Annotated in this window: 128 protein-coding genes, 1 tRNA gene and 9 pseudogenes (1 of these 138 cut by a window edge); 68 read left to right on the top strand and 70 right to left on the bottom strand. The window is 59.0% G+C overall.

Annotated features, from left to right (window positions below):
• Positions 1-1,439, top strand: the 3' portion of a protein-coding gene (locus RBB80_RS23835; protein ID WP_433964810.1) for an Ig-like domain repeat protein. It extends 1,021 nt beyond the left edge of the window; 1,439 of the gene's 2,460 nt are visible here — the last part of the coding sequence; the start codon falls outside the window, past its left edge; the stop codon is at positions 1,437-1,439.
• Between the two features lie 42 nt (positions 1,440-1,481).
• Here RBB80_RS23835 and RBB80_RS23830 read toward each other — a convergent pair whose 3' ends face one another.
• From RBB80_RS23830 to RBB80_RS23780, 11 genes and pseudogenes are all read right to left on the bottom strand, one after another.
• Positions 1,482-1,829, bottom strand: a complete 348-nt coding sequence (locus RBB80_RS23830; protein WP_433964809.1) for a ZIP family metal transporter — start codon at positions 1,827-1,829, stop codon at positions 1,482-1,484.
• Entirely contained in the window at positions 1,745-2,209 is a 465-nt protein-coding gene (locus tag RBB80_RS23825) for a ZIP family metal transporter (protein ID WP_433964808.1), read from the bottom strand. Before RBB80_RS23825 ends, RBB80_RS23830 begins: the two co-directional genes overlap by 85 nt.
• Before the next feature lie 102 nt (positions 2,210-2,311).
• Entirely contained in the window at positions 2,312-2,815 is a 504-nt protein-coding gene (locus RBB80_RS23820; RefSeq protein ID WP_433964807.1) for a DUF4149 domain-containing protein, read from the bottom strand.
• Between the two features lie 24 nt (positions 2,816-2,839).
• Positions 2,840-3,688 carry a zinc metalloprotease HtpX gene (locus RBB80_RS23815; protein WP_433964806.1) on the bottom strand — a complete coding sequence of 283 codons (849 nt, stop codon included), beginning with the start codon at positions 3,686-3,688 and terminating at the stop codon, positions 2,840-2,842.
• A 10-nt stretch (positions 3,689-3,698) separates the two neighbouring features.
• Positions 3,699-4,016, bottom strand: coding sequence for a hypothetical protein (locus RBB80_RS23810; protein ID WP_433964805.1), 318 nt, complete (start codon positions 4,014-4,016; stop codon positions 3,699-3,701).
• Positions 3,965-5,017 carry a carboxypeptidase regulatory-like domain-containing protein gene (locus RBB80_RS23805; protein WP_433964804.1) on the bottom strand — a complete coding sequence of 351 codons (1,053 nt, stop codon included), beginning with the start codon at positions 5,015-5,017 and terminating at the stop codon, positions 3,965-3,967. The genes RBB80_RS23810 and RBB80_RS23805 overlap by 52 nt, the downstream gene beginning before the upstream one ends.
• Before the next feature lie 382 nt (positions 5,018-5,399).
• A complete protein-coding gene (locus tag RBB80_RS23800) occupies positions 5,400-5,693 on the bottom strand; it encodes a hypothetical protein (RefSeq protein WP_179583981.1) in 294 nt (97 codons plus the stop codon).
• Position 5,694: 1 nt separating this feature from the next.
• Entirely contained in the window at positions 5,695-6,264 is a 570-nt protein-coding gene (locus RBB80_RS23795; protein ID WP_433964803.1) for a cytochrome c-type biogenesis protein CcmH, read from the bottom strand.
• Positions 6,257-8,310, bottom strand: a pseudogene (locus RBB80_RS23790) (heme lyase CcmF/NrfE family subunit). The gene RBB80_RS23795 and the pseudogene RBB80_RS23790 overlap by 8 nt, the downstream one beginning before the upstream one ends.
• 84 nt (positions 8,311-8,394) lie before the next feature.
• Positions 8,395-8,631, bottom strand: a complete 237-nt coding sequence (locus tag RBB80_RS23785) for a response regulator (RefSeq protein ID WP_433969843.1) — start codon at positions 8,629-8,631, stop codon at positions 8,395-8,397.
• A complete protein-coding gene (locus RBB80_RS23780; protein ID WP_433964802.1) occupies positions 8,628-8,822 on the bottom strand; it encodes a hypothetical protein in 195 nt (64 codons plus the stop codon). Before RBB80_RS23780 ends, RBB80_RS23785 begins: the two co-directional genes overlap by 4 nt.
• 313 nt (positions 8,823-9,135) lie before the next feature.
• On the opposite strand from RBB80_RS23780, the gene RBB80_RS23775 reads away from it, so the two are divergent.
• The 4 genes from RBB80_RS23775 to RBB80_RS23760 all read left to right on the top strand — a co-directional run bounded on the left by RBB80_RS23775 (position 9,136) and on the right by RBB80_RS23760 (position 13,368).
• A complete protein-coding gene (locus RBB80_RS23775; RefSeq protein WP_433964801.1) occupies positions 9,136-10,638 on the top strand; it encodes a sodium:solute symporter family transporter in 1,503 nt (500 codons plus the stop codon).
• Between the two features lie 2 nt (positions 10,639-10,640).
• On the top strand, positions 10,641-11,024 hold the full coding sequence (locus RBB80_RS23770) for a hypothetical protein (protein WP_433964800.1): 384 nt from the start codon (positions 10,641-10,643) through the stop codon (positions 11,022-11,024).
• Positions 11,025-11,762: 738 nt separating this feature from the next.
• Positions 11,763-12,017: a hypothetical protein gene (locus RBB80_RS23765; protein ID WP_433964799.1), complete on the top strand. Its 255-nt coding sequence runs from the start codon at positions 11,763-11,765 to the stop codon at positions 12,015-12,017.
• 127 nt (positions 12,018-12,144) lie between these two features.
• On the top strand, positions 12,145-13,368 hold the full coding sequence (locus RBB80_RS23760; RefSeq protein ID WP_433964798.1) for an MFS transporter: 1,224 nt from the start codon (positions 12,145-12,147) through the stop codon (positions 13,366-13,368).
• A 31-nt stretch (positions 13,369-13,399) separates the two neighbouring features.
• On the opposite strand, the gene RBB80_RS23755 is transcribed toward RBB80_RS23760, so the two are convergent.
• Complete coding sequence (locus tag RBB80_RS23755) at positions 13,400-13,636, bottom strand: hypothetical protein (RefSeq protein WP_433964797.1); 237 nt, start codon at positions 13,634-13,636, stop codon at positions 13,400-13,402.
• 74 nt (positions 13,637-13,710) lie between these two features.
• Here RBB80_RS23755 and RBB80_RS23750 point away from each other — a divergent pair, with 74 nt between their 5' ends.
• Both RBB80_RS23750 and RBB80_RS23745 read left to right on the top strand, forming a co-directional pair.
• Positions 13,711-15,924, top strand: a complete 2,214-nt coding sequence (locus RBB80_RS23750) for a protein kinase domain-containing protein (protein WP_433964796.1) — start codon at positions 13,711-13,713, stop codon at positions 15,922-15,924.
• A 56-nt stretch (positions 15,925-15,980) separates the two neighbouring features.
• Positions 15,981-16,409: an isoprenylcysteine carboxylmethyltransferase family protein gene (locus tag RBB80_RS23745; RefSeq protein ID WP_433964795.1), complete on the top strand. Its 429-nt coding sequence runs from the start codon at positions 15,981-15,983 to the stop codon at positions 16,407-16,409.
• A 332-nt stretch (positions 16,410-16,741) separates the two neighbouring features.
• Here the strand turns inward: RBB80_RS23745 and RBB80_RS23740 are convergent, their stop codons facing one another.
• Both RBB80_RS23740 and RBB80_RS23735 read right to left on the bottom strand, forming a co-directional pair.
• On the bottom strand, positions 16,742-17,053 hold the full coding sequence (locus tag RBB80_RS23740) for a hypothetical protein (RefSeq protein ID WP_433964794.1): 312 nt from the start codon (positions 17,051-17,053) through the stop codon (positions 16,742-16,744).
• A gap of 153 nt (positions 17,054-17,206) precedes the next feature.
• Complete coding sequence (locus tag RBB80_RS23735) at positions 17,207-18,124, bottom strand: hypothetical protein (RefSeq protein ID WP_433964793.1); 918 nt, start codon at positions 18,122-18,124, stop codon at positions 17,207-17,209.
• Positions 18,125-18,350: 226 nt separating this feature from the next.
• Here RBB80_RS23735 and RBB80_RS23730 point away from each other — a divergent pair, with 226 nt between their 5' ends.
• Both RBB80_RS23730 and eno read left to right on the top strand, forming a co-directional pair.
• A complete protein-coding gene (locus RBB80_RS23730; protein WP_433964792.1) occupies positions 18,351-18,935 on the top strand; it encodes a hypothetical protein in 585 nt (194 codons plus the stop codon).
• Positions 18,932-19,789, top strand: coding sequence for a phosphopyruvate hydratase (gene eno, locus RBB80_RS23725; RefSeq protein WP_433964791.1), 858 nt, complete (start codon positions 18,932-18,934; stop codon positions 19,787-19,789). The genes RBB80_RS23730 and eno overlap by 4 nt, the downstream gene beginning before the upstream one ends.
• Before the next feature lie 179 nt (positions 19,790-19,968).
• Here the strand turns inward: eno and RBB80_RS23720 are convergent, their stop codons facing one another.
• Positions 19,969-20,274 (bottom strand): hypothetical protein, encoded by a 306-nt coding sequence (locus RBB80_RS23720; RefSeq protein ID WP_433964790.1) that lies wholly within the window; start codon positions 20,272-20,274, stop codon positions 19,969-19,971.
• Positions 20,275-20,478: 204 nt separating this feature from the next.
• Here RBB80_RS23720 and RBB80_RS23715 point away from each other — a divergent pair, with 204 nt between their 5' ends.
• On the top strand, positions 20,479-21,174 hold the full coding sequence (locus RBB80_RS23715) for an SIR2 family NAD-dependent protein deacylase (protein WP_433964789.1): 696 nt from the start codon (positions 20,479-20,481) through the stop codon (positions 21,172-21,174).
• 13 nt (positions 21,175-21,187) lie between these two features.
• Here the strand turns inward: RBB80_RS23715 and RBB80_RS23710 are convergent, their stop codons facing one another.
• The 3 genes from RBB80_RS23710 to RBB80_RS23700 form a co-directional block, all read right to left on the bottom strand.
• Positions 21,188-21,382: a hypothetical protein gene (locus tag RBB80_RS23710; RefSeq protein ID WP_433964788.1), complete on the bottom strand. Its 195-nt coding sequence runs from the start codon at positions 21,380-21,382 to the stop codon at positions 21,188-21,190.
• A gap of 662 nt (positions 21,383-22,044) precedes the next feature.
• Positions 22,045-22,245 carry a hypothetical protein gene (locus RBB80_RS23705; RefSeq protein ID WP_433964787.1) on the bottom strand — a complete coding sequence of 67 codons (201 nt, stop codon included), beginning with the start codon at positions 22,243-22,245 and terminating at the stop codon, positions 22,045-22,047.
• 405 nt (positions 22,246-22,650) lie between these two features.
• Complete coding sequence (locus tag RBB80_RS23700; protein WP_433964786.1) at positions 22,651-23,436, bottom strand: PP2C family protein-serine/threonine phosphatase; 786 nt, start codon at positions 23,434-23,436, stop codon at positions 22,651-22,653.
• A gap of 210 nt (positions 23,437-23,646) precedes the next feature.
• On the opposite strand from RBB80_RS23700, the gene gpmI reads away from it, so the two are divergent.
• Entirely contained in the window at positions 23,647-25,272 is a 1,626-nt protein-coding gene (gene gpmI / locus RBB80_RS23695) for a 2,3-bisphosphoglycerate-independent phosphoglycerate mutase (RefSeq protein ID WP_433964785.1), read from the top strand.
• A gap of 145 nt (positions 25,273-25,417) precedes the next feature.
• Here gpmI and RBB80_RS23690 read toward each other — a convergent pair whose 3' ends face one another.
• The 7 genes from RBB80_RS23690 to RBB80_RS23660 form a co-directional block, all read right to left on the bottom strand.
• Positions 25,418-26,434, bottom strand: a complete 1,017-nt coding sequence (locus RBB80_RS23690) for a metallophosphoesterase (RefSeq protein ID WP_433964784.1) — start codon at positions 26,432-26,434, stop codon at positions 25,418-25,420.
• Between the two features lie 76 nt (positions 26,435-26,510).
• On the bottom strand, positions 26,511-27,089 hold the full coding sequence (recR, locus tag RBB80_RS23685) for a recombination mediator RecR (protein WP_433969841.1): 579 nt from the start codon (positions 27,087-27,089) through the stop codon (positions 26,511-26,513).
• Between the two features lie 45 nt (positions 27,090-27,134).
• Positions 27,135-27,467, bottom strand: coding sequence for a YbaB/EbfC family nucleoid-associated protein (locus tag RBB80_RS23680; protein ID WP_433964783.1), 333 nt, complete (start codon positions 27,465-27,467; stop codon positions 27,135-27,137).
• 28 nt (positions 27,468-27,495) lie between these two features.
• Positions 27,496-28,179: a hypothetical protein gene (locus RBB80_RS23675; RefSeq protein WP_433964782.1), complete on the bottom strand. Its 684-nt coding sequence runs from the start codon at positions 28,177-28,179 to the stop codon at positions 27,496-27,498.
• Complete coding sequence (locus RBB80_RS23670) at positions 28,179-28,685, bottom strand: hypothetical protein (RefSeq protein ID WP_433964781.1); 507 nt, start codon at positions 28,683-28,685, stop codon at positions 28,179-28,181. The genes RBB80_RS23675 and RBB80_RS23670 overlap by 1 nt, the downstream gene beginning before the upstream one ends.
• Positions 28,682-29,572: a DNA polymerase III subunit gamma/tau gene (dnaX, locus tag RBB80_RS23665; RefSeq protein ID WP_433964780.1), complete on the bottom strand. Its 891-nt coding sequence runs from the start codon at positions 29,570-29,572 to the stop codon at positions 28,682-28,684. The genes RBB80_RS23670 and dnaX overlap by 4 nt, the downstream gene beginning before the upstream one ends.
• A gap of 178 nt (positions 29,573-29,750) precedes the next feature.
• Positions 29,751-30,209: an SET domain-containing protein gene (locus tag RBB80_RS23660; protein ID WP_433969840.1), complete on the bottom strand. Its 459-nt coding sequence runs from the start codon at positions 30,207-30,209 to the stop codon at positions 29,751-29,753.
• A 112-nt stretch (positions 30,210-30,321) separates the two neighbouring features.
• On the opposite strand from RBB80_RS23660, the gene RBB80_RS23655 reads away from it, so the two are divergent.
• Positions 30,322-31,032 (top strand): hypothetical protein, encoded by a 711-nt coding sequence (locus RBB80_RS23655; protein WP_433964779.1) that lies wholly within the window; start codon positions 30,322-30,324, stop codon positions 31,030-31,032.
• An 87-nt stretch (positions 31,033-31,119) separates the two neighbouring features.
• Positions 31,120-31,674 carry a DinB family protein gene (locus tag RBB80_RS23650; RefSeq protein WP_433964778.1) on the top strand — a complete coding sequence of 185 codons (555 nt, stop codon included), beginning with the start codon at positions 31,120-31,122 and terminating at the stop codon, positions 31,672-31,674.
• A 41-nt stretch (positions 31,675-31,715) separates the two neighbouring features.
• On the opposite strand, the gene RBB80_RS23645 is transcribed toward RBB80_RS23650, so the two are convergent.
• Entirely contained in the window at positions 31,716-32,156 is a 441-nt protein-coding gene (locus tag RBB80_RS23645; protein ID WP_433964777.1) for a hypothetical protein, read from the bottom strand.
• 237 nt (positions 32,157-32,393) lie between these two features.
• Here RBB80_RS23645 and RBB80_RS23640 point away from each other — a divergent pair, with 237 nt between their 5' ends.
• The 7 genes and pseudogenes from RBB80_RS23640 to RBB80_RS23610 all read left to right on the top strand — a co-directional run.
• The gene (locus RBB80_RS23640) at positions 32,394-33,566 is read left to right on the top strand and encodes a hypothetical protein (RefSeq protein WP_433964776.1); all 1,173 of its coding nucleotides are present in this window, start codon (positions 32,394-32,396) and stop codon (positions 33,564-33,566) included.
• Between the two features lie 188 nt (positions 33,567-33,754).
• The gene (locus RBB80_RS23635) at positions 33,755-34,786 is read left to right on the top strand and encodes an alpha/beta hydrolase fold domain-containing protein (RefSeq protein ID WP_433964775.1); all 1,032 of its coding nucleotides are present in this window, start codon (positions 33,755-33,757) and stop codon (positions 34,784-34,786) included.
• 84 nt (positions 34,787-34,870) lie between these two features.
• The gene (locus RBB80_RS23630; RefSeq protein ID WP_433964774.1) at positions 34,871-35,206 is read left to right on the top strand and encodes a PspC domain-containing protein; all 336 of its coding nucleotides are present in this window, start codon (positions 34,871-34,873) and stop codon (positions 35,204-35,206) included.
• Positions 35,191-35,535, top strand: a complete 345-nt coding sequence (locus tag RBB80_RS23625) for a hypothetical protein (protein ID WP_433964773.1) — start codon at positions 35,191-35,193, stop codon at positions 35,533-35,535. The genes RBB80_RS23630 and RBB80_RS23625 overlap by 16 nt, the downstream gene beginning before the upstream one ends.
• 32 nt (positions 35,536-35,567) lie before the next feature.
• Positions 35,568-35,957: a hypothetical protein gene (locus tag RBB80_RS23620; protein ID WP_433969839.1), complete on the top strand. Its 390-nt coding sequence runs from the start codon at positions 35,568-35,570 to the stop codon at positions 35,955-35,957.
• Positions 35,846-36,166 carry a hypothetical protein gene (locus tag RBB80_RS23615; protein ID WP_433969838.1) on the top strand — a complete coding sequence of 107 codons (321 nt, stop codon included), beginning with the start codon at positions 35,846-35,848 and terminating at the stop codon, positions 36,164-36,166. The genes RBB80_RS23620 and RBB80_RS23615 overlap by 112 nt, the downstream gene beginning before the upstream one ends.
• A pseudogene (locus tag RBB80_RS23610) lies at positions 36,130-36,489 on the top strand (diaminopimelate decarboxylase); the annotation flags it as partial. The gene RBB80_RS23615 and the pseudogene RBB80_RS23610, both read left to right, overlap by 37 nt.
• Before the next feature lie 96 nt (positions 36,490-36,585).
• Here the strand turns inward: RBB80_RS23610 and RBB80_RS23605 are convergent.
• From RBB80_RS23605 to RBB80_RS23595, 3 genes are all read right to left on the bottom strand, one after another.
• Positions 36,586-36,909, bottom strand: a complete 324-nt coding sequence (locus tag RBB80_RS23605; protein WP_433964772.1) for a hypothetical protein — start codon at positions 36,907-36,909, stop codon at positions 36,586-36,588.
• A 150-nt stretch (positions 36,910-37,059) separates the two neighbouring features.
• A complete protein-coding gene (locus RBB80_RS23600; protein ID WP_433964771.1) occupies positions 37,060-37,320 on the bottom strand; it encodes a hypothetical protein in 261 nt (86 codons plus the stop codon).
• Entirely contained in the window at positions 37,280-38,026 is a 747-nt protein-coding gene (locus RBB80_RS23595; protein ID WP_433964770.1) for a hypothetical protein, read from the bottom strand. Before RBB80_RS23595 ends, RBB80_RS23600 begins: the two co-directional genes overlap by 41 nt.
• A 178-nt stretch (positions 38,027-38,204) precedes the next feature.
• Between RBB80_RS23595 and RBB80_RS23590 the strand changes: the two are divergent.
• The 5 genes and pseudogenes from RBB80_RS23590 to RBB80_RS23570 all read left to right on the top strand — a co-directional run bounded on the left by RBB80_RS23590 (position 38,205) and on the right by RBB80_RS23570 (position 41,850).
• Positions 38,205-38,953 (top strand): annotated as a pseudogene (locus RBB80_RS23590) (YebC/PmpR family DNA-binding transcriptional regulator).
• A 78-nt stretch (positions 38,954-39,031) separates the two neighbouring features.
• Positions 39,032-39,478: a hypothetical protein gene (locus tag RBB80_RS23585; RefSeq protein ID WP_433964769.1), complete on the top strand. Its 447-nt coding sequence runs from the start codon at positions 39,032-39,034 to the stop codon at positions 39,476-39,478.
• Positions 39,457-39,780, top strand: coding sequence for an acyloxyacyl hydrolase (locus RBB80_RS23580; protein WP_433969836.1), 324 nt, complete (start codon positions 39,457-39,459; stop codon positions 39,778-39,780). The genes RBB80_RS23585 and RBB80_RS23580 overlap by 22 nt, the downstream gene beginning before the upstream one ends.
• Positions 39,781-39,826: 46 nt before the next feature.
• The gene (gene ftcD / locus RBB80_RS23575; protein ID WP_433969835.1) at positions 39,827-40,780 is read left to right on the top strand and encodes a glutamate formimidoyltransferase; all 954 of its coding nucleotides are present in this window, start codon (positions 39,827-39,829) and stop codon (positions 40,778-40,780) included.
• Positions 40,781-41,043: 263 nt separating this feature from the next.
• The gene (locus tag RBB80_RS23570; RefSeq protein ID WP_433964768.1) at positions 41,044-41,850 is read left to right on the top strand and encodes a hypothetical protein; all 807 of its coding nucleotides are present in this window, start codon (positions 41,044-41,046) and stop codon (positions 41,848-41,850) included.
• 237 nt (positions 41,851-42,087) lie between these two features.
• Here RBB80_RS23570 and RBB80_RS23565 read toward each other — a convergent pair whose 3' ends face one another.
• The 6 genes from RBB80_RS23565 to RBB80_RS23540 all read right to left on the bottom strand — a co-directional run bounded on the left by RBB80_RS23565 (position 42,088) and on the right by RBB80_RS23540 (position 45,853).
• Positions 42,088-42,555, bottom strand: coding sequence for a GyrI-like domain-containing protein (locus tag RBB80_RS23565; RefSeq protein WP_433964767.1), 468 nt, complete (start codon positions 42,553-42,555; stop codon positions 42,088-42,090).
• A gap of 615 nt (positions 42,556-43,170) precedes the next feature.
• On the bottom strand, positions 43,171-43,542 hold the full coding sequence (locus tag RBB80_RS23560) for a GyrI-like domain-containing protein (RefSeq protein ID WP_433964766.1): 372 nt from the start codon (positions 43,540-43,542) through the stop codon (positions 43,171-43,173).
• A gap of 75 nt (positions 43,543-43,617) precedes the next feature.
• Entirely contained in the window at positions 43,618-44,100 is a 483-nt protein-coding gene (locus RBB80_RS23555; protein ID WP_433964765.1) for a TetR family transcriptional regulator C-terminal domain-containing protein, read from the bottom strand.
• 41 nt (positions 44,101-44,141) lie between these two features.
• Positions 44,142-44,303, bottom strand: a complete 162-nt coding sequence (locus RBB80_RS23550) for a TetR/AcrR family transcriptional regulator (RefSeq protein ID WP_433964764.1) — start codon at positions 44,301-44,303, stop codon at positions 44,142-44,144.
• A gap of 602 nt (positions 44,304-44,905) precedes the next feature.
• Complete coding sequence (locus RBB80_RS23545; RefSeq protein ID WP_433964763.1) at positions 44,906-45,358, bottom strand: chemotaxis protein CheX; 453 nt, start codon at positions 45,356-45,358, stop codon at positions 44,906-44,908.
• Between the two features lie 108 nt (positions 45,359-45,466).
• On the bottom strand, positions 45,467-45,853 hold the full coding sequence (locus tag RBB80_RS23540; RefSeq protein ID WP_433964762.1) for a response regulator: 387 nt from the start codon (positions 45,851-45,853) through the stop codon (positions 45,467-45,469).
• Between the two features lie 134 nt (positions 45,854-45,987).
• Between RBB80_RS23540 and RBB80_RS23535 the strand changes: the two genes are divergently transcribed.
• The 13 genes from RBB80_RS23535 to RBB80_RS23475 all read left to right on the top strand — a co-directional run bounded on the left by RBB80_RS23535 (position 45,988) and on the right by RBB80_RS23475 (position 55,225).
• Positions 45,988-46,743, top strand: a complete 756-nt coding sequence (locus RBB80_RS23535; protein ID WP_433964761.1) for a flagellar hook-basal body protein — start codon at positions 45,988-45,990, stop codon at positions 46,741-46,743.
• Between the two features lie 44 nt (positions 46,744-46,787).
• Positions 46,788-47,420, top strand: coding sequence for a flagellar hook-basal body complex protein (locus RBB80_RS23530; protein WP_433964760.1), 633 nt, complete (start codon positions 46,788-46,790; stop codon positions 47,418-47,420).
• A gap of 62 nt (positions 47,421-47,482) precedes the next feature.
• Positions 47,483-47,575, top strand: coding sequence for a flagellar basal body rod C-terminal domain-containing protein (locus RBB80_RS23525; protein ID WP_433969834.1), 93 nt, complete (start codon positions 47,483-47,485; stop codon positions 47,573-47,575).
• A gap of 6 nt (positions 47,576-47,581) precedes the next feature.
• Positions 47,582-48,121: a flagella basal body P-ring formation protein FlgA gene (locus tag RBB80_RS23520; protein WP_433964759.1), complete on the top strand. Its 540-nt coding sequence runs from the start codon at positions 47,582-47,584 to the stop codon at positions 48,119-48,121.
• A 144-nt stretch (positions 48,122-48,265) separates the two neighbouring features.
• Positions 48,266-48,955, top strand: a complete 690-nt coding sequence (locus tag RBB80_RS23515; protein ID WP_433964758.1) for a flagellar basal body L-ring protein FlgH — start codon at positions 48,266-48,268, stop codon at positions 48,953-48,955.
• A gap of 85 nt (positions 48,956-49,040) precedes the next feature.
• Entirely contained in the window at positions 49,041-50,144 is a 1,104-nt protein-coding gene (locus tag RBB80_RS23510) for a flagellar basal body P-ring protein FlgI (protein ID WP_433964757.1), read from the top strand.
• Positions 50,141-50,467 carry a hypothetical protein gene (locus RBB80_RS23505; RefSeq protein ID WP_433964756.1) on the top strand — a complete coding sequence of 109 codons (327 nt, stop codon included), beginning with the start codon at positions 50,141-50,143 and terminating at the stop codon, positions 50,465-50,467. Before RBB80_RS23510 ends, RBB80_RS23505 begins: the two co-directional genes overlap by 4 nt.
• A 40-nt stretch (positions 50,468-50,507) precedes the next feature.
• Positions 50,508-50,816, top strand: a complete 309-nt coding sequence (gene flgM / locus RBB80_RS23500; protein WP_433964755.1) for a flagellar biosynthesis anti-sigma factor FlgM — start codon at positions 50,508-50,510, stop codon at positions 50,814-50,816.
• A gap of 248 nt (positions 50,817-51,064) precedes the next feature.
• Positions 51,065-52,273, top strand: a complete 1,209-nt coding sequence (gene flgK, locus RBB80_RS23495) for a flagellar hook-associated protein FlgK (protein WP_433964754.1) — start codon at positions 51,065-51,067, stop codon at positions 52,271-52,273.
• Complete coding sequence (locus RBB80_RS23490) at positions 52,198-52,476, top strand: flagellar basal body rod C-terminal domain-containing protein (protein ID WP_433964753.1); 279 nt, start codon at positions 52,198-52,200, stop codon at positions 52,474-52,476. Before flgK ends, RBB80_RS23490 begins: the two co-directional genes overlap by 76 nt.
• Before the next feature lie 49 nt (positions 52,477-52,525).
• The gene (flgL, locus tag RBB80_RS23485; RefSeq protein ID WP_433964752.1) at positions 52,526-53,428 is read left to right on the top strand and encodes a flagellar hook-associated protein FlgL; all 903 of its coding nucleotides are present in this window, start codon (positions 52,526-52,528) and stop codon (positions 53,426-53,428) included.
• 481 nt (positions 53,429-53,909) lie between these two features.
• Positions 53,910-54,824: a carbohydrate porin gene (locus tag RBB80_RS23480; protein WP_433964751.1), complete on the top strand. Its 915-nt coding sequence runs from the start codon at positions 53,910-53,912 to the stop codon at positions 54,822-54,824.
• Positions 54,821-55,225, top strand: a complete 405-nt coding sequence (locus RBB80_RS23475; protein WP_433964750.1) for a carbohydrate porin — start codon at positions 54,821-54,823, stop codon at positions 55,223-55,225. The genes RBB80_RS23480 and RBB80_RS23475 overlap by 4 nt, the downstream gene beginning before the upstream one ends.
• 122 nt (positions 55,226-55,347) lie before the next feature.
• Here the strand turns inward: RBB80_RS23475 and RBB80_RS23470 are convergent, their stop codons facing one another.
• Entirely contained in the window at positions 55,348-56,100 is a 753-nt protein-coding gene (locus RBB80_RS23470) for a CAP domain-containing protein (RefSeq protein WP_433964749.1), read from the bottom strand.
• Positions 56,101-56,175: 75 nt separating this feature from the next.
• Here RBB80_RS23470 and RBB80_RS23465 point away from each other — a divergent pair, with 75 nt between their 5' ends.
• Together RBB80_RS23465 and RBB80_RS23460 are read left to right on the top strand one after the other, a co-directional pair.
• On the top strand, positions 56,176-56,352 hold the full coding sequence (locus tag RBB80_RS23465; RefSeq protein WP_433964748.1) for a TOBE domain-containing protein: 177 nt from the start codon (positions 56,176-56,178) through the stop codon (positions 56,350-56,352).
• Positions 56,349-56,600, top strand: a complete 252-nt coding sequence (locus RBB80_RS23460) for a TOBE domain-containing protein (protein ID WP_433964747.1) — start codon at positions 56,349-56,351, stop codon at positions 56,598-56,600. The genes RBB80_RS23465 and RBB80_RS23460 overlap by 4 nt, the downstream gene beginning before the upstream one ends.
• Positions 56,601-56,716: 116 nt before the next feature.
• On the opposite strand, the gene RBB80_RS23455 is transcribed toward RBB80_RS23460, so the two are convergent.
• Both RBB80_RS23455 and tmk read right to left on the bottom strand, forming a co-directional pair.
• Positions 56,717-58,102, bottom strand: a complete 1,386-nt coding sequence (locus RBB80_RS23455; protein ID WP_433964746.1) for a cytochrome P450 — start codon at positions 58,100-58,102, stop codon at positions 56,717-56,719.
• 178 nt (positions 58,103-58,280) lie between these two features.
• The gene (gene tmk, locus RBB80_RS23450) at positions 58,281-58,955 is read right to left on the bottom strand and encodes a dTMP kinase (protein WP_433964745.1); all 675 of its coding nucleotides are present in this window, start codon (positions 58,953-58,955) and stop codon (positions 58,281-58,283) included.
• Between the two features lie 104 nt (positions 58,956-59,059).
• Between tmk and RBB80_RS23445 the strand changes: the two genes are divergently transcribed.
• Entirely contained in the window at positions 59,060-59,215 is a 156-nt protein-coding gene (locus RBB80_RS23445) for a hypothetical protein (protein WP_433964744.1), read from the top strand.
• A 72-nt stretch (positions 59,216-59,287) separates the two neighbouring features.
• Positions 59,288-59,461: a hypothetical protein gene (locus tag RBB80_RS23440; protein WP_433964743.1), complete on the top strand. Its 174-nt coding sequence runs from the start codon at positions 59,288-59,290 to the stop codon at positions 59,459-59,461.
• 29 nt (positions 59,462-59,490) lie between these two features.
• Here the strand turns inward: RBB80_RS23440 and RBB80_RS23435 are convergent, their stop codons facing one another.
• Positions 59,491-59,847 (bottom strand): hypothetical protein, encoded by a 357-nt coding sequence (locus RBB80_RS23435; RefSeq protein WP_433964742.1) that lies wholly within the window; start codon positions 59,845-59,847, stop codon positions 59,491-59,493.
• A gap of 107 nt (positions 59,848-59,954) precedes the next feature.
• Between RBB80_RS23435 and RBB80_RS23430 the strand changes: the two genes are divergently transcribed.
• The gene (locus RBB80_RS23430; protein ID WP_433964741.1) at positions 59,955-60,671 is read left to right on the top strand and encodes a dienelactone hydrolase family protein; all 717 of its coding nucleotides are present in this window, start codon (positions 59,955-59,957) and stop codon (positions 60,669-60,671) included.
• Positions 60,672-60,760: 89 nt separating this feature from the next.
• Here the strand turns inward: RBB80_RS23430 and RBB80_RS23425 are convergent, their stop codons facing one another.
• Genes RBB80_RS23425 through RBB80_RS23415 form a run of 3 tightly spaced genes read right to left on the bottom strand, consistent with a single transcriptional unit; the run spans position 60,761 to position 63,255 of the window.
• Positions 60,761-61,597, bottom strand: a complete 837-nt coding sequence (locus RBB80_RS23425; RefSeq protein WP_433964740.1) for a response regulator — start codon at positions 61,595-61,597, stop codon at positions 60,761-60,763.
• A gap of 57 nt (positions 61,598-61,654) precedes the next feature.
• On the bottom strand, positions 61,655-62,671 hold the full coding sequence (lpxD, locus tag RBB80_RS23420; protein ID WP_433964739.1) for a UDP-3-O-(3-hydroxymyristoyl)glucosamine N-acyltransferase: 1,017 nt from the start codon (positions 62,669-62,671) through the stop codon (positions 61,655-61,657).
• A gap of 44 nt (positions 62,672-62,715) precedes the next feature.
• A complete protein-coding gene (locus RBB80_RS23415; RefSeq protein WP_433964738.1) occupies positions 62,716-63,255 on the bottom strand; it encodes a DUF6982 domain-containing protein in 540 nt (179 codons plus the stop codon).
• A 203-nt stretch (positions 63,256-63,458) separates the two neighbouring features.
• Between RBB80_RS23415 and RBB80_RS23410 the strand changes: the two genes are divergently transcribed.
• Positions 63,459-63,650: a hypothetical protein gene (locus RBB80_RS23410; protein WP_433964737.1), complete on the top strand. Its 192-nt coding sequence runs from the start codon at positions 63,459-63,461 to the stop codon at positions 63,648-63,650.
• 26 nt (positions 63,651-63,676) lie between these two features.
• Positions 63,677-65,377, top strand: a complete 1,701-nt coding sequence (locus RBB80_RS23405; protein ID WP_433964736.1) for a CCA tRNA nucleotidyltransferase — start codon at positions 63,677-63,679, stop codon at positions 65,375-65,377.
• A 343-nt stretch (positions 65,378-65,720) separates the two neighbouring features.
• On the opposite strand, the gene RBB80_RS23400 is transcribed toward RBB80_RS23405, so the two are convergent.
• The 6 genes from RBB80_RS23400 to pdxT form a co-directional block, all read right to left on the bottom strand.
• A complete protein-coding gene (locus RBB80_RS23400; protein ID WP_433964735.1) occupies positions 65,721-66,548 on the bottom strand; it encodes an isocitrate lyase/PEP mutase family protein in 828 nt (275 codons plus the stop codon).
• A gap of 43 nt (positions 66,549-66,591) precedes the next feature.
• The gene (locus tag RBB80_RS23395; protein WP_433964734.1) at positions 66,592-67,575 is read right to left on the bottom strand and encodes a cytochrome c oxidase subunit 3; all 984 of its coding nucleotides are present in this window, start codon (positions 67,573-67,575) and stop codon (positions 66,592-66,594) included.
• 36 nt (positions 67,576-67,611) lie between these two features.
• Positions 67,612-69,348 carry a cytochrome c oxidase subunit I gene (locus RBB80_RS23390; RefSeq protein ID WP_433969832.1) on the bottom strand — a complete coding sequence of 579 codons (1,737 nt, stop codon included), beginning with the start codon at positions 69,346-69,348 and terminating at the stop codon, positions 67,612-67,614.
• Between the two features lie 100 nt (positions 69,349-69,448).
• Positions 69,449-70,228, bottom strand: coding sequence for a cupredoxin domain-containing protein (locus tag RBB80_RS23385; RefSeq protein WP_433964733.1), 780 nt, complete (start codon positions 70,226-70,228; stop codon positions 69,449-69,451).
• 42 nt (positions 70,229-70,270) lie between these two features.
• Positions 70,271-70,474 (bottom strand): hypothetical protein, encoded by a 204-nt coding sequence (locus RBB80_RS23380; protein ID WP_433964732.1) that lies wholly within the window; start codon positions 70,472-70,474, stop codon positions 70,271-70,273.
• A gap of 54 nt (positions 70,475-70,528) precedes the next feature.
• Positions 70,529-71,173 (bottom strand): pyridoxal 5'-phosphate synthase glutaminase subunit PdxT, encoded by a 645-nt coding sequence (pdxT, locus tag RBB80_RS23375; protein ID WP_433964731.1) that lies wholly within the window; start codon positions 71,171-71,173, stop codon positions 70,529-70,531.
• A 329-nt stretch (positions 71,174-71,502) separates the two neighbouring features.
• Between pdxT and RBB80_RS23370 the strand changes: the two genes are divergently transcribed.
• Positions 71,503-72,336 carry an MBL fold metallo-hydrolase gene (locus RBB80_RS23370; protein WP_433964730.1) on the top strand — a complete coding sequence of 278 codons (834 nt, stop codon included), beginning with the start codon at positions 71,503-71,505 and terminating at the stop codon, positions 72,334-72,336.
• A 150-nt stretch (positions 72,337-72,486) separates the two neighbouring features.
• Here RBB80_RS23370 and RBB80_RS23365 read toward each other — a convergent pair whose 3' ends face one another.
• Complete coding sequence (locus RBB80_RS23365) at positions 72,487-72,828, bottom strand: lipid-binding SYLF domain-containing protein (RefSeq protein ID WP_433969831.1); 342 nt, start codon at positions 72,826-72,828, stop codon at positions 72,487-72,489.
• A gap of 103 nt (positions 72,829-72,931) precedes the next feature.
• On the bottom strand, positions 72,932-73,240 hold the full coding sequence (locus tag RBB80_RS23360; protein WP_433964729.1) for a hypothetical protein: 309 nt from the start codon (positions 73,238-73,240) through the stop codon (positions 72,932-72,934).
• Between the two features lie 276 nt (positions 73,241-73,516).
• On the opposite strand from RBB80_RS23360, the gene RBB80_RS23355 reads away from it, so the two are divergent.
• The gene (locus RBB80_RS23355; protein ID WP_433964728.1) at positions 73,517-73,804 is read left to right on the top strand and encodes a hypothetical protein; all 288 of its coding nucleotides are present in this window, start codon (positions 73,517-73,519) and stop codon (positions 73,802-73,804) included.
• Between the two features lie 124 nt (positions 73,805-73,928).
• Here the strand turns inward: RBB80_RS23355 and pdxS are convergent, their stop codons facing one another.
• Positions 73,929-74,888 carry a pyridoxal 5'-phosphate synthase lyase subunit PdxS gene (pdxS, locus tag RBB80_RS23350; RefSeq protein WP_433964727.1) on the bottom strand — a complete coding sequence of 320 codons (960 nt, stop codon included), beginning with the start codon at positions 74,886-74,888 and terminating at the stop codon, positions 73,929-73,931.
• 175 nt (positions 74,889-75,063) lie between these two features.
• Here pdxS and RBB80_RS23345 point away from each other — a divergent pair, with 175 nt between their 5' ends.
• Genes RBB80_RS23345 through RBB80_RS23330 form a run of 4 tightly spaced genes read left to right on the top strand, consistent with a single transcriptional unit; the run spans position 75,064 to position 76,394 of the window.
• A complete protein-coding gene (locus RBB80_RS23345) occupies positions 75,064-75,459 on the top strand; it encodes a (R)-mandelonitrile lyase (protein ID WP_433964726.1) in 396 nt (131 codons plus the stop codon).
• The gene (locus RBB80_RS23340; RefSeq protein WP_433964725.1) at positions 75,440-75,643 is read left to right on the top strand and encodes a hypothetical protein; all 204 of its coding nucleotides are present in this window, start codon (positions 75,440-75,442) and stop codon (positions 75,641-75,643) included. Before RBB80_RS23345 ends, RBB80_RS23340 begins: the two co-directional genes overlap by 20 nt.
• 33 nt (positions 75,644-75,676) lie before the next feature.
• Positions 75,677-76,183, top strand: coding sequence for a glycosyltransferase family A protein (locus RBB80_RS23335; RefSeq protein WP_433964724.1), 507 nt, complete (start codon positions 75,677-75,679; stop codon positions 76,181-76,183).
• 7 nt (positions 76,184-76,190) lie between these two features.
• On the top strand, positions 76,191-76,394 hold the full coding sequence (locus tag RBB80_RS23330; protein ID WP_433964723.1) for a hypothetical protein: 204 nt from the start codon (positions 76,191-76,193) through the stop codon (positions 76,392-76,394).
• A gap of 89 nt (positions 76,395-76,483) precedes the next feature.
• Here RBB80_RS23330 and RBB80_RS23325 read toward each other — a convergent pair whose 3' ends face one another.
• The 5 genes from RBB80_RS23325 to RBB80_RS23305 all read right to left on the bottom strand — a co-directional run bounded on the left by RBB80_RS23325 (position 76,484) and on the right by RBB80_RS23305 (position 80,678).
• Positions 76,484-76,756 (bottom strand): PaaI family thioesterase, encoded by a 273-nt coding sequence (locus RBB80_RS23325; RefSeq protein ID WP_433964722.1) that lies wholly within the window; start codon positions 76,754-76,756, stop codon positions 76,484-76,486.
• 348 nt (positions 76,757-77,104) lie between these two features.
• Complete coding sequence (locus tag RBB80_RS23320; RefSeq protein ID WP_433964721.1) at positions 77,105-77,482, bottom strand: VOC family protein; 378 nt, start codon at positions 77,480-77,482, stop codon at positions 77,105-77,107.
• Between the two features lie 79 nt (positions 77,483-77,561).
• The gene (locus RBB80_RS23315; RefSeq protein WP_433964720.1) at positions 77,562-77,861 is read right to left on the bottom strand and encodes an HRDC domain-containing protein; all 300 of its coding nucleotides are present in this window, start codon (positions 77,859-77,861) and stop codon (positions 77,562-77,564) included.
• Entirely contained in the window at positions 77,858-80,071 is a 2,214-nt protein-coding gene (locus RBB80_RS23310; protein ID WP_433964719.1) for a RecQ family ATP-dependent DNA helicase, read from the bottom strand. Before RBB80_RS23310 ends, RBB80_RS23315 begins: the two co-directional genes overlap by 4 nt.
• 109 nt (positions 80,072-80,180) lie before the next feature.
• On the bottom strand, positions 80,181-80,678 hold the full coding sequence (locus RBB80_RS23305; protein WP_433964718.1) for an energy transducer TonB: 498 nt from the start codon (positions 80,676-80,678) through the stop codon (positions 80,181-80,183).
• A 149-nt stretch (positions 80,679-80,827) separates the two neighbouring features.
• On the opposite strand from RBB80_RS23305, the gene RBB80_RS23300 reads away from it, so the two are divergent.
• From RBB80_RS23300 to RBB80_RS23285, 4 genes are all read left to right on the top strand, one after another.
• Entirely contained in the window at positions 80,828-81,175 is a 348-nt protein-coding gene (locus RBB80_RS23300) for a hypothetical protein (protein WP_433964717.1), read from the top strand.
• Between the two features lie 4 nt (positions 81,176-81,179).
• Positions 81,180-81,458 carry a serine hydrolase gene (locus RBB80_RS23295; RefSeq protein ID WP_433969830.1) on the top strand — a complete coding sequence of 93 codons (279 nt, stop codon included), beginning with the start codon at positions 81,180-81,182 and terminating at the stop codon, positions 81,456-81,458.
• Entirely contained in the window at positions 81,416-81,880 is a 465-nt protein-coding gene (locus RBB80_RS23290; protein ID WP_433964716.1) for a hypothetical protein, read from the top strand. Before RBB80_RS23295 ends, RBB80_RS23290 begins: the two co-directional genes overlap by 43 nt.
• Positions 81,881-81,949: 69 nt before the next feature.
• Entirely contained in the window at positions 81,950-82,396 is a 447-nt protein-coding gene (locus RBB80_RS23285) for a rhodanese-like domain-containing protein (protein WP_433964715.1), read from the top strand.
• Between the two features lie 119 nt (positions 82,397-82,515).
• Here the strand turns inward: RBB80_RS23285 and RBB80_RS23280 are convergent, their stop codons facing one another.
• The 3 genes and pseudogenes from RBB80_RS23280 to RBB80_RS23270 form a co-directional block, all read right to left on the bottom strand.
• Positions 82,516-84,756, bottom strand: coding sequence for a xanthine dehydrogenase family protein molybdopterin-binding subunit (locus RBB80_RS23280; RefSeq protein ID WP_433964714.1), 2,241 nt, complete (start codon positions 84,754-84,756; stop codon positions 82,516-82,518).
• The gene (locus RBB80_RS23275; protein WP_433964713.1) at positions 84,753-85,760 is read right to left on the bottom strand and encodes an FAD binding domain-containing protein; all 1,008 of its coding nucleotides are present in this window, start codon (positions 85,758-85,760) and stop codon (positions 84,753-84,755) included. The genes RBB80_RS23280 and RBB80_RS23275 overlap by 4 nt, the downstream gene beginning before the upstream one ends.
• Positions 85,757-86,337: pseudogene (locus tag RBB80_RS23270) on the bottom strand (2Fe-2S iron-sulfur cluster-binding protein). The gene RBB80_RS23275 and the pseudogene RBB80_RS23270 overlap by 4 nt, the downstream one beginning before the upstream one ends.
• Before the next feature lie 473 nt (positions 86,338-86,810).
• On the opposite strand from RBB80_RS23270, the gene RBB80_RS23265 reads away from it, so the two are divergent.
• From RBB80_RS23265 to RBB80_RS23230, 8 genes are all read left to right on the top strand, one after another.
• Complete coding sequence (locus tag RBB80_RS23265; RefSeq protein ID WP_433964712.1) at positions 86,811-87,968, top strand: S10 family peptidase; 1,158 nt, start codon at positions 86,811-86,813, stop codon at positions 87,966-87,968.
• On the top strand, positions 87,926-88,345 hold the full coding sequence (locus tag RBB80_RS23260; RefSeq protein ID WP_433964711.1) for a hypothetical protein: 420 nt from the start codon (positions 87,926-87,928) through the stop codon (positions 88,343-88,345). The genes RBB80_RS23265 and RBB80_RS23260 overlap by 43 nt, the downstream gene beginning before the upstream one ends.
• Before the next feature lie 129 nt (positions 88,346-88,474).
• Entirely contained in the window at positions 88,475-88,702 is a 228-nt protein-coding gene (locus tag RBB80_RS23255) for a hypothetical protein (RefSeq protein WP_020713518.1), read from the top strand.
• 127 nt (positions 88,703-88,829) lie between these two features.
• The gene (gene ribB / locus RBB80_RS23250) at positions 88,830-89,975 is read left to right on the top strand and encodes a 3,4-dihydroxy-2-butanone-4-phosphate synthase (protein ID WP_433964710.1); all 1,146 of its coding nucleotides are present in this window, start codon (positions 88,830-88,832) and stop codon (positions 89,973-89,975) included.
• 354 nt (positions 89,976-90,329) lie between these two features.
• Positions 90,330-91,184 (top strand): GAF domain-containing protein, encoded by an 855-nt coding sequence (locus RBB80_RS23245; protein ID WP_433964709.1) that lies wholly within the window; start codon positions 90,330-90,332, stop codon positions 91,182-91,184.
• Between the two features lie 216 nt (positions 91,185-91,400).
• The gene (locus tag RBB80_RS23240; RefSeq protein WP_433964708.1) at positions 91,401-92,123 is read left to right on the top strand and encodes a DUF4440 domain-containing protein; all 723 of its coding nucleotides are present in this window, start codon (positions 91,401-91,403) and stop codon (positions 92,121-92,123) included.
• 33 nt (positions 92,124-92,156) lie between these two features.
• On the top strand, positions 92,157-93,083 hold the full coding sequence (locus RBB80_RS23235) for a hypothetical protein (protein ID WP_433964707.1): 927 nt from the start codon (positions 92,157-92,159) through the stop codon (positions 93,081-93,083).
• A gap of 244 nt (positions 93,084-93,327) precedes the next feature.
• On the top strand, positions 93,328-93,486 hold the full coding sequence (locus tag RBB80_RS23230) for a hypothetical protein (protein ID WP_433970094.1): 159 nt from the start codon (positions 93,328-93,330) through the stop codon (positions 93,484-93,486).
• A 482-nt stretch (positions 93,487-93,968) separates the two neighbouring features.
• On the opposite strand, the pseudogene RBB80_RS23225 reads toward RBB80_RS23230, so the two are convergent.
• From RBB80_RS23225 to RBB80_RS23215, 3 genes and pseudogenes are all read right to left on the bottom strand, one after another.
• A pseudogene (locus RBB80_RS23225) lies at positions 93,969-94,481 on the bottom strand (choice-of-anchor D domain-containing protein); the annotation flags it as partial.
• A 203-nt stretch (positions 94,482-94,684) separates the two neighbouring features.
• Positions 94,685-96,148, bottom strand: a pseudogene (locus tag RBB80_RS23220) (choice-of-anchor D domain-containing protein); the annotation flags it as partial.
• 230 nt (positions 96,149-96,378) lie between these two features.
• Positions 96,379-97,740: a choice-of-anchor D domain-containing protein gene (locus RBB80_RS23215; protein WP_433964706.1), complete on the bottom strand. Its 1,362-nt coding sequence runs from the start codon at positions 97,738-97,740 to the stop codon at positions 96,379-96,381.
• A gap of 158 nt (positions 97,741-97,898) precedes the next feature.
• Between RBB80_RS23215 and RBB80_RS23210 the strand changes: the two genes are divergently transcribed.
• A complete protein-coding gene (locus RBB80_RS23210; protein WP_433964705.1) occupies positions 97,899-98,084 on the top strand; it encodes a hypothetical protein in 186 nt (61 codons plus the stop codon).
• Between the two features lie 467 nt (positions 98,085-98,551).
• Here the strand turns inward: RBB80_RS23210 and RBB80_RS23205 are convergent.
• Together RBB80_RS23205 and RBB80_RS23200 are read right to left on the bottom strand one after the other, a co-directional pair.
• Positions 98,552-98,956, bottom strand: a pseudogene (locus tag RBB80_RS23205) (hypothetical protein); the annotation flags it as partial.
• A 436-nt stretch (positions 98,957-99,392) separates the two neighbouring features.
• Entirely contained in the window at positions 99,393-100,055 is a 663-nt protein-coding gene (locus RBB80_RS23200) for an HAD family hydrolase (RefSeq protein ID WP_433964704.1), read from the bottom strand.
• 391 nt (positions 100,056-100,446) lie between these two features.
• Here RBB80_RS23200 and RBB80_RS23195 point away from each other — a divergent pair, with 391 nt between their 5' ends.
• Complete coding sequence (locus tag RBB80_RS23195; RefSeq protein ID WP_433964703.1) at positions 100,447-101,625, top strand: pyridoxal phosphate-dependent aminotransferase; 1,179 nt, start codon at positions 100,447-100,449, stop codon at positions 101,623-101,625.
• 57 nt (positions 101,626-101,682) lie between these two features.
• Here RBB80_RS23195 and RBB80_RS23190 read toward each other — a convergent pair whose 3' ends face one another.
• The 5 genes and pseudogenes from RBB80_RS23190 to RBB80_RS23170 form a co-directional block, all read right to left on the bottom strand.
• Entirely contained in the window at positions 101,683-102,312 is a 630-nt protein-coding gene (locus RBB80_RS23190) for an MBL fold metallo-hydrolase (protein WP_433964702.1), read from the bottom strand.
• A gap of 82 nt (positions 102,313-102,394) precedes the next feature.
• Positions 102,395-102,694 carry a preprotein translocase subunit SecG gene (secG, locus tag RBB80_RS23185; protein ID WP_433964701.1) on the bottom strand — a complete coding sequence of 100 codons (300 nt, stop codon included), beginning with the start codon at positions 102,692-102,694 and terminating at the stop codon, positions 102,395-102,397.
• 323 nt (positions 102,695-103,017) lie between these two features.
• A complete protein-coding gene (locus tag RBB80_RS23180) occupies positions 103,018-103,824 on the bottom strand; it encodes a LuxR C-terminal-related transcriptional regulator (RefSeq protein ID WP_433964700.1) in 807 nt (268 codons plus the stop codon).
• Between the two features lie 257 nt (positions 103,825-104,081).
• Positions 104,082-105,040: pseudogene (locus RBB80_RS23175) on the bottom strand (UDP-glucuronic acid decarboxylase family protein).
• Positions 105,041-105,141: 101 nt separating this feature from the next.
• Positions 105,142-106,559: pseudogene (locus tag RBB80_RS23170) on the bottom strand (UDP-glucose dehydrogenase family protein).
• 687 nt (positions 106,560-107,246) lie between these two features.
• Between RBB80_RS23170 and RBB80_RS23165 the strand changes: the two are divergent.
• The 3 genes from RBB80_RS23165 to RBB80_RS23155 are packed head-to-tail and all read left to right on the top strand — an operon-like array spanning position 107,247 to position 108,695.
• Complete coding sequence (locus RBB80_RS23165) at positions 107,247-107,717, top strand: hypothetical protein (RefSeq protein ID WP_433964699.1); 471 nt, start codon at positions 107,247-107,249, stop codon at positions 107,715-107,717.
• A 2-nt stretch (positions 107,718-107,719) separates the two neighbouring features.
• Positions 107,720-108,076, top strand: a complete 357-nt coding sequence (locus tag RBB80_RS23160) for a nucleoside-diphosphate sugar epimerase/dehydratase (protein WP_433964698.1) — start codon at positions 107,720-107,722, stop codon at positions 108,074-108,076.
• A complete protein-coding gene (locus RBB80_RS23155; protein ID WP_433964697.1) occupies positions 108,042-108,695 on the top strand; it encodes a sugar transferase in 654 nt (217 codons plus the stop codon). The genes RBB80_RS23160 and RBB80_RS23155 overlap by 35 nt, the downstream gene beginning before the upstream one ends.
• 168 nt (positions 108,696-108,863) lie before the next feature.
• On the opposite strand, the gene RBB80_RS23150 is transcribed toward RBB80_RS23155, so the two are convergent.
• Positions 108,864-108,948, bottom strand: a tRNA-Leu gene (locus RBB80_RS23150).
• Between the last annotated feature and the right edge of the window lie 137 nt (positions 108,949-109,085).

Below are 109,085 nucleotides of genomic sequence, written 5' to 3'. Positions count from 1 at the left end.
CCAACAGCCTCACCCTCTCCGACACCGGCAACCAGCGCATTCGTCAGGTCGAGACCCAATCGGCCTCAAGCAGCACCATCACCACCATCGCAGGCCTCGGTTTGCCCACGCCCGGAGCGCTTACCCTCACAGCCCCCTCCGTCATCCCCTACGGCACCGGACAGCTCACAGCCTCTCTCGCAACCAGCCCCGCCACCGGCAGCATCACCTTTCTCGAAACCATCGGCCCCTCAACCAAAACCCTCGGCACCGCCACTCTCGTCTCCAACACCGCAACCCTCCCAACCGCCACCTTGCCCGCCGGCACTTACAGTCTTACCGCAGCCTACTCCGGCGACCAGACTCATCCCTCCGCACAGAGCCCCGCGCTATCTCTCACCATCTCCCCGCAGCAACTCACCGCGACCATCACACCCGTCTCTCTCACCTACGGCCAATCAGTCCCGAGCATCAGCGGCACTCTCACCGGAGTCCTTCCCCAAGACGCCGCAAATCTCACCGCCACCTTTACCACCACCGCCGCCGCCGGCTCTCCCGTCGGCACTTACCCCATCACACCCGTCCTGACCGGCTCAGCAGCAGGGAACTACACCGTCGCTGCACCCTCCGCATCCCTCACCATCATCCCCGCCCACACTCTCATCACGCTTAGCGATCTTGTAGCCAATGGCACCACCGGATCAACGGTCACCCTCACGGTGCACGTAGCCAGCACCACCGGCACTCCACTCGGCTCGGTCACTTTACTCGATGGCAACAGCCCTCTCTTCACCAACCCGCTCTCCTCCTCTGGAGATGCGGTCTTTCTCACCACCACCCTCGCCCAGGGCGCTCACTCTTTCATCGCCGTCTATGACGGCAGCACAAACTTCACCCCCAGCGTATCTTCGCCGCAACTGATCACAGTCGGAACAGCTCCCGCGACCCCGGACTTCGCCCTCTCCGCCACCGGAAGTACCGCGCAAACCATCCTCTCCGGCTCCAACGCCAGCTTCACCTTCGCCGTTCAGACGCAGAACAATCTATCCAGCCCCATCACACTCGCCGCCACCGGGCTGCCGAATCTCGCCACCGCCTCCTTCAACCCCGCCACCCTGCCTCCCGGCGCCACGCCCAACGCCTTCACCATGACGATCGCGACACCACAGACCGCCGCGAGGAACAACGAACCAACCCGCGGCCTCTACCAACCGTTCCTTGCTGGAGTCCTTCTACTCTCTCCCCTAGCCGGCCTCGCCTTTCGCCGGCACAAATACTCAGCCGCAACAAAGCTCGTCCTCCTCGCCATCGCCAGCATCACCCTCTCGCTCGCCATCGGCTGCGGAGCCCGCATCAAAACAGACCCCCTCCTAACCACTCCCGCCAAGAGCTACACCATCACGGTCACCGGCACAGCCACCTCCCCAACCGGAAGCCCCTGCAACACTCCGCAACCGTAACCCTCGTTCTCGATCCCGCCAGCTAAGTCAGCGGTTCAGCAACTACCCCGGCCCCAGCAGCCGCACAATAAAAAACACCACCACCCCAACAAAGAAGACCAGCGCCATCCGCAAACCCGGCTCCCTGTTCACCTCCGGCACAAGATCAGTAGCCGCAACATAGATCGTCACCCCGGCCGACAGCGGCAACCCCACCCGCACCCAGCTCGGCTCCAGATTAATCACGAGCACCCCGAGCACAGTCATCGCCCCCAGAAACAAAGCCGAATTCAACGCCGCCGCCGCGCCCCGTCCACCCGCCAGCATCACGCTCGCCATCGTAAAACCCTCCGGGATCTTGTGCAGAAACACCGCGAAGAACAAAATCCACCCCAGCCAATGCGACAGCACAAACCCCGACCCAATCGCCACCCCATCGAAAAAGTATGCGTCGCCAATCCCAGCAGAACCGAGTAGCTGGTCTTCGCCGAAAGAAACTCGTGATGGTGCGTCTCCTCCCCAAAATGAAAGTGAGGCACCAGCGAATGCTCCAGCAGATGCACCCCGCAATATCCAGCCAGAATCAACACCGGAGCAAACCGCGCATTCACCCGCAGCCCCTCCGGGATCATCTCCAGCACCGCCGCCGCCAGCATAAAACCCGCACCCAGCGCGACAAAGTACCGCAACGCCCGCGCCGAAGGCGACTGCCGCACCAACAAAAATCCGCCCAGATAATCAGCCAGTCCCGCCACCAGCCCCAGCGTCAGGCTCAACCAGAGCGCCGACACCGCTAACTCCTCCAGCCGAGGTTCAGCGCATCGCCATCCATCCCAGTAAATAAAATGGCCGCGTCCAGTCGCAGCAAACCAATCGCGCAGATCTCCATGTCCTTACGATTCTACCGTCTCCTGCTGCGACTCACGAGACAGCACAAACACCACACCCAGCCCGCAAAAAAAGACGAACCCCTCCAGCCTCTCCGACAACACATGCAGCCGCTCGAAGTCCACTCGCCCCCCGTTCCCCACCGGAGCAGTCTCCACCGCCCCTCCCGCCAGCGCCCTGTCCACCTCCATCGCCGGCAGTATCTTGAACTGCGAATAAAATGTTCCCGCCATCATCAGCCCGGTCAGGATCATCTCGATCGCAAAATCCAGCCTCGCCGTCACCCCGGCCCGCAGCCACAAAAGCCCCGTCGCGACATAAAAGATCGTGCCGCCCACCAGCCCGATCCAGTGCAGCACCCGCAGCGTTCCGCCCACTACCATTCCCGCTTCGTGCGCGCTAGGCAAGCTATGAAAAGCCACCGGTGCCACCACAAAGGCAAAAAATCCAAGCCCGCCAACCCATGCCACCATCGCAAACAACCGCAGAGCCCGAAGCAAAGTCTGCATCCTAGATTTGGTCCCCTCGTATCACTAGATGTGGTCCCTTCCAATCAGCCGTTGAATTCGTTCCTTCATAGGAGGATGCGTCGAAAACAGTTTGCCAATCCCGCCACTCCCCAGCATAGGAGCGACAATGAACAGATGCGCATTCGAAGGAGAAGCCTGCATCGGAATCCTCTTCGAATAGTCCTCCAGCTTCTGCAGAGCCCGCGCCAGCGCATACGGATTCCCGGTCGTCGCCGCCCCCGTAGCATCAGCCTCAAACTCACGCGTCCGCGAGATCCATAGCTGAATCAGCGAAGCAGCAATGGGCGCCACAATAATCATCAGCAACCCACTCAGTCCACCGCCGCCGCGTCTGTCCCGTCCACCGCCACCGCCAAACAGTGAAGCCCAATATCCCATCCGCGCCACCATCGTAATCGCGCCCGCCAGCGTCGCAGCAATCGAGCTCGTCAGAATATCCCGGTTCCTCACGTGCCCCAGCTCATGCGCAAGCACACCCTCCAACTCCTCATCATCCAACAGCTGCAAAATTCCATGCGTCACCGCCACCGAAGCATGTTGAGGATTCCGCCCCGTGGCGAACGCATTGGGAGACTCGGTAGGCAGCACATAGATCTTAGGCATCGGCAGCCCCTGCTTCGCCGTCAGCCTCTCTACCGCCGCATAAGCCCGCGGCAGCTGCTCCCGCGTCACTGACTGTGCGTTGTACATCTTCAACGCTATCTTGTCCGAAAAGAAATACGTTCCAAAGTTGAAGGCACCCGAGAGGATGAACGCAAGCACCATTCCATTCCGTCCACCAACGCGAGCCCCGATAAGAATCAGAAACACCGTCAGCAAAACCAGAAGCAACGTCGACTTGAATGTGTTCATCGCCAGCACCTCAAACTAAGGGTCCCGCCACATTAGACGTATCTACACCCCGTTCGCCTCCCGGCCCGCCGCGCGCCAGCGCTCTCCGCAGCACCACCTCAAGCGCAGCCTTCTGCTCAACATACTCGCTCTCGGTCAACTTGCCCTGCAGCTTATCGGTCTCCAGCGCAAACAACTCTTCCTTCATCGCAGCAAGCAGGGAACCAGGCGCAGCCAACGAACCCCCCACTCCCGCACCAGCCGCACTCACCGACGGAGCGGGCCCGTTCTTCAGCATCACACCCGCACCCACCGCCAGCACCAACCCAAGCCCCCCAGAATCCACCACTTGTACTTCGCCCACGGATCGTTCGTACCCTCAGGATCAAGCGGCGTCCCCAGCCCCCCGCCCGGCCTCGTATCACTTGCCGCCGGACTCGCCGCGCCGCCCGCACCAGGCTGTGCCGAAGCACCTGCCTCCGCGCCACCTTCACCAGCCGTCGCGGCAGCGCCCGTATCCCGAGGCATCTGCCCGCTACCCGACACAGTAAAATCCAGCGTCTGCGAAGGAGCCACACCCCGCGCCACGTATGTCTGTGCCGTAGTCTCTTCGGTCACCGGCGTGTAAGGTGCAGAAGGCCCCGGCTTGAACGTCATACTCTTCGGCATCATCACGGCGATCGTGTCCGTAGGCATCATCACCCGAGGAGAAAACTTCAGGCTCCCGCTATAAGGCAGCTTGTACGTAATCTGAAACCGCGTCTCGCCCGGCCGAATCGGAAAGATAAACGCATAATGATTCGGCTCGCCCAGCGGCACCGGCGAAGCCTGCACCGGCATCCCACCAGGCGACAGCGCCGCCGACCCCTCCACCACCGCACCCTCCGGCAGATAAAACTCAAACGGCCTGTCGCTGAACTGCGTCAACGGGGGACTCGACTCGTTCTTCACAAAGAAATTCTCAACCACATGCAGCGACTTCCCGCTCTCATCGGTCTGCAGGCGCAGCACATCAGCCTCGCTGCTCACGCCCTTCACCTTCGCCGCAGCGTTATAAACATCCACCTCAACCGACTGCGTCCCCGGAGGCGCCGGCCGAAAATAATTCGCCTTATCATGCGTCACCCGCACCAGATGAACCGCCTGACCTTCGTTTGCCGGCACATCCAGCGTAAAGCGGCCCTTCGCGTCCGTCTTGGTCCGCGTAGCCTCCTGCATACCCTGCTGCAAGCGAATCAACACCACGTCATCGCCAGCCGAAGGCTTGTTGGTCGTCTTATTTGTAACTGTGCCGGTGATCGAATCGGCAACAGCAAAGCTGCAAAACGCCGCCATCATCGCAGCAGCCACAACAGCACGTCGGAGAAAAGAAGGGAAGAGGCTCACGCTTCAAGTTTACGTCAAACCAACCCCACCCTCACTGCCGCCCGTCACAGCAAAAAATCGTCATCTCGACCGAAGCTACGCAGCCTTATCACGCTGCGTAGCGAAGAGACCCAGCATTGTCCTTTTTATCGCCTCAGTCGAAGGGAAGAAGGGAAGTATCTCACCCCTCAAGTTTGCGTCAAATCAACCCCATCCTCGCTGCTGCTCCTCACGCGTAACAGCAAAAAATCGTCATCTCGACCGAAGCAGCGCAGTCCCATCGCGCTGCGTAGCGGAGAGACCCCGTATTTGCTTTTTTCTTTGCTAGTGGTCAGAACGTCATCATCCCCAAGCAGGCGCGACTAATTCAAGCCCGACTCCGCCGTCCAAAATCCCCACGAGCCTCAAGGGCATCCATCTCCGCAATCACCCGAGCCGCCTCATCCTCCAGCCCCGCCCGCTGCTCCGCGTAGTCCTGCTCCGGATACTTCCCAGCCAGATACTCGAAGTTCAGATCCCGCAGGTTCTCGTAGATAACATCCTTCCGCTCCCGCAGATAGTCCACCCGCGTCTTATCCGCCTGCACAAAAGGATTCCGCTCCGGCCAGAAGATAAAACCAAACAGCGCCAACGTCAGCACCACACCTGCGATCATGCCCATGTCAGTACTCCGTCTCCCGCCGAATCCGCTCCCTCATCGCATCGCCGCTCACCACAGGCCCAGCCGCACTCACAGCACGCCGCTGCGCCGACCGCGCCGACCACATGCGCACCAGAAAACCCGTCCCAATCGTCGCCAGCAAAAACACCGTCATCGGCGCAATCCATGCGACGTTATCAAACCCGCCGCGAATCGGAGCAGCAAGCACCGTCGCCCCATACTTCGCCTCAAACCAATTGAAGATGGAAGTATCCGTCCCCCCACCATCGATCCCCGAATGCAGCTCGCTAATCATCACTGGAGAAACCGGGCACCCGACATGATTGCACTCCAGCAGGATCTGTCCGCATCCACAGGTGCAGATCATCTCGTGCCCCATCTTCTGGAACCGCGAATCAGGCGTAGCCCCCAGCATCACCACGGCCAGCAAACAAACCATCCCCGCGCCAGCGAACCGTCGAAAGCGACCAACGGGAGCCCCACCCAAAGGGGTAAACAAGCCACGAAGTGGCCGCACTCCGCGCAGGAGGCCCGTCCGGCAGGACAGCCTCGCGAAAAAACCCTCAAACATGATGAACCTCAGCCTCAATCACCGGCGTCTCTGCCGCAACCCGCGCCGTCGTCCGAGCAAGGTTCGGCACCAGCGCCAGGAACGTCCCCCCACCACAATCAGAACCCCAATCCAGATCCAATTCATCAGCGGATTCAAAAACACCTTGATGATCGGCCGATCCGTATCAGGATTCTTGCCCTCATAGATCACATACAGATCGCTAGCCAGCGTAGAGTGCAGCGCCACCATCGTCGACGACGTCTGACTCGCAATGTAGAACCGCTTCTCCGGGGCAAGTTGCGTAATCTTCTTACTCCCACGGAACACATCCATCAACGCATACTCCGTGTCGTAGTTCTTATTGCTGTCCTGCGTATAGCTCTTGCACACCAGACGATACGGTCCCAGCTTCAACGTATCGCCAAAGCCCATCTCCTGCTCATGCGACTGGTTGAACGCCCCGCCGGCAATTCCAATAAACATCACCACAATGCCGAAGTGAACAATGTACCCGCCATACCGCCGAGTATTCCTTCGCACCAGCAGCACAGTCGAAGCCAGCAGATTCTTCCCCGTCTGCGTAGCAACCACATTCGCCCCGCGCAGAAACTCCGCCGCAATCGCCGTAATCACACCAGCCGCCAGCGTAAACGTCACCAGCGAAAACAGCGTAGCCTGCCAGTCATCGCCAGCCTCCCATGGCCTCACCCCCACAGCCAGCAGCACGACAAACGCAACACCCATCGCAAGCGAAGGCAGAATAAAATTCCGCCGAATCGATCGCAGCGAAGTCGAACGCCACGCCAGCAGCGGTCCAATCCCTGTCAGGAACAGAAGAAACAATCCAATCGGCAGATTCACGCGGTTATAAAACGGAGCGCCCATCGTAACCTTCGTGCCCTGCACATACTCGCTCAGCACAGGAAACAGCGTCCCCCAAAGCACCGTAAAACAAGCCGCCAGCAAAATCAGGTTATTGAACAGAAAGCTGGACTCGCGACTCACCAGCGACTCCAGCCTGTTCTCCGACTTCAAATGATCCCGCTGCTTGAAGAACGTAAACAGGCACACCCCAAACACAATCAAGATGAACCCGTAAAACCAATCCCCAATCGAGCTCTGCGCAAACGCATGCACCGAGCTCACAATCCCCGACCGCGTCAGCAGCGTCCCCAGAATCGTCAGCATGAACGTCGAGAAGATGAGCCACACATTCCAGCTCTTCATCATCCCGCGCTTCTCCTGCATCATCACCGAGTGCAGAAACGCCGTCCCCGTCAGCCACGGCATCAGGCTCGCATTCTCCACCGGATCCCAGCCCCAATACCCGCCCCACCCCAGCACGCTATAAGCCCAGTGCGCCCCCAGAAAAATCCCGCACGTCAAAAACAGCCACGTCACCATCGTCCAGCGCCGCGTAATATGAATCCACTTCTCCCCCGGATACCGCATCATCAGCGCACCCAGCGCAAACGCAAACGGCACCGAGAACCCCACATACCCCAGGTACAGCATCGGAGGATGAATCACCATCTCCGGATACTGCAGCAGCGGATTCAACCCAAACCCATCGGTCGCCACCGGCCCCGGCTGTATCGCAAACGGAGGAGCCGCAAAGTTCAGCAGCAACAAAAAGAAGACCTGAATCCCAGCCAGAATCGTCGAAGCAAACGCCGACAGCCGCACATCCACCTTGTGCCGCATCCGCAGAACAAATCCATACGCACTCAGCAGCCACGCCCACAGCAGCAGCGAGCCCTCCTGCCCCGACCACAGCGCAGAAAACTTATACGCCGTATTCAAATCTCTATTGGTATGGTGCAGAATGTACGACACCGAATAGTCGTTGGTAAACGAAGCCCACACCAGCGCAAACGCCGCACAACTCAAAGCCACAAAACTGGAAATCCCCGCCCGCCGCGCCGTCTCACCCAGCCTCCCCGCGCCGCCATCGACGCCGGCTGCCATCCCGCGAGTACGCCACAAAGCAATCCCACCCATCACCAGCGTATAGGCGCTCAACGCCAGAGCCAGCAACAGGGTAAAACTACCAAACTCCGGCATCGGATGTAGTCGCATGGATTCCTCTGCCACTATTCTCTCAAGCGCAGAGCGTATCAGCAATAAAACATCGTTTACCGGACAACTCTATTGCGGCAACAGGTCGGAGTCGCGCTTCCCATCCCGGACCAGGCCGTGAACCGTAGCCAGGAGATGATCCGGCAGCAGCGGCTTCATCCGAAAGGTTACGTTCAGACCCTCATACTCGTCCTCCGCCTCCTCCAGCCCGCTGATCACCAGCACAGGGACCGCAGGATTGGTCTTGCGCAGAGACCGCACAAAATCCGCCCCGTTCATCCCCGGCATCACGTGGTCGGTAATCACCAACTGTATCTCCGCAGGGAACTCGCCCCCTGAATCTGCTCGAGCGCCCGTGACGGATTCAGCGCCGCAATCACAAAGTATCCGGCCCGCTTCAAAATTGTCTGCCGAGTTGCGGCCTGTACAGCATTGTCGTCGATGAGAAGAAGGGTGGCCGGCATTCGAGAGATCGCTTGTCCCAGGGGAGAATTCACCAATAAATCCAATTCAGATACCTCTTCCAGAAAGGCTGCGTGGGCGTTGCTGCGAGAGTGATCAGACCAATTCCACAATCCGTGGGATGCAACTTCCCCGTCAAACGTTGGTACTTGATCTCCATCTTTAGGAAAAAGTAACGAACCGTGGGACATTTTGTCCCTGCGCTAAGCGTTAATCTCCCAAAACCATACTCCAACACCCTACAAAATTTGGAAGACAGCACCAAAACAATTTACAGTTGGCCCCAGTACCATATAACTTACCGAACCGAAAACTGCGCCGAACCTCAACCGCACATCAAGGGTAATCGTGAATCTCTCCATCATCGACTGGCTCATCATGCTGGTCTACTTCGTCTTCGTTCTGGGCATCGGCTTCGCCCTCAAGCGCTACATGCGCACCTCGAACGACTTCTTCCTCGCCGGGCGCTCCATCCCGGCCTGGGTCTGCGGCCTCGCCTTTATCTCCGCCAACCTCGGCGCCCAGGAGGTCATCGGCATGGGCGCCTCAGGCGCCAAGTACGGCATCATCACCAGTCACTTCTACTGGATAGGCGCTATCCCGGCCATGGTCTTCGTCGGCATCTTCATGATGCCCTTCTACTACGGATCAAAAGCCCGCTCCGTACCCGAATACCTCCGCCTGCGCTTTGACGAGAAGACCCGCGCCGTCAACGCCTTCTCCTTCGCCATCATGACCGTGCTCTCGTCCGGCATCTCCATGTACGCCATGGCGTTGCTCATCCAGACCCTCGGCCTCCTCCACGGCGTCATCCCCGACGCCTACATCTTTCACGTCTCAGTGTTCCTATCGGCAATTATTGTCCTCGGCTATATCTTCCTCGGCGGACTCACCAGCGCCATCTATAACGAAGTCCTCCAGTTCTTCCTCATCGTCGCCGGCTTCGCCCCTCTGGTCTGGATCGGTCTCCGCAACGTAGGCGGCTGGCAGGGAATCAAGCACACCCTCCCCGCCACCATGACCCACTCCTGGCGCGGCATGGCCCACGCCTCCACCAACACCCTCGGCGTCGAGTGGGTCGGTCTCGCCATGGGCCTCGGCTTCGTCCTCTCCTTCGGCTACTGGTGCACCGACTTCCTCGTCATCCAGCGCGCCATGGCAGCCGACTCCGAGGTCTCCGCCCGCCGCGTCCCCTTGATCGCCGCCATCCCCAAGATGTTCTTCCCCTTCCTGGTCATCCTCCCCGGCCTCATCGCCGTCACGGTCACCAGCCACATGGCCGGAGCAGGAAGCACCCCACTCAACACCGCCGTTGCTCTCGGCGCTACAACGCCCGCCGTCATTTCGACCACATCGCAGCACGATAAATCTGTCCTCTCGACCGAAGCGAAGCGAAGTGGAGAAACCCGCTCCTCGATCCCCCTCGACGAAGCCCACCCCCACGGCATCATCCCGGAAAAGACCGACCCCGTCAGCGGCCAACCCATCCTCGACAGCCACGGCAACCCCGTCTACAACTACGACCTGGCCATCCCGGTCATGCTCCTCCACTTCTTCCCCACAGGAATCCTCGGCCTCGGCCTAACCGCCCTCCTCGCCAGCTTCATGTCCGGCATGGCCGGCAACGTCACCGCCTTCAACACCGTCTGGACCTACGACATCTATCAGGCCTACATCAACAAAAAGGGAACCGACGCCCACTACCTCTGGATGGGCCGCATGGCCACCATCGGAGGCGTAGCCCTCTCCGTAGGCGCTGCCTACCTCGTCACCAACTTCAACAACATCATGGACGCGCTCCAGCTCGTCTTCTCCATCGTCAACGCCCCCTCTTCGCCACCTTCCTGCTAGGCATGTTCTGGAAGCGAACCACCGGCCATGGTGCCTTTACAGGATTGCTCGCCGGCACCGGCGCAGCCCTGGTCCACCACGGCCTCACCCTCCCCGCCGACGCGGCCCCCGGCATCCACGGCGGCTGGATCGCCATCCTCCACCACTACCCCAGCGACATGGCACAAAACTTCTGGACCGCCATCTTCGCCTTCACCATCAACCTGCTCGTCACCATCGCCGTCTCACTCGCCACCGAGCCCCGCCCCGAGCCCGAACTGGTAGGCCTCGTCTACTCCCTGACCCCCAAGCCCATCGACACCCACCTCAGCTGGTACCAGAAGCCCGCCATCCTGGGCGTCGTCGTCCTAGCCATGCTCATCGTCCTCAACCTCGTCTTCGCCTAGCTCCGCGTTGAACGAACCACGATCGTCTTCGCCAGCTCGCGAAGGATCCCATATCAACTGTCGTCTGAGCCATTGCTTTAGCGTCGCTTTTGCCTTTCCTGTTGTCATCCCCCCAGGGATCTGCCGTTGCACCTTCTTGCTGTCATCCTGAACGCAGTGAAGGATCCCGAAGAAGCCCACCAACAACAATCCTGCGGATCTTTCAACCAACAAGCTTCAGTCTTTGCCTTTCTTGTTGTCATCCCCGCAGGGGATCTGCGTTCACAGACCCTGAGCGAAGTCGAACGGGGAACGATGCCTGGAAGGAAACGTGTAAGATAGGCGCGCCCCGCAAGTCGCTCGCGGGACTTGATGCTTCAACCGCAGGAGTCCTCACCGTCAACCATTCGGGAGATGGGAGACGGTGACGCTCCTCGCGGTTCAGGATGCTGATCTATCTCTGGACCGCGTGCTGATACGAAGGCTTCTGAAAACGAAAGAAGCGACAGTCGCAACGATCACATCGGAACGGAAACAGGAAGATCAGGCTGAGGACTTTATCCAGTGGATGACGATGAGACCGTCTCACTTCACCTTGACTTACACATTCAGGACACTTCGGCATCATGTTTTTGCTCCGGGAGGCGCACAGAATAGTGCCACACCACGGGTTGTAACGGAGCACCACCTTTGTGGGATTTACCGATGCCCGCGCCCCTCCTCGGTGCATAATGAAATCATCAACAAAAAGGACACATCTTGGGACTAGACATCCGCATCCCCCTCGGCCTCATCTTCCTGCTCATCGGCGGCCTCATGAGCGTCTACGGCCTCATCACTCGCCACAGCCCCGACATCTACGAAAAATCCATGGGCATCAACCTCAACCTCACCTGGGGCCTGCTCATGTTCGTCTTCGGAGCCGTCATGTACTTCGTAGGCCGCCGCCAAAAATGGCAGGACGACCCGGTCGACCCACGCCCCTGGGAAAAACCCACCGCCCCCCGCCACTGATCTATGCATATCGGAATAGGACATGACCGAGGCTGACTTCGTCGCCGAGACAACTCTCAACCCACTATCCGGCCTCATAGAAAAAATCTATACCCGTATGCCTGCCCGGACACGCTACCCTTAATCCATGGGTCAGACCTCCACCATAGCCACCCCACTCTCCGCATCCTCCCCCTCCCGGACCCTGCTGCGCGTCCTCACTGCCGCCAGCTTCTGCCATCTCCTCAACGACATGGTGCAGTCCCTGCTCCCCTCCATCTACCCCATCCTCAAGAGCTCCTTCCATCTCAACTTCACCCAGATCGGCATCCTCACCCTCACCTTCCAGATCACCGCCTCGCTCCTTCAGCCCGTCATCGGCCATCTGGGAGACCGCACTCCCCGCCCCTTCGCTCTGCCCATCGGCATGACCTTCACCCTCGCCGGCCTGCTCCTCCTCGCCGTGGCACCCACCTTCGGATGGCTCATCTTTGCAGCCTCCTTTGTCGGCATCGGCTCCGCCATCTTCCATCCCGAGTCCTCCCGCATCGCGCGCATGGCATCCGGCGGACGTCACGGCTTCGCGCAGTCCTTCTTCCAGGTCGGCGGAAACGCCGGCTCCGCCATCGGCCCACTCCTCGCGGCCTTCATCGTCCTGCCTCGCGGACAGATCGGCATGGCCTGGTTCGCCATCCCCGCCCTCCTCGCCATCTGCATTCTCACCTGGGTTGGCCGCTGGTATCGCACCACCCACACCAACGCCGCCGTCAACAAGCGCCCCGAAGCCACTCACCACACCCATCTCTCCCGCGGCAAAGTCATCGGAGCCATCGCGGTCCTCATCGCACTCATCTTTTCGAAGTACTTCTACCTCGCCAGCCTCACCAGCTACTACACCTTCTACCTCATCAGCCGCTTCCAGGTCTCCGTCCGCACCTCGCAGGAGCTGCTCTTCCTCTTCCTCGCCGCCGTCGCCGCCGGAACCCTCATCGGCGGACCAGTAGGCGATCGCTACGGCCGCAAGTACGTCATCTGGGTCAGCATCCTCGGTGTCCTGCCCTTCACCCTCATCCTGCCCCACGCCAATCTATTGTGGACCGCCATCCTCAGCGTCATCATCGGCTTCGTCCTCGCCTCCGCCTTCTCCGCCATCCTCGTCTACGCGCAGGAGCTCGTCCCCGGCCGTGTCGGCATGATCTCCGGCCTCTTCTTCGGCTTCGCCTTCGGCATGGGAGGCATCGGCGCCGCCGTCCTGGGCAAAGTAGCCGACGCCACCAGCATCACCCACGTCTACCAGCTCTGCGCCTACCTGCCCGCCATCGGCCTCCTCACCTGGCTCCTCCCCAATCTGGAGCCAGCCAGAAAGCGCTAATAAAAGGCACCTCCCTCACAAATAACCTTCCCTAAACCATCCACACCCCACCCATTGCGATAATCAATCCATGAAGCGCCGCGAGATCAAGCAGTACGAGTTCGTCCGCAAGATCGGCACAGGCGGCAGCGGCGTCGTGTTCCTCGCCAACGACACCCTCCTCCAGCGCCCCGTCGTCCTCAAACTCCTCAAGCGCGGCAACCTCACGATCGAGCAGATGCGCGCCACCCAGCTCCGCGAAGCCCGCCTCGCCTCCGCCATCGACCACCCCAACGTCTGCGCCATCTACGACGTCGGCGAAGCCCCGCCGAAGGCGGAGACGGCGAAGAAGCCTACATCGTCATGCAGTACATCCCCGGCAAGTCCCTCGACAAGCTCATCGCCGAAGGCCCCGCCAGCCTCCAGCTCGTCCTCTCCGCCGGCATCCAGACCTCCGACGGCCTCTCCGCCGCCCACTCGCTCGGCATCTTCCACCGCGACCTCAAACCCGCCAACGTCATGCTCACCGACGGCGGACTCATCAAGATCCTCGACTTCGGCCTCGCCCGCCGCCTCCGCCCCGACCAGACCGAGTTCGACCCCGGCGGCCCCGTCAACAAGCGCACCCCACTCGCCGGAGCCACCTACACCGCACGCGGCGGCACCATCGCCTACATGGCGCCCGAGCAGTTCGTCACCGGCCAGTCCAGCGTCCAGTCCGACATCTTCGCCCTCGGCCTCATCCTCTACGAGCTCGCCACCGGCCGCCACCCCTTCCACCGCCCCGAAGCCGCCGAGTTTCAATCCATCCGCGCCATCCAGTTCGCCGACCCGCCCTCCATCCGCGACATCGCTCCCGACCTCCCCATCGAGCTCGAGTCCGTCATCCTCCGCTGCCTCGAAAAGCAACCCTCCGCCCGTTTCGGCTCCGCAGCCGAGGTCCGCGACGCACTCAAAACCATCATGCGCGCCATGCAGCTCGACTCCGTCCTCCTCCCCGGCGACAACATCCGCCCCTCCCACCAAGGCCGTCTCCCCCTCGACGCCCCCGAAGAAGAAAAACGCACCACCGGCATCCTCTCCATGCTCGCCGAGCGCTTCCGCGAGTCCGGCACCTCCTCCATCAGCAACCAGAACAGCATCGTCGTCCTCCCCTTCGTCAACTTCGGCCCCGCCGACGTCGCACCCCTCTACGGCTACGCCCTCGCCGACGCCATCGCCACCCGCCTCACCCGCATGTCCACCCTCGTCGTCCGCCCGTCGAGCTCCTTCATGAACATCCCCACCCAACAGCTCGACCCCCTCAGCATCGGCAAAAAACTCCTCGTCAACTACGTCCTCGCCGGAAACTTCCTCCGCTCCGACAAAGGCTTCGACCTCAACTGGCAGCTCCTCGACGTCCCCAACCAGAGCGTCCGCGCCGGCGGCTCCATCAACGTAGCCTCCTTCGATCTCGTCTCCGTTCAATCCGAGATCTGCAACGAAGTCTTCAGCACCCTTCAGGGCTTCGGCGACCTGGCCCCGCAAGAAACCAGTCGCGTAGCCTCACTCTCCGCACCCTCCCTCAATCAGGCCCTCTCCGAGCAGTATCTCCAGGCCCGCGCCGTCCTCTCCTCCTTCATGACCCGCACCGGCAGCAGCGAAGATCTCAACCGCGCCTGCGAGCTCTTCACCGACGTCGTCAAGCAGGATGAAAAATACGCCCCCGGCTGGTCCGGCCTCGGCATCACGCATCTCCAATACGCCCGCCACGGCCTCGGCGGCCAGATGCACGTCCTCGAAGCCCGCCGCGCCTTCGACAAAGCCCTCCAGCTCGACCCAGGCTCCGTAGAAGCCAACCTCTACCGCGTCTACATGCTCCTCTCCCGCGGAGAAAAAGAGTCTGCCCGCCACGGCATCGAAAACCTTCTCCAGACCGCAGGCAACGACTGGAACGTCCGCCTAGTCGCCGGTCAAACCCTACGCATCGACGGCATGTACGACGAGGCCCTCGAGCAGTTCAACGCCTCTCTCCGCATGAACCCCTCCAACGCGGCCATGATCTACAACCACCGCGCCCGCGTCTATCAATACCAAAATCAGATGGAGCTAGCCTCCGACGAGATCGAAAAGGGCCTTACCCTGGAACCCCGTCAACCACTCCTGCGAATCTCTCTCGGCTACCAGCAGATGCGCACCGGCGACCTTCCCAAGGCCATCGAAACCCTCGAGAACGTCATCCGCGACGAGTCCTCCCTCCGCATCGTCTTCCCCACCATCGCCCTCTGCTACGTTCAGCTCGGCGAGCGCGAAAAAGCCGCCACCTTCATCGTCGACGAGACTCTCTCCGCCGCCGAAGCCGACAGCGAGATGGCATATCGCCTCGCCACCTACTTCGCCCTAGAAGGCGACGAGTCCGAGGCTCTCCACTGGCTCCGCCGCGCAATCTACTTAGGCAACGAAAACTACCCATGGTTCAGCATCAACCCAGCCTGGCGCAAGCTCAAAGGCCACGCCGACTTCGAGCGAATCCTCGAAGACTTAAAAGAGTTACCGCCGCAACCAGAAAAACTGGAAGCGTCTCCTGGCCCAGGTTAGCAACTAGCAAGCGCGGGTCAAAGGCATCAAAAGGCGCCGAAGGCGCGTCAGCCTCGATGGCAGATCGCGCCGTGCGCGCAGCACGCCCTTGCTTCTGCATCTTTAGAGATATGAAACCCGCAGCGCTGGCCTTCGTCCTGTTCGTGTTCTTATTCCGACTCGTAACTCTAACGATATCGATACGCCACGAGCGAGCCCTCCGAAAAAGCGGCGCCATCGAATACGGCGCGCTCAACTCGAAGATTCTCACCGTCGCCTACACGGCTTATCTCATCGCCGCGGCAATCGAAGGAGCGATCCGCGAAGCGCCCTTCGATATAGTCTCCGGCATCGGACTCGTACTCTACGGCATCAGCTTCATCTCCATCGTCATGGTGATCCGCCTTCTCGGTCGGTTCTGGACCGTCAAACTCCTCATCGCCCGAGATCACCCCCTCGTGCTTCATCCGTTCTTTCGTCTCATCCGACACCCCAACTACTTTTAAACGCAATTCCGGAACTGGTAGGTGTCGCCCTTGTGCTTCACGCCTATCGCACGCTTGTGGTCGGTTTGCCCCCGGTTCTCATCCTGTTTGCCAATCGTATCCGTCAAGAGGAGCGCACCATGAGAGCGAACTTCGAGGCCTACTAGCTCGTTGTGAGCAGCACCTGTCCACACCAACAAAAAAAGGGCTCCGTCAGGAGCCCTCCTACAGCATGCCCAAACGCATCAGGCAGAGAAGACTCCTCTCCTGCGCTGCGCCTTCAGCCGCTCACCACAGCGACGCTCTGGAAGCAACTAGCCTGCCCGAAGTCGGTCTACGCAAAAGCAAACCCATCACCCTTTTGTCGGTACCGGGGCCGCCGCCTTTGCAATTGGAGCCGCAGTGGCTACCGAAGCGGCCTTCGGCACAGTAACACCCAGATAGCCATCGACCGTTGCTACCGAGATCCCGAGGTTTGAAGCAATTTGAGAGAGTGCCTGCCCCTGCTGCTTCAGCTGGTGAACCTGCGCAGCCTGCGATAGTTTCACCGTGTCGCCGATTGCCGCAACGGGTTTCTGAACGACCTCTGCTGGTGTCGATTCAGCGGGGGAGGGAGGAGCAACGGTCGATTGAGACGATAAGGAACCGGAGATGGAAACAGCCATGGAATGTCCTTTCTTACACAAAGGGTAAGATCGGCAGACCAATTGAAGAACATCTCCTTGTGTCGCAGAACGACACAGTACTCGCAGCATCCGTGAGCATCCGGACCCTGCACACGCTCCGCAACCGATCGATGCGAAACGTATTGCCGCGAACTACCGGGTTGCGCCCACTCCACCAACGGCAGCCGTATTCAAGCTGCTGACCGGCGAACCACTCAGCGGAGTCAGAACCATCGGCACCGTCAAGCTGAACACCAACTGCGCGTCCTTCGGCAGCGTAGCCTGACGATCCTGCTTCAGCCACATCACCGTGCTCACTCCAGCGCCAATTCCCGCACCCACCACAGCGCCAACGCCGCCGCCGATCAAAGCCCCCGTCACCGCACCCGCTCCGGTCACGCCGCCCACGATCGCCAGCGTCTCCTTCGGATGATCCTTCCGCTTCAACGTACCTTCGTTGTTCACATTGAACTCGCTCTTTCCCGTATCGATCAGCTGAGCATGAACAATGTAGTGCGTTCCATCCGGCAGCGTTACGTCATTGGTCTCCAGGTGCATCAACGCCGCACCCGTGATTCGCCGTCCGCCACGAACCTCCGTCACTCGCCCCTCAAGAATCGAACCAACGGGAATGATCACTCGCCCATTCCTCTCGATTGCCTCCGTCACCGTCGCAGAAAATCTGCTTCCCGCAACAGTCTTATCCGTAGCCAACGTCTCTTTGATCTGCACCTTCAGCAAAGTCCCTTCGCGCAACGTACCATCACGCTCCGGCACACTCGTCACGATCATTGCATCCGGATCGTCCGCCGGCGGTTCAGCCGTCGTCATGCTCGAACCGGCAACCGTCGCGCCCTTGTAGGGAACATACGGCCCATACTCCACCGCAGGTGACGATGGAACAACCGCTGGCACATCAGCGCTGGGCTTCGAGATTGGCGTCTGCGAAGTCGCCTCATCCGTGCTCGAGATCACAGCAGAGTCCGGATGAGAGACTCCCGTCATAGCACTCTGTGAAAACGCGGGAGCAGAAGCAAGAACGAGAGCGGCGGTAGTGATGTGCATCTTCATGGCGATACCTCGGTGAAAATTTCGGTGAAAACTCTTGGCCCAGTCAAGGCACAGAATCTTCCAGCACCCTTATCACTCCAAAGAATAAAACTCTCGCCGCTATTATGGAACAAATTCCTCAGCCCGGAATCGACCCTGCTAATAAGCCCTTCAACCCCTTCTGCAGCCTCATTGATTCATCGAACGTTGCCGCATCCCCTCCGTTTCCTTTGCTAAAATCCGACAGGTGAGACCATCCGACGCAAAGCTGGTGCAGTCCATCACCCTCGCCGGTGGCACCACCCTTCCCGTCGAACGTCGTCCAAAGCTAAACGAACGCTTGAACCATCGCATCGTCTCCCAACATTCCCCAGCATCTACCAACAGGAGCAACATGACCGAGATCGTCTCTATTCACGCACGCGAAATTCTGGACTCCCGCGGTAATCCCACCGTCGAGGCCGACGTCATCCTCGACAGCGGAGCCAAAGGCCGCGCCGCCGTTCCCAGCGGAGCCTCCACCGGCGAGCACGAAGCCGTAGAACTACGCGACGGAGACAAGGAAGTCTATCTCGGCAAAGGCGTCCTCCAGGCCGTCGAAAACGTCGAAACCATCCTCGGCCCCGAGCTAACCGGCATGGACGCCAGCAACCAGCGCCTCATCGACGCCACCATGATCAACATCGACGGCACCGAGAACAAATCCAAACTAGGCGCCAACGCCATCCTCGCCGTCTCCATGGCCGTAGCCCGCGCCTCCGCCGAAGCCCTCAAACTCCCCTCTACCGCTACCTCGGCGGAGTCAACGCCTGCCTCCTCCCCACGCCCATGATGAACATCCTCAACGGCGGCTCCCACGCCGACTCCAACGTCGACTTCCAGGAGTTCATGGTCATGCCCGTCGGCGCCGAAACCTTCTCCGACGCCCTCCGCTGGGGCACCGAAGTCTTCCACACCCTCAAAGGCGTCCTCAAAAAGAAGGGATACAACACCGCCGTAGGCGACGAAGGCGGATTCGCCCCCTCGCTCAAATCCAACGACGAAGCCCTCGATCTCATCCTCGAAGCCATCCAGCTCGCCGGCTACACCCCAGGCGAAGACATCTCCATCGCCCTCGACCCCGCATCCAGCGAGTTCTTTGATAAAGAGACAGCCAAGTACGTCTTCAAAAAATCCGACAAGCGCAGTCTCTCCTCCGAAGAGATGACCGCCTTCTGGGAGAACTGGGTCAACAAATATCCCATCATCTCCATCGAAGACGGCCTCGCCGAAGACGACTGGGCAGGCTGGGCGCACCTCACCAAAGTCCTCGGCGACAAGGTCCAGCTCGTAGGCGACGACCTCTTCGTCACCAACACCCAGCGCCTCCAGCAGGGGATCGAACAGAAGGTAGCGAACTCGATCCTCATCAAAGTCAACCAGATCGGCACCGTCTCCGAAACCCTCGAAGCCATCGAGCTAGCCCGCCGCTTCGGCTACACCAGCATCATCTCCCACCGCAGCGGCGAAACCGAAGACACCTTCATCGCCGACCTGGCCGTAGGCACAGGCGCAGGCCAGATCAAAACCGGCAGTGCCTCCCGCACCGACCGCATCGCCAAGTACAACCAACTCCTTCGCATCGAAGAAGAGCTAGGCCAATCCGCCGAATTTCTCGGCATCGAATCCGTAAACTTCGGCGAATAGATCTCGCTCAGAGTTTTTTCACTTGACCCTAAAAACTGCGTCATCCCGACCGAAGCCGCTCACAGTCTCATCGTGAGCGGCGCAGCGGAGGGACCCCGTATTTTGCCTGTAGCGCCACCACGCTCGAACAAGCGAGAGCAACATCGCGTCAGACCGCAACAGTCTCAGCCCGCCCCAACTCAAACGTAAGATTCACTGATCGCACACCAACCGGTCGCGTCCGATGACGAACCCCGCGAGGAATCGTGAGCATTTGTCCCGGAGCAAAGCTCCCGCGATCCGCCCTCAAACTCAATGCAGAGCCGTCCTTCCACCACCAAAAACGTCTCGTCCGAGTTCGGATGAAAGTGCCAATGGTAGGGCGCCACCATCGTCGAAATCCGAACGACATGGTCATTGATCTCAGCAATCGGATGATTATCGTATCCGCTGCGCGACGAAGATTCTGCCGTCAGCGTGATGATCTCTGGAAGCTCTCCATTCATCGTCAAACCCTCAAGTCCAATCTAGATCCCGTCTTAGCGTAAGACGCTCGGACTGCAATCGCGCAACGACAGCCCTAAAATGCCTGGAACTCAGACCGAGTCCCCAGCGAACCCTCCGAACCGAAACAAAAAGTTATACAAGTCACGAAGTGACCGCCCCGCGCGCAGCGGGCCCGTCCGGCAGGACAAAAGCATCCAACCACTATGCACTTAACCAAACAAGACCGCCTCTTCGTCCTGACCGGAGCCGGCATCTCCGCCGAAAGCGGTCTCGCCACCTTCCGCGGCTCCGGAGGCCTCTGGAACGGCTATCGCGTCGAAGAGGTCGCCACCCCCGAAGCCTGGGCCGCCGACCCCGCCCTCGTCTGGCACTTCTACTCCCAGCGCCGCCACAACGCCTCCGCAGCCCAGCCCAACGCCGCCCACCTCGCGCTGGCCCAAATCGAACGTCAGCTAGGCGACCGCTTCTACCTCTGCACCCAAAACGTCGACGACCTCCACGAGCGCGCCGGCTCCCAGCGCATCCACCACATGCACGGCAATCTCTTCCAATCCCGCTGCACCCAATGCAACCAGCCCTTCCCGGACACAGACGTCTACGAAACCGCTGCCGCTCTCCCGAGATGCAGCAACTGCGGAGCACCCGTCCGTCCCCACATCGTCTGGTTCGGAGAGATTCCACTCGACATGGACACCATCTACGACAAACTCAACCAAGCCACCGTCCTCCTCGTCGTAGGCACCTCCGGCTCCGTCTACCCCGCCGCAGGTCTCGTCCACATCGCCAACCAGAAGCGCACTCACACCATCTACATCGGCCCCGAAGAACCTCTCAACCACCAGGCCTTCGACGAGATCCTCCTCGGCCCCGCCTCCGAAGTACTTCCTTCGCTCTTCTGATAAGGACAACTCGTTAGCTCGTAGTTCCGTCCGGGTACACGATCTCTTTTACGTGCACCAAGGCAAAGTTCTTCAGAAGTCGAGCCGCAATTCGCACGGTCGCCCCGTTTGAAAATCCTAGAAGGATGTCGTCCCCGTCCAGAAACTCCACCTGCCTGATGTTGGCATCGTTGAGGCTAATAGATTCAGAGTTCGGGTTATGTCCCATAAAGCCTCCAAAAGACAATAGGATGCAGATTCAACTTTCGAATTCAGTTCGAACCTCTAACTCGAACGAATGTGCGTACCGCCAAAAAGTGATAGTGATTACTCTTTTCATAAAGAAAAAAATAGTTGTGTGATGTAAAAAGACTGACATCATAACCGACGTCTGATAACTTTCCACTCATCATGATGAAATCAGCGAACGGCTTTCCTCAGAGAAAAATAGGGACGGAACGTATGACTCCATCTGTCCCCGCTGTTTTCTCACAGTTGCCAAGGGCCTGTCCCCCGCGAACTCGAACTGCAAGAGCAGGTTCACGCCTGTCTGCCGATTGACCTTCCGTTGGTTCACGCAGCAAAAGACGAGGTCCGGAAAGACGCCTGAGAAAAAAGAATCGTTAGCGCCCGAAAATTGTTCGACGCTACTTTCACAAACACCATGTAAATAAATGAATAGAGACTGTTTAGCTCTATGAAGTATTGACACGGGGTCTATACTGAAAATATAGAAACTACCAACCGGAGTCCGGCCACAAGCCGGACTTTTTCATTTAACGCACCCGTAACTCGTCTCGCTCAAAAGTCTGGACTCAGGTCCCTTCTTTTGAAGACTTTGCACAACAAAACACCCCCGTGGGGAGGGACCAGATGCAACTTACGATCAACTCAGTCGTCGACAAACCAAAGCGCTACCAATGCCGCCACATCTTTACCGACGGTCGACGCTGCGGCAGCCCATGCCTCCGCGGAGAAGAGCTCTGCTACTACCACCACACCACCCGCAAACCCGTCACCGGAGCCCGCCGTCGCCGCTCCCGCCGCACCGCCTTCGATCTGCCCCTGCCGGAGGATCGCTCCGCCATCCAATCCTCCATCGGCCAGGTCCTGCAGCGCATAGCCTCCAACGACATCGACTCACGCCGCGCCGGACTCCTCCTCTACGGCCTCCAGATCGCAAGCCTCAACCTGCCCCGCGATCCCGCCCGCGCCACCGCGCCCCCAACCGATACCGTCGAAGAGATCCTCCACGACCCGGCCTTAGGTCCACTCGCCCCACGCTCGGAGGTAGGACAGACCAACTCCCGTCGCAGCCCCGTCGCCGCGCTCATCGATCAACTCAGCCTCAGCGAAGACGAAGAGGCCGTCACAGACACTTCAGAGCAACCCAACAGCGACGAAGAGCCCGCTCTGCACGCTATTCTCCCGGCTGTCCACGCCGCCGCCAGCCTCCCTGCGTGCTCGTCGCAACTGGTTCCATCGACCCCCTGCAATCTAACCAGCCTTGCCGTGCCTCACCAGGGCAAGCGCAGTCAGATCCTCGTCCTCCGTCCGATGTCCAAACGGAAGATTCAGCCTGCTGTACCAGGGAATCTGCTTGAACCCCTCAGCAGCCTTCAACGCAGCCCGGCAAAGCTCTGTCGCCGAATGCGTCGTTGTCTCCTGCAAAAGCGGAACCAAACGCTCCACCCCAAAGTGTGTTCGTCCGTGCCGCGTCTCCATCACGCCCTTGGTCACCAGCAGCAGCCTCGCCCCTGGCTCAAACGCCTGCATCGAAGGCTCATGGGTCAGATGAGTAAACAAACCCAGCGGCGCAGCTTGGCTAGGCAGAATCCGCGCCCCCTCCGAGTCGTGAAAGACAGCCGTCATACCTCCCGCATTGATGTACGCGAGAACTCCGAGCGAAACATCGTAGCAACCCAGAAAGGTCGGCGAAAAGCGAACCCCCTTCGCAGCCCGAATCAACTCGTGATTCACCGCCTGCGCAAGCCGGGCCGTAGCGTTCATCACATTCGTGCCCGCAGGCCCCAGCAACTCCGCAGCACTCCCGCGGAATATATCCTGAACCGCGGCTGCGATTGGCTGCGTCGCCTTCTTGGTCCCGGCGATATCCGTCAGCAGGAAGATCACGTGCGATCCGAGGTCGACCGCATCGAAGAAGTCCCCACCCGTCCGGACGGAATGATACTCAGCATGCAGGTCGACGCCCTGCATCTGCCGCAACTCCATCGGTCGAGGACTTCGGCCGGTCGCAGGCGAATCCGTGTGAGACAAAACCATGGCATGATCCACCTGATTGAAATCTTTTCGCGATTGTATCCCCGTTCGTTACCCACTGGCCCATCGAATGAGAGCCCTTTTATCAACCGAAAGTCCCACTCAAAGTCTCGCTCCACTCCAGAGCCGCTCAAAATTCACCGCTCCTCCATTGTTGATATCCTCACCATAAGCCTGCACCACAACAAGACATCAGCGAGAAACGAAGCCATCATGCCCAAAGCACCAGTCGTCCTCACCATCCTCGACGGATGGGGTTACCGCGCCGAAACCCACGGCAACGCCATCGCCCAGGCCCGCAAGCCCACCTACGACGCTCTCCTCCGCGACTACCCCAACACCCTCCTCCGCGCCAGCGAACACTTCGTCGGCCTCCCCGACGGCCAGATGGGCAACAGCGAAGTCGGCCACCTCAACCTCGGCGCAGGCCGCATCGTCCGCATGGACATGACCCGCATCGACACCGCCATCCTCGACGGCTCGCTCTACACCGACCCCACCCTCACCCGCGCCTACGAACTCGCAGCCCAGAAGGGAAGAGCACTCCACCTCATCGGCCTCCTCTCCGACGGCGGCGTCCACTCCCACCAGCGCCACCTCTACGCGCTCCTGCGTATGGCCGCTCAGCACAAGCTCACACACGTTTACGTCCACGCCTTCATGGACGGCCGCGACACCATGCCCACCAGCGGCCTCGGCTACCTCGAGGAGCTCCTCAGGAAGTTCCACGAGTACAACGTCGGCCTCCTGGCCAGCGTCAGCGGCCGCTACTTCGCCATGGACCGCGACCTCCGCTGGGAGAAAGAAAAACAAGCCTTCGACGCCCTGGTCACCGGCCATCCCGAAGGCGGCCGCTACAACGGCGCCACCGCTCGCATACGCGAACTCTACAACAACGGCATCACCGACGAGTTCATCCCGCCCTTCACCTGCACCAATCCCACCGATGGCACCCCCGGCGGCCTCATCCGCGACGAAGACGTAGTCATCAACTTCAACTACCGCGCCGACCGCGTCCGCCAGATCACCCGCGTCCTCACCAGAAAGTCCGGCCTCACCGCCGACCCCATCGGTAGCCAGGGCCACCAACTCCCCAAAGCCGCAGAACTCGACGCCGAGATACCCCTCGACCTAATCCCCTCCAACCTCCACTACGTCTGCATGACCCAGTACGACAAAAACTTCAAACTCCCCATCGTCATCCCCGCCGAGTCGATGGACAACCTCCTCGCCAACCTCATGTCCCAGGCCAACCTCCGCAACCTCCGCGTAGCCGAAACGGAAAAGTACGCGCACGTCACTTACTTCTTCAACGGCGGCATCGAAAAGCCCTTCCCCGGCGAAGACCGCGCCCTCATCGACTCACAAAAAGTAGCCACCTACGATCTCGCCCCCGAGATGTCCGCCGCAGGCATCGCCGACGCCGTCCTCAAAGCCGTCAATGACACCGCTTTCGACGTCATCATCGTCAACTTCGCCAACGCCGACATGGTCGGGCACTCCGGCATGATGGAGCCCACCATCCGCGCCGTAGAAACCGTAGACACCCAACTAGGTCGCATCTACCAGGCCATCAAACAACGCGGCGGCTCGCTTCTGGTCACCGCCGACCACGGCAACGCCGAGATGCTCATCGATCCCGTCACCGGCGGCCCACACACCGCTCACACCACCAACCCCGTCCCCTTCCTCTACATCACCGAAGAAGGCAACACCCCTACCCTCCGCGAAGGCGGCAGCCTACGCGACATCTCCCCCACCATCCTGTCGTTGCTAAACCTCGACCAACCCAACCAAATGACCGGCGGCGACCTCCGCACAAAACCCAATGTCCAATAAGTCTTCATCCGACCAAAGGGAGGACCCATACACCTAACCCATCAAGACCGATACACACGTCACGAAGTGACCGCCTCCCGCGCAGGGAGCCCGTCCGGCAGGACAAATCCTTCGCCGTGATGATTGCGTGGAGCGACGGGAAGCGTTATGCGATGTTTGTAACCGTCCCATCCACCTTCTTCGTAAACGAATGAATAACCCGTCCGTTCTCGTCCAGGTGTCGCAGAGTCAGCAACTCCGGCGTAACCTGCAGATCGCTGAACCCATAAACCCGTTGCGCATAAGGCCCACGCTGAGCCTCATCGATCACTAGTGGATAAAGATCTGCCCCACCCCCGCCGGACAAAACAAACGAAGTCGGATGCCCCTCAAACTCCAGGTGCTGCATATCGTGGTCATGCCCAGCCAAATACATATGAGCCTTATGCTTCCGCAGCAATGGCTCCCAATCCCGCACCAGCACCTTATGATCCCCATGCGGCCCATTCGAAAAGATCGGATGATGCCCCATCACAACCAGAAACGGAGTACTCCGAGGCCTCTCCAACTCCGCCTCCAGCCAAACCAGCTGCTCCGCCTGTTGCTCCGGAGTCAGCGTGAAGTCTGCACCTTTCTTCGGCCTTCCGTCTGCGTGAGGCATATTGCTATCGAGTGCAATTATCGTCATCAACGGCTTCTTCACCGGAAACTCGAAGCTGTACCAGAGCGAAGGCATCGTCCATCGAGTTCCGCCCGCCTTCGCATACTCCAGCTCCGCCGCAACCTTGCTCATCGGCATGGTCTGGTAGTCATGGTTACCTGGAATCGCATACGCCGGGCAATCGAACACGCTCTTCGGATACATATCTTCAAACTGAGTCTTCCACCGCGCATCCTTCACCCCGCCCGGCAGCGGCCCATACCAATTGTCTCCCAGCATTAACAACGCCTCAGGTGAAAAGCCTTGTCCTCGAACGTAGGTCTGCATCGTCTTCGCCACGCGGCTTTGCGCTTCGAAGTCCTCATAGCCCCAGTCACCCACCATCAACAGCCGCGATCCTCCGCCCGAACCACTATGCTTCGCAGCAGCCAGCGCAGGCAAACCACCAAGTCCGGCCAACGCGCTGAACGCAAAACTCTGCCGCAAAAACCGCCGACGCGAAATCGTCTCATCAAAACCCATACATCTCCCTCAAAAAAAATCGCCACTCTACGACCGTAAGACGAATCAGCGGCAAGGAAAGCCGCTACACGTCATGTTAAAACTCGCGCCGCCCTTCCATCGCCCGTGTCATCGTCACCTCATCGGCATATTCAATATCGCTTCCAGCCGGCACTCCCGTCGCAATCCTCGTCACCTTTACATCACCCTTCGTTTTCCTGAGTTCAAGTGCCAGATATCCTGCCGTCGCCTCCCCTTCCGTCGTCGGAGAAGTCGCCAAAATCACTTCATCCACCTCCACCAGTCGCGTCAACAGATTCGTAATTCGCAACTGCTCCGGCCCCACTCCACCGATCGGAGAGAGCGTCCCGTGCAGGACGTGATATACGCCGTTATAACTTCTGGTCTTCTCAATCGTCGCAATATTGGTCGGCTCTTCCACCACGCAAACCAACCGCTGATTTCGCACTGGGCTCGTGCAATACCCGCAAGGATCAACATCCGTAATGTTGTTGCAGATCGAGCAGAGTCGCAGGTGCAGCTTCAACTCTCGTATTGCTACTGACAACGCTTCGGCATCTTCGGACGGTGACCGCAACACATGAAACGCCAGACGCTGCGCACTCTTGGAACCAATCCCTGGCAGCTTCCTCAGTTCTTCAATCAGCCGCGACATCGGCTCGGCAAAGCGATTCGGCGTTGCATGGAAAGAACCAGCCACTTAGCCCAACCCCGGCAGATCCGGCAAACCCAACCCGCCCATCATTCCGGCCACGCTCGACTTCATCGCCTCATCCGCGCGTCGCCCTGCTTCATTCACCGCTGCGGCAATCAAATCTTCAAGCAACTCGAGGTCGCTCGCCGAACTGCCCATCGCCGTTGGCTCGATTTTTACTCGCAAAACCTCTTTCTTACCGTTCATCCGCACTGTCACCACACCACCGCCACTCGAAGCCTCCACCACCGTCGCAGCGAGCTTCTTCTCCATCTGCTCCTGCATCAGCTTCGCCTGACCCATCATCTCTTTCATCTTCCCCAGATCAGAAAAATCCATCCTCGCCCCCTTGTGCAGTCATGACTGGCTAATCGTTATCCCGCAGATCGATCACATTCCGAACCTCGGCATTGAACAACGTCTGCGCCCTTTGCACAATTGGATGCTCCAAAGCCTTCGCTTGGACGCTGCCACTCTTCGCCGCTCTTGGCTTTTTTGCACTGGCGGAATTCTTGACGCCCGGCAGCAACAGAAGCTTCAACTCTCCAACCCCGGCATCCCGCAACGCAGCTCTTATCAGTTTCTCGGCCTCCGCATTAATCACCATCGACAGCATCGTCTTCGAGAGCTCCGTCTGCACCTGGATCTCCCTCTCTGTCACTGTCCACTCCGCATCGGCCAGGGCATCTGCCGACGTCGCCTGATTCTTCGCGGTCGACAAAGCATCTAGGGCCACTCTCTGCAGTTTCTCTGCAGAATGTAACGAATCTGGTTGCATACCGACTCTGCTCAAACTCTCGACAGGATCTGCTCTCTCAACTGCAGGTTCAATCGGTTCCTCCAGCAACGGCAAAGCTACAACTGCCGTCTCTGCCAGGTCCTCACTCTCCACCAGGGCGGCTCCTATCGCATCGCCGTCAGTCAACACCATCTCCGCAGGTGTGGCCACGGAAATCGGCGTGCGTAGCGCAACCGGGACAGGCATCGGTGCCGCGATCGGCACAACGGGGGCAGCAAGAGCTGCAGGAGCAATCGCGATCGGCGGAGCCACTACGGCCCTTTCGTCAAACCGATTCCTGCTCTGGTCTTTTCAAAGGGAGAAAACGCTGGTCTGGCGCTCGCCACCGTTGCGCTCGTCTCCAGCACGCGCGCCGTCGCTGCCCCGCTTACCGGATTCCTCGGGGGCGTCCCAGCAGATGTGCTCACTGTCCTGGCCGTCGCTACTCGAGGGCCTGGCCGGGAGCCGCCGCCACCGACAGGGAACTGGCTCAACACTTCTTCAATCGGCAGCAACCGCCGCAGATGCACGAGCTTCAGCAATCCCAGCTCAAAATGGAACCGCTGTTCCTGCCGATATCCCAGCTCATCAAACGTCCTCAGCATCACCTGCAGAAACCGCGTCAACTCCTCTTCGCTGAAAAACGCAGCCGACCTCCCCGCGCGCCTTTGTTCATCCGCCGAGATCTGTAGCAGCTCTCCCGCCACCCCATCCGCCCCAGCGCCATCCGCACCAATACCCGCAATCTTCGCAATCACAGTGTTCCGCAGATATCTCACAAACTGCCGCGCCAGCTGCGCCGGTGAGTTTCCGCATCCAGCAGTTGATTCGCAACCGTAATCACCTCTGCGCTGCGATTCCCATCCACCGCCTCGAGAATTCGCTCGAACACTGCATTCGGAACTGTCCCCATCAGCTCACGAATCTGTCCAGCATCCAGCCGTGCTCGCCCATCTTCCACCGGCGCACTGGCAATCGCCTGGTCCATGATCGACAGTGCATCGCGCATCGACCCGTCGCCGGCCTCGGCAAGTAGACTCAGCGCGGCCTCATCCGCATCCACGCCCTCCCGCTCCGCAATACCGCGCAGCTCGCCCAGAATGTCTACCAGCTTCACAGCATGAAAGCTGAAGTGCTGACACCGCGACCGCACCGTCTGTGGAATATCCTCCGGCTGCGTCGTCGCCATCATAAAGACGATATGATCCGGCGGCTCCTCCAATGTCTTCAACAGCGCATTAAACGCCGCATCCGTAATCTGGTGAGCCTCATCCAGTATGTAGATCTTGTACTTATCTCGCGCCGGACGATATCGGGCCGCATCCCGCAGCTCGCGAATCTCATCGATCCCGCGATTGGTCGCCGCATCGATCTCGATCACATCAACGGCATTCCCCGCCTTGATCTCCATGCAGCTGTCGCAAACCTCGCAAGGCTCTGCCGTCGGCCGCACCGCCGATCCAATCGCATTCCGGCAGTTCAGCGCCATGGCCAGAATGCGAGCGATCGTCGTTTTTCCAATGCCGCGGTGTCCGCTGAAGATATATCCATGCGCGATGCGGCCCTGCGTCAGCGCATTCATCAGCGTTACGGTCACGTGGTCCTGTCCCGCGACATCTGCGAAACGCTGGGGCCGGTATTTCCTTGCAAGTACCTGATATGCCATATAGAAAAAGTGGAGAAGTCACGGCCGTCGCGACCCATCCGCAAGCTCTATTGTATCGCCCACGGGTGTGCCACTTATCCTCGGCTAAGAATGGCGCCGAAGGCGCGTCAGCCTCGATGGCAGATCGCGCAGTGCGCGCAGCACGCTTTTCGCTTTTTTAGACAGAGTGTTCAAAAATCTACCGCCCCGCCTTCGCTAAAGCCCGAGACTTCCGTGCCCTCCTCTTTACCTCGGCCTCGCTGAACATCGTCCCCCGGCACTTCTTCGCTCCGCAGTAGCAGTTTTGCTCGTCGTCGTCGCTGTCGTAGAGGTTGTACTCATAGGTCAGCTCCTCCCCCGCGGCGATATCCCGAATCGCAACAACAAACACTCGGCCATCGACATTCTCCGACTCGCAGTTCGGATCGCAGGAGTGGTTGATAAACATAGCGGTTCCAAACCCATCGATCACCAACCCATTCTCCCCACAGCTGAAAAGGTAGGTTATATCCCGGTCCTGATACCTGTCGTCCGCCTCATCTTTAGTAAATCGCGGCCCGTCGTACTCACACACTCTCTTACCTTTCTTTATCGCCCGAGTTGTATAGCAGCCCGCTGCATGAATCGACGAAGAACGGATAATCAGCCCATCAACCATAGTCAAAGAAGTTCCATCAAATAAAATAGTGGCAGGAAACAGCCAAGGTGAGCTGACTATAACAAACCGCCTCGCAACACCGTCAAAGTATCGAACGAGAACTCTGAACCCTATGGCAATCGGCTCAAAAATTCGCGCATTGCTGGCAGCGTTTCTCTTCTCCGCAGCCTGCCACGCACAGACGGCGCCTGCGCAAAATCCACCCGCGCCATGCCCAGCCTCCGGCCAGAACGCATCTCAGCCAGCCGCGCCATGCCCTCCGCCTCCACAGACAAAGAAGCCCTCAGCCGCTGAGCAGTTCCCATTTCCCGGCACTCCGGCAAAGCCGGCAGCCCCTCCGCCCGACTCCCCCAGCCCCGCCACAACACCTTCCTCGGCTGCAGAGGAGCATCCATTCCCCACGACCCCCGCTCCCAGGCTCCCAGGCGACGAGTCCAGTAGCAGTAGCTCCAGCCCCGACAGCGCAGACCCCGATGCCATTCCAGACACTGACATGCCAAAGCCGGGCACCGAAGGCAGTTCAGTGCATCGCAAGCTTCCCAAGGTCAAGCGCGTTCAGACAGACGACGAACGAGTGGACGAAGATCTGAAAGTTGCCAAGTTTTACATGCGCGACGACAATCTTCCGGGCGCGTATCTTCGTGCCCAGGACGCGGTCAAAACCCAGCCCGAATACTCAGCCGCTCACTACGCCCTCGCTGAGATCGCACAAAAGATGAAGAAGAAAGACGAAGCGGTCGCTGAGTTCCAGACGTACCTCAAGCTGGACCCCGATGGCGAGAAAGCGAAAGACGCTCATAAGGCACTGGATCAACTAAAGTAGTCTTCCATCCGTAGGCCTCTTACCTAGTCACTCGGGCACAGAACACTAGCCGCCACGCCTGCAACCGGTGTAACGTGATCCTGCCTTATGAACTCTACCCTCCATCGCCTTCAGCGCGAGATCGCCTTCTCCCTCCACGGACTCGACGCCGCTCAGACACAGCTCCAACCACCTTCGCGCCCACACAAGTGGACCATCCAGCAAATCATGGAGCATCTTCTGCTCACCTACTCTGGCACCGAGCTTGCTCTAAACGCCCGCCTCACCAAGCGAACTCCCACCCGCGCAAAACCCAGCATCCCGCAGCATCTCGGTCAGTACACCCTTATCCGTCTCGGCTACTTCCCACACGGACGCAAATCCCCGCCGATGGTCACGCCGGCTCCAACGGAGCACCCACTCTGCGGCGAAGAGCTCACCACCGCCGCAGCCGAACATCTCACACACCTCGATCTGCTCTGCGCCGAAGCGGAAGAACTCTTCGGGACCAAATGTAAGTTTGCCAGCCACACAGTCCTCGGGCCGCTGGACGTAAATCAATGGCGAAAATTCCAGCTCATTCATGGCGAGCATCACCTTAAGCAAATTCTCGCCATCCGAAAGGCCCACAGCCTCCTGCCCCTGGAGCGAACAGCCCACTAGCGTTTTGGAAACGTCGGTTTCGAAATGCCAAAATCGGCGGCCTACTCTTCGAACCCGCCCACCGCAGCCTCAGCCGTTTCTTCCTCGAGCTCATCCTCGACACGCAGATAGCGCCGCATATACCGAAGCGGCTCTTCGGCGGCCGCCATCTCCTTCAAATGATACAGCCACGCATCCTCACGCGCGCTCCGTCGGGTATATCCTTTGCGCTGCACTGTCCCGATCGACCCATCCTTCATCTTGCGTGTAAATGACTGCATCGGAACTTGAAAGGTCATCAGCTCGCCCGGCTTCCAAAAAGTCGACGCAAACTCGTGCGAGAACAACAGCGCATAGTAACGGCGTTCGGCTGCCACCATCTCCACCGCATGCCGGGCGCTCTGCCAGGGCAGCCCAAGTCTCCCCATATACCATCTACGAAACTCGAACCCGTTGGTGCGCGCCTGCCCGATCAGTAACTGAAGCAATTCAACCCGTGTCATAGAGTCCGTTCCACTTTTCAAGAAAGATACCGCAGCATCTCGGTCAGTTCCGTGCCCAAAGGGTACAGTCTGTGGTGGCGTGCGTCCAATTCCGTGTACGCTACCTGAGAAGTAATCTTGTACATCTCAGTCTGCAGAAGAAGTTACCAATTTTCACCAGCGCTTCGAAGCCCAGGGCCCCGGAGAAGAGCCATAAAACGCAGCATAAAAATACTCAGCCTCCTTCTTGCCCTCCTGTTGGCAACTCCGGCCCACTCGCAGTCCTACAACGCCGCTGCGCACACTGATCCCATCAACCTTACCCCCGAGGTCCGTGACGCCTTCGAGCACTTCTACGATCTCGACTACGAGGGCGCTCTCTCCCGCTTCGAAGCCCTCCAACGAGCCAACCCGAAAAGCGCTATCGCGATAGGCAACGTTCTTCTCACCATCGTCTTCCGCGAACTTTACCGCCAGGACCTCCTCGACACCACCTACTACGCCCACGACTCCTTTCTCACGTCCAAGCGCAACGTCCCCGTCCCCCAACCCATTCGCGACCGCATCGAATCCCTCACCAACTCCGCCGTCGCCCTGGCCGACCAGCAGATCAAAGCCAATCCCAACGAAGCCAACGCCTACTTCGCCCGCGGATACGCCCGCGGCATGCACGCCGCCTTCATCACCCTCTGCGATCACAGCTACGTCACGGCAGCGCGCCAGGGCCTTGCCTCCCGCAACGACAGCGAAGCTACCCTCAAGATCGATCCCCAGTACGCCGACGCCAAGATGGCCATGGGAATCCAGCAGTTCGCCGTCGCCAGCCTCCCGCGCCTGGTCCGCATGCTCGTAGGCATCGCCGGCGTCGGTGGCAACAAACAAAAAGGTCTCGATCTCCTCCGCGAGTCGGCCGCCCATGGCATCGTCACTCCCATCGAGTCCCGCACCGCCCTCTCTCTCTTCCTGCGCCACGACGCCCGCTACGCCGAAGCCATCGTCGTTCAGAAGGGTCTGGCCGATCAATATCCCCACGACTATCTCTTCCGCATCGAGGTGGCCAACCTCACCAAAGACTCCGGCAACGGCCCCGCCGCGATCGCTCTTTACAACGCCATCCTCGCCGACGCCGAAAAACCTGGCTACTTCATCGAGCCGCGCCTTCACATGACCTACTTCGGCCTAGCCGACACCCAGCGCGGTCAGAACCAGATCGACCAAGCCGCGCAAAACTACCTCCAGGCATCCGCTCAACCCACCTGCAGTGACTGGATCCGCCGTCGCGCCCAACTCAACGCCGGCGAGATGTTCGACCTCCTCCACAAACGCGACGAAGCTACCAAACAGTACGAACTAGCCTCAGCCGGAGGCGGTGACCAGTCCCAATCCGACGCAGCCCATCGCTACCTCAAGACCCCATACACCGGTAAATAAAGTAGTGCTCAGCACGGCACACCCGCCGCGAAGTGGCCGCTCCACCCGTAGTGGGCCCGTCCACAGGACTCACGCTGCGAAGCAAGCGCCACGCGCAAGCCAATTCTCGATTACTGATCGGCGTACCTTGTCTCCGCTGCTAAACCTTAAAACTCCTCCCCGCAGATCCTGCTAGCCTTATCAAACCTATGCGCCCTAAATGCCTTCTCGCCGTCGTCCTCGCATTCCCCGTCACCCTGTCCGCCCAGCAGTCCCCGCAAACCAACTCCAGCATTCTCGACGCCAAAGGCACCGCGCACATCACCCGTGTCATCCCAGTTCCCACCACCATCAGCCCCGAGGCCCAGGCCTCCCTCCGCCTCCCCGCAGGCGCCGAAAACCAGACCCTCGCCGAGCGCCGCACCACTACCGGTGCCTGGCAAACCCGCGCTGGCGAAGCTTCTCGCGCAGCTTACCCGGTAAACATCGAATCCCTCACCATCGCCAACGTTCCCGTCCGCAACGTCCTCCCCCTCGAAGACAAATACCCTGACCACGTCCTCATCAACGTCCACGGCGGCGGCTTCAACTCCGACTCCGGCTCCTTCACCGAGTCCATCCCCATCGCCAACCTCACCCACACCCGCGTCGTCTCCGTCCTCTACCGCCTCGCCCCCGAACACCCCTTTCCTGCCGCCATCGACGACACCATCGCCGTCTACCGCCAGCTCCTCAAGACCTACAAACCCACCCACATCGCCCTCTACGGCACCTCTGCCGGAGCCATCCTCACCGCCGAAGTAGCCGTCCGCCTCAAGCAACTCAACCTCCCCCTCCCCGGCGCACTCGGCATCTTCTCCGGTATGGGAGACTTCAGTCAGAACGGCGACTCTCTCTCCATGTACGCTCTCCGCGGTCTAACCGGCAGTCTCCCCGTAGCCGGCACCCAGCCACGCAGCACCGAGTACACCGGCACCACCGACCCCAAAGATCCCGTCCTCTCGCCCCTCTACGCCGACCTGCACGGCATGCCTCCAACACTCTTCATCACCAGCGGCCGCGACATCCTGCTCAGTGGCACCGGCATCCTGCACCGCGCCTTCCTCCGCAGTGGAGACGACGCCCGCCTTATCGTCTTCGAGGCGCTCCCTCACGCCTTCTGGAACGACATCAGCCTCCCCGAGACGAAAGAAGCCTACGGCTACATGGCCGACTTCTTCTCCCAGCAACTCAGCCGTTAGTTCCACACCACTGAACCGGCGGCCCTATCTCTGCGTATTCAATCTCGAGAGCATATGGCAAAATAGAAGCTCTCGGAGACACTTATGTTCTGCACTCATTGTGGCAATCAAGTCGATCCTTCCTCCCGCTTCTGTCCGGCCTGCGGAGCCCCAGCCGCCTCTGCTGCTCCTCCCCCGACGGGTTACTATCCGACCACAACACAACTCACACGCCCGCGCCACAACCGCATGATCGCCGGAGTCTGCGCAGGCTTCGCGCTCCACTACGGGTGGGATCTCAACCTCGTCCGCGTTCTCACCGCGCTCATGATCGTCCTCACTGGCGTAGGCGCCATCGCCTACATCGCGGCGTGGGTCATCATCCCCGAAGCCCCTACGCGCTTCCCGCAAAGAGCACCTAAGTTTTGTCAAAAAAGATAGCCTTAACTCCGCCTCAAATCCAGTCCAGTCCGCGCCCTTTCGCCTACCGCAATCGCCTCCTCCACTGCGACGGAGCCAACCTCACCACACTCGCCGCCGAACACGCCACGCCGCTCTACGTCTACTCGGCGCAACAAATCTCCCACCGTCTCCAGCTCTTCAAAGACGCCTTCGCCACCCGCCCCCACACCATCTGCTACGCCGTCAAAGCCAACTCCTCGCTCGCCATCCTCCGCCTCCTGGCCAAGCAGGGAGCAGGCTTCGACATCGTCTCCGGCGGCGAACTCGAGCGCGTCCGCAGAGCTCACAAGCCTGCCCTCAAAAAGTAGTCTTCTCCGGCGTAGGCAAACAACTCTGGGAAATAGACGCCGCCCTCGAAGCCGACATCCTCCTCTTCAACGTGGAGTCAGAAGCCGAACTCCACCTTCTCGCCGCCCGCGCCGAAGCCCTCGGCAAAGTCGCCCGCTTCGCCCTCCGCGTCAACCCCGACGTCTTCGCCGAAACCCACCCTTACATCTCCACCGGCCTCAGCGAGCACAAGTTCGGCATTGACATCAAAGCCGCCCGCGCCATCTATCGCGCCGCAAAAAATCAAAGTGGCTCGACCCCGCCGGCGTCTCCGTCCACATCGGCTCACAGATCCGCAAGGTCGATCCCTTCGCCGCCGCGCTCACCCGCGTCACCAGCCTCATCGCCGACCTGCGCAAAGATGGCCACAACATCCGCTACGTCGACGCAGGCGGCGGTCTAGGCATCGACTACGGCGCAACAGCCTTCGATCCCGCAAAACAAGTTTCAAAATACGCCGCCGCCCTCACCAAAGGCCTCGGCACCGAACCCGCCCATCTCCTCCTCGAGCCCGGCCGCTTCATCATCGCGCAAGCAGGCGCGCTCCTCACCCGCGTCCTCTACGTAAAAAGAACGGCACAAAAAACTTCATCATCACCGACGCCGGCATGAACGATCTCATACGCCCCGCGCTCTACCACGCGCACCACGAGATCATCCCCATCAAACAACCAGCAGGGAAGTCCACCCTCACCGCCGACATCGTAGGTCCCGTCTGCGAATCAGGCGACTTCTTCGCCCGCGACCGCACCCTCCCGCCCGTCAAGCCAAACGATCTCGCCCTGCTCCTCGACGCAGGAGCCTACGGCATGTCCCAAACTTCCAACTACAACACCCGCCCTCGCCCCGCCGAAGTCCTCATCGACGGCGCCACCACACGCCTCATCCGTCGCCGCGAAACGATGCGCGACCTCCTCGCCCCCGAATTTCTGTAAGCTGCACAAAATGGTAGCCAAAGGGACAGCCGAGCAATCCATCAACTTCCCGAGGTTTGGACTTGCCGAAAAGGCGACATTGCAGGAGCGACAAATCTAGACCAGCATCTGCAAGCTACAGAAGACGATGGCTATTGCAGAGACAATCAACGCGATGACGGCGAAGCTGCGACGGGAGTCCAAGCCGAGAGACAACGCGGCGGAGATAAGGGTCAGTGGAGTTCCAAAGAGCCACACACCTGCGAGGACACGGTAAATGGTAGCTCCCCGCACACCAGGAGACGGAGACGGCTCAGAGTTGACGAGGGAGTAGTGAATCAAGAAAGCAGAAAGGAGGAACGAACCGGTTTCGAGCAGACTCAGCGCAATACAGGTGACGGCGAACTTTCGTTCTTTCCACCAGAGTTTTCGATCGTTCATCCCCACCCCGTATTATGTCGTCCTTATGATATCGCCGGTCCTAATCGATGCGCATCGCTGATGACAGTTGGCACGCTTGCGGAAAACGGGTTGTCGGAACTCTCGGTCTTCGGAATCTGCTTTTGCTCTCGCCGTTCCTTCCAAAAAACGTCACCTCAGCGCGCTAATCGACTGTCGCACCGCAGCCAGCGGAGCCTTCGCATCCAGCACAACTCCATTATTCGGACCCGCACTCACACCTAACTCCTTCCACAACGCCGGAAGATCCACATCCACCGGCTTCTCGCTCCACTTCGCATACATATCCGTCAAAACAGTCGTCCCAGTAGCCCGATCCCCAATCTGCAGCACACGCGACAGCGGCCAATCCTTATCGATTCCCCCCGCTATCCACAACCGCGCGCAGAGCATCTCTGAGCCCCTTCTTGTCGTTTGTCTGACGTCGAATCGAAACATCCGCCATCAAACAAAACATCGCCCCACCCCAATACGTCCGCCCCCAAGTCTGTGTCTCATTCAGTCCACGATCACCGCGCTCCGGCTCGCCATTATGCATCTCGTGCAAAAACTCCGCCCACACCCTGTCCTCGGTCAGCCTGCCCGTTCCCGCACGCGCAATCGGCTCGACGTATGTCGCCAGCCCCTCTTCCATCCAATGCTGATCATCCGGAAGATCCGGCAACGCCGTATGCACAAGCTCATGCGTCAGCACCCAATCGTCCTTCAGGTCGCCTTTCGTCGCATGCTGCGCCAGCCGAATCCGTGTCACAGCAGGGAAGCCGCCCATACCACCCCACGTGGTACCGTGAATCGAATCGGAGTCGCCTGCAATCGGTTCAATCACCACCCGCGCCCGCGCCACCGGAAACCTGCCGTAGTACACCGCCACCGAATGCGCCGACGCTTGCACCCACGAGACAACGTCGGAGCGCGATAGATCAAGATCTCCCGTCGCAAAGTCCACCTGAATCGTGCCGCCGCCCTCCACAAAACTCTGCGAAGCAACGATCTGCTCATTTCTCCAGTGCCGGCCTTGCGCACAACCCACACAGCAAGGCCGGAGAAGCGTCAGGCACGCGAACATCAGCACAGTAGTCCGTCCCCACAAACATCTCATTCCAACCTCGAACCGGACTCTGCCCGATCACCCCATCTTCTAATAGGACTCGCCCGCGACCGAAACAGTTACACCACCCTGCAACAGGCGCTTGATCTCCTCAACATGCTAAAATCACAAGGTCGCGCAAGCCCGCAACCGATCGTAGGCACACGCAAAATCAACACCGAGGTAGTCCATGTCCGGCCACTCAAAATGGGCGACAATTAAGCATAAAAAGGGCGCAACAGACGCCAAACGCGGCAAGATCTTCACCCGTCTCATCAAGGAAATCACCATTGCTGCCAAGACCGGCGGAGGCGATCCCGACGGCAACCCCGCCTCCGCGGAGCCATTGCTGCGGCCAAGGCGGAGAACATGCCCGCTGACAACATCAAGCGCGCCATCCAGCGCGGCACCGGCGAACTCGAAGGCGTCAGCTACGAAGAGATCACCTACGAGGGCTATGGCCCCGGCGGCGTCGCCCTCATCGTCGACGTCCTGACCGACAACAAGAATCGCGCCGTAAGCGAGATCCGCCATGCATTTTCAAAGAACGGTGGAAACCTCGGCGAATCCAATTCCGTCTCTTGGATGTTCACCAAGAAGGGCGTCATCACAATTGCAAAATCGGCGGCATCTGAAGACAAGCTCACCGAGATCGTCCTCGATGCAGGCGCCGAAGATCTCTCGGACGAAGGCGAAAACTGGGAGGTCCTCACCGATCCCAAGGACTTCGAAGCCGTAACCGAAGCCCTCAAGGCCGCAAAGATCACCCCCGAACACGCTGAGGTCACAAAGATCGCCTCGACCTACACCAAACTCGAAGGCACTCAGGCCAACGCCATGATCCGCCTCCTCGAGACAATCGAAGACCTGGATGACACGCAAAACGTCTACTCCAACTTCGACTTCGACGAAGCTGCGGTAGCCAACGCCAGCCATTGATGAAAAACGGTAGCTAAGCCCCAACGGCCGCCGTTCACCGGCGGCCTTCTTCTGTTGTGCTCAACACCGGAGACCTAAGTGATTAAGCAACTCGCACGCCTCGGAGCGACCGCTCTCTGCACCCTCGCTCTCCTGCTAGCCGCCACCCGACCCTCGTGCGGTCAGGCAATCGTCAGTAACGAGAACAATCCCTTCCTCGATCCCAAAGGCCACCAGCCCTTCGAGATCGGAGCTCTGGTCCAGGGCGGCCTCGGCGTCACTGAAAATCGCAACGACTTCAAGTTCCTTATGGCCGGAGTCCACGCCGGCAAGGTCCTCACCCCAAATCTGGGCCACGGCCCCTCCGCGGCAACCTCGAGTACGCCGTCGAAGCCTTCCCCTTCTGGCAGTCCTACACGCCAAAGTTCCAGCGCCCCTTCTGCACCAACCCGCCCGGCACCCCCGAGCAGTGCACGCCGTTCTACACCGTTGGCGGCACCTTCACCGGAGCCTCCGTCACCCCGATCATCATTCGCTGGAACATAGTCGGCACCAAAAAATTCTCCTTCTGGGGACAAGCCGCTGGCGGTCTCCTCTGGACCAACCACAAGTACCCAGCCTTCGGTGGACCACCCTACAACTCGCAAAACGACGGCAAATACGCCGACGCCAGCGTCTTCAACTTCACACCCCAAGGTGGCGTCGGCCTCCACTACTTCGTCCGTCCCCGCCGCTCCATCGACTTCAGCGCCAACGCCGTCCATATCTCCAGCGCCTCTCTCGGAGATCGCAACCCCGGCGTCAACGCCAGTGTTCAGTTCTCCCTCGGCTACACCTGGTGGAAATAACCTCTACAATGCCCCACGAATCACTGCGCATCATCGCCCGCTCAAAATGAACTCAGAAGCCATCATCGAGTGCGTCCCTAACTTCTCTGAAGGCACCGACGCTGCCAAAGTCGAAAGGATCGTTGCCGCCGCGCAGGTTGAAGGCGTGCGCCTGCTCGATTGGTCCCTCGACACAGCCCACAATCGCTCCGTCGTCACCCTCGCCGGCTCGCCCACCGGCATCGTAGAAGCCGCCGTCCGTGCCGCAGGCAAAGCCGCCGAACTCATCAATCTCACCACTCAAAACGGCGTCCACCCCCGCATCGGCGCGGCCGACGTCATTCCCTTCATCCCCGTCAGCGGAGCCTCCCTCGCCGACTGCGCCGTCCTCGCCCGCCAGGCCGGCCTCCTCATCTGGCGGCGTTACGGCGTCCCCGTCTACTTCTACGGAGCCGCCGCTGCCCGACCTGACCGCGTCCTCCTTGAGGATGTCCGCCGCGGCCAGTTCGAAGGCCTCCGCGACGCCGCCCTCCGCGACGCCACCCGCCGCCCCGACATCGGAGGTCCCGAACTTCACGAAACCGCCGGAGCCTCCGCCGTTGGAGCCCGAAGCTTCCTCATCGCCTACAACATCCATCTCCAGCAGCCCGACATCGCCGCTGCCCGAGCCATCGCTCGCGATATCCGCGCCGCCAACGGTGGCCTCCACGGCGTCAAAGCCATCGGCATCCTCGCAAACGGCCGCGCCCAGGTCAGCATGAACGTAACCGACTTCCGCATCACTCCCATGCACCACGTCCACGCCACGGTCCAGCACCTCGCGCAGCGCCATGGTGTCCTCATCGAAGACGCCGAACTCATTGGCCTCATCCCCGAAGCGGCCTACGAGCCCGATTCCGATTGGGTACGTCAAATCACTGGCTTCAATCCCGACGGCAAGGTCCTGGAGCGCAGACTTCACTCCCCATCGCGTGGCCACAGCATTAGAACTGCCAAACCACCGCACGTACCACGAAAGTAGCAAGCTTGCTAACAGAAACCTGACCCATCCGGTCTTGCAACCAGCGCGTATTCACGGAACAATGATGGTATTGCGGCTACACTGCCAGTAGCACAAGGAGTAAAGGGAATAATGAACACAATCAAGCGCAACCTCTTCACCGCCGCCATGGTCATGACGACCATGATGGCCCCCAACTTCGCCTCAGCAGCACAGCTCTCCAGCGACGCCAAGTCGGCCACCCCAAGGAAGTTCAGCAGCTCATCGTCGTCGACTATCGCGCCATGCAGAACTCCCCCGCCGCCATGGACCTCAAAGACCGCGTCCTCCCGCCCGAACTCAAGCGTCTCGAGACCGCACTCAAAAGCTCCGGCCTCAAAGTCGATCAGGACGCCGACGTCCTCGCCTTCGCCGCCTTCCGTGATTCGAAGGGTGAAGGAACCCGCATCGTAGGCATCGCCCAGGGCCAGTTCCACACCCGCGAGGTCATGGCCAACTTCACCAAGAACAAGATCAAGCCCACCATGATCCGCAATAACAGCGTCTATCCCATGGGCTCCAACGGCATGAGCGTCGTCTTCCTTAATCAATCCACCATGGTCTTCGGCGACAAGGACGCCGTCAAGGAAGCGATGGACGCCCGTGACGGTATCGCCCCCAACTTCCTCTCCAACGGCGACATGGTCAACGAGATGAACGTCGTAGACACCAAGGCCGTCTGGAGCCTCCTCGACGCCAAAGGCACCCAGACCATGATGAAAAGCGTACTCGGTGACGCCTCTCAACTCGCCGACTACGACACCGTCAAGAACCGCATGAAGAGTAGCCGCTACACCATGGACTTCCAGAACGGGGTCAAGTTCGACATGGCCGTCGTCATGTCCGACACCATCACCGCCGCAACCGCAGCCACCTTAATGAAGGGTGTTTCCATCCTGAAAAAGAACTCCGGCACCCCGCTCGAGAAATCCGCTCTCGATCAGACCACCATAGACTCCAATGCCGGCACCCTGACCGTCGACTACTCCTCCTCCGACAGCCAGTTCGCCAGCCTGCTCACCTCGCCTCTCTTCCAGTCAGTCGTCAAGTAGTCGCTCACCATAAGCGACTCGCAGAAAAGCCCGGCCTCCGCACCTGGCGGACCGGGCTTTTCATCGCAGTTCAGGTCTTTGCTGGCATCCTGACCCTGAGCGAAGTCGAAGGGGAAGGATCCCGACGAACTCCGTCCTACCCAAACCGCCCGTCCCTTTCCACCCACCTCTGAAGTCGTCATCCTCAACGGAGTGAAGGATCCCTCTATTTGTATCCGCGCCTGCCCTTGACTTGACTCAACGCCCCACAAGCGGACGGTTCAACTCCGTTCGCCAGTTAGCCGGGTCCGGGCCAGCTTCCATGCCGGTAAGATACCGCTCCCACAGATCCTCCGCCGTCTTATATCCGTTCTTCGCAATCCACGCTCCAAACTCGCCCCACCCCGCGCCAAGTCCCGAGTAGTCTCCGTGGTAGACCGTCCTCACCACCTTCATCGCAGGCCATGCCCCAGCCTGCACCCGGCCTGCCGCTACAATCGGCGCTGCAACCGGCACGCAGATCTCAAAATCAAAGGTATCCTTCGGCCTGGTCAGGTGGTGAGTGAACCAGGGTCCGGCCTCGGCAACCCCTTGGGCAGCGACTGCGGCCTTTACCTCGTTCAATCCGGGAATCATGACCTTTTGAATCTCCGACGTCGGCACCGTGAGATGAAGAAAGGCCATTGGCAACGTCACCGTATCAACAATTTTTGGTGTCTCGATCATCACATCTCCTCTGGTTCTTTGTGCTAATTCCGAGGCAATGAGCAGACTTTTTCAAGTCGTCATCCTGAACGGAGTGAAGGATCCCAACGCCTTCCCCACCCGCCCATACCGTTCGAACCTTTCAGCCGAAACACTCCAGCCTTTGCCGTTCTGCATCCAGCCGCAACGCAACCGTCTCAATAGCCTGTGGAGTCTCGATCATTACAACTCCTCTAGTTCTCCGTGCTAATTCCGAGGCAATGGGCAGATTTTTCAAGTCGTCATCCTGAACGGAGTGAAGGATCCCGACGCCTTCCACCTGCCCGTACCGTTCGAACCTTTCAGCCGAAGCTTCGAAACATCGGTCTGCATCGTTGCTGTCGCCATCGTGGTTCTCCTCGCTGATTGGCTGCACGGCCCTTTGCTGCGATACTGCTCCATATCAAGCCTTCGCTGTCATCCTGACCCTGAGCGAAGTCGAAGGGGAAGGATCCCGACGAACCCCGTCCTGCCCAAACCGCTCGTCCCTTTCTGCCCGCCCTCTTCACGCCGTTGTCTGTTCTTTCTCGCCCTCTTGCAAGAATCCTGTTGCCTCCGGACGGAATTTGTGCGTTGTTGAACTTTAGGTTCAGAACACTAACGAATCGGCACCCACACCTCGACATCGCCCTCGCCTCTCTTCGGATCAAAGCTCTCGCCATAGCGTTCGAAGAAACCCGGCGACCCCGGCGTCCCCAGCGCAAACGAGTATCGAGACCTCGGCAGCCACTCGTGCTCAACCGCACGGCATGTCTCCGGAAGCTTTGAGACGTGGCCCCTGTGCGTGAATACCGCATATCGTTCGACAGGCATCGTCACCCGGCTGAACTCTTCAGGCAATCCCTCTTCACTCCGTACTTCCACTGCCGCCATATAGCCAAAACCATCCGACGAAGGAAAACAAATCCCATAGGCTACCTTGCTGACCTGTCCGGGACTTTGTCCAGGCAGGTAGCAAAACGCTGCCACAGCACTGGAATCTCTTTCATCGTTGCCATCGTGTAGTCACCACGCAACCCAGCCAGCAGCATCGGCCTTCCATCTTCAAACCGAGGCGATTCCAACCTCTCGAACGGTGTCTCTTCTTGTTGCTTTGGAACTTCTGTCATCAAGCACTCTCCTGGGATCAAATTGAGTGAACAACATCTCAATATAACGATGCAGGTGATCAATACAAGCGGCTGCAATCTCGGAGCCACCCTTGGCCTTCGCAAGAATGAACGCTCCCTGCAGTGTCGCCTGCATGTAGAGCGCGAGACTCTGGGCGGTCCACTCCGCATCGACCCCGTACTTCTCTATAGCCTCCGCTATGTCTGCCTCCACGGTCGCCGCGTGTCTGCTGATGCTCTCATTGCAGGCCTCTCTTATTAGAGGATTCGTGTCATAAACCTCCTGCACCATCGTTCCTACCAGACAGGTAAGGTCACACAACGTTCTTCCTTCGAGAATCGCCTTACGAAAGTCCACATAAGCTAGAACGCGATCCAACGGGTCGGGCAACTCGCGATAGGGTGCGGACGCGAACACGTCGCCAGTAATCTTGCTCCAGTGGTCAGCCGCAGCCAGAGCTAGATCCTCTTGCTCCTGAAGTGATGGAAGAAGCTTCCCTTGGTCAGTCCGGCCTCTTCGCAGACATCCTCAATGCGTGTCGCGCTATATCCTTTGACGCGGATTACGTGCATCGCTGCATCCAGAAACTTGGTCTTCGATTCGTGCCGGCTGTGGATCATGGAGCGCCCTTTGTTCGGGAAACAAAATACCAACCAGTGGGTATGCTATAAAATCAAAATTCAATTCCAGGGTAAGGGTGCTCTACGCTCCAAGGTTTGGAACCCAAAGCCGCACTTTAGCTCTCGCGCTTATTCCCATCATTTTGAGAGGATTTATTACTTCATCATCTGCGTCGACCCGCCAAAGGCTCTCATCCAAGGGCAACGAAACAACCGCCACTTATGGTCACTGTTTTGAGTTTCCCCTGTGCAGTGATTCCTCTTGCGCACCTTGTCCCCGCCAACAGAGATCCATTTCGGCAAATGTCCTCTGTACTCCGGCACTCCGCTTGCACTAGAAGTCTTGTCAAGCCCTACATCAAGCTAAGTCCTTTTCTGTCAGGCAGATCGACGTGGCGTATCAGTTACATCCGACCAGCTATACTGTTTACAGAGACTTGGACAAAGAAGGGCTGCAGCATCTTATCTGGACATTCAGGCGTAAGTCCTTTGGCTGGAAGAATTTGCGCGCAACCCATTTAGAATGAAGATTTTGCAGCGGCTGCATTTTCGTAAGTTATTCAATCAAAGTGGTTTATGGGAAGATACCGTGGGGGTACCTCCTAGAACGCCAGTACGACTCCAAATACGTTCCCTTGGAACGAATACTTTCGGCTGAACTTGGTTCCAAACTTAGCCTGATAGCCCTCAAGCCCATCCCGGGTCACAGCAGGGGTCGAGATCATGCAGTTGGAGTCTGGTGAGGCAAGTTTACTCTTCCACCCGCCCGCGATCATGTTGCAAAGTTCCCCGATCGCATCGTCCACCATCGGATCGTGCGGCTCCGACGGTGTTCCAAGCAACGCCTCAGCGGTCACCGACGCAGTAGCCTGACTCGCATACAACAAGCATTCACCGTCCACGGCCCCCGTAAACTGAATCCTCGCCACGATCCGCCCCTCCACCGTGTCGACCTCACCCTCCAAAGGGTCGCAGCTTCGTTCAAGCATCGTTTCGAAAACTTCTGCGACAGCCGAATCCAGTCGAGTCACTGCCTCATCCTGCGTATTTGACACAATCGTCCTCTTCCTACTCCTGGTTTATGTTCCGCAATCACTCAAGCAACTCTGAACTCACTAAGATTCAACCGGATGGTTCAACGATAACGAGCAGAGACAAACCGCTTACGCCGCACGCAACAGAGGAAGCACGCGCGCCTTCACCTGCTCGGCCGTGAACGGCTTGCAAATATAGCCTTGTGCGCCCGCAGCAATCGCCCGCAGCACGAAGCTTTCATTGCCCTCCGTCGTAATCATCACGACAGGGACGCCCTGCGCCAGATTCTCCTGCTTCCGAGCCTCTAGAAACTGCAATCCATCCATCACCGGCATATTGATGTCACTGAGAATCAACGCCAGTGCATCCGAACCTTGGTTGTCACGAAGAGTCTGCAACGCCTCCTCCCCATTCGAAGCCTGCAACACCTCGCTGAGCTCGAGGCCTGCCTGTCGCAACGCCCGTTCGATTACCTTCCTCATCACTGCCGAATCATCAATAATTAGCGCTCGCACCGACCCTCCCAACAAATCTTCTGGTCTGGTTGTTGTATCGGCAGATCAACCGCAACCTTGAACGATCCTCCTCCTTAGCGCTTTCTAACTATCGCCTCTCTAACTTCGGCCACCCAACTGCATAAGCTCGTGGCATGGACAGCGGACTCTACGCAGCATACACAGGACTCCTGGCTCGCACGCAAGCGCTCGATACCGCGGCCAACAACCTGGCCAACGCAGGAACCTCTGGCTTTCGTGCCCAGCGCGACTACTTCAGTGGGGTTCTTGCAGGCGGCATCGATCAAGACCCCGAGACAGCATCCCAGGTCGGCCAATCCGTAAACGGCTTCGGAGTCTTAGGCGGAAACCGACTGGATCTCGGACAGGGAGAACTGAAAGCCACCGGCAATCCGCTGGATCTGGCCCTGGAAGGTCAGGGATTCTTCGCCATCCAGACCTCCAACGGCATCCGGTACACAAGAGACGGAGCTTTCTCCCGCTCTCCCAAAGGAGTGCTCCAGACAAGCCAGGGAGAGCCAGTGCTCGATGCCAATCTCAAGCCCATCACCATCCCAACAGGCAACATCTACGTGTCACCCGATGGGAGCATCTCGGTCTCAACAGCAGACGGCAGCGTAATTGTAGGCAAGGTTGGAGCCTTCGATTTCTCAGATAAATCAGATCTTTCCGCCGAAGGTTCTAATCGATTTTCAGCGAATGGAGCAAAGCCCATTGCTGCGAATGTCTCGATAGAACAAGGCTCGGTAGAAGGAGCTAATGAAGACGCCGTTCACGGCACGATGCAACTGGTGCTGGTGCAACGACAGGCAGAGATGATGCAAAAAGCGCTAAGCGTATTCAACAATGATTTCGACAAAACGGCGTCAGAAGATCTTCCTCGGGTTTGATCAAAAGTCCCATATCTCAGAGTCCTCGAAACAAGGAGCTTGAAATGATTCGTGCACTGTATACAGCCGCAAGTGGAATGAGCGCCCAGCAGACAAATCTGGACACCATCGCAAACAACCTGGCGAACTCAGGGACTGCGGGTTTCAGACAGCGCCAAGTTCAATTTGAAGACATGATCTATCAAAACCTAGTCACACCTGGATCCGCCGAGACACAGCAGACTCTTTCAGCTGGCTTGCAGGTTGGTCTTGGTACCAAGACAGCGGCCAGCGAAGTAATTATGACGCAGGGCGATCCTAACAATACCGGCAACCCATACGACCTCGAGATTCAAGGTGCGGGATTTTTCCAGGTTTCTCTTCCCGACGGAACCATTGCTTACACCCGCGCTGGGAACTTTCACTTGAACAGTCAGGGTACGATTGTGACCTCTGCCGGGGATACGATCTTGCCGGCGATCACGATCCCTTCTAACGCTACTAATGTTGTGATTTCTCAATATGGCGTCGTAACGGCAACGCTTCCGGGACAAACAAACGCTGCGCAGCTTGGGACTATTCAGCTAGCAACTTTCCCTAATACGGGTGGCCTCAGTTCCATTGGCAGTAATTTATTGCAACAGACAGCATCTTCGGGCAATCCCATTACGGACACCCCCGGGGGACCAGCGGAATAGGAACACTGCAACAAGGGTATCTAGAAAATTCAAACGTTGATGTTGTCGCAGAATTCGTGCAAATGATTCTGGCGCAACGTGCCTACGAGAGTAACTCAAAAGTCATACATGTCGCCGATGACATGTACTCGCAGATTAACGGTCTCGTTCGGTAGACCGCCATGTTCGATACCTTTTCAGTATTCAAAAAGATCGGCAAAAGTTTTTTTGTCCTGGTGCACGGAATATGGTTTGCCAACACAGCTCTCGCAATCTGTTATAAAACGCCAATTGATGCGATAGCGGGGGACGTCGGGAGTTCATCGTATTCGATATTGAAGGACGGTGGTTATCGGGTGGCGAGAATTCAGTCCGATCCGGTGTTGCAGCAGAGTTGGGCGATGATTATTCATTGCGGTCATCCGGGATGGCCCGCGGTCGCTCTTCCATTGCATGATTCAATTCTACCGATACAACTTAGAGAGCAGGAAAGTCCAAACAATATTCCGGCTTCTGTCGTAATTCGTACCGGCGAAATTGTTCGGCTTTGGAGGCAAGAACGCTCCTTGCGGATTGAAGTCGCCGGCATCTCAGAAGGGAATGGCGGATTGGGCGATCTCATAAAAGTGCGACTCTTGCGCAGAAGTACAGACGACCAGACGACAGCGGAACAATTCTCCGGCATTGTTCGAGGGCGGTCTGATGTGGAGATGAAACCATGAGGGGGATCCCAGGGATGAGTTCAATTAGTAGCTTCATCCAGAAGCCAGTGATAGATAAGATTCAAATCTCTACAAATCAACCGTCTTCGGTGTGGTTCGACAAAAAAATCAGATAACTTCGCAGCGACAATCGTTGTCCTGGTGATGGTATGTTTGACCCTTCCCTTGTTACAGGCACAGACCGAAGCGATCCATAAGTTGATTGAACCGAAGCCTAATGTGGCTGCGGCGTCCTTGTCTTCTTATCTGGAGAGAGTGCGGGCGGAGAACTCTAACATCCAGCCTGCACCGGGATCTATCTGGACTGACAGTGGAAGGCTAACTCGAATCAACACGGATGTGCGGGCTATGCGGCCACATGATCTGATTTCGGTCGTAGTCTCCGAGAGTCTCGCAGCGTCGACGGACGGCACGGTGAAGAACTCGCGAGCGTCCAATGCCAACTCCTCCATCTCCGGTCTAATTGGCACACTGCATGCGGGTAACGCTCTGCAAAATTTGATCAACCAAACGTCCTCATCTGGACTTAACGCGCAGGGAACAAGTGCAACCAATTCGAGCCTGAGCACCACTTTTGGAGGACAAGTGATAGAGGTTCTTTCAAATGGGATGCTCGTGATAGAGGCAGCTCGACAGGTAGAGTTCAGTCAGCAGACGCAGACGATCGTCTTGAGGGGACTGGTCCGTCCCGAGGACATATCTCAACAAAATCAAGTTCTATCGACAGCCATCTCTAGTCTGGAGCTTGAAGTGCGCGGGAAGGGGATTATCAACGATTACACCCATCGTCAGAACCTCTTGGTTCGTCTTCTACAAAGGGTGTTGGTTTTTTAGTGAGGAATTCCATGCATATTGCCAACAAGCCAGGACAGTTAGAGTTAGATGAAAACCACCCAAGACTTCCGATCTCCATCTTTGCATGCCTATTGATTTTTTTATTGTCTCGGCTCGGTGCGCTCTCCCATCAGATGCGACGACATCTACGTCAAGGCAGGCGCGCGTTAAAGATGTCGCTTCAATCGAGGGTATCCGTGACAATCAATTGGTTGGATACGGAATCGTTGTCGGTCTTCAAGGTACCGGCGACAGTCAGCAAACGACCTTTCCCGCTCAAACATTGGCGTCAACGTTGCTCCGCATGGGAGTCAGCGTACCAGCATCCGCGATTAGGGTACAAAATCTTGCGGCAGTCTTTGTTTCCGCCACGTTGCCACCCTTCGCTCGTCCAGGCACCAAACTGGATATTACTGTCTCCTCGGCGGGTGACGCGAGAAGCCTCGAGGGCGGACTACTTCTAATGACTCCCCTCTATGGATCGGACGGAAAAATATATGCACAGGCGCAAGGACCATTGGTAGTAGGGGGATATTCGATCAACGTTAATGGAAATGTAAAACAATACAATCACCCTAACACCGCAAGAGTCCCGTTCGGTGCGATGGTTGAACGCGGCGTCCCGCTGGATTTGGAAGGGAAAAAGCAATTCTCAATATTGTTGAACGATGCCGATTTTCGCAGCGCAGAAGCGATGGCCCTCGCGATTAATCAATCGTTAGGACGACCTGCGGCACACGTTCTCGATAGCCGGAGGATTGATTTGCTGGTGGCCGTGGGTGAAGAGGTTCCAGCGCTGTTGGCTCAGGTTGAGTCGATAGAAGTACCTGTCTTTCCTCGTGCAAAGGTGGTTGTCAACGAGCGTACAGGAACGGTGGTTATTGGCGGAACCGTCGTCTTGCAGCCGGTGTCTATCCTTCATGGTGGATTAGCTGTCAACGTGGTGAGCGAGTTTCAGGTATCGCAACCAAGTGCATTTTCCTCAGGTGGCACGACGCAGGTCGTGCAGCAGACGAGAGTCGATGCGCAAGATAAACCGGTCAACCGAATTGAGCTGAAGCAGGGAGCTACTGTGGACGACCTGGTCCGAAGTCTCCAGACGATCGGAGCCTCAGCGCGGGATGTGATCTCGATCCTTCAGGCGATGAAGTCTGCGGGTGCACTGGAAGCGGAGATTGAAGTCCTATGAAAATAGATTCAGATATTTCAATCCTGTCTGCTTCTGACGTACAAAGACAGAAACAGATCAAGTTAGTGGATGCCTCACAACAATTCGAAGCGACGATGTTACAGGAACTGTTAAAGCCAATGCAGCATGGGCAAAGTAGTTGGGGAGAAGAGGAGAAGAATGACGACTCTGCTTCCGACACGATGAGCAGCTTCGGGACGGAGTCTATCGCAAAAGCCATATCGAAGGGTGGCGGCTTCGGGATCGCTCGGAGCGTAGTCAAGCAGATCACTCAAGAGCATCAACAACACTCAGAAAGAAAATCTTCGGGTACTAAAGTTTGAGGGTTGGATGTCGATATAGTCATGTAGACGGAGGCTCATCATGAGCTATACAAGTGGAATTGGCAGTCAACAGACAGCCAACGCGGTCGTTCCATCTGAGGCGCAGCCGGTTGTAAACGTGAACGCATCTGGGACCGTGGCCGACAAATCTGAAGCACTTCGCGCAAATGTAGGACGCGCGGACGATATGGCGTTGAGTTCAACGGGGAGCCTCGTACTTCAGTCTCTTGGAGCTTCAGATACGCGAACTGCGAAGGTTTCATCTTTGCAGGAAGCGATCGCCGCTGGAAGGTACACGGTGTCGTCGTCAGACGTGGCAGACAAGATCATACGGTCCTTGCTGGAATAAAGATGGCAATTGATCAAACAGTGGCTGACGTAGTCGATGAGACGATTAGCGATCTCGCCATTCTGGATCTGAATAGACTGCGAACCCTGGATGAGCAGATCTCAGCACTCGCAAAATACAGCATTGTATGCAGCAGAGGTAGTCTAAGTTCAATTTTTGCAAAGAAGCATTTGCTCGAACTTATTCTTCAAAATTGTGAGTCGAATCTGGCTACACTTCACCCTACACGGGAGAGACACGAGAGACCAATGGGCACACTAACCTCATTATTGAATATAGCCAGCGAGGCATTACTGGCAGATCAGGCTGCACTGAACGCGACCGCCAACAACGTTGCGAATCAACTCACTCCTGGTTACACGCGCGAGGTCGTAAGTTTCCAATCAGGGGATTCAGTCACTCTTAGCGGGACGTTCCAGAGTTCAGGCGTCACTGCTACCGTTTCGTCTCAGAGGGACCGCGTCCTTGAACAGCGTGTACAGCAGCAAACACAGACCACGGCGCAGAGCGCAGCGCTTCAAACTGCTTTACAGCAGGTTGAAAACATATTCGGCTTGACCTCGGCTTCAACAGGGTCGGGGGCCGTAGCGTCGTCTCAACTTGGCACCGCGATCAACGGATTCTTTAGTTCTTTGTCTTCCCTGGAGGCTAGTCCGTCAGATACAGCAACGCGACAGAAAGTACTAACTGCGGCGACCGTCTTAGCCGGCGCATTCAATAGCGCATCGAGTCAGCTTTCGCAGATATCGACCAGTCTTAATCAGCAGGTCAGCGGTGACGTTAGCCAAATAAACTCGCTCACATCTTCGATAGCCACTCTTAATTCCAAGATCGCCAGCAACAGCCCGAATGGGGATGCCGGCAGCCTCGAAGACCAGCGGCAAGAGGATATTGATCAACTGTCGCAGCTCGTCGGGTTGGACCAAATTTCAACCTCCCAGAATGGCATCTCTCTGACAACGAGCGGCGGTGCAGTTTTGGTTAGTGGTGATCAGTCATTTCAAGTGAGCACGACACAGGTAGGAGGCAACACGGACGTGCTGGCAGGGGATCCTCCTCAGGACGTAACCTCAAACCTTAGCGGCGGAGACCTGGGTGGTGCTTTGCAGGCGAGGGATCAGTACTTGCCGGCTTATTCAGCGGCATTAGATAACTTAGCCTTTTCCCTTGGAACTGCAGTAAATCAGCAGAACGAACTGGGAGTAGACAGTAGCGGAAATCCAGGGCTGGCGATCTTCAGCCTGCCGGGGAGTGCGACTGGTTCTGCTGCATCGATCGCGGTTTCTGCAACCTCTCCTGGCGCCGTAGCGGCTGCCTCTGCTGGAGAGGGTCTTCGGGCAACGGCAATGCTACTACTCTTGCCGATCTTTCCACGACGAATGTGGTTGGGACCCAGACGGCTACAGGTTTCCTCGCATCGTTCCTCGGTCAGGTTGGCAGCGATGCTTCGGGCGTAACCACGGAGAATGCAGCACAGCAGGCTACGCTCACTCAACTGACGTCACAACGCAACTCGCTCTCGAGTGTGTCTTCCGACGAAGAAGCATCCAATCTCACGCAATATCAGCGCTCCTATCAAGCGGCGTCACAGGTGTTCTCGATCGTTGACACCTTGATGGCGAGCGCAATCAATCTTGGTGAACAAACTACAGTGACCTAGTAGTTCACGGCACTCTTCGACATAACTAAATACCAATCAGGAGCTCATCTTGCGAGTAGATCCGACTTATCTCAGCAGCCTTACCGGGGCACTCAACCAGTCCAGCTCCATGATCAACAACCTTACGTCCGAGCTATCAAGCGGATTGAGTATCCAATCTCTTCAGGACAATCCGGTTGCTGTTGCGCAAAGCACCCTCCTGGCGAGTCAGATCGAACAAACGGACACGTTCGTTCAGTCAGCTACCGGGGTGGGATCGATGATGCAGGTTGCCGACTCGACTCTGGGCGATGTGGTGAGTCAGATCGATAAGGCGCTCTCGCTCGCGGTGGAAGCCAACAACGGAACGCAGAACGCATCGAACAACGCCAGCGTTGCTCAATCGCTCAGCGGAATTCTCAGTGAGGTGGTCTCGCTGGCGAATACCAGTTATCAGGGGCAATATCTGTTCAGCGGTAGCCAGGGGTCCGTTCAGCCTTTTACGCTCAATACCGTCGCCATTCCACCGACAGCTACCTACGCCGGCGACGCCAATGTGCAAACCGTCGAAGTGCCAGGCGGACAAAAGCTTCCAATCAATCTGCCGGGCTCCTCTGTCTTCGGTTCGGGAAACACCGGCATTATGGGCGCTCTGAGTCAATTGATCGGCGATATTTCGAGTGGCGCCTCGACCGCGAGCCTCTCGACCGATACGGCCGCGCTCACCACCGCCCTTGGTCAACTGTCCGATCAGCGGCAAACACTCGATAGCTCTTTGAGCCGGCTCAACTCCGCCAGTACCTTTGCACAGACCAGTGAAAGTCAGCTTGTGGTGGCGCAGGGCAGTCTGGTCTCCGCAAATCCGGCGGTAGTGGCGACGCAACTGTCGTCTGCCGAGACTCAACATCAGGCCTTGCTCAGCGTCATGAATACTCTGGCAAACCAACAAGACCTCTTTCAGCTCATGAGATAAGCGGATTCCGGCAGTTTGTCCCGCTGCTCCAGGATGCGAGCAGTTCATTGGCCGCATAGGCGGGACGTCTGCTGATCATTCCTTTTGAGGACTGGACTTGTGGACTCCCTACCTCCTCGTACCCCTTACTGATAAAGTATCTGTTTTCATGCGTTTGCACTGTAGTTTGAGTGCAAGGTATTGATTGTAAATAACTTAGATCTAAACTATTCGATTCAGGCAACTTTTCCTTCGAGATTCGTCTCCTGTTTCTATGATACGCGTTTGAACAGGGGTAATACGCCAAACCGGGAATGCTCTAAAGGGTGCGTGATTAGCCGGTTTTGTGAGGTGTCTGAAGATTTGAGGGCTTGACAGAATCTTCCGCTTCCGGGGAAGACGGGTGTGGCGGCTTTGCGTTGTCAGCCACATTCGTGACGCCAATGATGTTGGCGTCGCATCATTGTTTCTAGTTGTAAGAGGAACTTCGGTGAGGAGTGGTGTGGACGTCAGGAAGCACGTACGAAAGATTGTTACGTTGGTCCTGATGGGAGCTTCCACTGCTCTTGCAGGGCAGATTTCGGAGCCGGTGAGGCCGGGAGCCACCTCTGAGACCAGCCAATATCAGCCTCAGGCTGAACCGGCTATCGTGAGGCCGCTGCCGAAGTTCGCGCAGGAGTTGGACTCTGCTTCGGCGGCACTAGGAAAGGTGCCGGCGGACCCTCTCCTGGAGACCGATCCGCTTGGCTTCGCTACGAGAGCGGCTGACAAGGGGAGTAACTGGCTCGAAGGCGCTGCGCGACTCAGATTCGGAGCGACGTATACGTTTCTGAATCAGTATGCGACGGTGATTCCTGATACCGCGCGGCGACATGACCAGTTGAGCGGGCGGCTGGATTTTACCGGGAACTGGGTCGTCTATGACAACGAGAGTACGGCCGGTTCGATTGGACTGCTTGTACGCTCAGGTACGAATATCGGGATGAGTCAGCAGTTCAACCTGAGCGATCAGATGGGGTCGGGAATCTTTTTGAATTGCCTGCAGGGCGGTGGGGCGCAGCGGCCAATTAGCTTGAACGTCCTCTATTGGCGACAGGATTTCATGCATAAGAGGCTGTCGTTTTATGCGGGCAAGCTGCATCCGAATCAGTTCGTCAGCCTGAGCTTTTTTAACAACGATGAGAGAACGCAGTTTCTGAATGGCGAGAATGACGGCAACCTCGCAGTTGCATCGGACGGGACGTATGCGGGCGGGGGAGCGGTTGATTTCCAGATCACGCACCATCTCTATATGCACGCTCTGGCGATCGATACCATAGGTTCGCAGCAGACGGGGATCGGGACGCTTGCTGACAAAAAATATCTCGAGGGGTGGAGTTCGGCTGGTTTGCTGGTGCGCCCGGTAGCCGATATTTGAAACTGCGCGCTGGAGTGTGGCGTGACGATACGAAGAATCTAGGGAGCGGGCATGGTGTAGGCATTGGCTTCGATCGGGAGTTTTCGAGCGGGTGGGCACCGTTTGGACGGTATGGCTTGGCGACCGAGACGGGAACGGCGATAAGGCAGACGGACTCGCTCGGACTGACGAACGTGCGACCGTTTGGCCGCCGGGGCGACATGTTTGGTGCAGCGTTCAACTATATCCAGCCGAACCATACGGGAAGACGGCACGAGAGCATCTTTGAGACGTTCTATCGGCTGCGGTTGACCAAGAGTATTGAAGTGGGACCTGACATGCAGGTGTCGATTCACCCGATGTATGCAGCGAAGGCGTATACCAGCGTGCTGTTGAATGCGAGGATGCGGATTATCTTTTGAAACTAAGTGCGCCCTGCGCGGGCGGCGGTCACTTCGTGACTTGTATACCCCTTCGGTTGGCGCTCCCGTCGGTCGCGATTAGATAGATTCGGCCGACCGTCGGTATATACCTCGCGAGTGACTTAGTAGAGAAGGACGGCTACGTTGTAGGTGGTGAACTGCGGGTTGGGTTGTTTGCTGGCGCAGACTCCTACTTCGGCTGAGGTGTATTGGCCGGTGGCGATTGCACGGAGGAGAGCGTCTGGCAGGATGGTCGGGTCGGGGCCGTCCCATTGAACGACTAGTCTTGGAGAGCCAGCGGCGCCGCGTGGCATGGCGCAGGTTTGACGCGCGTCGGCGTTGGATGGAGCGGGGGCGATGCCGTGGGATTGCAGGGTTTGGGCTACGCGTTTTTCGAGGCCATTGAAGGACTGGACGGGAGCGCTGTGGGAGAAGTCCTCGACCGCGATGAGGAGGCCCTGGTCTGGTATTACTGCGATGCCTACTGCGTTGAGATTGGGGTCGAGGATGTTGGCGCGGTGGGTGGGGGTGCTCATCCAGGTTTGATGGAGTGTGACCGGGTCGGGGCCGCGGCCGATGTTTTCAGCGATGGTGGTGAAGTGTGCTCCGGCCTGGGCGCCGCGAGTGGTCATGTCGGCTTCGCCTGGGTACTGATGTTGTAGCTCGCCTTGCTCGTGCAGGACTCGCTGAGCGTGGACTCTGGCGGCATGGGCCAGGTCGCTGTCCCAGTGGATGGGAGGAAGATTGTGGGCGGCTCTGGTTTGATTGGTCAGCTGGAGGATGGTCTGCTCGGCGCGGGAGGGGAGCGTTTGAGCGATAGCGGTAGAGGCTGCGAGGGACAGAGCAGATAGGAGGAGGTATCGGGTTTTTTGCATGTGTTTGTTGGAACCCTTGGTGTTGGGGATGGTTGGCTACGTGCGCCGGGTACGATGGTGATGAGGAGAATGTACATGAAGACAAGCGCGCGGAATACTCTGGCGGGAACGATTCGCAGGATCACAAAGGGTGCGGTGAACTCCGAGGTTTTGCTGGCGACCTCGGGTGGCGATGAGATAGCCGCGATCATTACGAATGGCAGCGTGGATGCCATGGGATTGAAAGAGGGGATGAAGCTTATGCAGTGGTGAAGGCGAGCTGGATCATCCTCGGGAAAGAGTTGGATGAGAGCAAGATCAGCACTCGGAATATTCTGCGTGGCGTGGTGGAGAGTATCCATGAGGGCAGCGTGAATGATGAGGTTTCGATCAGGTTGCCGGGTGGAGAGACGTTGACGGCCGTGATCACCGATGGGAGCCTGCGTCATCTGGAGTTCCATCTGGGCGAGAAGGTGTGTGCCGCGTTCAAGGCTTCCAGTGTGATTGTTGCGGTGGATTGATTGCTTGTCCTGCCGGACGGGCTCCCTGCGCGGGAATCGGTCACTTCGTGACTTTTGTACTGGTCTTGGTTGGGTAAGGATCCGGGCCCTCCCGTTGGTCGGGAGGTGCGTTGGTGTTAGCGGGGGATGATCTGCATCATGAGGGGGTCGCGCGGGCGGAGGGTGATCTTTGCCTGGACTTCAGGTGGTGCGGAGCCGAGGTAGGTCATGCGCCAGCGCTGGGCGAGAGTGGCGATGCTGAAGACACCTTCCATCCAGGCGAAGCTCTCGCCGATGCACTGGCGGCTGCCACCGCCGAAGGGAAAGTAGGCGAATTTGGCGCGGGCGGCTTTGTTCTCGGGAGTGAATCGGTCGGGGTCGAAGCGGAGCGGGTCGGGGAAGTATTGGGGGTCGCGGCCCATGATGTATTGGCTGAAGAAGAAGTGCGCGCCCGACGGGATGTTGTAGGGGCCTAGCGTGACGGGTCGGGTGGACATGCGGCCCATCGCCCATGCGGGTGGGTAGAGGCGCATGGATTCGGCGAAGACTTGTTCGGTATAGCGGAGGGCGGGGTAGTCGGCGAGTGTGGGGAGACGTTGGGCGGGGCCGGTGCCCAGGACGGCACCTAGTTCGGCGTGAAGTTTGGCTTCGACGGTTGGATTTTGGCTGAGGAGATACCAGGTCCAGGCCAGGCCGTTGGCTACGGTTTCGTATCCGGCGAGGAAGATGGTGAGGACTTCGTCGCGGACCTGCTCGTCGGACATGCCGGTTTGCTGGGTGGTGGGGTCGTCGGACTCGTATTTGCTGGCTAGCAGCATGGAGAGGAGATCTCCGCCTGTCTTTTCTGCTTCGCAGGATTCGGCGTGGGCGGCGGCTTCGCGATGCTCGCGAATGAGACGATCGACGACTGCGTCGAGGCGGGCTTTGGATCGGCGGAACTTCATGATGCCGGGGATGGGGAGGTGGATGAAGGACTCTATTTTGGGGAAGGAAACGATGAAGTTGTAGAGGCCCATGATGGTGTTGACCTCGTCGTTGATGCTGCGGATGTCGGCAGTGACCTCGGTGTTGAAGAGGGTGCGGGCGACGATCTCGAGCGAGAGCTGCATGCTGGCGGCGGCGATGTTGATTTGTTGGTAGGGGCGCCAGGATTCGCGCTGGTGGGCTGCGCAGGCTACGATCTGGTCGCCATAGGCTGCGATGCGCTGGCGATGGAAGGCGGGCGCGGCGATCTTGCGCTGACGCATGTGGATGGGATCGTCGGAGGTGATGAGGCCTTCGCCGAGGAGGAGTTTCATGCGCCGGACGGTTCGCTCTTTGACGAAGCTGGTGGCCTGGGTGACGAGGATCTCGCGGATGTACTCGGGATCGTTGATGAAGACAATGGGTGTGCCCAGGAAGCGATAGCAGGCGATGTTGCCGTAGGTCTTGAGGAGGTGCTCGAAGAGGAGGATAGGGCTGCCGAGTTTGACCCAGGGCTTGAACGCGTAGAAGGGAAGTGAGCGCTTGAGGCCGGGAGGCATGCGACCTTTGCCATCGTTGTCCAAATGCTTGATGGAGGCGGCGGGTTCGGGTGGGGCGTCGAGAGTGGGGGAGGGGTATTCATCGCATCGCCTTGGCGGCCTGTGTCTTTCTTAGACGAGGAGAACACAGTCCGGGGGCGCGAGGGTAGGGGCGTTGACGCGGTGGAAAGAAGCGGGATCAGGCTTCGGCGTGGTCGAGTCGAGCGCGGACGATCTCACGGATGATCTCTTCGATGTGGTCGATGGAGGCGTCTTCGCGGATGACGGAGACGCGGTGGGGTTCGCGGGCGGCGATCTCTTCGTACTTCTCGTAGATGCGGCGGTAGAAGTCGTCGGACTCGCGTTCGAAGCGGTTTTCGTCGGTGCCTTGCTTTTCGACGTGGCGCTGGTTGCGGCGGCGGGCGCGGCGGAGGGAGGATTCAAGCGAGGGGAGGAGGAGGAGGGTCAGGTCGGGCTGGAGGTTGTCGCAGGCGGCGGCGTGCATGGCAAGGATGCGCTCGCTGCCGAGTTGCCGCCCTCCACCCTGGTAGGCCTCGGAGGAGTCGGTGTAGCGGTCGCAGAGGACGATGGAGCCGGCGGCGAGGGCGGGGCGGATGACCTCAGCGATGGATTGGGCGCGGTCGGCGAACATGAGCGCCATCTCGGCTGCGGGAGCGATGGGGCCGAGGGCGGCTTCAGAGCGGGAGTCTAGTAGGATGCTGCGAATCCGGTCGCCGAGAGGAGTGCCTCCGGGTTGACGGAGGGTGATAACGGTGTGGCCTCCAGCCTCGAGCGAGGTGGCGAGGCGGCGGAGCTGGGTGGTCTTTCCGGAGCCGTCGAGGCCTTCTAAGGTGATGAAATATCCGCGCGGCATAACCTTCAGCTTATCGCAGATGGAAGAGTCGGCATCTTACTGGAGAGGCGGCGCGATACGGGCTCGTCACGTCTTGTCGCAGGCCGCAGGGATCGGAGGGTGAAATGCTTACCATCATTTTTCTTGCCGTGATCGTCGCACTGTTAGCTCTTGGCGGAGTGTTCGCTTTTATGGCGAAGGATCAGAAGCGCAAGGGTCAGAGTGGGGTGGCGGGAACTTCTGCCGAGGCTACGCAAGGACGAGCTTCGGGATTAGATTAGCGGTGCCTCTTGCAGAAGGTTGACGTTGAAGGGGTTGCAAATTGAGATTCACAACGCCTATGATGTTCGGCGTTGCGGAATGCACTTGCAGCAGAGGGCCCGAAGGCTATGATGATGGTCGTGGTTTGTGCGATGTTGTTTGTTCTGTTGGCACTGGGTGCAGTATTTACGCTGATGATTCGGTCTCACCGCGATGCGGTACAGTATGGCTCGATGAACGCAGCTGAAGCAGAGATCGTAGAGTGAGGCTCAAGCCTGGTACTAGATGATTCGGACTACGGAGCGGTGGTGACGCTGGGGTCTGGTCGCCAGGTGACTCCGGTGGGAGTGATCGCGATGGTCAATGAGCCTTCTGCGCCCTCGTTGAGGGTGGGGCCTTCTTCTTTGTGGTCTTTGTGCGTGCTGTCCGTGTAGAGAAGTTTCATCTTTCCTGAACCCAGGACCTTGAAGCGATAGTGGAAGTCGGAGCCGTCAGCGAGGTTTTGCGTGCCGAAGCTGGCGCTGGGATAGTCAACTTCGAGGAGCTCGATGGGCTGACCGGTGCGATTGCTGACTGTGGTTGCAACGTACGGGGAGTGGCAGCTGGTGGTGGCGAGGCTGGCGAGAACGGCGAGCGCGAGCAGAGAACGCATAAGCGTCAAGGGTATCAGGGCGGAAGGCGACCACCGTTCTGCACCGACTCTGATCCTGTAACAAAAAGGCGATAAATCCTTTTGGGAAGGAGAGATTTCAGAGACTCATGAACAGCAAGCGGAGACTACCTTTCTGCACCATCTTGGGGTGGGCGTTTTGCTTTTTGAGTGTTTGCAAATTTTCTCGCGCTCTCTCTCAGAGTCCTCCAGAGTCGGGCGCGACGAGCAGAGATGGACGATTCAAGTATGAGATCTTTGGAGGAGATGACCCTGGGAAGCCGCTATTGATTCTTCTTCATGGTGCGAGCGGGCCCAGTATGGGGTTCTATCGCGACCAAGCTGAATATTTCTCAAACAACGGCTATACCGTATTTTTACCTCATTATTTTGACGCTACAAAGTCCAGCAATCCGACAATGGACAATTATCGTGCCTGGGTGAACGTAGTGAAGACGCTGCTTAGCGAACAGGGAATCTCTGTTGCTCCGGCTCACAGAAGATCAGTGCTAGTTGGTTATTCTCTTGGTGCGTCGGTCGCCTTAGCGGCTGGCTCTCAAGGGGTGCCGGTAGATGCAATTGCTGAATGGTACGGGAGCCTTCCAGATGATTTCTTTTACCATTTGCAAGGCATGCCACCACTTCTAATCCTTCATGGAGAGCGCGACTCCAGCATTCCCATCACGAACGCCCAACAACTTATAAAGCTCTGTGGAATAAAACAATTTCAGTGCGAAAGCCATATCTATGCTGATCAGGGTCATGGATTCGTCGGAGCAGCACTGAAAGACGCGGATTCAAGAACACTGTCGTTTTTCTCTCGCTGAGGTAGATGCGAAATGCGGGGTTTCTCCACTGCGTCGCGCAATAAGGCTGCGCGACTTCGGTCGAGATGACGCGGCATGAGGCGGGCACTCTAGAGGAACGGAAGGAGTTCGGAGGTTCGGGTGGGGGGCTTGTCGAGGATGCGAGCAGTGAGGACGGCTCCTGAGCGGTTGTCGTGCAGGGTGATGGGGAAGGCGAGGACGCTCCAGGTAAGCTGCGGCTCCTGTGGCCGGGGCTGGGCGAGCAGGCCGCGGTGGGTGCGATCGATGTAGGTTTCGCGGGTAAGGCAGACGGTCTGGAGAACGTCGCTCCAGTCGCGCATGAAGGGGCGCATCTCCTGAAAGACGCTGCGGCCGATGAACCACTCGCGGGGTTGGCCGAGGTATTCGGCAACGCTGTCGTTGCAGTACTGCCAGATGCCTTTCTCGTCGAATATCTGGACGAGGACATCGGTGCCGATGGCCATGGCGATGCGGGAGTAGAAGAAGTCGCGGGCGTCGACGACGACGGGTGCGCCACGGCGCTTGGCCTCGAGAGAGCTGAGCGCGTCGAGGAGGTCTTCGACGGAGCTGTGGCCCTTGAGGAGATGCATGTCTTCGACGCCGCCGAAATAGCGATCGATAGTGGCCGAGAGAATGATGATGGGAACGTGGGGGCGGCGACGGCGGAGGAGAGCTGCTACCTCGGTGCCGAACTGGCCGGCTCCGAGGTGATAGTCGAGAACGGCGATGTCGATGTTGTTGAAGAGATCGGTGGCCTCTTCGATGGTGGAGGCGGGAACGCACTCGTAGCCGTGCTGGCGCAGTATGGCGGAGCGGAGATGGAGATTGGTGGGCTCGTCATCGAGCAGAAGGACGCGAACGGATTGGGCTGTGGTGCTATGCATCTCGGTGGAGCCGTTGCGGAGACTTTCAGGAGGTTCCGTCATGTCCTACCCCCAAGTACCTCTATGAGTTATATACGACGAGAGTCACCTGATGGATGGTTATTTTAGTTTCGACTTTATGTCGCGCAGCAGCTCGGGCAGGCGATTGAAGAGCGCCACGGAACGAAGCCATTGCCGGTTGTCGATGGCGGGATAGCCGCTGACGACTTTCCCGGGGGCTACGTCGCCGGGAATTCCGCTTTGGGCTGTGGCGATGGCTCCGTCGCCGATGGTGCAATGTCCGGCGACGCCGACCTGGCCGGCGAGGATGACGTTTTTGCCGATGATGGTGGAACCGGCGAGGCCAACCTGGGCGCAGAGGAGAGTGTCTTCTCCTACGGTTGAGCCGTGGCCGACCTGGACGAGGTTGTCGATCTTGGCGCCGGCGTGGACTCGGGTTTCGCCGATGGAGGCTCGGTCGATGCAGGCGTTGGCCTGGACTTCGACGTTGTCTTCCAGGATGGCGGGGCCGGATTGGAGGATCTTGTACCAGCTGCCATCTGATTGGCGGGCAAAGCCGAAGCCGTCGGCCCCGATGATGGCTCCGTTCTGGAGGGTGACGTTGTCGCCTAGCTGGCAGTGTTCGCGAACGATGGCGTGAGCGTGGGCGAAGAAGTTGTCGCCGATTCCGGCGTGGGGGTAGAGAACGACGTGCGGGAGGATGATGGCGTTGTCGCCGACGATGACGTGGTCGCCGATGACGGCGTAGGCGCCTATGTGTGCGTTGGCTCCAATCTGCGCGGTAGGTGCGACGGCCGCGGTGGGGTGGATGCCGGGGGCGTAGGTGGGGGGCTGATAGAAGAGCTCGATGGCGCGCGCGAAGGCAAGGTAGGGATTTTTGAGGCGGAGGGTGGCGGCGGGGATCTCGGGGAAGTCTGGTTCGACGAGGACGGCGGTGGCCTTTGTGGTGTGGGCGAGGGAGGCGTATTTCGGGTTGGCGACGAAGGCCAGAGCACCGGGAGTGGCGGTCTCGATACCTGCTACCCGGGTGATTCGAGTGGCGGGATCGCCATGCAGGGCGGCGCCGAGATGGTCGGCCAATGCGGCGAGAGTTACCGATTTCGAACTGGATTGCATGGGGTGGATTGTAATGGACTAGACAACGAAGGGTTAGTAGGGAGTTAGTTGGGACGACTGTTGGGTGGGATCAGGTTGGTAAAGAGGTCTTCCTGGAGGCTGGGGACCGAAGAGGCCGGCAGGGGTTTGCGGCGCGAGGGGGTGGTAATGACGGCGAGAAGCTGGAGGTCGGAGATAGAGGTGCGCGGGACGAAGATGCGTTGCGTGTTGGAGCGGACGTCGGGCGGGGTGAGCTGGAGGCCGGTGTCGTTGATGAGGTCGTCAGCGAGGGATAAATCAATGGGAGCGAGGCCTTCGAGGAGGTCGCCGGAGCGGAAGGTGAGGCGGAGCCAGAGGCCTTCGGTGCGGGGTTTGGCGAGGAAGGTGCGGCGGGTGAGTCGTTCGGGGTTGGAAGTGTCGTTGAGGTTGTAGTCGCGGACGTAACAGATGTGCTTTATGTCGTTGACGGGTAGGGAGATGACACGCCCGCTGAGGTCGAGCAGATCGATGGCGCGGTTACGCGTGAAGCCGGAGAGCGGCAGGTAGCCGGGGAGGGTTTCGCCAGTGAAGCGGCGGACGATGACCTTCTTGTGCGCGGAGGACATAAGGACTCGCGGATTGTCGCATACCAGGGGTTAGAGCAACGAAAAAGGTGCAATCGGAGTAGTCAATTCGCTAACGCTGTGTTACATTGGCCTTTTGCGTTTACCTGTGCTCACCATTATAAACGCTTGATTCGTCGAAGCTTAGCTTGGCTTCGGGAGTTGAAGCGCCCGGTTCGAACCGGCTTGGAGTAAAAGTATCAGTTATGGCGGACTACATCTACCTGCTCGAAAATCGCCTCTCTCAAGCGCAGCGTGACTCGCTGCTGGCAGTGCGCGAAGTGGCTCGCGCCAAAGGACTTACCGTGTTTCTGGTGGGTGGCGCGGTACGGGACATGACCAGTGGATCGCCGGTTCGGGATCTGGATGTGGTGGTTCAGGAAATGCTCTCAAGCTAAGGAAAGATATAGAGAAAGCGCATGGCGTGATCACTGGGGAGTCGGAGGCCGGACAGGCTCTGTTTGTGCGGTTCCCTGGTGGTGTGAGGATGGAGATTGGCAGCACTTTGACGGTCACTTATCCGAAACCGGGTAAGCCGGTGGCCAAAGCTGCAACGATTCTCGACGATCTGCGGCGGAGGGACTTTACGGCGAACGCGATGGCGCTTTCGTTGAATGACGGATCGTACGGGTTGCTGATGGACCCTTTGAATGGTGTGGCGGACATCGAGAATCGCGAGTTGCGGTTGGTGAGCAACTATGGGTTTATCGAAGATCCGGTCAGGATGATCCGGGCGGCACGGTTGATGGCGCGGTTGGGCTGGCAGATGGACGAGAAGACCCAGGCGCGTTACGAGACGGGCAAGCAGGAGGGGTACATTTCGGCGATGGGAGAGTTCCATCGCGGGTATGAGACCGAGGAGATCTTCCACGAGGAGGATCCGCTGCGGGTGTTGCGCAAGCTTGAGGCAGAGGGCTGGATGAAGGATCTGTTCCCAGCGCTGTCGTCGGCGAAGGCGAATGTGACGGAGTTGGAGAAACTGCGGGATGTGCAGTCGCAGCTGCAGATGCAGGGTATCCATCCTGAGGCGGCGGTTGCGAACTTCCCGTACCTGACGGCGAAGATGGCTCCGAAGGAAGTGGCGGCGCTGAAGAAGAGCTTTGCGCGGCAGGGGTTCGTGCAGGAGATCGAGGCGCTCGAGGACGAGGCAAAAGCGTTTGCAGCGGAGTTCTCGGGCAAGGGCGCGGCTACGCCCTCGCAGGCGTGGAAGCTGCTGCATTCGGCTAAGCCGGAGTCAATTTTGTGGGTCGCGCATACGTCGAAGAACGCCGGAATTCAGAATAAGTTCAAGGGGTTCTTTACGGAGTGGTCGCAGGCGAAACAGAAGCTGCCTTACGCGTTGATGCAGGAGATGCGAATCGTTCCTGAACTGCCGGGCTATGGCGAACTGTTGGACAAGCTTTTCTTTGAGCTGATGGATGGCAAGCTGGGAACGATTGAGGAGATGAAGGCTTATCTTGAGCCGTACTCTCCGCCGGCTCCTCCTCCGCCAGTTCATCTGCGCAGGCCGCGTGTGGCGAAGAAGGATGCCAAGCCTGCCAAGAGTCGAAAGAAAGCCGCTGCGGTGGAAGACGGCGGTGAGAGTGCGGAGGCGTCGGATACGAGTGAGGTTCAAACGAGCAGTCCCGTGCCTGCGAAGGGTGCTGGTGCTGCGAAGACTCCAGTTGCGAAGAGTGGAGTTGCGGGTAAGGTTGCTGTACCGGTGAAGGCAGTTGCGAAGAAGGTGGAAGAGCCTGCGAAGAAGACTGCTCCTGTCACGAAAGCGGCTGGTGCTCCAGCGAAGGGGAAGGTGGTTGCCAAGGCTCCGGTGAAGGTGGCGGCAAAGAATGTGAGCACGAAGGCTTCGGCGAAGAAGGCACCTGCGAAGACGGCGAGTAAGACTCCGGCGAAGAAGGTGGTCCAGTCTTTGGCAAAGAAGGCTCCCGTGAAGGCCGCAGCTAAGAAAGCTCCTGCAAAGGCTGCCAAGAAGGCACCAGCAAAGAGTCCTGTCAAAAAGACTTTGCCTGCCAAAAAGTCAGCACCTGTGAAGAAGGTGGCGGCGAAGGCTGCTCCGGCGAAAAACAGTGCGGCGAAGCACGCTCCGGCAAAGAAGGCAGTGAAGGTCACTCCCAAGAAGCGCCACTAACGGTCTCCGACTTTCAGTGGATACCGGCGTGGGATATGTTGAACCTTGTTTAGACGGAGAGGTTCGGAACCTTCAGGCGGAAATGTTCGGAGTGTTGTGACGGGTGGAGACCTTCGGGATCCTTCGCTCCGCTCAGGATGACGGCAGAGGCGTATGACCATGACGGCAGAGACGTGGGACCACGACAGCAGAGACGTGGGGCGAGGATAGGCGGGGCGTGGGGCGCAAGAGCAACGGCGAGCTCGAAATGACAAGACTAGCGTGAAGGCAGAGGGCGTGCACGCGTTTTCTCGCGGTCGGATGCGCCAGGAGGCTCGGAGGGACTCGTGAGGTTCGATGTCGACTATCTCTTTTGGCTGGTCATGTAACTGGTGACCTCGGAGGTGGGGATGGCGTCGGCTGCGAAGTTGAATGTTCCCCGATCTTTTACTTCGCGTGCTGCGCGCAGAAATGCTCCCAGGGCGGCGCGGGCGAAGGCGCCTCCTACGCTGATTCGCTTGACTCCTGCGGCTGCGAGCTGTTCCACCGAGTAGGTCGCGCCTCTCAGGCCCATCACAACGTTGACTGGCTTGGAGACGGCGGTGCAGACCACTCGGATCGCTTCGAGGCTGGGCAGGCCAGGTGCATAGAGAACATCGGCACCCGCGTCGGCGAAGGACTGCAGGCGGCGGATCGTGTCGTCGAGGTTGGGTCTGCCGTGAAGAAAGTTTTCGGCTCGTGCGGTGAGGAAGAATTGATAGCGGCTGGCGGCCTCGGATGCTGCTGCGATGCGCTCTGTAGCCAGCTGGAGATCGTAGATGGGGTTGGTCGGATCGCCTGTCGCATCTTCGATCGATCCCCCAACGAGTCCGGATGCGGCAGCGAATCGAATGGTCTCGGAGCAGCTATCAGGAGAATGGCCGAATCCGTTCTGGAGATCGGCTGAGACGGGGAGTTCGGTGGCTTCGACGATCTCCTTCGCGTTTTGCAGAATTTTATCGCGCGTGACTTCGATCGCGGAATCAGGATATCCGGCAGAGAAGGCATAGCCTGCGCTGGTGGTGGCGAGGGCTTCAAAGCCTAATGCGGAGAGGATCTTTGCGGTGCCCGCATCCCATGGATTGGGAATCACGAAAGTTCCCGAGCGCGCATGGAGTGCTTGAAACGCTTTGTATCTCTGCTCTCGAGTCATTCTCGGAGTCTCCCTGGCAAAACAATTTTATCCAAAGGTTGGGCTAACGATGGCGTTTGAAGAGAGCGATGGTACCTACGAAGAGGCCGCCAGCTGTGAGAGTCATCAGGATGATTGCGTGACGATAGGCGGCCTGGGTTCTGGGTGGCGTTGCGGCGGTGTTGTCCTGACACTGGGTGCAGCCTTGCGCGTGAGCGAGGGGCGTGAAGGTCAGGATGGCTGCGATTACAGTGAGGCGCGATAGGTGGGACAGCTTCATTGGAAGAAGACTAATAGGGTGAAGAGGAAGAGCCATAGGATGCCCATGGCGTGCCAGTACCAGGCGGCACCGTCGACCAGGATCTGGCGGGTTTCGAGTTGGCGGGAGACGTAGAGGCCGGTAAAGGCAGCGATGAGGGCTGCGATGCCAAAAAAGATGGATGCCGTGCACGCCGGTGATGAGATAGAAGAAGTGGCTGCTCTGGTTGGTCTTGAAGAAGATGTGCTGAACGGCGAGCTGGCGCCACGCGACCCATTGACCTGCGAGGAAGAGGAAGCCGAGAACGATGGTTGCGGAGAGCCAGGGAAGGGCGCGGCGGGTGATTGGTTTACCGAGGCCAAGCCACTCGTCCATGACGTCGGTTTCACGAAACATGTTGCGGCGGGCGAACTCTATGGTGGCGGAGCTGAGGAGGAGGACGACGGTGTTGAGCCAGAGGATGGGAGGGATGGTGGTGGGGAGCCACTCATTGACGTAGCGGTTGTAGGCGTCGAAGTGGCCGGTGGATTGGTTGACGAAGAAGGTGCTGACGATGGCGACGAAGAACATGAGATCGCTGGCGAGCGCGAAGAAGATGCCCATGCGATAGCGATGGAGGCGCTCGTAGGGGCCGCGGCGACCGTTGGGGCGATCGTTCCAGTTGTCGTTGTCTCCGCCACCGCCGGTGCGTTTGTCGGTTGGCGGGCGTCGGCCGGATCCGTTGTCGTGATCTTCTACGCGGCGTTTTCGTTCTTGCTCGGTTTTATTTGGAGTGATGGTTGCCGGCATGAAGTTGCCCCTCTGGGTGCTCGCGTAATGGACAGCTTACTCCGGTTTTGTGTCTGTGGCGTCTTCGATTTCATTCTGCGCGAGTGGGATGGGTTCCCATTGCGGCAGGAACGAAACTTCGGACTTATTTGATTGATAGTGGCATGGAGCGCGGTGAACTGACATCTCTGGTGTATCGGATGCGGTTAGTGGGGTGAAAGGATTCATGGTGGGGTGCCATTCGAGTGTCGTGGCCTTCCATGGGTTAGACGACGCAAACTTTCCTTTGCGCAGGCTGCGTATGAGATTGAAGAGAAAGACAAGCTGGGCGGTGGCGAGGAAAATGGCGGCGTAGGTGACGAAGCGGTTGAGCGGGAGGGTGTGGGAGAGGAGAGCTCCGGTGGGGCTGAGCGAGCCGCCTGGGCCGGGGATTCCGGTGAGCTGGGCGTAGTGGCGGGGTTCGCCGGCGAGACCGGTTAGGTGCATGGGAAGGAAGACGGCGTAGGCTCCGAGGAGGGTGCACCAGAAGTGGAGGCGGCCGAGGGGTTCGGAGAGGAGGCGGCCGGGGTGCCGGCTGGTTGCGGTGAGGAGGGGGAACCAGTAGTAGGTGGCGGCGTAGAGGCCGAAGATGCCCGCCATCGCCATGATGAGGTGGAAGTGGGCGACGACGAAGAAGGTGTTGTGGAGGTACTCGTCAAGAATTGGCTGGGCGAGGATGGGGCCGGTTAGGCCTCCGGTGATGAAGAGGCTGACGAAGCCGAGAGCGAAGAGCATTGGGGTTTTGTACGACGGGCGGGAGCGCCAGGAAGTGGCGAGCCAGCTGAGGACCTTGGCTGAGGCCGGAAGCGCGATGGCCATGGTGGAGATGGAGAAGGCAGAGCTGGCGAAGGGGTTGAGGCCGGCGACGAACATGTGGTGTCCCCAGAGGAGGATGCCGAGGAGGCCGATGAGGAGGGTGGTGAGGATCATGGTGCGGTAGGCGAAGACTCTGCGGTGGCTGAAGTTCGCCAGTAGCATGGAGGTGAGACCCATGCCGGGGAGGATGGCGATGTAGACCTCGGGGTGTCCGAAGAACCAGAAGAGATGGAGCCAGAGGAGGGGGCTCCCGTTGCCGCCTTTGTGCAGGATGCCGTTGACCAGATCGGCGTTGGGGAGGAAGAAGCTGGTTCCGGCGTGGCGGTCGCAGAGGAGGAGCAGGATGGCGGCGAGCAGGACCGAGAAGGCGATGATGCTGAGGAGGGCGGCGGTGAACCATCCCCAGACGGTGAGTGGGAGACGCTCCCATGTCATGCCGGGGCAGCGATTGCGGAGGATGGTGGTGAGGGTGTTGATAGAGCTTGCGGTGGAGGCGATGGCGAAGAGGGCGATGCTGGTAAGCCAGAGGTCCATGCCCAGAGCCTGGCCGGGGCCGGAGCTGGAAACTGCGCTGAGGGGTGGGTAGGCGGTCCAGCCGGAGATGGCGGCTCCGCCGGGGACGAGGGTGGAGCTGAGGAGAGTGAGGAGAGCGGCGGCGGTGAGCCAGAAGCTGGCGGCGTTGAGCGCAGGGAAGGCCATGCTGCGGGCGCCGATCTGGGCGGGAAGGATGAGGTTGCCGAAGCCGGCCTGCGGCGCGGTGGTGAGAACGAAGAAGAGCATGATCGTGCCGTGGATGGTGACGAGCGCGAGGTAGTCTTCGGGGAGGATTGGACCGTGGAGCGGGAGAGGCCAGTCGGGCCAGACGAGGTGGATGCGCATCAGCAGGGAGAGGAGGGTGCCGATGATCACCGAGATGAGTGCAAGGATGAGGTACTGGATGCCGATGACGCGGTGATCGGTCGAGAAGACAGCGGCGCCGAGCCTTCGGCTTTTGATGGTTGCGGCATGCGGCTGTGCCGGCGGGCTGTTGAAGGGGGAGTCACGGTGCCGCCTTTTGATGTGCGGCCAGCCAGGTTGCGAATTGATCGGGAGGGAGGATGAGGAGTGTGGCGTTCATGCGGTAGTGGCCGAGTCCGCAGAGCTGGGTGCAGAGGATGGCGTAGGTGCCGGGGTTGGTGGGTGTGAAGTGGAGGTGGATGGTCTGGCCGGGAACGGCGTTCTGCTTGAGGCGCATCTCGGGGATGGAGAAGCCGTGGATGACGTCCTGGGCGCGGAGGCGGAGATCGACCTCGCGGTTGGCGGGGAGGACGAGTTGGGACGTTATCTCGTCGTCGGCGGAGTGGGGATCGGATGGGTCGAGGCCGAGGGGATTGCCTTCGCCGGGGGCTACGAGGCTGGGGCGGGTGAGGCCGAAGGTGGCATCAGGGCCGGGATAGCGGAAGTACCAGGCGAACTGGACTCCCGTGACCTCGACCTGGAGAGCGGTTGGCGAGGCGCCGGTGTAGCGGGAGGAGGCCCAGAGGCGTTCGGCCTTGAGGGTGAGAGATGCGAAGAGGAGGGCGAGGGCGGCGAGCGGGAGGTACTCGATGCGCCAGAGTTGGGTTGGTTCGGAGTGACGTCGCGCGAGGAGGCCGATGAGGAGGATGAGGTGGGCGAGAACGAGGAGGGCGAGGGCGATCCAGAGGTTCAGGAGGAGGTGGTGATCGAGTCCGGGGCCATGGGCACTAGCGTCTGCGGGCAACAGCCATGGAGTGTGGATTATGGCGCGATCGATCCAGAGGCTGGGGAGACAGGCGCTCGTAAGGCGGGAGCAGGTCACCTATGCAGGATAGCTTGTCCGTGATCTGAGATGCCGAGGTTCTCAGCCAAGCCTTCCGAGGAGGAAGGCATAGAGGATGACGAAGAGGATAACCACAGCCATTCCAACCAGAAGCGGAGCGAGCATGTTGATGTCGATTGCTCTGGCTGCGCCATCGAATTGTTCTTCGTTGCCAGTGAAAAGAAGGGATTGCCCCTTGGATCTGCCGGGCGCGAGGGCATCCGTCTGGACTTGGCTGGAAGTCATAGACATCAAGCTTAGGTAAAGCGGCGTAAAGAAGCCGTAAAGATTATCTGGAAGTCAGCGCCGGCTGTCGCTCGAGGAAGCGACGGTGACATGGGTTCGAACGAGGTCAAGGAAGAGCTGGTGGACGCGGGAGTCGTGGCCTAGTTCCGGGTGGAAGGTTGCAGCGAGGAGGTGGCCCTGGCGGACGAGGACGGGGAAATCGTCGCGGGTGGCGAGGGTTTCGACCTGGGGGCCTGTCCGGGTGATGCGGGGTGCGCGGATGAAGACCATCTCAAGGGGAGCGCCGGGCAGTTTGGTGGGAGCGGTTAGGATGGTGGAGTCCAACTGGCGGCCGTAGGCGTTGCGTTCGATGGTGATATCGAGGGCGGCGAGGGAGATTTGAGCGGGATTTTGGACGTCATTGGCGAGGAGAATGGCTCCGGCGCAGGTGCCGAAGGTGGGGACGGTGCGGACGAAGGAGGTGAGGGAGTCGAGGAAGCCGTTGCGCTCCAGGAATTTGAGCATGGTGGTGGATTCGCCGCCTGGAATGATGAGGCCGTCGATGCTGGGGTGGTGTTCGGAGGTGAAGAGTTGGTCCGGGGTGCGGATGAGTCGGGTGGTGACTTCCAAGGTTGCCAAGACCTTCGCATGGGCCTCGTAGGCTCCCTGAAGGGCGAGGATGCCGATGGTTGGTGCGCGGTGCGTTGATCGTTGCGTCATGTACCTGTCGGATCTGGCCTCGACTCAAGTATAGATGACTGCGCGCTGTTGGCATTCGGCTCGGACTGCCTCGGATTGAATGATCTTGACGGTTTCAAATGATCAGAAGAGCGGTAATTTGGCGGATGAATTACTACCTGCAGACCGAGTTCTCATTTCCGATTCGGATATGTTAAGGACGTGAGTCGAATGGTTGGAGTGACATGGAAATCAGCTGTGTCCTGGGAGCTCCTCTACGACTGTGGATTAGAGCGTTTGTTGCTTTTGCGGTTTTCTGTTCCGGGTATGAAGTTCTGCCCGTAGAGGCACAATCCTGCGGATCAACGGGATTGGCAGTTCAGGTACTCGGCTCCGGCGGTCCTGAGTTGCAGGATAAGCGCGCGTCGACCAGCTACCTCATCTGGGATCATGGGAGTGTGCTTGTGGTCGTTGACGCGGGAGGAGGGAGCGCGCTTCGTTTTGGCGAGAGCGGAGCGCACATGTCGCAAGTGGACGTTGTTTTGTTCAGCCATTTTCATGTCGATCACAGCAGCGATTTTCCCGCCTTGATCTTTTCTTCCTGGTTTGAAGACCGGAAGCGTCCCCTGCCTGTATTCGGCCCTCCTGGAAACGAGTTCATGCCTTCCACGACAGAGTTTGTGCGCGACCTCTTCAGTGAGCCGCATGGAGCCTGGCGCCACTTGAGCGAACTCGCGGATCCCGGCTCCGCAGGAAGCTACAAATTAGAACCGCATAGTGTTGTGGCCGGCCCGGTGCCGGTTCCTGTCTTTCGCAACTCGGAGATCTCTGTGTACGCCGTACGCGTGATTCATGGCGTCTTTCCTGCGCTGGCGTGGAGAGTGGAAGTGGGCGGCAAGCGGATCGTCTTCAGCGGAGATACCAACGGCGAAGGAGACGGACTGACACGGCTTGCTTTGGACGCAGATCTTTTTGTTGCTCATAACGCCGTACCGGAGCGGGCTACCGGAGTGGAAAGACGCCTTCATATGCCACCGTCGGTAATCGGAACGATCGCTGCCAACGCTCATGTCAAGCGATTAGTGCTGTCTCACCGAATGCTGCGGACTTTAGGGAAGGAGGATGAGACGCAAGCGGAGATAAGACGAAGCTACTCCGGTCCTATCGCATTCGCCAATGACCTTGATTGTTTTCCCCTGCAGTGAAACAACGAGGGCATCGGTTCAGAAAGGGTTGTCGGCTAAAGTTACAAATCCCCCTCTGCAGTCCGGAAGACAGATGAAGAGGAAGGAAGCCTTTGATGAGGTTTCCTCCCTGCTTGTGGGGCATTCTCAGGATCGAGGTACGCGCTAGACCTAGTGCGCGCCGCTGGCGTGGAACATCTGGTTGACGGTGCGGATGAAGTTCAAGGAGTCGGGCTTTGGTTTCACTCCGCCCGACAGGATGGATTCGTAGGTGACATCGCTGCCGTAATAGGCGGTGGTGTCTTCGGTGTTCTGGTGGACTACGTCTCCGGTAAGGTCGATGCCGGCGAAGATTCCTTTGTTGCGCGAGTATGTGAGGAAGGCGGCGTTTGCGGTCTCGGTAGTGGAGGCCTGCGAGTCGCGTCCGACGGGTCCGGCGGCTACTGAGGCGTCGCCGCCGAGCTTGAGCTTGTCGTGGAGAAGGCGCTCGAAGGAGTCGTGAGTAGTGCCAATAAGAACGAGATCAGTGGATTGGCCCCTGCCTGAAGGCCGAAGCTAGCGCCGGTGAGCTGGATGAAAGCTGGAGCGCTCCAGCCATGGCCGGTGCGGCAGCTGACTACGCCCTGGCCGTACTGGCCGCCGACGATAAAGGCTCCCTTTTAAAGCCGGGGACGACGGCGATGCAGGTGGCCTTGGCGGCGATGTCGTTTGGTATGCCTTTGTCGGGCGTGTCCATGAGCTCGTGAAGCACCGCGTGAGCCGCCTCAATACGCTCATCGAGTTTTTGCATTTCAGCCGCGGAGGCGGCGATGGTCATAGACATGGTAAGGGCCGCAGTGGTGCAGAGTGTTTGAACAAACTTTCCCATCATCATTTTTCTCCCTTGTACCGCTCGTTTTATGTCGCTCGGTGTTTCAGCGTCCATAGTGCGATGCGTATGTAAGCGGCTTAGTTGTGCAGGAAATGATTTGGCAGGCGAGCTTGTTGAAGATAAATTTGCGGAAAATTGCAGGGGCGAGGCAACGCAGGGCACGTGATCTCGGACACGGCGGCAACTTCGCGAGATCACCCCCTATGCATCGTTTGGGGGATGGCTGCAGAGGCGCAGCTCAGCTATAGGTAAAGGGTGCGAGTTCATCGGGCCATAGTTTATTTATGCGCAGTGCCTTTGCTGATCGGGTTATATGCCGAGGCGTCGGTTGTGCCGTTGCTCCGGGCTGATGCTGTTGCTTCGCGAAGGATCGTCGTTGCAGCGCCCCTGGATGATGCGACCGTGATGCAGGAGAGTCTCCGGCGAGATGTTTCGGAGCATCCAGAAGAGTTCGTCGTATTTGCGACTGAGGCTGGAGCGAGTCAGTTCATGTCGGAACATCGTCTTTCCGTAGAGATGGAGACCAGTGGCAGGATTCTGTCGCGCGGGGTGGTGGGGTACTGGCAGGGGAAGACGATTGTGGTTCTGCCGTGGGAGCCGCTCAAGAACTTTCAGTAAAAGGCGGGGAAAGGCTGGTCCTGCCGGACGGGCTCCCTGTGCGGGAGGCGGTCACTTCGTGACTTGTGTCCCGGTCCTAGTTGGTGGAGTGCCTGGGTCCTCCCGTTGGTCGGGGAAGACTTCGCTACCAGCCTCGGGTTTGCATCAGGTCTTGCTCCTCGATGGCTGCTGCGGCCAGACCCTTCATGGAGCCGATGACGGATTCGCTGGCTTCGGCTACGATCTTGGGGTCGTTGAAGTGGGTGGTGGCGATGACGATGGCGCGGGCGCGGCTGACAGCCTCTTCGCGCTCCTTCGGATCGTTCTCGACATCGAGCGGAGTGGCTCGCTCCTTCATGAAGATGCCGGATCCTACGAAGATTGTTTCGGCGCCTAACTGCATCATGAGAGCGGCGTCGGCTGGGGTGGCGATGCCGCCTGCGCTGAAGTTGGGGACGGGTAGCTTGCCGGCCTTGGCTACCATGCGGACAAGTTCGTAGGGTGCGCCGTGGACCTTGGCGGCGTTGTAGAGTTCTTCGTCGCCGAGGACCGTGAGGGCTTTGATCTCGCGGACGATCTGGCGCATGTGCTGGACGGCGTGGACGACGTCGCCGGTGCCGGGTTCGCCTTTAGTGCGGATCATGGCTGCGCCTTCGGCGATGCGGCGGAGGGCTTCGCCGAGGTTGCGCGCGCCGCAGACGAATGGCGTGGTGAAGGCGTGCTTGTCGATGTGGAAGGTCTCGTCGGCGGGGGTGAGGACTTCGGACTCGTCGATGAAGTCGACTCCAAGGTGCTGGAGGACCTGCGCTTCGGCGAAGTGGCCGATGCGGGCCTTGGCCATGACGGGGATGGAGACGGCACCGATGATCTGCTTGATGAGCTTGGGGCTGGCCATGCGGGCGACGCCGCCTTCGGCGCGGATCATGGCGGGGACGCGCTCGAGGGCCATGACGGAGATGGCTCCGGCTTCTTCGGCGATGCGGGCCTGTTCGACGTTCATGACGTCCATGATGACGCCGCCTTTGAGCATCTCGGCGAGGCCGAGCTTGAGGCGAAGGGACGGGGAGCCGAAGTTTTCGTTGCCGTTGAGGGTGTGGTCTGCCATGGGTGTCTCCTTGATGCGTATGGTGCTGGTGCGCGGGGGTGGCGCGCTTTGTGTGGCTTATGTCCGCAAGACTTTTAAGTTTAGCAGTTTTGTGCTGAGGTGATTGGGTTGTGTTTGGGTGTTGCCGGCGGGTGGTTTGAAGTTCTTCTGCACGCGAACCACTAGAATGGGATCTATGGAGATCAAACGTAGCGGCTCGCAACCTTCGGGCAAAGGTCCGGCAGAGTGGTTTACCGGCACCGTGCGGATTGATCCGCTCTTTCATGCGCCTGACCCGGCGTTTGTTGGTGGTGCGAGCGTTACGTTCGAGCCGGGAGCGCGTACCGCCTGGCATACGCATCCGCTGGGACAGACTCTGATTGTGACTGCGGGCTGTGGCTGGGTTCAGCGGGAGGGCGGCGTGGTTGAGGAGATTCATCCCGGGGATGTGGTTTGGTTCGCACCGGGAGAGAAGCATTGGCATGGGGCTACGCCGACCACGGCTCTGACGCACATCGCAATTCAGGAACGATTGGACGGCAAGGCGGTGGAGTGGATGGAGCACGTCAGCGATGAACAATACCGGCGGTGACCCACTTCGTGGGATGCACACCCTTCGGGTTGCGCTCCCGTTGGTCGCGATGAAGATCTTCGCGCCGACCAACGAAGGATATGGCGAAGCCGTTAACGAGTTTGAGGCTTTCGGGCTGGATTTAGCTGAAAATTCAACGGCGGTTTATCCGGATCGGAAGGCTGGCGGCTCAAACTGCACATAAGGGGCGGTGTGCGCCCTGGACGGAGGCTCCTGGATGGTTGGTGAACTGACGATCGTGATTCCTGCCAAGAACGAAGTGGCGATGCTGCCGAGGTTGCTGGAGTCTCTTTGTAAACAGGACTATGTGGGGATGGCGAAGACGCGCGTGCTGGTTGCCGATGCGGGCTCGACGGACGGGACTGTTGAGGTGGCGCTGGGATTTCGCGATCGGCTTGCGGTAGAGGTGGTGCCGGGTGGGTTGCCTTCGGTGGGTCGGAATGCGGGCGCGAAGTTGGCTACGACGAAGTATGTGTTGTTTCTCGATGCGGATGTGGAGCTGCCGGAGCCGACGCTGTTGCGACGGGCGCTTTGGCGGATGGAGCGGCGAGGATTGCATCTTGCAACGACGAACATCGCCTGCCGGCAAGGTAGTTTTTTCGATGATCTGCTGTATGCGGGAAACAACTTGATGCAGAGGGTGGGTCGTTTACGAAGCCGTTTGCTACGGGGATGTTTATGTTGTTTGACCGCGAGGTTTTTGGGCGCTGGGTGGGTTCAATGAGCGGGCTTTGTTTGCTGAGGACTATCTGCTGTCCAAGGGCGTGGCGCGGCAGCGGTTTCGTATCGTGCGCGGGCGGGTGCTGACGACGAACCGGCGGTTCCAGAAGCTGGGGCACTGGCGGATGATTTGGATGTTCTTCAAGACGATGGTGCATACCTGGGATGAGGAGTATTTTCTCGAGGACCAGGGATACTGGGGTGAGGCTGGGTAACGGTTGTCCTGCCGGACGGGCCCACGACGCGTGGCTTGTGTACCCTTTTTCGGTGGTCGGGCGGCTTGGGTCCGGCCGCTGGCCGGAGATTAGGCTGGTGGTGGGGTGATGCCGGCAGCGAAGAGGAGCTTTTCGTCTATTGCGATGAAGAGGCCTTTGCTGCGAGCCAGGACTGTGCCGTCGGAAGACTGAATTTCGGCTTGATGGAAAAGCTTTCGGCCAGGTGTGCCGTCTTTCGCGGGGCGGTTGAGATGGCGGCCGATGAGGACGAGCGGCTGGTAGAGAGGTACGGGGCGCAGGTAGTCGATCTCCATATGGCGGGTCATGGCGAGGACGTTGAGGGGGCGATTGAGCTTGCTCATGGCTTCGTCGAGCAGCGCAGCGACGATGCCGCCGTGGATGTGGCCCGGGGCCTTCGTGCATGCGATCGAGCTGGAAGTGGCAGGTGGCGGTGATCGCAGCGGGGTCTGAGGTGTCGGTGGTGAAGGTGAGATGGAGGCCCTGTGGGTTGGCGGGGCCGCAGCCGAAGCAGTGATTGGCGCGTTCGTCGATGGTGGGGTTGTTGTCCATCGAGATGGGGGTGTGGCGGGCGTTGTCGGAGGTGGGCTGGTGTTCGCTCATCGGCCTGTGCTTCGGACGTTAGCACATTCTTGGGTGAAATGAATAGTCATTCATTGTTGGCGGCCGGTGTTGAGGACCGTTGTTGCGGCCTATCGGGAGGTGGGTTCGCCTACGAAGACGAGGCAGTCGTTTGGGTCGGAGATGTGGAATTCGGTCATGCCGTAGTCGCGGTCGAAGAGGTCTCGGATGCGGTAGCGGTCCTTGAGTGTCTTTACGTGGTCCCAGAGTGTGTGGATGTTGGAGACCTCGATGTAGATCTCGGTGTGGCCGCGGACGGAATTCATCACTTCTTCGGAGGCTGCTCTTTGGAAGTGGATGGTCTGGCCATCACGTTCGACGATGGAGTATTCGGGGGATTGCATGGTGAGGGTGAAGCCCAGGACCTCTCGGTAGAACGTGAGAGTTTCTTCCATGTCGGCAACGACGAGCTTGGGGCTGATGCGTTTTGCAGTGGTTGCAGGTGACATGTGCGTCTCCTTGCGGATGATTTGGCGGCTGAAGACAGGGTGCCACAGAGCGCAGGCTTCGGCCATTGCTCGCATCTCTTCAGGCGGTGCAGACAGACAGGATTCCGGGGCCGAATTTTTCGATCTTGTCTAGGCCCAGACCTTGAATGGATTTGAGCTGGGTGAGGTTTTGTGGTCGGGCGAGGACTATGTTGCGGAGCGTGGTGGAGGCGAGAACGAAGAAGAGCGGGAGGCCGAGGCGCTCGGACTCGGCTTTGCGCCATTCGCGGAGGCGTTCGTCGAGGACTTGCTGCTCGGGGGTGAGAGAGTCGATGGGGTCGGGTGTGGTGGTGCGTTGGCGGTGGAATGTTTCGGTAACAATAGGGATTGCGTCGCTCAAAGCAAAATGCGGGGTCTCTCCACTCCGCTGCGCTCCGGTCGAGATGACGATTCTTTTCTTGGTGCAGTCGATTGCAGGGTCTTTTGCTCCTCTGTAATGTGCGATCGTGAAGACGATTCTTGTCTGGTCGTGATCGATGGAGAGAAGGGATCCTGGGCGCGACAGAGGGCGATGAGGTCTGCGCCGTAGCGGTCGGCTTTCTCCTGGCCGATGCCGGAGACGGCGAGGAGTTCTGAGATGGTGTTTGGGGCTGCGACGACTAAGTTATGCAGGACGCTGTCGCCGAAGACGATGAATGCGGGTTTGCCTGTTTTGGCGGCTTCGGTTTTGCGCCACTCGCGGAGGTTGGCTTCGAGTGATTTTTGCGTGGATGTGTAGGCTGCGGTGGTTTGGTCGCGCTCGGTTTTGAGAGAGGTCTTGGAGGGTCTGGCTTTGTTGCTTGTCCTGGATTTTTTGCGGGAGGTGGTGGCGGCTTGGTCGATGTCTTTCAGGAGGAGGTCGGTTGGGAGGGGGCCGGTGAGGGTGCGGCCTTCGTGCGTGAGGGAGGCTTTTTTGTAGGTGACGATGTTGCCTTCAGGGTTGGTCCACTGGTCGGTGTTGAGGGTGATGAGGCCAGAGCGGGTGAGAGCGTCAAGGAGCGTGTCGAAGATTTTGCGGTCGGCAGCTGGGGTGTTGCGGAGGGGGCCGGTGGAGAGTTCGGTGTGTAATTTGCCCGTGGCGCGGGTTTGGCCGTCGAGCGCGCGGAGGATGGCGCGGAGCTGGCGTTCTTCTTCTGTGGTGGGAGCGCGGAAGGTTTGGGCAGTGGCGCTTTGTGGGGAGCAGAAGTCGCAGTGGCCGCATGGGCGGAGGCCGTCGGCGGTGTCGCCGAAGTGCTGGATGAGGGCTGCCATGCGGCACTGGGCGGACTCGGCGAATTGCACCATGCGGTCGATCTGCGAGCGGCGGAAGTTGATCTGCTCGTCGTAGCCTTTGCGCCAGGTGGCGTTGCGGGGGGCGTCGTCGGCTTTACGGACGTTGCCGGCCATGTCGATGCTGGCCGCGCCCTGGGCGATGAGTTTTTCGACGGCTTTGTCGAAGGTCTCGGCGTCCATCTTGAGGCGTTGGCGGAGGAGGTCGGGCATCTGGTAGTCGTCGGTGAGGACGGCAGCGACGCGGGTGAGCTCGGTGATGGCGGGGTAGTCGCGCTCGAGGAAGAAATCGTGCATCTTGCGGTCGGCGAAGGAGTGGAGCAGGACTGTGCGGGAGGGCTGGCCATCGCGTCCGGCGCGGCCGATCTCCTGGTAGTACTGCTCGACCGAGCCGGGGAGGGCGGTGTGGACGACGGTGCGGACGTCAGCTTTGTCGATGCCCATGCCGAAGGCGATGGTGGCGACGACCACCTCTAACCTGCCGGTGAGGAAGTGGCGCTGAACGCGTTCGCGAGTGGCGGGGTCGAGGCCTGCGTGGTAGGCGGCGGCGCTTCCGCCTAGTGAGGCGGCGAGTTCTTCAGCGGCTTTGCGGGAAGGCGCGTAGACGATGGCTGGGCGGTTGGATTGTTCTTTGAGGAGATTGGCGGTGAATTCGTTGCGGCGGGGCTTGGATAGCTCGACGACCTCGATGGCGAGGTTGTGGCGACGGAAGCCGTGGATGAAGAGGTCGGGTTGTGTGAGTTTGAGCTGGGTGATGATGTCGCGCTGGACGGTGGGCGTGGCGGTGGCGGTGAGGGCGATGACGGGAGCGGGGCGCAGGGCGGGGAGGAAGTCGCCGAGGGTGCGGTAGTCGGGTCGAAAGTCGTGGCCCCAGGCGGAGATGCAGTGTGCCTCGTCGATGGCGATGAGAGACGGCTTCTTCTTGGCCAACATCTCGGGGAAGTTGGGGACGCGCATGCGCTCGGGTGCGATGAAGAGGAACTGGAGGGTGCCGTCGAGGTAGTCGCGGCAGGCCTGACGGGCTTCGTCGCGGGAGAGGCCGGAGTGGATGCGGGCGACGCGGAGACCGGCGGCGGAGAGCTTGGTGGCCTGATCGTCCATGAGGGCGATGAGCGGGGAGATGACGAGGGCAGTGCCGCCGCGGGCGATGGCGGGGAGCTGGTAGCAGAGGGATTTTCCTGCTCCGGTGGGCATGACGAGCAGGACGTCGTGGCCGTCGGTGGCGGCGCGGCAGACGGCCTCCTGGTTGGCGCGGAACTCTGCAAAGCCGAAGGTCTGGTGGAGGAGGGTTTCGAGGTTCATCAGCTAGGTTGAGTTTCGCATAATCTTCGTGTGGGAGCGAAGTGACGCGAAACCCTAATGATGCAGAGCTTGATACCGGGCGAGTTTGAAAACAGAAAAGAACGATGTTTCAGTAAAGACTAAAGTGGATTTTCACTCTCAACTCAACAGGCACTGGTTCGCCCTGATAGGTTGCGGGCTCGAATCGATATTGTTCAACCGCCTTTACAGAGTTTTCGTCCAAGCTCAGTGCCGCCTCGCGCAGCTTCTCGTCTACGCTATCGGCGAAGGATTTGATTACGTGTACGCTGGTTGGAACACCGTTGGTGCTTACGATTAGGGCCACGAGGCAGTCGCCTTCGGTTTTCATGTTTCGAGATTTCCTGGAGAACTTCGGTTCCGAGGAGCGGATGAGTTTGGGAGCTGTTACCCCGTCGCCGACGTGGTATTTTCCGGAGGCGTCGGGGTTGGGACGCGGGGTGGGATTTGATGGAGCAGCCGGATCTTTACTGCTGTCTGCAGGAAGCGCGGGTGTTGTCTGTTGCTGGAGCGCGAGTAACTTGTCAGCGTTTGAGATCAAGCTGCCCATCAACAACGATGTGATGAGAAGTTTTCCAAGAGTTGCCATCGCTTCCTCTTATTGGTTGGATGAAAGAGTAGCATGATGGACGCTGACGCAAATCCTTGACTGTCAGCTCATGGAGAGTATCGGATCTTCGGGCACTGCAGCGTGAGCTTCCCAACGAGGGCACTTGATCAACCTGAATGGAGAGAGCCATGTTGAATTCGTGGCGAGAGTTTTTGGCGGCCACGGCTGCGACGATTGGAACGATGCCTCTCACGCGGCCTTTGTCTGCTGCGGAGACGAAGACTTCGCCGGAGACAATTGTTTCGCTCTTCAAATCGTTGCCTGGAGACGTGGCGGTCAAGATCTATGCGCCGGCGGTGAATGGAAAGCCGGAGTTTCTGGTGGAGTCGAACTCGTCTGAGACGATGTTTGTAGGAAGCGCGATTAAGACTTTCATCTTGTGTGAGGCGCTGCGGCAAGCCGATGCGCCTGATGTAGTGCAGATGGGTGAAGACTCGACAACTGAATCTGGATGCGAGTGTGTGGTCGCTGGATAGCGTGATGTTCAATCCGCCGAATCTGATCGGCAAGGTCTCGGAGAGAACTGCGCTGGAGGCCATGATCATGCATAGCGACAATACAGGGACCGATATGTGCTTGAAACATGTTGGCCCGGAGAAGGTTCGGCAGTTTGTTGCTTCGGCAGGATTGAAGAGCTGCATGATTCCCGAAAGCACGCGGGCACTCTTTGGTTATTTGCTGGGGCGAAGGACTACAGGACTTTTAGCTGGGAGGATTTGGGGGCGGCAGCAAATCAGACGATGGCGAATCTGCCGATGAATAACGTGCAGACGATGGCTTGTTCTGCCGATGACCTTGTGTCGTACTATTCTCGAGCGCTGCAGGAAGGTTTCTTCAAGAATAAGGAGACGCTTAGTGAGTTTCGCAGGGTTCTTCCGCTTGGGGATGCGATCTGGCTGCTGCCGCTACCGCTGGGAGTGAGCCCGTTCGTAAACCGCGGAAGCATCGATGTTCCGGGATTTCGTGCGCTGTGTGCGGTGGGAGCGATGCTGTTTGACGAACTGCGGGTATACTTTTGCCTGACGATCAACTGGGAGGCGAAGGCTGTGGCAGACCCTGCCACGACCGGTGCTTTCGCCGCTGCCAGCCGGGCGCTTTCTCTGGTGAAGGATAAGCCTGTCTGCCTGAGTGGCGGAGGCTGGGGCGGTTTGCTGGATGAGGCTGTCGGGCCGGCGGCGTAACTATAATTTCCAGCATCTTTCGAGGCAACGGAATGATCAGATAAAACTGAGATGCATGGAGGAGGCTGTATGTATCTGATTGCGATTTGTGTGGTTGGGTTCCTTGTGTTGCTGTTCGGGTTGCTGAGGATCAGGCAGTTGCGGCGGAGGCGTGAGCTGGAGGAGCACAGTATCGAAGCAGACGCTCTTTACGATCTGCTCGGGAAGAATCAGGAGATTTTGCTGTTCGATGTTCGCCAGCCGCTGGATCTGCTGGCACACTCGGAGATTATTCCCGGTTCGAAGAGGATTCCACCGAAGGAGGTGTTGGAGCAGGCCTCCCTGATTCCTAGAGAGAAAGACTCGGTGATCTACTGCACCTGCGTCAGCCAGAGCACGAGCCGGATGATCCTTGAGAGGGCGCTGGCGTTGAATTTTACGAAGATCAAGTTTCTGAAGGGTGGCCTGGATGCGTGGAAGGCAAAGGGGTATCCGGTGGAGCGTTACACTACTCCGTTTCATCTTGATACGGCTTGATCAACGGTGTCCTGCCGGACGGGCCCACTGCGCGTGGGGCGGTCACTTCGTGACTTGTATATCTTGTTTAGGAGAGGCTAACTGCTTCGGTTCTCCCTTTGATCGGAGGGGGATGATGGCTATGCCTGCATGATTTTGTCCAGGGTGATGGGATAGTCACGGATACGTTTGCCGGTGGCGTTGTAGATGGCGTTACCGATTGCAGCGGCGGCGCCGGTGATGCCGATCTCTCCGATGCCACGTGCGCCTAGTGGATTGAATTTTGTGTCGGGAATGCCGGTGACGGTGACGTCGATGGTGCCGATGTCGGCGTTGACGGGGACGTGGTATTCGGCGAGGGTCTCGTTGACGGTGCGGCCGTGAGTGGGGTCGATGTGTGCCTCTTCGTGGAGCGCGGAGCTTACGCCCCAGACGATGCCGCCCTGAAGTTGGTTGATACCGGTCTTTTGATTGACCAGGGTGCCGATGTCGTAGGTGGCGACGATGCGGCGCACCTGGACCATGTGAGTGTCGATGTCGACCGCGACCTCTGCAAAGACTGCGCCGAAGGACTGCGAGGTATAGGCGGTTCTGTCTTCGCCGGGTTCGGCGCTGGCGGTGGCTTCGATGGGCTGGCCGCCTGCGCGTTGCAGAATGGCGGTGACGGTGTCGGATTTATTGGGTGAGGATTTAGCGAAGACTTTTCCGTCTTGTGTGTCGAGACTTGCGGCCTGGAGGCCGTGAAGGGGTGACTGCGAGTCGTTGACGGCGAGTTCGAAGAGCTTGAGTTTGGCTTGTGTCGCTGCTGCTGCTGCGGCGGGGCCGATGCTTGCGGTGGACTGCGAGCCGCCGGAGACTGGGGCTTTCGGGAGATTGGAATCGCCGAGTTGAACGTCGACCAGCGCGGGATCGATGCCGAGGCCCTGGGCGCAAGCCTGCGCGAGGACAGTGTAGGCGCCAGTGCCTAGATCCTGTGTGCCGCATCCTATGTAGGCGCGGCCGTTCGGGAGGATGCGCACAATGGCGGAGGCAGCGGAACGGTTGGCCCCGTAGGTTGCTGTCGCCATGCCGTAGCCGATGAGATTATTGTCTTCGCGTAGTTGTCCTGGCTGTGGATTGCGTTTGGACCAGCCGAAGCGGTCGGCGGCATCGGTGTAGCACTGGCGAAGGCTCTTCTCGGTCCATGGACGATCTTTACTGGGATCTTTTTCCGCGTAGTTGATGAGACGCAACTGGACGGGGTCGATGTTGAGTTTGTGGGCGAGCTCGTCCATGGCGCACTCGAGAGCGATGGTGCCGGTGGCCTCGCCCGGTGCTCGCTGGTAGGTACCGACACCGAGGTTCATTTCGACCATGCGGTGACTGGTGACGTTGGACTCGCTGTTGTAGAGGAAGCGAGTCTGCATCGCGGAGGGCTCGAGGAAGTCCTCCATCAATGAGGTATGGACGATGACGTCGTGCTGGATGGCGAGCAGCTTGCCGTCGGCGGTGGCGCCTAGTTTTACGTTTTGCGCCGTGGTAGGGCGGGAGCCAACCGGGCCGAACATCTGGCCGCGTTCGAGAGCGAGCTTGACGGGCTTGCCGACGACCTTTGCCGCCATCGCGGCGAGTACGACGTGGCTCCAGGTAGAGCCTTTGCTGCCGAAGCCTCCGCCGACGAAGGGGCATTGCACGCGGACATCATCGACGGGAATACCGAAGGTTCGAGCGAGTGTCTGGCGGTCGCCGGTGATGTACTGCGTGGCGTCGTAGACGTTGAGCTTTTCGCCTTCCCACCAGGCGATGGTGGCGTGCGGCTCCATGGGATTGTGGTTTTGGATGGGTGTGGTGTAGACGACGTCGATGGTGACGGCGGAGTTTGAGAGTGACGTGGAGATGTCGCCGCGTTTGCTATCGGCGGGTTCGCGGCCGGGTTGTTTGGGAGGGCGGGCTTCGGCGAGGCGGCCTTTGAATTCGAGTTGTGCGGGCTGGCTCTTGTAGGTGATTTTAAGCAGGGTCGCAGCCTGCATCGCCTCCAGGAGCGAGCGTGCGACAACTACGGCGATGGGCTGGCCGTTGTAGAAGATGTCCTTCTCCTGCAGGACGGTGATGTGGCGACGCGCGGGAGGCTGAGGCGACGCTACGGGAAGCTTTGGCGCGTTGAAGGGCGTGAGGATGGCGAGGACGCCTGATGCTTTGCCGGCTGCGGTCTGGTCGATGGAGACGAGAGCGCCCTTCGGAATGGTGCTCTGGACGATGTAGGCGTATGTGACGTCCTCGACAGGAAACTCAGCGGAGTATTTCGCTTTGCCGGTGACCTTGTCGCGGCCATCGTAGCGGTTTCTGAGCTGACGCTGCGGGGTCTTGGGAGCTTCGTCTTGAAAGAGTGCGGGAGGCGTCATGCTTGTGCTCCTTGTGCGGCGAGTGTGAGGGCGCGCACGATGCTCTGCCTGGCGAGTTCGATCTTGAACGTATTATGTTCGTACGGTCTGGCTCCGGCAAGGGCGAGGTCGGCAGTTTTTTTGAAGGACTCCGGGGCCGCGGTTGCGCCGATGAGAGACCTTTCAGCTTCGACGGACCGCCACGGCTTGTGAGCGACTCCGCCCAGCGCGAGGCCAGCTGATTTGATGGTGCCGCCGTCCAACTCGAGACCGGCGGCGACGGAGACCAGCGCGAAGGCGTAGCTCTGACGATCGCGGACTTTGAGGTACCAGGAGTTCTTCGCGAACTTCGGTGCTGGGAGCTCAACGGCGATGATGAGTTCGTCGGGCTTGAGGTTGGTTTCGAGATGTGGGGTGTTGCCGGGGAGACGGTGGAAGTCTGCGATGGGGATGGTTCGGTTGCCTCTCGGTCCCAGCACATGAACGGTTGCGTTGAGGGCTGCGAGAGCGACACTCATGTCGGATGGGTTGGTGGCGATGCACTCGGCACTTCGACTGCTGCCGCCGCTTGCGCCGAGGATGGCGTGGATGCGGTTGAAGCCTTTGATGGCCGCACAGCCGCTGCCTGGAGTGCGCTTGTTGCACTCGGAGAAGGCTGTGTCCATGAAGTAGTAGCAGCGGGTGCGCTGCATGAGGCTGCCGCCGGTGGTGGCCATGTTGCGGAGTTGCGGGGAGGCGCCGCTGAGGAGAGCTTGCGAGAGCAGGGGATAATGGGTGCGGATGATGGGGTGATTGGCGAGGTCGCTGTTGCGAACTCCGGCGCCGATTGAGGTGACGCCGCCAGACGTGGTGACCTGAATGAAGTCGAGATGGGTGACGTCGACCAGAGTGGACGGGTGCTCGACGTTGTACTTCATAAGGTCGACGAGGTTGGTGCCACCGCCGAGGAACTTCGTGCCTCGTGCGGAGAGAGCGTGAACGGCTTCCTCTGGAGAGGCGGCGCGCTGATAGTTGAAGGGATTCATGAGCGGGCTCCGGAGCTGGTCAATGGTTTTATTTCAAGCTCCGATACCGATGGACCGCAGCCTTCATCAGGAACGAGAGCGCGGACTGCGGCGACGATATTGGGATAAGCTCCGCAACGGCAGATGTTGCCGCTCATGCGCTCACGAATCTCCTGATCAGTGAGGCTTGGGCGATCGCTGCAGGCACTGAGGCGTTGCTCGAAGGAGACCGCGCTGAGAGTGCCGTGTTTGTGTTCTTCGAGAAGAGCGACGGCGGAGCAGATCTGGCCGGGGTGCAGTAGCCGCATTGAAAGCCGTCGTGCTCAAGAAAGGAGGCTTGTACGGGATGAAGGTTGTCTCCGTCGGCGAGCCCTTCGATGGTGGTGATGTCGGATCCGTCGGCGGCGACTGCGAGGGTGAGGCAGGAGTTGACGCGGCGGCCGTTGAGGAGAACGGTGCAGGCTCCGCATTGGCCGTGGTCGCAGCCTTTCTTGCTGCCGGTGAGGGCGAGATGCTCGCGAAGCGCGTCGAGGAGAGAGGTGCGGGTATCGAGTGAGAGAGACTGCGAGGTGCCGTTCACCTTGAGGGTGAGATTCATCGTGTGCGGAGTGGCGGCGGCTGCAGCATGAGCTTCTTCTGCAGCCGCGATTCGCGGGATGCCTGCTGCTACGCCAGCTCCGAAGATGCCGGCGGCTTTCACGAAGGTTCGGCGAGAGAGTTCGACGTCAGAGGGAGTGGACTTCTCTGAGTGCGTGTGCTGATCGTGTTCCTGGATGTCGTCTTCTTTTTCGGTGCAGAGAGGGAGACTCATAGCGTGGCCTCAGTTTGGTTGACGCTGCGTGGATGTTCGGGGCGATGCGCCATTAGACGTAGACGTGACTGCCTGGGAAAAAGATGCACGCACATGGCGGCCGGTCCCGGGTGATCGAAACGGTATGATGATCGCGTCCACAAAGCAGTAAATTAATTTACTTGGCGTCCGATTTAGATGACGCTGCGGGAGAAGTGAAATTGATCCAGCTCGAAGTTTCGAAGCGTTTATTGATATCTCGCATACTAAGTTTTGTTCCGATGCTTGCACTGGTTTTGATGGTGATGCCCGCGCTGTCGCAGGCCCCAGAAGGGAAGCAGCGAGCGGCCGGGGAGGGGGAGGCGAAGAAGGATGAGACGACTGTTCCAATCCCCGCAGAGACAAGTTCGGTGACAAAGCATGAGTGGGCCGCGGGCGGGCGACTGGTTCACTACACGGCGACCGCTGGCAATCTGCTGATACGGGACGATCAGGATAAGGCGAATGGCAGCATCTTCTATGTGGCTTATACGGAGGATGGAGTCGAGGCGAAGAGCCGGCCGGTGACCTTCTTCTATAACGGTGGACCGGGTGCGGCGACGATCTGGCTGCACATGGGATCCTTCGGGCCGGTGCGCGTGGTGACGAAGAGTCCGGAGGCGACGGGACCTGCGCCATTTGAGTGGGTACAGAATCAGTACAGCCTGCTGGATAAGAGCGACCTGGTGTTTATCGATGCGCCGCTGACAGGCTACTCGCGTGCGGTGGGCAAGGGTACGGTCAAAGACTTTGCTGGGACCGATCAGGACATCAAGGCATTTGAAAAGTTTATTGTGCGGTACATTACAGCGAATCAACGTTGGAACTCTCCGAAGTTTCTGTTTGGTGAGTCGTATGGAACGACGCGGTCCGCTGGGTTGGTGAGCGCTCTGCAGAACGATGGGATCGAGTTCAATGGGGTGACTCTGCTGTCATCGATTTTGAACTACAACCGGCGTAGTCCTGGGTTGGACTACGAGGCAATTGGATACATACCTTCGTTCGCTGCGATTGCGTATCACTATCACAAGGTAAAGGCGAATGGGAGTCTGGCTGAGTGGGTGGAGCAGGCGAGAGTTTTTGCTCGCGGACCGTATGCGGAAGCTTTGCAGCAGGGAGATAAATTGCCCGCGGCTGAGTTCGACACGCTGGCGGCAAAGCTGGCGACGATTACGGGGTTGAGCGTGGATTATGTGAAGGAGGCGAGACTGCGGATTTCAGCTACGCGGTTTCGCAAGGAGCTACTGCGCGGGGATGAGCGCACTCTGGGTCGGTACGATGCACGGTTCATGGGATGGGATGTGGATTCGGCGGGGAGAATCCGGGTTATGACCCGTCGGATACGGGGATCAGCGGAGTGTATGTCGGAGCGTTTCACGATTACATTCAGAGGGAGCTGAAGTATCTGAGCCAGGAGCCTTACTACACCTCGGGGCCGGGGCTGAACGAAAACTGGGACTTCAAGCATAAAGCTGCGGGCGGCGGACTGGGAAGGGCTGGGGAGCAGACGGCTCCGGATGTGGCGGTGGATTTGGCTGACGCGATTCGTAAAAACCCGAAACTGCGGGTGTTCTCTGCCAATGGGTACTTCGACCTGGCTACCCCGTTCTTTTCAACGGAGTACGACCTGAGTCATATGGATTTGCCAGAGAAACTGGTGAAGAATGTGCAGTTTGGTTACTACCCGGCGGGACACATGGTCTATCTCAATGTCGATGCGCTGAAGGAGATGAAGGCAGATGTGGCAAAGTTCTACGCTTTGGCCCAGCAGCGCTAAATCTAAAGGAAAAGGGGCTTCAAGGCTTGATTTTGCTGCGTAAATGCCCTAGAATGAAGCTTGCGTTTCTTTCCCAGAGTACATAGCGCGAAGTGCGAAGTTAAATTTTGAAGAGGTACTGATAAAGATATGGCAAAGCGTCGTGGAAATCCCAACTGGGGCAAGCCTGAGCCGATCGGGCCGGTTGTTCCAACGGTAACATCGTTCGAGCAGGTTGTGAAGGAGTTCAAGCTCACGCCCGACCAGTACATTCGTTCGACCAGGCTTCGTGAGTGGGCCCGTAGAAACAAGAATTCGAAGTACATTCCTGAGGCTCTGCTTGAGGCGTGGGGATTCGAGATCGAGTCCACGCTGTAAGGGTTTGGTTTCAATTTTGTAATTCGGTTGTAAAAAGAGAGCGCTGCCCCGAGCGGGTGGCGCTTCTTTTTTGCGTCGGACGTAAGATGGGATGCGTCGAAAGAGATGCAAGTGGAAGGCGGGGACTATGTTTGCTGACGTGGCAGAGGCGGTAGCGGAGTTCAAGGCGGGGCGGATGTTGGTCGTCGTGGATGACGAGGACCGCGAGAACGAGGGTGACCTGACGCTGGCTGCGGAGTTTGTCACGCCGGAGGCGATCAATTTTATGGCGAAGTATGGCCGGGGTCTGATCTGCTTGACGCTGACCGAGGAACGTGCGGATTATCTGCGGCTGGGGCCGATGACGCAGGAGAACACGTCGCGGTTTGGGACTGCGTTCACCGAGAGCATCGAGGCGCGGGAGGGCGTGACGACGGGGATCTCTGCTGCTGACAGGGCGCATACGATCAAGGTGGCGATTGATCCTCGGTCTACGGCGCATGATCTGGCGCGGCCCGGGCATGTGTTTCCGCTGCGCGCGCGAAAGGGTGGCGTGCTGGTAAGGGCCGGACAGACGGAGGCTTCTGTGGATCTGGCGCGGATGGCTGGGCTGGTGACGGCTGGGGTCATCTGCGAGATTATGAACGACGACGGGACGATGGCCCGAGTGCCGGACCTGGTGAAGTTCTGCGCAGAGCATGGGCTGTTGATGGTGACGGTGGCGGATCTGATTCGCTATCGGCTGCAGCATGAGCGATACATTCATCGCGTGGCCGAGTCGTTGATGCCTACCGCGCATGGCGAGTTTCGCATGATCGCTTATGAGAGCGAGGTGGATGGTGGGGAGTCGCATATTGCGCTGGTCTACGGCGATGTGAGTGGCGGCGAACCGGTGCCGGTGCGGGTGCACACACATTGCCTGGCGGGAGATGTTTTTTCTACGACGCTGTGTGATTGCAGAGCGGTGGTGGAGCAGTCGCTGAAGATGATTGCGGAGGCGGGCAAGGGCGCGCTGGTGTATCTGCATAATGGCAGCGCGGGTTTTGGCGTGGATAAAGGAGTTACGCCACCGCGGATAGTACTGCATCGGGAGCAGCGCGCTCGGGAGGGATGTGACGATCGGGCGCACAGGACGCTGCGGCAGGTGGGGCTGGGCGGGCAGATTCTGTCGGATCTCGGGATTCACAAGATTCGGCTGCTGACTAACACGCCGACGCATGTACCGGCGCTGCAGGGGTTCGGGATTGAGATTGTGGAGCAGATTCCGGTGTCGATTGGGGCGGTTCGGCGGTAGATTTTCAAAAAAATTACGGGTGGAAGATGGAGGAAGATCCTTGGCTTAATGGGCGTTTTGCAGGGGTGTTTTGGCGAGAGGCCTGGTTTTGCTGTGGTGTTTTTGTGGTGAAGATGTGGTGGGATGCGTGGCTGGGGTGGTGACCTTGCCGCGTCATTCGGGGTTACGAAAGATACGCCAACATTGGGAGATTTATTTAGGTTTTTTCCTTGCGGCGTGGACTATGATCTGTGACATCTCCCCGAACAGTGTGACTGATGTTTCAGGTCTGACGAAGGCCGGAGTTGACGTGGCTTCGACTCTTCCGGGGATGGAACGCGCAGGCAGATGGGCCAGAATTGCGAAAGGTTCAAGATGAGTGCGGTCGATTCGATCACGCTGGATACGGGTCTCGAGGTGATCGACCTTGTCGGGGACGCTTCGTTTGCGGAGAGGCACCTGCATGAGCGGGACATAGTGATTCAGATGGAGGGAATGCGCCGGGTGGCGCGTGCCTTTGTCGATAGCCCGGATACGATTTTGCAGGAGTTGGTGAATGCGGCGGTGGAGTTGTGCGGCGCGGACAGTTCGGGCATCAGCATCGAGCGGGAAGACGGGAACGATGCTGATTTTTATCAGTGGGTCGCCACTGCGGGAGCGTATTCGGAGTTTCTGAATGCTGTGCTTCCACGTTCGCCGAGTGCGTGTGGAGTTTGTCTGGAGCGAGGGCGGCCACAACTGTTTCGCGTGACGCAGCGTTTCTTCGATCTGCTTGGGGTGGTTGCGCCTACCGTGACCGATGGGATTCTGCTTCCGTGGGACGAAGGGGAGAGTCGCGGCACGATCTGGATTATGGCGCATAGGCGGACGGAGGCGTTCGACGGAGGCGACGTTCGGATGATGCAGATGCTGGCGGACTTTGTGGCAATGGGTGTGAGGCAGCAGCGTGAGCATAAACAGCTGATGGAACAGGCGATGCTGAGGGCCGCGGCTGGCATGGCCAATGAGCTGGCGCACAGGATCAACAATCCTCTGCAGAGCATTACGAACCTGGTGTATCTGGCGGCTGCAGGCGGGGTCTCGGGGGATGCGAGGGCGTTGGCGGAGGAGCTTTCGGATCCGATTCAGAGGCTGTCGGTGCTGGCGGCGCGGTTGCTGTCGCTGCCTACGGCTGCGAATCGGCAGCAGCAGACCGATGAGGAAGACTTTCCCGTGGTGACGGCGGAGTGAAAGCTCACTGACAACTGAAGAGTTCTTTTCCTGAGCGCGATCCGGGAGGATAATGGCTTCGCTTTCTTGCGAGAATGGAGAGCCGTGACGAGTCCAGTTCGCTTTGAGAGAGCAGCTTTGTATGTGTTGTTGAGTGGCTTTGTCTTCTCTGCGGCTCTGAGCTTTGGGCGGCGTAATAAAGAACCAGAGGGTCGGCGTTGTCTGAAGGGGAATGATATGAAGCCAGGTCTGATTGCTTTGTTGTTGGTCTTCGTGTGTCCGGCCGCGCGTGGATTGGATATACCGAAGATTACAGAGGTGGAGCTGGTTCAGAGGACACAAGAGCTTTACGATGCGGTTGGGCCAGGTAATCAGGGGCCGTGGAAGAAATATGTCGCAGACGATGCGATGTTCTTCGATGAGAAGGGCAGGGCGATGGATAAGGCGGCGCTGATGGAAGATCTGCAGCCGTTGCCTGCGGGCTATAGCGGGACGATTCGGGTGGTGCATCCGAAGTCGCTGCTGACGGCGAACGTTGCGATTTTGAGTTATGACTGCGATGAGGTGGAGACGGTGTTTGGGCGGGAGCTGCATGCTCGTTATCACTCGACGGATACGTGGCTGTATCGGAATCAGGCGTGGCAGATTGTTTCGAGCCAGACGTTGCGGTACTACGAGGACCCGGCTGCGGGAGCGGTTTCGGATGCGACGCTGAACGACTATGTGGGTAGTTATGAGCTGGCTCCGGGGAATGTGGTCACGGTTACGCGGCAGGGCAGTGAGCTATACGCGCAGCGCAACTCGGGCAAACCGTACCTGCTTTTGCCGGAGTCTCCGGATCTGTTCTTTCGTGCGGGAGTGGAGGGACGGCGATTGTTTCATCGCGATGCGTCGGGGCATGTGGACATGATGATCGATCGCAGGAATAACGAAGATCTGCTTTGGAAGAAGATTCGCTAGTGCGTCAGAAATTGTGATTGGGAAGAGGTGATTGTGCCGCCGAGTACGAATGTGTGGATATGTGCTGCGGGAGTGATTGTTCTGGTTATCGGGTTTGTTGCTGCCAGGAGAGAGTTGCAGGCCGCGGTGGGGCTGGACAAACTGGTTGCGGTGGCGAGAGTGTTGTTCGCGGCACCGCTGGCGGCATTTGGGGCGGAGCATCTGGTGCTCGGTCGGGTGATCCTGGGGGCTGTTCCGGTGTGGATGCCGGTGCGGGTGTTCTGGGTGTACTTCGTTGGCATTGCGTTGATTGCTGCGGCTCTTAGTTTGGCGCTGGGGATACGTGTTCGTTTGACTGCGACGCTGCTTGCGGTCATGTTTTTTCTGTTTGTGGTGATGATCCATCTGCCGAATGTGGTGGCGCAGGTGCACGACAGAATCATCTGGAATGTGGCGTTGCGAGATCTTAGTTTTGGTGCGGGCGCGCTGGCGCTTGCGGGATCTTTGTGGCGTGGGCCGCGGGATCGCGATGGGAATGTGGCGGTGCGGATTGGGCGGGTGTGTGTAGCTGTTGTGCTGATGGTGTATGGCGTGGAGTTGATATTGTATCCGCAGTTTGCGCCGGGGGTTCCTTTGGGTAAGTTGACGCCGTCGTGGGTGCCGGGGCCTCATGTGTGGGCGTTATTGACGGGGTTGGTTTGTATTGGGGGTGGGGTGGCGATATTGATTCGGAGATATTGTCGCGATGGGGCGAAGGCGGTGGGGTTGGTGATGACGCTGCTTACGGTGGTTCTTTATCTGCCGATTTTGTTGATGGCTTCTGGAGCGCCGGCGGTGTTGGAGGGGGCGAACTACGTTTGGGATACGTTGTTGTTTGCTGGGGCGGTGTTGCTGGTGGCGGAGGGGGCGGCGAAGGTGCGTTATGGTGTCGCTTTGGCTGGTGAGGCCGGAAGAGCGACAGCAGATCCCCTTCGGGGATGACAGCCAGAAAGACTATAGCAACGGCAGTTGCCGCTGCCGAGATGATGCTTTTGATGCGGAGAGGCAAAAGGCAGCAGCAAAGACAAGGACAAATGCGGGGGTCTCTCCACTGCGCTGTTCACGATGAAGCTGTGAACAGCTTCGGTCGAGATGACGCTTTTGGTACGGAAAGGCCCAGGTGACAGCAGATCCGCTGCGGGGAGAGTGCAACTGCAAAGGCAACTGCAACTGCGAAAGGATGTGGTTGCGTGTTGTCTTAGTGGGTGGCGGTGACCACCAGGTTGAGGGTGACGGTCTGGCTGAGTTCGACGCCGGTGGTGGAGGTGGCGGTGACTTGATATTGGTAGGTGCCGGGTGGGGTGAAGCGGAGGTTCGGATCGGTGCCGCCTCGGCCGCAGCCTGAGATCCAGAGGGCGGGAAGGGCGAAGAGGAGGGTAAGGAGGAGCAGGCGGGTGGGGTGCCTTTGCAGGGTGCCGGGTTTGATGCGGGGTTTGGTTCTTCGGAAGAAGAGGAGGGGATCGGGAGGAGGCAGAGGAGCGCTAGGCTGTGCGTGTTTGCTGCGGTGGTTGGTGGGACGTACTCGGCTACGGTGTTGAGGTTGGCGATGGAGTTTTGGGCGGCTCCGTTGAGAGTGATGCTGGAGGGGAGCAGAGAGCAGGTGGCGTAGGCGCCGGGGTTGACTGGGGTGCAGTTGAGGATGACAGTGCCGGAGTAGCCCGACTGCGGGGTGAGCTGGAGAGTGTAGTCGGCGGCCTTTTCGCTGGGGATGGTGAGGGTGGCGGAGGAGCCTCCATTGACGGTGAGGAGAAAGCTGCCGCCTGAGACTCCGGTGCCGGTGAGGGGGATGCTGAGATTCTGGAGGCCGGTGTTGGGGTCGGTGGAGGTGATGGTGCCGTTGCGCGGGCCGATGGCGGTCGGGGCGAAGGTGACGGTGATCTGGCAGCTGTTACCGGGGGTGAGCGTGGTGGAGGGGCAGGGGACGGTGATGTTGTAGTCGCCGGTGATGTTGAGCGTGAGGTTGGTGATGGGGGCGGTGCCGGTGTTGGTGAGAGTGAGGGTTTGGGCGGCGGAGGCTCCGAGGGCGATGCTGCCGAAGTTGAGGGCGGAGGGCGCGGTTTGGAGGTGGGACTGGATGCCGGTGCCGGTGAGGGGGTATTCGATGGGTAGGGTGGAGGCGGAAGAGCGGATCGAAAGCAGTCCGCCAATGGTCGCTGCGGTGGTGGGGGTGAAGGTGACTTGTTCGGTGCAGCTGGTGGAGGGGGCGAGGGTGTTGCCTTCGGTGGGGCAATCGCCGGTGGCGGTGTAGGGGCCGATGGCGGAGATGGTCTGAATGGCGATGGGGGCTGTGGTGATGTTGGTGATCTGGACGGGGAGGGTGGCGGTGGTGCCGACCTGCACGCTGCCGAAGTTGAGCGTGAAGGGAGAGAAGTTGAGGGGGATGGATTGGCGACGCCGAAGAGGCTGATGAACTCGAGGGCGGTGCTGGAGTCGGAGGTGATCTCGAGGGCGGAGATGCGGTTGGAGACGGAGTTGGGGAAGTTCGCCTGGGGGGTGAAGCTGAGGTTGATGATGCAGCTGGCGGAGGGAACGAGCGCGCCGATGCAGTTGGACTGGATGGTGAAGTCGGGAATGCGCTGGAAGCCGTTGATGTGGATGGTGGCGGTGCCGGTGTTGGAGAGGGTGATGGATTGGGTGTCGCTCTGGTCGCCTACCTGGGTGGCTGGGAAGGTGAGTGAGCTTTGCGAGAGGGCGTAGGAGACCAGCGGGGCGGTGTTGCTGGGCGCGGCGACAGTGATGGGGGCGGCTCGGCCGGTGAGGGTGAGGAGGTCTGGGGCGCTGAGGGCGTCGCTTTCGATGATGAGGGTGCCGGAGTCGGGTGAGGCGGGGCCGGGGGTGCTGGTGGTCTGGTTGATTGGGGTGTAGGTGAGGGTTGCGGTGCAGCTTTGGTTGGCGGAGAGGGTTTTGCCGCAGGTAGTGGCGGTGATGAGGAAGGGCCACTGGCTGGTGAGGCGGCGGATGGTGAGCGGGCTGGTGCCAATGTTGGTGAGGGTTACGGTTTGCGTGGCGGTTTGGCCGGAGGAGACCTGGCCGAAGTCGAGGACGGTTTGGCCAGGGATGATGTTGCCTGAGATGGCGAGGGTGGCGGGGCCGATGCCGAAGCCTTCGACGAAGCCCAGGCCGTTAAGGGTGGCGGAGCCGTCGGTGGGTGTGGCCTGGGCGAAGAGGGTGCCGGTGATGTCGCCGTTGGTTAGGGGTAGGAAGGTGACGTTGAAGTTGCAGGAGGCGTTGGGGGCGAGGGCGGCGCAGGCGGGGCCGTTGAGGAGGAACTGGCGGGGGAGCGCGATGTTGAGAGCGAGGGATTTGGCGGTGAGGTTGATGATGGTGAACTGACGGGTTCCGCCGAGGGTGCTGGTGGGGGCGGAGCCGTAGTTGGCCTGGTTGGGGAGGATCTGGAGGCCCGCGCTCTCAGTCGTGTAGGCGCCAGAGAGCGGGACGGTGTAGGTGGTGGGGCCGGTGGCGGAGCTGGTGACGGGGATCTGGAGGGTGTCGGTGACGGTGGCGGTGGTGGGGATGAAGTTGACGGTGATGGTGCAGGCTGTGGTGGGGGCGAGGTTGGTGCAGTTGTTGGTGGAGGAGAAGCTGGCGTTGGCGTTGATGGGAGCGGCGATCTGGAGGGTGGCGGTGCCGGTGTTGGTGAGGATGATGTTTTGCTGGGTGGCGGAGGGGCCGGGGACGTTGTTGAAGATGAGGGCGGTGGGGTTGAGGGAGAGGCCGGGGTCGGGTGAGCCGAAGCCAGTGAGGGTGGCGGTGATGGGGCCGGTGGAGGCCTGGAGGGTGGCGGTGCCGGTGCGGGAGCCGGTGGTGGTGGGGGAGAACGCGACGTTGAAGAAGCAGGAGGCGTTGGGGGCGAGGGGGCCGCTGCAGGCAGAGCCGCCGGTGGGGGCGGTGCTCAGGGTGAAGTCTCCGGAGAGGATGGGGGCGGTGAGAGTGACGGGGTTGGTGGTTAGGTTGGTCAGGGTGAAGAGCGTGGGGGCGCTGGTGCTGTTGACCGGGACGGTGCCGAATTCCTGCGTTGCAGGGCTGAGGAGGAGGCCGGAGAGGGCTATGCCGGTTCCGGTGAGGGTGAGGGGCGACGGCGTGCCGGAGGCGGAGGAGGTAAGGGTGAGAGAGGCGGTTTGGGTGCCGGGTGTGGAGGGGGTGAACTGTACTCCGAGCCAGCAGTTGGTGCAGGAGCCGGTGAAGGTGGAGGCGAAAGCGGAGGTGGGCGGCTGGCCGTGGCCGAAGCCGATGTCTTCTACGAGGATGGCTTTGAAGTCGGGCGCGGAGGTGGTGGCGGTGAGGGTGTTGAAGGGGAGTTGACCTTGTACCACTGGACTGACGGCTGGCCTACCAGGACGCTGCCGAAGGCTAGGGTGTTGTTGGGGGCGGTGACGATGGCGGTGCCGGTGCCGCTGAGGGTGACGTAGGACGGAGAGGAGCTGCCGGCGGTGACGGAGAGGAGGCCCTGGCGGGTGCCGGGCTGCGAGGGCGCGAAGGTGAGGACGACGGTGCAGGTTGAATTGGCGGCGAGGGTGGCGGTGCAGTCGGTGGCGTCGGTGAAGTCGCCGGTGAGGGTGAGGGCGAGAGGGAAGGCTACGGCGCCGATGTTGCCGATGGTGACGGTCTGGGTGGTGCTGGAGGTGCTGGTGACGAGAACGGCGTTGGGGAACTTGATGATGGACGGGGTGACGGTGAGGTTGGGGTTGGCGGATTGGCCGATGCCGGTGGGTTGGGGGTGGGTAGAGCCGGTGATGAGGACGGTGAGGCCTTCGTCGAGGGTGAGGGTGGTGGAGTCGGCTGACGGGGCTACGGGGGATTTGTAGGTGATTTCGAGCTGGCAGACGGTGTGGGGTTCGAGCGTGGTGGGGCAGTGGTCCGTGAGGGTGAAGGGGGCGGCGAGGCTGACCGGGGAGTGGGTGACGGCGTTGGCGGAGTTGTTGGAGAGGTAGAGGTAGCGGGGGAGAGTGGGGCTGGCGTCGGAGCCGGTGCCGAACTGGGTGCCGAAGTCGATTTCGGTGGCGGAGAGATTGAGGTCTGTCGCTTGGGTGTAGGCGGTGAGGAGGGCGGAGTCGGTGCCGATGGTCCAGGGGATCTGGGCGAAGCCGTCGTTGGTGGAGGTGGTGGCGGGAGTAAAGCTCAGAGTGATGTGGCAGGCGCTGTTGGGCGCGAGGGTTTTGGTGTTGGCGGTTGGGGAGGGGCAGTCGCTGGAAGACTCGGCGAAGGTGTAGGCCGTGGATTGATTGCTGCCGAGTTGCGATGGAAAGGTTTGCGGCGAGCTGCTGAGATTTGTAACTGTGACGGTTCGTGTGGCGATGGGGCTGGTGGCGGTCTGAATGCCAAAGTCGAGCTCGCGGGGGAGAAGACGATGGCGTTCGGGACGACGCTGGAGGCAGGGAGGGTGAGGGTTTGCGTGGTGGCGTTGCTCGCCTGCGCGGTGACGGTGCCGGGGTTGCTGCTGGTGCTGGTGAGTGCGATGCTGCAGTCTGCGCCGGGGGCAGGGTGGTGGGGCAGTTGGTGGCGAGGGTGAAGTTGCTGGCGGTGAGTTGGATGTTTGTGGCGGCGATGCTGCCGAGGTTGCGGAGGGTGAGGTTGGGGAAGTCGTCGGTGGAGAGGGCAAGGCTGGGGCCCGCGGTGGTGGGGTTGAGTTTGGCGAGGTAGGCGGCTGCTCCGGCGCAGAGGCTGCCGGTGCAGGAGGCAGTTGGGAGTGCGGCGGAGCGCAGGGTCGATGGGAGAGCAGAGGTGGGAGTGTTGGTGAGCGGGAGATCGTAGGTTTCGGTGGCGAGTAAGCTCGCGCTGGCGGTGGGAGATGCGCTGCCGGCGAAGGTGGGTTGGCCCAGCGAGCCAACAGTGAGGCCGGTGAGTGTGACGGGTGCGCTGGCGAAAGGGAGGTTGGTGGTGGGAAGGCCGCCGAGGCGGATGGTCTGGTCGATGGTGTTCTGCTGCGTCACGCGGAGGGCATAGCTGTTGCCGATGTTGGAGAGCGCGGTGAGAGGGAGCAGCCATGCGGGATTGTTGTTGGTTGCCGAGACCCATACTGCGCCAGATGACGCCTGTGTGACAGAGGATTGGATGCCCGGTGCGAGGAGGTCGGAGGTGAGCAGGGTGCTGCCGTCGAGGGAGAGGCGGAGGAGGGTCTGGTAGTTGGTGTTGACCAGCGGGGAGGAGACGGTGGCGATGGGGAACTGGCCGGGGGCGATGGAGCCGGTGAGGAGGAGGGTCTGTGTGGTGGGGTCTTGCGGCGAAGGAGCGATGACGAGCGAGGAGATGCCGGGGCCGGGGATGAAGGTGGAGAAGACGATGCCGTCGCCGGCGGGGGTGAGTTTGGTGAGGAAGCCGGAGGTGGCGGTGAGGAGGTCGGGGATGATGGCCGAGAGGGTGGGGTAGCCGCTGGAGGTGGTGTAGCCGGCGACGTAGGCGTTGTCGGAGGTGTCGGCGGCGATGGCGGCGGGGGCGGTGTTGCCGTTCTGGCCACTGAGGTAGGTGGCGTAGAGGAGGGTGGTTCCGGTGGTGTTGAATTTCTCTACGAAGCCGTTTTGCAGCGAGCCGGAGGCGGGGGACTGGATGATGCCGGAGGGTGTGACGGGGAGCGCGGAGCCGAAGATGCTGCCGGTGAGGAAGACGGCGTCGGCTGTGGCGGCGATGGCGGAGGCTGCGGTGCGGGGGCTGCCGGTGTAGGTGACGAACAGGACATTCAAGTTCTGATCGAATTTGCCGATGTACGAGTTGATAGATGTATCGGCCGCGCTGGGAAAGGCTGCGCCGGCGGTTGTGGAGAGCGTGCCGGAGGTTGTGGTTCCGGTGATGTAGAGATTGCCTGCGGGGTCCAGCGTCATGGCGAGGCCGATGTCGCCGCTCGAGCCGAGATGAGCTTGGGCGAGGATGTTGGTCGCTGTCGGATCGGTTTTGAGGAGACGGATGCCGTCGCCCTGGTCGAGCAGGAGGTAGAGGTCTCCGGCGGAGTCGGATTGGATGGCGTTGAACTGGGCGTGGTGTGAGTTAGCTGGATCGGGGTTCGATGAACCGAGCAGGCCAGCGAAGAGCAGTTCCTGGGGACCGGTGAGCTGGGCGGTGATCTGCGCGACCAGGGGCAGGGAAGCAACAAGGAGGAGAGCGATGACGCCGCAGAGACCGGCAAGTACACGTCGGAGAGAGAGCGGTGTCTTCATGTTTTGTTAGCTGCGGGCGGTACGCTGGTGCAGCCTGACCTTAAATATTCCTTGCGTTGGAGCTGTTTGAGTGGAGAAATCCAGACGATACGTTACGGAGGTACTATAGCTTCCCGTTTTGGGAGTCCGTATGCCGCTCAAGTTGTAGGAGGTAGTTGAGCCCGCGGGCGCGCATCTCCTGCTCGAAGGCGGGGTGTGTGGAGTATTGAATGGCCTGCATGCCGGTGGCGATAGCAGCGGCGATGTTCTCTGATTTGTCGTCGATGAAGAGGATATTTTCGGGCGGTGTCTGGAGGCCCTCGGCGGCGTGCTGGTAGATCTCGGGCTCGGGCTTGGCGCGATTGACGGCATGGGACCAGGTGTGATGGTCGAAGGATTCGATCCATGCGTGGCGGGCGCGGAGGCCAGCTTCCATGGCGTCGGGCATGTTGGAGAGGATGCCGGTGCGAATGCCGGAGTGCTGGAGTCGGTCGACCCAGTCGAGCATGGGAGGGTTGAGGGTCGACCAGAAATCGGTGTCGGCTGCGATGAGTTGGGCGAGTTGCGCAGGCGTGATGACGATGCCAGCGCCTGCGGCGGCGGTGTGCCAGAAGGATTCGGCGTTGAGGTCGCCGCGGTCGTAGGCGTGGCGGTGAGCCCAGTACTCGCGGTGGAGCACTTCTTCACTGAGGCCGGTGATGGAGCGCAGGCGGGTCCAGGCGTTGGGGTCAGGCTCGCCGGAGAGGACCATGCCGTAGTCGAAGAGGATTGCTTTTACTAATGCCATGAAAGGCAATTGTAAGGCAGTGGTTTGAACGTTAGCGCAGCCGGGCGGAGATGCGATGGGCCGGGAGGATGAGGTTGAAGGGGGCGGTCCAGTTGGAGACTGCCAAAGATCTACTCGAACGCAATTGGATCTCGTTATTCCGATAAAAATAGGTGTCTATACGGTGCTGAGCAGTCCGAGCACCTTTGTGTCATCTCGGCTCAGGCGACCACGCCACAGGGGCGGGATGCGAGTGATCCAGCTGGGAGGACGAAGCCTGTTCTACGTAGTTTAGAGAAAACCTGGGCGGGCGATGCGATTGCGTCGCCCGTTTTTGTTTGCGCGCCGACGGGATCAGTTGGATTCGACTGCTGGAACCGAGGCGGTCTCGCACACCGATTAGCATGGGAGGGTGAGCTATCGGTTTTCGACGCGGACGGGTTGGGATGTGGGGGAGAGTGGGTACGCGGCTGCGATTCGCGAGGCGAAAGCGGCGGGGCGGGAGTTGGTGGATCTGACCGTGTCGAACCCTACGGTTTGTGGGTTTGACTACGACGAGGAGGCTGTTCTTGCGCCGCTGGCGAGGAGGGAAGCCTTGACGTACGATCCTGATCCGCGGGGGATGCGCTTTGCGCGGGAAGCGGTGGCGGGATATTACGGGGATCATGGGGCGGATGTTGATCCGGACAGCGTGGTGCTGACTACCAGTACGAGTGAGGGGTATGGGTATCTGTTTCGGCTGCTGTGCGACGCGGGCGATGAGGTGCTGGTGGCGCAGCCGAGCTATCCGCTGTTCGATTTTCTGGCGGACCTGGAGGATGTGCGGCTGAAGCCTTACCCACTGTTCTATGACTATGGATGGTGGATCGATTTTGCGGAGCTGGAGGGTCGGATTGGGCCGAGGACGAAGGCTATTGTTGTGGTTCATCCGAACAATCCGACGGGGCACGCTACGGGAGTGGCAGAGCGGGGGAGGCTGGAGGAGATCTGTGCGCGACGCGGGTTGGCACTGATCGTGGATGAGGTGTTTCTGGATTATCCGGTTGAAGAGGATGTTAGGTTGCGGAGCTTTGCTGTGGGGCCGCACCCGGCGCTGACATTTGTACTGAGCGGGATGAGCAAGATTGCGGGGCTGCCGCAGATGAAGGTTGGGTGGATCGTGGGGTTGGGGCCGGAGGGGGATCGCGGGCCGGCGATGGGGCGGCTGGAGGTCGTCGCGGATACCTTCTTGTCGATGAACGCTCCGATGCAGTGGGCGCTGCCGGTCTGGTTGGCTGGGAGGCAGTGGATTCAGAAACAGATTCGGGATAGGGTGAGGGGAAACCTGCTGACGACGGCGGGGGGCGGTGCCGAAGTTCTGAGGTTGGATGCGGGATGGAGTGCGATTCTGCGGCTGCCGCAGCGGCTCGGCGAGGAAGATGTTGCGGGGAGGTTACTACGGGAGGCGGGAGTGGTGGTACATCCGGGGAGCTTTTACGGGATAAGCGAAGCTGGTCGGGTGGTGGTGAGTCTGCTGGGACCTGCGGGCGAGTTTGCGGAGGGGATATCGAGGATCAAAAGGGTAACTAAGTGGAATCACGCTAGTTACTAGCTTATGGGGTGCGTGTAAAGTTGTACATTTTGTATTTCTTATAAGCAACTGATTTTATTATGTTTGAAGAAAAGGATTTGAGTCGCGTTCCGCGCCGATCGTGGTCCTGGAGCCGTGGCCGGGAATGACCGTGACCTCGTCGGGCAGGGTGAGGAGGCGGTCGTGGATAGAGGCAAGGAGCTTGCGGATGTCGCCGCCGGGTAGGTCGGTGCGGCCTACGCTGCCGGCGAATAGGGTGTCTCCGGCGAGAAGGAGAGTCTGGGCTGGGAGGTAGAGGCAGACGCTGCCTTCGGTGTGGCCCGGGGTATGGATGATGGAGCCGGCGAGACCGGTGATGGCGATGAGTTTACCGTCCTCGAGGGTGTCGTCGGGGGTGGGGACAGTGGGGGTGGGGATGCCGAGCCAGCCTGCCTGAATGTCCATCATTTTGACCAGAGGGAGGTCATGTTGGTTGTAGAGGATGGGGGCGCCGGTGAGTTGCTTGAGGCGATGGGCTCCGGCGATGTGGTCGATGTGGGCGTGGGTGATGACGATTTGTTTGACGGTGAGGTTGTGGGTGGCTAAGACGGCCATGATTCGGCCGATGTCGTCGCCGGGATCGACTACGATGGCCTCGCGGGAGGTTTCGTCTCCCAGAATGGAGCAGTTGCATTGCAGCGGGCCGACAACGAGAATCTCGTGGATCATGGGAGTTTGAGCCTTCAGGTGGGAGCTTTTTGGAATAAAAAATGCGCAAGCCGGGGCCTGCGCATCTTGGAAGATCTAAGAGTTACTTCTTGGCGGGCGTCGTCTGGCTGGTGGGGTGGGCGGTGCCGGAGAGGACGGAGTGGTCGCCACTGGCGCGCGAGAGCAGGATGGTAAGACCAATGGAGGTGACCATAAAGACGATCGCCGAGTAGGTGGTGAGCTTGGTGAGAAGATTGGCTGCGCCGCGAGGACCGAAAGCGGTCTGCGATCCCTGGCCGCCAAAGGCTCCGGCGAGGTCGGCCGACTTGCCCTGCTGCAGGAGGACTACGCCAATGAGAAAGAGACAGACGATAACGTGAATGATGACGAGAAGAATAACCATCGGAGCTGCTTGCTACCTCTTGTGCCCGGAGAATTGTTGTCCGGAGAATGTTCGGGATCGGTGCATGAGTCCCGGCGCCTTGCGGCGTTCCCACCTAGACCTAGAACCTAGTGTATCACTGGCTATAACAGGTAGCCCAACTGGCGGTGGCTGTATGACCGGCTTCTGGCGGAGATGGTTGATACGGGGTGGTGTGCTGAATCTAAGTCCACAACAGCCTGACTGCGTCCGGAGACAGGAGCATCCCGCCGGCGCGATAAGGAATCGGCAACTGCGTAAGAGGTTGGGTGGAAAAGGGACGAGCGGTTTGGGCAGGATGGAGTTCATCGGGATCCTTCGCTCCGCTCAGGATGACGGCAAAGGTGTGATGCGGGCTTAGGCGGTCTTGATGATTGCGATTTTGTTGGAGGCTGGGGGTGGGCGGGGCGATTTTGTATCGGATGCGTGTCGCGAGGGGTGAGCGCATACAACACCGCCTCCATGCGATTGGAGACGCCGAGTTTGTCGTAGATGCGGAAGAGGTGGTTTTTGATCGTGTGTTCGCTGAGCTTTAGCACGGTAGCCAACTCGGAGTTGCTGAGGCCGTCCGATAGAAGATGCAGGACCTGTTGCTCGCGGGTGGTGAGCAGCGGTTTGCCGTGGCGGTCTATGACATTGGTAGATCTGGGATGAGAGAGAGAAGACACGAGGTGGGCGAGCAGCTCGTTCTTTGCCCATATCTGCCCCTGGTGAACGCATCGGATGCACTTGCAGAGGAGCTCGAACCGTAGATCGGCGCTGCCAAAGATTCCTTTCGCTCCGGCGCGGAATAAGGAGATGACTTCGGCATAGTCGGGATCCTGGGTGAGGACGACGACGCGGGCACTTTTGTAAAAGTCGGGAAGCGATTGAAGGATCGAGACGGCTCCGGGCGTGTTGTCCATTCTTGAGGAGCCGATGAGGATGACGTCTGCCGGGATGGGCCCGGTCGTACTGAGGAGATGCTGGACATCATTGATCGGGGCGACGATCTCGATATCGGGAACCGCTTGAAAGGCACCCTGCAAAAGCTCGCAAAGCATCACGGGCAGGTTCGCCACAATGACTTTAATGACATCAGGAGAGGTATTGTTTTCAGTAACTCGCTTCATGAGTCTCTCCAGCACGAGGTTGGTCACTCAATTGAGAATATCTTCTCACTATCAGAGATGATCTCCAGACGAAAACGTTACATGAATTGCTACGTTCAATTGTGACGTAAGTGCTCATCGAGTATTGCTTACAGTGATTCGATTACTCCGAAAATTCACAATGGAAGTTGAGGGTCTCTCGTGGGCATAAATCTATGTTCTTTCTTTTGCGCAGAGACGTATTTACTAAATTATCCATGAGAATAATTTCTTATGGCCTATGAGTTCCGAACCAAACCCGTTTCAGCGTGGGCTTGGAAGTAGGCTAACGACATCTCTAGTCCCTGACGGAGTTGAATCTTGGGGGTCCATCCCAGGAGACGGATCGCTTTGCTGATGTCTGGCCTGCGACGGGTGGGGTCGTCCTGGGGAAGCGGCTTGAAGACGACTTTTTTGTCTGATCCGATGAGCTTGAGAATCTCTTCGGCGCAACTTAGGATGGTCCACTCTTCTGGATTGCCTATGTTGACGGGAAGATGCTCGTCGGAGTCTGCGAGTGCGAGGATGCCGGCTACCAGATCCGAGACATAACAGAAGCTTCGGGTCTGCATACCGTCCCCGTAAATGGTGAGCGGCTCGCCACGAAGGGCCTGCGACATGAGGTTGGAGATGACTCGGCCATCGTTGATTTGTAACCTTGGGCCGTACGTGTTGAAGATTCTCACCAGGTGGGTGTTGACTCGATGATAGCGGTGGTAGGCCATGACCGCGGCCTCGGAGAATCGCTTGGCTTCGTCGTAGACGGAACGGGGTCCGATTGGATTGACGTGTCCCCAGTAGGTTTCCGTCTGGGGATGAACTTCGGGGTCTCCGTAGCACTCGGAGGTAGAGGCGTGCAGGTACCCGGCGTGGTACTTTTTGCTATTTTCAGAGTGTTGATGGTTCCGGCCGACCCGACGAGCAGTGTTTCCACGCCGAGCCGGGCGTAGTCTACAGGGCTTGCCGGCGAAGCAAAGTTGAAGACGAAGTCGACTTTACCGGGGTCGAATGGCTGGCAGATATCGAGGCGATCAAACTTGAATCGGGACTCGTTGCGCAGGTGAACCAGATTAGCTTCATTGCCCGTGCTCAGGTTGTCAACGCCGATCACGCTGTTTCCTGCGTCCAGCAGGGAATCGCACAGGTGCGAACCGAGAAATCCTGCCGCTCCTGTTACAAGAATTCTTTTGGCGTTCATATCTCCCTCGGATGCGAGATTCAATCGGGCTTACTCAGGAAACCCAACCGGCTCGCGCAAAATGTTCAGTAGATCGAAGAAACGACTTGAGTAAGGATCGACTATCGAGAGCGAGATGCGACGGTTGCGAGCTCCTGGGTGTGGTGTCGCGTGGGTCTACCTACGCTGAAATAAGTAATCTCATTTTCCAACATCAGTTCGGGATCATATAGATTCCGGCCATCCAGGATGATCGGAAAGCGCATCGCTGCGCTGAGGCGCTGAAGGTCGAGACGTGCAAACTCCGCCCAATCTGTGAGGATCAAAAGAGCATCTACGTCATTGGAAGCGTCGTAGGGGTCAGATGCGTATTGAATCTCGGGACTTGACGGGAGTATCTGCTCAGCACGCTGCATTGCGGCGGGATCAAAGGCACGGATGGAGCATCCTTCTTCGATCAACATTCGAACTAACTCGATCGCGGGAGAGTCGCGGATATCGTCGGTTCCGCCTTTGAAGGCAAGACCGAGAACGCCAAGTTTTTGCCGCGGAGCGTCCAAAGCGCTGAACGAACCTTGTTGAGGAATCTCCGCTTCTGGTCTGCATTGATGTTTTCGACTTCGGTCAGGAGAGCAAAATTGACTCCGAGTTGCTCGGCGACGGAGCGGAACGCGGCGACGTCTTTCGGAAAGCAGGATCCACCGTAACCGATGCCGGGCCGCAGGAACCGTGGACCGATGCGGCTGTCGAGGCCCATGCCCTGGGCAACCTGCTCGACGTCGGCGTCTGCGGCCTCGCAAAGGTTGGAGACGGCGTTGATGAAGGAGATCTTGAGAGCAAGGAAGGCGTTTGAGGCGTGCTTGATGATCTCGGCGCTCTTGGTGGTGGTACGTAGCAGAGGCGGTGGGGTGTCATGATTGCAGGCACCGTCGATCGCTCCTGCCTTTGCGTAGTACCTGCCTGTGGTCAGGGGTTCGTAGATCTTGGACATGATGTCGGCGGCACGGTCACTATCTGTTCCTACGACGATTCGATCTGGATGGAGGAAGTCTGATACGGCCGTTCCTTCGCGTAAAAACTCCGGGTTCGAGACGACGTCAAACATCTCTCTCGAGACGCCGTTGCGTTCCATAACCCTGCGAATCCACTCGTTCGTGTAGACGGGAACTGTGCTTTTTTCTGCAATCACCTTATAGGCTGTGATCGAGCGCGCAATTTCACTGGCGACTGCCTCGACGTACGACAGGTCCGCATCTCCTGTTTCGCTCTGGGGTGTTCCTACAGCTATGAAGATTGCCTGTGCTTCACGCGTGGCAGCAGACAGGTCTGTGGTGAACCGCACCCTGGCGTTGCCATATCGCTGCAGGAGTTCGGGCAGGTGCTTCTCGTGAATTAAACTCTCTCCGTCTTGCAGTGCGGACACTTTTTGCTGGTCATTATCGACGCATACGACGCTGTGACCCATCTCTGCAAAACAAACAGCAGCTACTAATCCGACGTAGCCGGAACCGACGACTGCAATGTGAATCGAATCACTCATAGGGTCTCCCAGAAATCTATTTTTTATGTGCAAAACCGAGGTTGGCGATGCTGCTCGCCGTTATTCTTTTTCCGTGTATGAGCTTGGTCCCTATAGGCAGCTGTCCCGTTTAGGATGATGAGAACCATGGATGAGTTGGCTGGGCCGCGGAGATATCTGAAATATCGGCAGGGAACTCCCTGGCGCGCCCGCGGCATCCCGGCGGGACGCTTGAGGCTGGTTGAGATTCGGAGTGAGGAGGGTGATGGCCCTGGAAGCGCCATTTTATTGGTAAGTGTCTCCATGGGGCCCTCCAGCACGGACGTTTGTCGCTGCATGAGAATTTTCTCAGCTTTGCTGTCGCTCTGTTGCAGAAAAACAGTCAAGTCTCCTTATACCGCAGGTTGCGGTGTGGAAGCTATTTTTTATTTTGTGTGCCGGTGCCGTCTTCTTGAACAGGTTCAGGGCACAACGTCGGGTATTCGACGAAGCTCTGATTGTCGTGGGGTGAAACACAATCTCCGGTTGGCGGTAAGAATTCAGTTTTGCAATCGCATCTCTCTCGTGAGAAATACTTCTCGGGTACTTTTCTTCGTTGCCTGGAGATATCGATACAGGTTACTCTGGGACGTAGCACATTAGGGCTCAACTTGTTGCTCAGTGGTTCCACCAATTTGCGAGAAGGCACTCTCTGAAGGGGCTTCCCCAATGACACCTTCCAACAGAACAACCATTTTAGAGCTAGCACCAATCGGCGATATCGGGCTCTTGTTCTGCTGTCTCGGCCTTTCTTATGTAACAGCGGTTCATCAGCGTGTATTCGATGTCTTCAACTCGCTGGAGACGCACTATCCCATTCAGGTTTTTGTGGCGACGATCGTGCTGGCCACAGGATGGCATGTGGCACTGCGGTCCAACGGGTTTTATCGTTCGCGTCGATTGAACGGTTCTCTTAGAGAGATACTCGATGTCTGCACGGCCAGTTCGCTCTGTGCGCTGTTGAGTTGCGTCTGGTTGTGGCTGATCGGCTCCCGTTCCATACGCAGCACGGTAGACATGGCCGTTGTCGCAGCCCTCTTCGGCATTATGAGCTTCGCGGCATTTCTTACAACGCGTCTGGTCGCTCGAGCGACGATGCAGGCGTTTCGTGCCCGGGGCACAATCGCAGACATGTCCTGATCGTGGGCACCAATCGCCGAGCCAATAGCTTTGTTCTAGAGTTAGCCAACCACCCTGAATGGGGATACTGCGTACAGGGTTTTGTGGATGATCAATGGTGGAGCAAACAGACGGCTGACTCCCAACTGGGAGCTTTAGTTGGTGGTCTGGATTCCGTCCCAGAATTATTGAGAACGCTACCGGTGGATGAGGTGATTGTCGCTTTGCCTCTGGCGTCGTTCTACCAGCAGATTGCGAGCATCATCTCCTCATGTCGCGATCACGGAATCGCTGTCCGGTTTCTTGGTACTTTTTTGATCAGGACGAGTCCAAACGGACGGCTTTTTGCGCGGAACCATTGGCACCATTACTTTGCATGATGAATCCTGGAATGCGTGGGCGTTCATGATCAAACGTGCAACCGATGTCATGGTGTCCCTGTTGTTGCTTGTGGGGCTGGCTCCGCTTTTCCTGATGATCGCGTTGTTGATCAAGCTGACTTCCAAAGGACCGGTCTTCTTCAGGCAGACCAGAATGGGGTACGGCAAGCGGCCTTTCGAGATTCTGAAGTTTCGCACGATGGTTCAGGATGCGGAACGTCTTATGTCGCAGATCGAACACCTGAACGAGACCCAGGGGCCAACGTTCAAGTTGAAGAATGATCCGCGGATTACTCCGGCGGGCAGGTTTCTTCGGAAGACGAGTCTGGACGAGATCCCGCAGCTGATCAATGTGCTGATCGGAGACATGAGCCTTGTAGGTCCGCGACCGCTTCCGCTTCGTGACTACGAGGGATTTTCGCAGGACTGGCACAGACGACGGTTCAGTGTGAAGCCGGGAATCACCTGCCTGTGGCAGATTATGGGCCGGAGCTCTATAGGATTCGACGAGTGGATGGCGTTGGATATGCGATACATCGATCAGTGGTCGGTGTGGCTCGATATCAAAATTCTTTTTCAGACGATCCCTGCAGTGTTCCGCGGATCTGGTGCCGTGTAGAGATTGATCTCTTTGTATAGAGTCGACGATTTCATCGCCCCTATGGGGGTGCGGCTCGAGGCAGAGGAGATCCTATCTGGCATTTCGCTTTGAATTCGTGGATATTGGGCAGACAATAGGCCAACCGTCTCCGGTCGACCCTGGGATGAATCGTTCGAAAGTTTGGATTGGTGCGGAGGAGGGGACTTGAACCCCTATGCCTTGCGGCGCTAGCACCTCAAGCTAGTGCGTCTGCCAATTTCGCCACCTCCGCGCTTTATCTCGACGCCGGTGAGCGCGAGGTGCGGTAAGCAATCCGAAGGTAAGTATAGCATCTGAGGGCGGTGATTGGGAGCTGTGGATTGGGACGTTGCCGAGAGTAATATCGTCGGAGCGAAGTCGGATGTGCGG

The organism is Tunturiibacter gelidiferens, from assembly GCF_051013345.1.
GTDB lineage: Bacteria > Acidobacteriota > Terriglobia > Terriglobales > Acidobacteriaceae > Edaphobacter > Edaphobacter gelidiferens_A.
This window is presented reverse-complemented; position numbering and strand designations above follow the sequence as displayed.

Bases quoted from the DNA above. Each gene is read 5' to 3' on its own strand.
- RBB80_RS23820 (WP_433964807.1), bottom strand. From the start codon at position 2,815: ATGCAGACTTTGCTTCGGGCTCTGCGGTTGTTTGCGATGGTGGCATGG.
- RBB80_RS23815 (WP_433964806.1), bottom strand. From the start codon at position 3,688: ATGAACACATTCAAGTCGACGTTGCTTCTGGTTTTGCTGACGGTGTTT.
- RBB80_RS23800 (WP_179583981.1), bottom strand. From the start codon at position 5,693: ATGGGCATGATCGCAGGTGTGGTGCTGACGTTGGCGCTGTTTGGTTTT.
- RBB80_RS23795 (WP_433964803.1), bottom strand. From the start codon at position 6,264: ATGTTTGAGGGTTTTTTCGCGAGGCTGTCCTGCCGGACGGGCCTCCTG.
- RBB80_RS23770 (WP_433964800.1), top strand. From the start codon at position 10,641: ATGTTCTGGAAGCGAACCACCGGCCATGGTGCCTTTACAGGATTGCTC.
- RBB80_RS23760 (WP_433964798.1), top strand. From the start codon at position 12,145: ATGGGTCAGACCTCCACCATAGCCACCCCACTCTCCGCATCCTCCCCC.
- RBB80_RS23750 (WP_433964796.1), top strand. From the start codon at position 13,711: ATGCAGTACATCCCCGGCAAGTCCCTCGACAAGCTCATCGCCGAAGGC.
- RBB80_RS23745 (WP_433964795.1), top strand. From the start codon at position 15,981: ATGGCAGATCGCGCCGTGCGCGCAGCACGCCCTTGCTTCTGCATCTTT.
- RBB80_RS23740 (WP_433964794.1), bottom strand. From the start codon at position 17,053: ATGGCTGTTTCCATCTCCGGTTCCTTATCGTCTCAATCGACCGTTGCT.
- RBB80_RS23735 (WP_433964793.1), bottom strand. From the start codon at position 18,124: ATGAAGATGCACATCACTACCGCCGCTCTCGTTCTTGCTTCTGCTCCC.
- eno (WP_433964791.1), top strand. From the start codon at position 18,932: ATGATGAACATCCTCAACGGCGGCTCCCACGCCGACTCCAACGTCGAC.
- RBB80_RS23720 (WP_433964790.1), bottom strand. From the start codon at position 20,274: ATGAATGGAGAGCTTCCAGAGATCATCACGCTGACGGCAGAATCTTCG.
- RBB80_RS23715 (WP_433964789.1), top strand. From the start codon at position 20,479: ATGCACTTAACCAAACAAGACCGCCTCTTCGTCCTGACCGGAGCCGGC.
- RBB80_RS23710 (WP_433964788.1), bottom strand. From the start codon at position 21,382: ATGGGACATAACCCGAACTCTGAATCTATTAGCCTCAACGATGCCAAC.
- RBB80_RS23700 (WP_433964786.1), bottom strand. From the start codon at position 23,436: ATGGTTTTGTCTCACACGGATTCGCCTGCGACCGGCCGAAGTCCTCGA.
- gpmI (WP_433964785.1), top strand. From the start codon at position 23,647: ATGCCCAAAGCACCAGTCGTCCTCACCATCCTCGACGGATGGGGTTAC.
- RBB80_RS23690 (WP_433964784.1), bottom strand. From the start codon at position 26,434: ATGGGTTTTGATGAGACGATTTCGCGTCGGCGGTTTTTGCGGCAGAGT.
- recR (WP_433969841.1), bottom strand. From the start codon at position 27,089: ATGTCGCGGCTGATTGAAGAACTGAGGAAGCTGCCAGGGATTGGTTCC.
- RBB80_RS23680 (WP_433964783.1), bottom strand. From the start codon at position 27,467: ATGGATTTTTCTGATCTGGGGAAGATGAAAGAGATGATGGGTCAGGCG.
- dnaX (WP_433964780.1), bottom strand. From the start codon at position 29,572: ATGGCATATCAGGTACTTGCAAGGAAATACCGGCCCCAGCGTTTCGCA.
- RBB80_RS23660 (WP_433969840.1), bottom strand. From the start codon at position 30,209: ATGGTTGATGGGCTGATTATCCGTTCTTCGTCGATTCATGCAGCGGGC.
- RBB80_RS23655 (WP_433964779.1), top strand. From the start codon at position 30,322: ATGGCAATCGGCTCAAAAATTCGCGCATTGCTGGCAGCGTTTCTCTTC.
- RBB80_RS23650 (WP_433964778.1), top strand. From the start codon at position 31,120: ATGAACTCTACCCTCCATCGCCTTCAGCGCGAGATCGCCTTCTCCCTC.
- RBB80_RS23645 (WP_433964777.1), bottom strand. From the start codon at position 32,156: ATGACACGGGTTGAATTGCTTCAGTTACTGATCGGGCAGGCGCGCACC.
- RBB80_RS23635 (WP_433964775.1), top strand. From the start codon at position 33,755: ATGCGCCCTAAATGCCTTCTCGCCGTCGTCCTCGCATTCCCCGTCACC.
- RBB80_RS23630 (WP_433964774.1), top strand. From the start codon at position 34,871: ATGTTCTGCACTCATTGTGGCAATCAAGTCGATCCTTCCTCCCGCTTC.
- RBB80_RS23605 (WP_433964772.1), bottom strand. From the start codon at position 36,909: ATGAACGATCGAAAACTCTGGTGGAAAGAACGAAAGTTCGCCGTCACC.
- RBB80_RS23600 (WP_433964771.1), bottom strand. From the start codon at position 37,320: ATGCTCTGCGCGCGGTTGTGGATAGCGGGGGGAATCGATAAGGATTGG.
- RBB80_RS23595 (WP_433964770.1), bottom strand. From the start codon at position 38,026: ATGAGATGTTTGTGGGGACGGACTACTGTGCTGATGTTCGCGTGCCTG.
- ftcD (WP_433969835.1), top strand. From the start codon at position 39,827: ATGAACTCAGAAGCCATCATCGAGTGCGTCCCTAACTTCTCTGAAGGC.
- RBB80_RS23570 (WP_433964768.1), top strand. From the start codon at position 41,044: ATGCAGAACTCCCCCGCCGCCATGGACCTCAAAGACCGCGTCCTCCCG.
- RBB80_RS23565 (WP_433964767.1), bottom strand. From the start codon at position 42,555: ATGATCGAGACACCAAAAATTGTTGATACGGTGACGTTGCCAATGGCC.
- RBB80_RS23550 (WP_433964764.1), bottom strand. From the start codon at position 44,303: ATGATCCACAGCCGGCACGAATCGAAGACCAAGTTTCTGGATGCAGCG.
- RBB80_RS23535 (WP_433964761.1), top strand. From the start codon at position 45,988: ATGGACAGCGGACTCTACGCAGCATACACAGGACTCCTGGCTCGCACG.
- RBB80_RS23530 (WP_433964760.1), top strand. From the start codon at position 46,788: ATGATTCGTGCACTGTATACAGCCGCAAGTGGAATGAGCGCCCAGCAG.
- RBB80_RS23525 (WP_433969834.1), top strand. From the start codon at position 47,483: ATGATTCTGGCGCAACGTGCCTACGAGAGTAACTCAAAAGTCATACAT.
- RBB80_RS23520 (WP_433964759.1), top strand. From the start codon at position 47,582: ATGTTCGATACCTTTTCAGTATTCAAAAAGATCGGCAAAAGTTTTTTT.
- RBB80_RS23515 (WP_433964758.1), top strand. From the start codon at position 48,266: ATGGTATGTTTGACCCTTCCCTTGTTACAGGCACAGACCGAAGCGATC.
- RBB80_RS23510 (WP_433964757.1), top strand. From the start codon at position 49,041: ATGCCTATTGATTTTTTTATTGTCTCGGCTCGGTGCGCTCTCCCATCA.
- RBB80_RS23505 (WP_433964756.1), top strand. From the start codon at position 50,141: ATGAAAATAGATTCAGATATTTCAATCCTGTCTGCTTCTGACGTACAA.
- flgM (WP_433964755.1), top strand. From the start codon at position 50,508: ATGAGCTATACAAGTGGAATTGGCAGTCAACAGACAGCCAACGCGGTC.
- flgK (WP_433964754.1), top strand. From the start codon at position 51,065: ATGGGCACACTAACCTCATTATTGAATATAGCCAGCGAGGCATTACTG.
- RBB80_RS23470 (WP_433964749.1), bottom strand. From the start codon at position 56,100: ATGCAAAAAACCCGATACCTCCTCCTATCTGCTCTGTCCCTCGCAGCC.
- RBB80_RS23465 (WP_433964748.1), top strand. From the start codon at position 56,176: ATGAAGACAAGCGCGCGGAATACTCTGGCGGGAACGATTCGCAGGATC.
- RBB80_RS23455 (WP_433964746.1), bottom strand. From the start codon at position 58,102: ATGCCTCCCGGCCTCAAGCGCTCACTTCCCTTCTACGCGTTCAAGCCC.
- tmk (WP_433964745.1), bottom strand. From the start codon at position 58,955: ATGCCGCGCGGATATTTCATCACCTTAGAAGGCCTCGACGGCTCCGGA.
- RBB80_RS23445 (WP_433964744.1), top strand. From the start codon at position 59,060: ATGCTTACCATCATTTTTCTTGCCGTGATCGTCGCACTGTTAGCTCTT.
- RBB80_RS23435 (WP_433964742.1), bottom strand. From the start codon at position 59,847: ATGCGTTCTCTGCTCGCGCTCGCCGTTCTCGCCAGCCTCGCCACCACC.
- RBB80_RS23430 (WP_433964741.1), top strand. From the start codon at position 59,955: ATGAACAGCAAGCGGAGACTACCTTTCTGCACCATCTTGGGGTGGGCG.
- RBB80_RS23425 (WP_433964740.1), bottom strand. From the start codon at position 61,597: ATGACGGAACCTCCTGAAAGTCTCCGCAACGGCTCCACCGAGATGCAT.
- lpxD (WP_433964739.1), bottom strand. From the start codon at position 62,671: ATGCAATCCAGTTCGAAATCGGTAACTCTCGCCGCATTGGCCGACCAT.
- RBB80_RS23415 (WP_433964738.1), bottom strand. From the start codon at position 63,255: ATGTCCTCCGCGCACAAGAAGGTCATCGTCCGCCGCTTCACTGGCGAA.
- RBB80_RS23410 (WP_433964737.1), top strand. From the start codon at position 63,459: ATGGCGGACTACATCTACCTGCTCGAAAATCGCCTCTCTCAAGCGCAG.
- RBB80_RS23400 (WP_433964735.1), bottom strand. From the start codon at position 66,548: ATGACTCGAGAGCAGAGATACAAAGCGTTTCAAGCACTCCATGCGCGC.
- RBB80_RS23395 (WP_433964734.1), bottom strand. From the start codon at position 67,575: ATGCCGGCAACCATCACTCCAAATAAAACCGAGCAAGAACGAAAACGC.
- RBB80_RS23380 (WP_433964732.1), bottom strand. From the start codon at position 70,474: ATGACTTCCAGCCAAGTCCAGACGGATGCCCTCGCGCCCGGCAGATCC.
- pdxT (WP_433964731.1), bottom strand. From the start codon at position 71,173: ATGACGCAACGATCAACGCACCGCGCACCAACCATCGGCATCCTCGCC.
- RBB80_RS23360 (WP_433964729.1), bottom strand. From the start codon at position 73,240: ATGGACGCTGAAACACCGAGCGACATAAAACGAGCGGTACAAGGGAGA.
- pdxS (WP_433964727.1), bottom strand. From the start codon at position 74,888: ATGGCAGACCACACCCTCAACGGCAACGAAAACTTCGGCTCCCCGTCC.
- RBB80_RS23345 (WP_433964726.1), top strand. From the start codon at position 75,064: ATGGAGATCAAACGTAGCGGCTCGCAACCTTCGGGCAAAGGTCCGGCA.
- RBB80_RS23340 (WP_433964725.1), top strand. From the start codon at position 75,440: ATGAACAATACCGGCGGTGACCCACTTCGTGGGATGCACACCCTTCGG.
- RBB80_RS23335 (WP_433964724.1), top strand. From the start codon at position 75,677: ATGGTTGGTGAACTGACGATCGTGATTCCTGCCAAGAACGAAGTGGCG.
- RBB80_RS23325 (WP_433964722.1), bottom strand. From the start codon at position 76,756: ATGAGCAAGCTCAATCGCCCCCTCAACGTCCTCGCCATGACCCGCCAT.
- RBB80_RS23320 (WP_433964721.1), bottom strand. From the start codon at position 77,482: ATGTCACCTGCAACCACTGCAAAACGCATCAGCCCCAAGCTCGTCGTT.
- RBB80_RS23310 (WP_433964719.1), bottom strand. From the start codon at position 80,071: ATGAACCTCGAAACCCTCCTCCACCAGACCTTCGGCTTTGCAGAGTTC.
- RBB80_RS23305 (WP_433964718.1), bottom strand. From the start codon at position 80,678: ATGGCAACTCTTGGAAAACTTCTCATCACATCGTTGTTGATGGGCAGC.
- RBB80_RS23300 (WP_433964717.1), top strand. From the start codon at position 80,828: ATGTTGAATTCGTGGCGAGAGTTTTTGGCGGCCACGGCTGCGACGATT.
- RBB80_RS23295 (WP_433969830.1), top strand. From the start codon at position 81,180: ATGTTCAATCCGCCGAATCTGATCGGCAAGGTCTCGGAGAGAACTGCG.
- RBB80_RS23285 (WP_433964715.1), top strand. From the start codon at position 81,950: ATGTATCTGATTGCGATTTGTGTGGTTGGGTTCCTTGTGTTGCTGTTC.
- RBB80_RS23280 (WP_433964714.1), bottom strand. From the start codon at position 84,756: ATGACGCCTCCCGCACTCTTTCAAGACGAAGCTCCCAAGACCCCGCAG.
- RBB80_RS23275 (WP_433964713.1), bottom strand. From the start codon at position 85,760: ATGAATCCCTTCAACTATCAGCGCGCCGCCTCTCCAGAGGAAGCCGTT.
- RBB80_RS23265 (WP_433964712.1), top strand. From the start codon at position 86,811: ATGCTTGCACTGGTTTTGATGGTGATGCCCGCGCTGTCGCAGGCCCCA.
- RBB80_RS23255 (WP_020713518.1), top strand. From the start codon at position 88,475: ATGGCAAAGCGTCGTGGAAATCCCAACTGGGGCAAGCCTGAGCCGATC.
- ribB (WP_433964710.1), top strand. From the start codon at position 88,830: ATGTTTGCTGACGTGGCAGAGGCGGTAGCGGAGTTCAAGGCGGGGCGG.
- RBB80_RS23245 (WP_433964709.1), top strand. From the start codon at position 90,330: ATGAGTGCGGTCGATTCGATCACGCTGGATACGGGTCTCGAGGTGATC.
- RBB80_RS23240 (WP_433964708.1), top strand. From the start codon at position 91,401: ATGAAGCCAGGTCTGATTGCTTTGTTGTTGGTCTTCGTGTGTCCGGCC.
- RBB80_RS23200 (WP_433964704.1), bottom strand. From the start codon at position 100,055: ATGGCATTAGTAAAAGCAATCCTCTTCGACTACGGCATGGTCCTCTCC.
- RBB80_RS23190 (WP_433964702.1), bottom strand. From the start codon at position 102,312: ATGATCCACGAGATTCTCGTTGTCGGCCCGCTGCAATGCAACTGCTCC.
- secG (WP_433964701.1), bottom strand. From the start codon at position 102,694: ATGGTTATTCTTCTCGTCATCATTCACGTTATCGTCTGTCTCTTTCTC.
- RBB80_RS23180 (WP_433964700.1), bottom strand. From the start codon at position 103,824: ATGAAGCGAGTTACTGAAAACAATACCTCTCCTGATGTCATTAAAGTC.
- RBB80_RS23165 (WP_433964699.1), top strand. From the start codon at position 107,247: ATGACACCTTCCAACAGAACAACCATTTTAGAGCTAGCACCAATCGGC.